95 protein-coding genes, 1 tRNA gene and 1 pseudogene (2 of these 97 only partly in view) are annotated in these 115343 nt (G+C 60.3%); 51 read left to right on the top strand and 46 right to left on the bottom strand.

From position 1 onward, the window contains the following. The 15 genes from ACYVGC_RS11550 to ACYVGC_RS11480 all read right to left on the bottom strand — a co-directional run. Nucleotides 1-660: the 5' portion of a carbon-nitrogen hydrolase family protein gene (locus ACYVGC_RS11550; RefSeq protein ID WP_460583981.1), read on the bottom strand. The gene continues 207 nt to the left of window position 1, outside the view; 660 of the gene's 867 nt are visible here — the first part of the coding sequence; it begins with the start codon at nt 658-660; the stop codon falls past the left edge of the window. Between the two features lie 158 nt (nt 661-818). Beyond that, nucleotides 819-1226, bottom strand: a complete 408-nt coding sequence (locus ACYVGC_RS11545) for an amidohydrolase family protein (RefSeq protein WP_460583980.1) — start codon at nt 1224-1226, stop codon at nt 819-821. A 3-nt stretch (nt 1227-1229) separates the two neighbouring features. Then, nucleotides 1230-1451: a hypothetical protein gene (locus ACYVGC_RS11540; RefSeq protein ID WP_460583979.1), complete on the bottom strand. Its 222-nt coding sequence runs from the start codon at nt 1449-1451 to the stop codon at nt 1230-1232. Further along, entirely contained in the window at nt 1452-2144 is a 693-nt protein-coding gene (locus ACYVGC_RS11535) for an amidohydrolase family protein (protein WP_460583978.1), read from the bottom strand. A gap of 147 nt (nt 2145-2291) precedes the next feature. Beyond that, a complete protein-coding gene (locus ACYVGC_RS11530; protein ID WP_460583977.1) occupies nt 2292-3644 on the bottom strand; it encodes a PLP-dependent aminotransferase family protein in 1353 nt (450 codons plus the stop codon). A gap of 116 nt (nt 3645-3760) precedes the next feature. Continuing rightward, nucleotides 3761-5233: a CoA-acylating methylmalonate-semialdehyde dehydrogenase gene (locus tag ACYVGC_RS11525; RefSeq protein WP_460583976.1), complete on the bottom strand. Its 1473-nt coding sequence runs from the start codon at nt 5231-5233 to the stop codon at nt 3761-3763. A gap of 130 nt (nt 5234-5363) precedes the next feature. Next, complete coding sequence (locus tag ACYVGC_RS11520; RefSeq protein WP_460583975.1) at nt 5364-5924, bottom strand: GNAT family N-acetyltransferase; 561 nt, start codon at nt 5922-5924, stop codon at nt 5364-5366. Between the two features lie 59 nt (nt 5925-5983). Continuing rightward, a complete protein-coding gene (gene plsY / locus ACYVGC_RS11515) occupies nt 5984-6622 on the bottom strand; it encodes a glycerol-3-phosphate acyltransferase (protein ID WP_460583974.1) in 639 nt (212 codons plus the stop codon). Nucleotides 6623-6667: 45 nt separating this feature from the next. Continuing rightward, nucleotides 6668-12709: a hypothetical protein gene (locus ACYVGC_RS11510; RefSeq protein WP_460583973.1), complete on the bottom strand. Its 6042-nt coding sequence runs from the start codon at nt 12707-12709 to the stop codon at nt 6668-6670. 55 nt (nt 12710-12764) lie between these two features. Then, a complete protein-coding gene (prmA, locus tag ACYVGC_RS11505) occupies nt 12765-13595 on the bottom strand; it encodes a 50S ribosomal protein L11 methyltransferase (protein ID WP_460583972.1) in 831 nt (276 codons plus the stop codon). Between the two features lie 150 nt (nt 13596-13745). Beyond that, nucleotides 13746-14105: a DUF6150 family protein gene (locus tag ACYVGC_RS11500; protein WP_460583971.1), complete on the bottom strand. Its 360-nt coding sequence runs from the start codon at nt 14103-14105 to the stop codon at nt 13746-13748. A 108-nt stretch (nt 14106-14213) separates the two neighbouring features. Then, nucleotides 14214-14978: a triose-phosphate isomerase family protein gene (gene tpiA, locus ACYVGC_RS11495; protein WP_460583970.1), complete on the bottom strand. Its 765-nt coding sequence runs from the start codon at nt 14976-14978 to the stop codon at nt 14214-14216. A 104-nt stretch (nt 14979-15082) separates the two neighbouring features. Then, nucleotides 15083-15874 carry a hypothetical protein gene (locus tag ACYVGC_RS11490; RefSeq protein WP_460583969.1) on the bottom strand — a complete coding sequence of 264 codons (792 nt, stop codon included), beginning with the start codon at nt 15872-15874 and terminating at the stop codon, nt 15083-15085. 90 nt (nt 15875-15964) lie between these two features. After that, entirely contained in the window at nt 15965-16891 is a 927-nt protein-coding gene (gene cysK / locus ACYVGC_RS11485; protein ID WP_460583968.1) for a PLP-dependent cysteine synthase family protein, read from the bottom strand. Between the two features lie 90 nt (nt 16892-16981). After that, the gene (locus tag ACYVGC_RS11480) at nt 16982-17824 is read right to left on the bottom strand and encodes a serine O-acetyltransferase (protein WP_460583967.1); all 843 of its coding nucleotides are present in this window, start codon (nt 17822-17824) and stop codon (nt 16982-16984) included. Between the two features lie 231 nt (nt 17825-18055). Between ACYVGC_RS11480 and ACYVGC_RS11475 the strand changes: the two genes are divergently transcribed. Further along, nucleotides 18056-18370 (top strand): cupin domain-containing protein, encoded by a 315-nt coding sequence (locus tag ACYVGC_RS11475; RefSeq protein WP_460583966.1) that lies wholly within the window; start codon nt 18056-18058, stop codon nt 18368-18370. A gap of 73 nt (nt 18371-18443) precedes the next feature. Here the strand turns inward: ACYVGC_RS11475 and ACYVGC_RS11470 are convergent, their stop codons facing one another. Further along, the gene (locus ACYVGC_RS11470; protein ID WP_460583965.1) at nt 18444-19427 is read right to left on the bottom strand and encodes a YheT family hydrolase; all 984 of its coding nucleotides are present in this window, start codon (nt 19425-19427) and stop codon (nt 18444-18446) included. A 265-nt stretch (nt 19428-19692) separates the two neighbouring features. Between ACYVGC_RS11470 and rpsT the strand changes: the two genes are divergently transcribed. After that, the gene (gene rpsT / locus ACYVGC_RS11465) at nt 19693-19944 is read left to right on the top strand and encodes a 30S ribosomal protein S20 (protein WP_460583964.1); all 252 of its coding nucleotides are present in this window, start codon (nt 19693-19695) and stop codon (nt 19942-19944) included. Between the two features lie 429 nt (nt 19945-20373). Here rpsT and pyk read toward each other — a convergent pair whose 3' ends face one another. Then, the gene (gene pyk, locus ACYVGC_RS11460; protein WP_460583963.1) at nt 20374-21816 is read right to left on the bottom strand and encodes a pyruvate kinase; all 1443 of its coding nucleotides are present in this window, start codon (nt 21814-21816) and stop codon (nt 20374-20376) included. A gap of 24 nt (nt 21817-21840) precedes the next feature. Further along, the gene (locus ACYVGC_RS11455) at nt 21841-22269 is read right to left on the bottom strand and encodes an IPExxxVDY family protein (RefSeq protein ID WP_460583962.1); all 429 of its coding nucleotides are present in this window, start codon (nt 22267-22269) and stop codon (nt 21841-21843) included. Nucleotides 22270-22433: 164 nt separating this feature from the next. Between ACYVGC_RS11455 and ACYVGC_RS11450 the strand changes: the two genes are divergently transcribed. The 8 genes from ACYVGC_RS11450 to lgt all read left to right on the top strand — a co-directional run bounded on the left by ACYVGC_RS11450 (nt 22434) and on the right by lgt (nt 30700). Continuing rightward, nucleotides 22434-22670: an acyl carrier protein gene (locus tag ACYVGC_RS11450; protein ID WP_068229068.1), complete on the top strand. Its 237-nt coding sequence runs from the start codon at nt 22434-22436 to the stop codon at nt 22668-22670. A 189-nt stretch (nt 22671-22859) separates the two neighbouring features. Then, nucleotides 22860-24116 (top strand): beta-ketoacyl-[acyl-carrier-protein] synthase II, encoded by a 1257-nt coding sequence (fabF, locus tag ACYVGC_RS11445; protein WP_460583961.1) that lies wholly within the window; start codon nt 22860-22862, stop codon nt 24114-24116. A gap of 203 nt (nt 24117-24319) precedes the next feature. Beyond that, complete coding sequence (rnc, locus tag ACYVGC_RS11440; protein WP_460583960.1) at nt 24320-25054, top strand: ribonuclease III family protein; 735 nt, start codon at nt 24320-24322, stop codon at nt 25052-25054. 556 nt (nt 25055-25610) lie between these two features. Continuing rightward, nucleotides 25611-26426 (top strand): metallophosphoesterase family protein, encoded by an 816-nt coding sequence (locus tag ACYVGC_RS11435; protein WP_460583959.1) that lies wholly within the window; start codon nt 25611-25613, stop codon nt 26424-26426. 102 nt (nt 26427-26528) lie between these two features. Then, the gene (gene nadE, locus ACYVGC_RS11430; protein WP_460583958.1) at nt 26529-28460 is read left to right on the top strand and encodes a glutamine-dependent NAD(+) synthetase; all 1932 of its coding nucleotides are present in this window, start codon (nt 26529-26531) and stop codon (nt 28458-28460) included. A 160-nt stretch (nt 28461-28620) separates the two neighbouring features. Next, nucleotides 28621-29235 (top strand): RNA polymerase sigma factor, encoded by a 615-nt coding sequence (locus ACYVGC_RS11425; RefSeq protein ID WP_460583957.1) that lies wholly within the window; start codon nt 28621-28623, stop codon nt 29233-29235. Between the two features lie 7 nt (nt 29236-29242). Further along, entirely contained in the window at nt 29243-29536 is a 294-nt protein-coding gene (locus ACYVGC_RS11420) for a hypothetical protein (protein WP_460583956.1), read from the top strand. Nucleotides 29537-29689: 153 nt separating this feature from the next. Continuing rightward, a complete protein-coding gene (lgt, locus tag ACYVGC_RS11415) occupies nt 29690-30700 on the top strand; it encodes a prolipoprotein diacylglyceryl transferase (protein WP_460583955.1) in 1011 nt (336 codons plus the stop codon). A 188-nt stretch (nt 30701-30888) separates the two neighbouring features. Here the strand turns inward: lgt and ACYVGC_RS11410 are convergent, their stop codons facing one another. Further along, entirely contained in the window at nt 30889-31809 is a 921-nt protein-coding gene (locus ACYVGC_RS11410; RefSeq protein WP_460583954.1) for a hypothetical protein, read from the bottom strand. A gap of 43 nt (nt 31810-31852) precedes the next feature. Beyond that, entirely contained in the window at nt 31853-32065 is a 213-nt protein-coding gene (gene yidD, locus ACYVGC_RS11405; protein ID WP_460583953.1) for a membrane protein insertion efficiency factor YidD, read from the bottom strand. Nucleotides 32066-32333: 268 nt separating this feature from the next. Here yidD and ACYVGC_RS11400 point away from each other — a divergent pair, with 268 nt between their 5' ends. Further along, nucleotides 32334-33218, top strand: a complete 885-nt coding sequence (locus ACYVGC_RS11400) for a PorV/PorQ family protein (RefSeq protein ID WP_460583952.1) — start codon at nt 32334-32336, stop codon at nt 33216-33218. A gap of 42 nt (nt 33219-33260) precedes the next feature. After that, nucleotides 33261-35378: a ComEA family DNA-binding protein gene (locus ACYVGC_RS11395; protein WP_460583951.1), complete on the top strand. Its 2118-nt coding sequence runs from the start codon at nt 33261-33263 to the stop codon at nt 35376-35378. 141 nt (nt 35379-35519) lie between these two features. Here the strand turns inward: ACYVGC_RS11395 and ACYVGC_RS11390 are convergent, their stop codons facing one another. Continuing rightward, nucleotides 35520-36026 (bottom strand): recombinase family protein, encoded by a 507-nt coding sequence (locus tag ACYVGC_RS11390; RefSeq protein WP_460584066.1) that lies wholly within the window; start codon nt 36024-36026, stop codon nt 35520-35522. A gap of 214 nt (nt 36027-36240) precedes the next feature. Next, on the bottom strand, nt 36241-37749 hold the full coding sequence (locus ACYVGC_RS11385; protein WP_460583950.1) for an IS1182 family transposase: 1509 nt from the start codon (nt 37747-37749) through the stop codon (nt 36241-36243). A gap of 656 nt (nt 37750-38405) precedes the next feature. Here ACYVGC_RS11385 and ACYVGC_RS11380 point away from each other — a divergent pair. Further along, entirely contained in the window at nt 38406-39302 is an 897-nt protein-coding gene (locus ACYVGC_RS11380; RefSeq protein WP_460583949.1) for a carboxypeptidase-like regulatory domain-containing protein, read from the top strand. Nucleotides 39303-39474: 172 nt separating this feature from the next. Here ACYVGC_RS11380 and ACYVGC_RS11375 read toward each other — a convergent pair whose 3' ends face one another. From ACYVGC_RS11375 to ACYVGC_RS11355, 5 genes are all read right to left on the bottom strand, one after another. Continuing rightward, nucleotides 39475-39903 carry a DUF4279 domain-containing protein gene (locus ACYVGC_RS11375; protein ID WP_460583948.1) on the bottom strand — a complete coding sequence of 143 codons (429 nt, stop codon included), beginning with the start codon at nt 39901-39903 and terminating at the stop codon, nt 39475-39477. Between the two features lie 63 nt (nt 39904-39966). Continuing rightward, nucleotides 39967-41910: a DUF3857 domain-containing transglutaminase family protein gene (locus ACYVGC_RS11370; RefSeq protein WP_460583947.1), complete on the bottom strand. Its 1944-nt coding sequence runs from the start codon at nt 41908-41910 to the stop codon at nt 39967-39969. A gap of 188 nt (nt 41911-42098) precedes the next feature. Beyond that, the gene (locus tag ACYVGC_RS11365) at nt 42099-44189 is read right to left on the bottom strand and encodes a DUF3857 domain-containing protein (RefSeq protein ID WP_460583946.1); all 2091 of its coding nucleotides are present in this window, start codon (nt 44187-44189) and stop codon (nt 42099-42101) included. 54 nt (nt 44190-44243) lie between these two features. Next, nucleotides 44244-46325, bottom strand: a complete 2082-nt coding sequence (locus ACYVGC_RS11360; protein WP_460583945.1) for a DUF3857 domain-containing protein — start codon at nt 46323-46325, stop codon at nt 44244-44246. A gap of 103 nt (nt 46326-46428) precedes the next feature. Beyond that, the gene (locus ACYVGC_RS11355; protein WP_460583944.1) at nt 46429-47664 is read right to left on the bottom strand and encodes an MFS transporter; all 1236 of its coding nucleotides are present in this window, start codon (nt 47662-47664) and stop codon (nt 46429-46431) included. Between the two features lie 330 nt (nt 47665-47994). Between ACYVGC_RS11355 and ACYVGC_RS11350 the strand changes: the two genes are divergently transcribed. Then, a complete protein-coding gene (locus tag ACYVGC_RS11350; protein WP_460583943.1) occupies nt 47995-49884 on the top strand; it encodes an ABC transporter ATP-binding protein in 1890 nt (629 codons plus the stop codon). A 24-nt stretch (nt 49885-49908) separates the two neighbouring features. Further along, nucleotides 49909-50328 carry a hypothetical protein gene (locus ACYVGC_RS11345; RefSeq protein WP_460583942.1) on the top strand — a complete coding sequence of 140 codons (420 nt, stop codon included), beginning with the start codon at nt 49909-49911 and terminating at the stop codon, nt 50326-50328. A 163-nt stretch (nt 50329-50491) separates the two neighbouring features. On the opposite strand, the gene ACYVGC_RS11340 is transcribed toward ACYVGC_RS11345, so the two are convergent. After that, on the bottom strand, nt 50492-50899 hold the full coding sequence (locus ACYVGC_RS11340; RefSeq protein WP_460583941.1) for a Uma2 family endonuclease: 408 nt from the start codon (nt 50897-50899) through the stop codon (nt 50492-50494). A 114-nt stretch (nt 50900-51013) separates the two neighbouring features. Here ACYVGC_RS11340 and ACYVGC_RS11335 point away from each other — a divergent pair, with 114 nt between their 5' ends. The 18 genes and pseudogenes from ACYVGC_RS11335 to ACYVGC_RS11250 all read left to right on the top strand — a co-directional run bounded on the left by ACYVGC_RS11335 (nt 51014) and on the right by ACYVGC_RS11250 (nt 73491). Beyond that, nucleotides 51014-51601: a histidine phosphatase family protein gene (locus tag ACYVGC_RS11335; RefSeq protein ID WP_460583940.1), complete on the top strand. Its 588-nt coding sequence runs from the start codon at nt 51014-51016 to the stop codon at nt 51599-51601. A gap of 264 nt (nt 51602-51865) precedes the next feature. After that, complete coding sequence (locus tag ACYVGC_RS11330; protein WP_460583939.1) at nt 51866-52540, top strand: DUF4136 domain-containing protein; 675 nt, start codon at nt 51866-51868, stop codon at nt 52538-52540. Between the two features lie 96 nt (nt 52541-52636). After that, nucleotides 52637-53014: pseudogene (locus ACYVGC_RS11325) on the top strand (NADH-quinone oxidoreductase subunit A); the annotation flags it as partial. A gap of 194 nt (nt 53015-53208) precedes the next feature. Further along, nucleotides 53209-53763: an NADH-quinone oxidoreductase subunit B gene (locus ACYVGC_RS11320; protein ID WP_283564674.1), complete on the top strand. Its 555-nt coding sequence runs from the start codon at nt 53209-53211 to the stop codon at nt 53761-53763. 106 nt (nt 53764-53869) lie between these two features. Then, a complete protein-coding gene (locus tag ACYVGC_RS11315; protein ID WP_460583938.1) occupies nt 53870-54439 on the top strand; it encodes an NADH-quinone oxidoreductase subunit C in 570 nt (189 codons plus the stop codon). 132 nt (nt 54440-54571) lie between these two features. Continuing rightward, a complete protein-coding gene (locus ACYVGC_RS11310) occupies nt 54572-55834 on the top strand; it encodes an NADH-quinone oxidoreductase subunit D (protein WP_460583937.1) in 1263 nt (420 codons plus the stop codon). 23 nt (nt 55835-55857) lie between these two features. Continuing rightward, nucleotides 55858-56430 (top strand): NADH-quinone oxidoreductase subunit NuoE family protein, encoded by a 573-nt coding sequence (locus ACYVGC_RS11305; RefSeq protein WP_460584065.1) that lies wholly within the window; start codon nt 55858-55860, stop codon nt 56428-56430. 11 nt (nt 56431-56441) lie between these two features. Next, on the top strand, nt 56442-57779 hold the full coding sequence (nuoF, locus tag ACYVGC_RS11300) for a complex I 51 kDa subunit family protein (protein ID WP_460583936.1): 1338 nt from the start codon (nt 56442-56444) through the stop codon (nt 57777-57779). 136 nt (nt 57780-57915) lie between these two features. After that, entirely contained in the window at nt 57916-58941 is a 1026-nt protein-coding gene (locus tag ACYVGC_RS11295; protein ID WP_460583935.1) for an NADH-quinone oxidoreductase subunit G, read from the top strand. 128 nt (nt 58942-59069) lie between these two features. Further along, a complete protein-coding gene (gene nuoH, locus ACYVGC_RS11290) occupies nt 59070-60176 on the top strand; it encodes a complex I subunit 1/NuoH family protein (RefSeq protein WP_460583934.1) in 1107 nt (368 codons plus the stop codon). A 41-nt stretch (nt 60177-60217) separates the two neighbouring features. Next, the gene (locus ACYVGC_RS11285; protein ID WP_460583933.1) at nt 60218-60802 is read left to right on the top strand and encodes a NuoI/complex I 23 kDa subunit family protein; all 585 of its coding nucleotides are present in this window, start codon (nt 60218-60220) and stop codon (nt 60800-60802) included. A gap of 78 nt (nt 60803-60880) precedes the next feature. Then, the gene (locus ACYVGC_RS11280) at nt 60881-61387 is read left to right on the top strand and encodes an NADH-quinone oxidoreductase subunit J family protein (RefSeq protein WP_460583932.1); all 507 of its coding nucleotides are present in this window, start codon (nt 60881-60883) and stop codon (nt 61385-61387) included. 252 nt (nt 61388-61639) lie between these two features. Next, complete coding sequence (locus ACYVGC_RS11275; protein ID WP_460583931.1) at nt 61640-62233, top strand: RNA polymerase sigma factor; 594 nt, start codon at nt 61640-61642, stop codon at nt 62231-62233. Between the two features lie 171 nt (nt 62234-62404). Then, nucleotides 62405-63439, top strand: coding sequence for a FecR family protein (locus ACYVGC_RS11270; protein ID WP_460583930.1), 1035 nt, complete (start codon nt 62405-62407; stop codon nt 63437-63439). A gap of 253 nt (nt 63440-63692) precedes the next feature. Beyond that, nucleotides 63693-67049, top strand: coding sequence for a TonB-dependent receptor (locus ACYVGC_RS11265; protein WP_460583929.1), 3357 nt, complete (start codon nt 63693-63695; stop codon nt 67047-67049). Nucleotides 67050-67091: 42 nt separating this feature from the next. After that, on the top strand, nt 67092-68576 hold the full coding sequence (locus tag ACYVGC_RS11260; RefSeq protein ID WP_460583928.1) for a RagB/SusD family nutrient uptake outer membrane protein: 1485 nt from the start codon (nt 67092-67094) through the stop codon (nt 68574-68576). Between the two features lie 151 nt (nt 68577-68727). After that, nucleotides 68728-71127, top strand: coding sequence for a glycoside hydrolase family 3 C-terminal domain-containing protein (locus ACYVGC_RS11255; RefSeq protein WP_460583927.1), 2400 nt, complete (start codon nt 68728-68730; stop codon nt 71125-71127). Nucleotides 71128-71214: 87 nt separating this feature from the next. Continuing rightward, nucleotides 71215-73491, top strand: a complete 2277-nt coding sequence (locus ACYVGC_RS11250) for a glycoside hydrolase family 3 protein (protein ID WP_460583926.1) — start codon at nt 71215-71217, stop codon at nt 73489-73491. Between the two features lie 45 nt (nt 73492-73536). On the opposite strand, the gene ACYVGC_RS11245 is transcribed toward ACYVGC_RS11250, so the two are convergent. The 3 genes from ACYVGC_RS11245 to aspS all read right to left on the bottom strand — a co-directional run bounded on the left by ACYVGC_RS11245 (nt 73537) and on the right by aspS (nt 76493). After that, nucleotides 73537-74004: a nucleotidyltransferase gene (locus ACYVGC_RS11245; RefSeq protein ID WP_460583925.1), complete on the bottom strand. Its 468-nt coding sequence runs from the start codon at nt 74002-74004 to the stop codon at nt 73537-73539. Beyond that, nucleotides 73997-74209 (bottom strand): hypothetical protein, encoded by a 213-nt coding sequence (locus ACYVGC_RS11240; protein WP_460583924.1) that lies wholly within the window; start codon nt 74207-74209, stop codon nt 73997-73999. Before ACYVGC_RS11240 ends, ACYVGC_RS11245 begins: the two co-directional genes overlap by 8 nt. A 520-nt stretch (nt 74210-74729) precedes the next feature. Continuing rightward, nucleotides 74730-76493: an aspartate--tRNA ligase family protein gene (aspS, locus tag ACYVGC_RS11235; protein WP_460583923.1), complete on the bottom strand. Its 1764-nt coding sequence runs from the start codon at nt 76491-76493 to the stop codon at nt 74730-74732. A 168-nt stretch (nt 76494-76661) separates the two neighbouring features. Here aspS and ACYVGC_RS11230 point away from each other — a divergent pair, with 168 nt between their 5' ends. From ACYVGC_RS11230 to ACYVGC_RS11205, 6 genes are all read left to right on the top strand, one after another. Further along, on the top strand, nt 76662-77102 hold the full coding sequence (locus tag ACYVGC_RS11230; protein WP_460583922.1) for a T9SS type A sorting domain-containing protein: 441 nt from the start codon (nt 76662-76664) through the stop codon (nt 77100-77102). 183 nt (nt 77103-77285) lie between these two features. Continuing rightward, nucleotides 77286-77831: a hypothetical protein gene (locus tag ACYVGC_RS11225; protein ID WP_460583921.1), complete on the top strand. Its 546-nt coding sequence runs from the start codon at nt 77286-77288 to the stop codon at nt 77829-77831. A gap of 152 nt (nt 77832-77983) precedes the next feature. Next, nucleotides 77984-78430 (top strand): nucleoside deaminase, encoded by a 447-nt coding sequence (locus tag ACYVGC_RS11220; RefSeq protein ID WP_460583920.1) that lies wholly within the window; start codon nt 77984-77986, stop codon nt 78428-78430. A gap of 134 nt (nt 78431-78564) precedes the next feature. Then, nucleotides 78565-79173, top strand: a complete 609-nt coding sequence (locus ACYVGC_RS11215; RefSeq protein WP_460583919.1) for a superoxide dismutase — start codon at nt 78565-78567, stop codon at nt 79171-79173. Nucleotides 79174-79363: 190 nt separating this feature from the next. Beyond that, a complete protein-coding gene (locus ACYVGC_RS11210) occupies nt 79364-80638 on the top strand; it encodes a nucleoside permease (protein WP_460583918.1) in 1275 nt (424 codons plus the stop codon). A 34-nt stretch (nt 80639-80672) separates the two neighbouring features. After that, nucleotides 80673-81773: a P-loop NTPase family protein gene (locus tag ACYVGC_RS11205; RefSeq protein ID WP_460583917.1), complete on the top strand. Its 1101-nt coding sequence runs from the start codon at nt 80673-80675 to the stop codon at nt 81771-81773. A gap of 209 nt (nt 81774-81982) precedes the next feature. Here the strand turns inward: ACYVGC_RS11205 and ACYVGC_RS11200 are convergent, their stop codons facing one another. Beyond that, nucleotides 81983-82390, bottom strand: coding sequence for a nucleoside-diphosphate kinase (locus tag ACYVGC_RS11200; protein WP_283564650.1), 408 nt, complete (start codon nt 82388-82390; stop codon nt 81983-81985). Between the two features lie 185 nt (nt 82391-82575). Between ACYVGC_RS11200 and ACYVGC_RS11195 the strand changes: the two genes are divergently transcribed. The 3 genes from ACYVGC_RS11195 (at nt 82576) to ACYVGC_RS11185 (ending at nt 85899) form a co-directional block, all read left to right on the top strand. Then, nucleotides 82576-83631 carry a DHH family phosphoesterase gene (locus ACYVGC_RS11195; protein ID WP_460583916.1) on the top strand — a complete coding sequence of 352 codons (1056 nt, stop codon included), beginning with the start codon at nt 82576-82578 and terminating at the stop codon, nt 83629-83631. Between the two features lie 42 nt (nt 83632-83673). Beyond that, nucleotides 83674-84720: an FKBP-type peptidyl-prolyl cis-trans isomerase gene (locus ACYVGC_RS11190; protein WP_460583915.1), complete on the top strand. Its 1047-nt coding sequence runs from the start codon at nt 83674-83676 to the stop codon at nt 84718-84720. A 207-nt stretch (nt 84721-84927) separates the two neighbouring features. Continuing rightward, nucleotides 84928-85899, top strand: coding sequence for an FKBP-type peptidyl-prolyl cis-trans isomerase (locus tag ACYVGC_RS11185; protein ID WP_460583914.1), 972 nt, complete (start codon nt 84928-84930; stop codon nt 85897-85899). Nucleotides 85900-86028: 129 nt separating this feature from the next. On the opposite strand, the gene recO is transcribed toward ACYVGC_RS11185, so the two are convergent. The 4 genes from recO to ACYVGC_RS11165 all read right to left on the bottom strand — a co-directional run bounded on the left by recO (nt 86029) and on the right by ACYVGC_RS11165 (nt 90461). Continuing rightward, nucleotides 86029-86754: a DNA repair protein RecO gene (recO, locus tag ACYVGC_RS11180; RefSeq protein ID WP_460583913.1), complete on the bottom strand. Its 726-nt coding sequence runs from the start codon at nt 86752-86754 to the stop codon at nt 86029-86031. A gap of 138 nt (nt 86755-86892) precedes the next feature. Next, complete coding sequence (porZ, locus tag ACYVGC_RS11175) at nt 86893-89235, bottom strand: ligand-binding sensor domain-containing protein (protein ID WP_460583912.1); 2343 nt, start codon at nt 89233-89235, stop codon at nt 86893-86895. Nucleotides 89236-89385: 150 nt separating this feature from the next. Next, on the bottom strand, nt 89386-90015 hold the full coding sequence (locus ACYVGC_RS11170; RefSeq protein WP_460583911.1) for a thymidine kinase: 630 nt from the start codon (nt 90013-90015) through the stop codon (nt 89386-89388). Between the two features lie 164 nt (nt 90016-90179). Further along, complete coding sequence (locus tag ACYVGC_RS11165) at nt 90180-90461, bottom strand: 2Fe-2S iron-sulfur cluster-binding protein (protein ID WP_460583910.1); 282 nt, start codon at nt 90459-90461, stop codon at nt 90180-90182. Between the two features lie 49 nt (nt 90462-90510). Here ACYVGC_RS11165 and ACYVGC_RS11160 point away from each other — a divergent pair, with 49 nt between their 5' ends. Together ACYVGC_RS11160 and ACYVGC_RS11155 are read left to right on the top strand one after the other, a co-directional pair. Further along, on the top strand, nt 90511-91734 hold the full coding sequence (locus ACYVGC_RS11160) for a hypothetical protein (RefSeq protein WP_460583909.1): 1224 nt from the start codon (nt 90511-90513) through the stop codon (nt 91732-91734). Nucleotides 91735-91750: 16 nt separating this feature from the next. Next, the gene (locus ACYVGC_RS11155) at nt 91751-92785 is read left to right on the top strand and encodes a hypothetical protein (RefSeq protein WP_460583908.1); all 1035 of its coding nucleotides are present in this window, start codon (nt 91751-91753) and stop codon (nt 92783-92785) included. 61 nt (nt 92786-92846) lie between these two features. Here the strand turns inward: ACYVGC_RS11155 and rodA are convergent, their stop codons facing one another. Further along, nucleotides 92847-94142: a putative peptidoglycan glycosyltransferase FtsW/RodA gene (gene rodA / locus ACYVGC_RS11150; RefSeq protein WP_460583907.1), complete on the bottom strand. Its 1296-nt coding sequence runs from the start codon at nt 94140-94142 to the stop codon at nt 92847-92849. A 142-nt stretch (nt 94143-94284) separates the two neighbouring features. Between rodA and ACYVGC_RS11145 the strand changes: the two genes are divergently transcribed. Further along, the gene (locus ACYVGC_RS11145; RefSeq protein WP_460583906.1) at nt 94285-94983 is read left to right on the top strand and encodes a hypothetical protein; all 699 of its coding nucleotides are present in this window, start codon (nt 94285-94287) and stop codon (nt 94981-94983) included. On the opposite strand, the gene ACYVGC_RS11140 is transcribed toward ACYVGC_RS11145, so the two are convergent. Further along, on the bottom strand, nt 94980-96815 hold the full coding sequence (locus ACYVGC_RS11140) for a penicillin-binding protein 2 (RefSeq protein ID WP_460583905.1): 1836 nt from the start codon (nt 96813-96815) through the stop codon (nt 94980-94982). The two genes, ACYVGC_RS11145 and ACYVGC_RS11140, sit on opposite strands and share 4 nt — an antisense overlap. Nucleotides 96816-96934: 119 nt before the next feature. Here ACYVGC_RS11140 and ACYVGC_RS11135 point away from each other — a divergent pair, with 119 nt between their 5' ends. Both ACYVGC_RS11135 and ACYVGC_RS11130 read left to right on the top strand, forming a co-directional pair. Further along, nucleotides 96935-97930: a glycosyltransferase family 2 protein gene (locus tag ACYVGC_RS11135; protein WP_460583904.1), complete on the top strand. Its 996-nt coding sequence runs from the start codon at nt 96935-96937 to the stop codon at nt 97928-97930. A gap of 113 nt (nt 97931-98043) precedes the next feature. Further along, nucleotides 98044-98847, top strand: a complete 804-nt coding sequence (locus tag ACYVGC_RS11130; protein ID WP_460583903.1) for a carbohydrate deacetylase — start codon at nt 98044-98046, stop codon at nt 98845-98847. A 39-nt stretch (nt 98848-98886) separates the two neighbouring features. Here ACYVGC_RS11130 and ACYVGC_RS11125 read toward each other — a convergent pair whose 3' ends face one another. Continuing rightward, nucleotides 98887-99774 (bottom strand): lysylphosphatidylglycerol synthase transmembrane domain-containing protein, encoded by an 888-nt coding sequence (locus ACYVGC_RS11125; RefSeq protein ID WP_460583902.1) that lies wholly within the window; start codon nt 99772-99774, stop codon nt 98887-98889. Further along, complete coding sequence (locus tag ACYVGC_RS11120) at nt 99771-101384, bottom strand: ArnT family glycosyltransferase (protein WP_460583901.1); 1614 nt, start codon at nt 101382-101384, stop codon at nt 99771-99773. The genes ACYVGC_RS11125 and ACYVGC_RS11120 overlap by 4 nt, the downstream gene beginning before the upstream one ends. Nucleotides 101385-101519: 135 nt before the next feature. Here ACYVGC_RS11120 and ACYVGC_RS11115 point away from each other — a divergent pair, with 135 nt between their 5' ends. Together ACYVGC_RS11115 and ACYVGC_RS11110 are read left to right on the top strand one after the other, a co-directional pair. Beyond that, the gene (locus tag ACYVGC_RS11115; protein WP_460583900.1) at nt 101520-101963 is read left to right on the top strand and encodes a Fur family transcriptional regulator; all 444 of its coding nucleotides are present in this window, start codon (nt 101520-101522) and stop codon (nt 101961-101963) included. 78 nt (nt 101964-102041) lie between these two features. Further along, on the top strand, nt 102042-102455 hold the full coding sequence (locus ACYVGC_RS11110) for an EamA family transporter (protein ID WP_460583899.1): 414 nt from the start codon (nt 102042-102044) through the stop codon (nt 102453-102455). Between the two features lie 79 nt (nt 102456-102534). Here the strand turns inward: ACYVGC_RS11110 and ACYVGC_RS11105 are convergent. The 4 genes from ACYVGC_RS11105 to ACYVGC_RS11090 all read right to left on the bottom strand — a co-directional run bounded on the left by ACYVGC_RS11105 (nt 102535) and on the right by ACYVGC_RS11090 (nt 110816). Next, nucleotides 102535-102608 (bottom strand) — tRNA-Ala (locus ACYVGC_RS11105). A gap of 172 nt (nt 102609-102780) precedes the next feature. Then, nucleotides 102781-106020 (bottom strand): TonB-dependent receptor, encoded by a 3240-nt coding sequence (locus ACYVGC_RS11100; protein ID WP_460583898.1) that lies wholly within the window; start codon nt 106018-106020, stop codon nt 102781-102783. Between the two features lie 336 nt (nt 106021-106356). Then, the gene (locus ACYVGC_RS11095) at nt 106357-109959 is read right to left on the bottom strand and encodes a TonB-dependent receptor (protein ID WP_460583897.1); all 3603 of its coding nucleotides are present in this window, start codon (nt 109957-109959) and stop codon (nt 106357-106359) included. Nucleotides 109960-110105: 146 nt separating this feature from the next. Continuing rightward, entirely contained in the window at nt 110106-110816 is a 711-nt protein-coding gene (locus ACYVGC_RS11090; protein WP_460583896.1) for a C40 family peptidase, read from the bottom strand. A 46-nt stretch (nt 110817-110862) separates the two neighbouring features. On the opposite strand from ACYVGC_RS11090, the gene ACYVGC_RS11085 reads away from it, so the two are divergent. Then, the gene (locus ACYVGC_RS11085; RefSeq protein ID WP_460583895.1) at nt 110863-112272 is read left to right on the top strand and encodes an FAD-binding oxidoreductase; all 1410 of its coding nucleotides are present in this window, start codon (nt 110863-110865) and stop codon (nt 112270-112272) included. A 130-nt stretch (nt 112273-112402) separates the two neighbouring features. Here ACYVGC_RS11085 and ACYVGC_RS11080 read toward each other — a convergent pair whose 3' ends face one another. Together ACYVGC_RS11080 and ACYVGC_RS11075 are read right to left on the bottom strand one after the other, a co-directional pair. Next, entirely contained in the window at nt 112403-113332 is a 930-nt protein-coding gene (locus ACYVGC_RS11080; protein ID WP_460583894.1) for a class I SAM-dependent methyltransferase, read from the bottom strand. 39 nt (nt 113333-113371) lie between these two features. Beyond that, the gene (locus tag ACYVGC_RS11075; RefSeq protein WP_460583893.1) at nt 113372-115003 is read right to left on the bottom strand and encodes an amidase; all 1632 of its coding nucleotides are present in this window, start codon (nt 115001-115003) and stop codon (nt 113372-113374) included. A gap of 188 nt (nt 115004-115191) precedes the next feature. Here ACYVGC_RS11075 and ACYVGC_RS11070 point away from each other — a divergent pair, with 188 nt between their 5' ends. After that, nucleotides 115192-115343: the beginning of a hypothetical protein gene (locus tag ACYVGC_RS11070; RefSeq protein ID WP_460583892.1), read on the top strand. It continues 1354 nt past the right edge of the window; the window shows 152 of its 1506 coding nt (coding positions 1-152); the start codon lies at nt 115192-115194; the stop codon falls past the right edge of the window.

The following is a 115343-nucleotide window of genomic DNA, read 5'->3' as shown; positions in this document are numbered from 1 at the left end:
CCCCACCCGGTTGATGCAGCCCATGAAGTAGCCGTTGGCCGCCGCGTGGGCGGGCTGCTCCAGCTTCCAGAGGTATTGCGAGAGGCCGGCCACCGTGGCCGAGGGGTTGTACACGATTTCGGCCCCGTTGAGGCCCAGCACCCGCGCCCCGTCGGGAAAATGCCGGTCGTAGCAGATGTACACGCCCACCTTGGCGTACATGGTCTGGAACACCGGGTAGCCCAGGTTACCAGGTTTGAAGAAGAACTTCTCCCAAAAGCCATTGGTGTGCGGAATATGGTTTTTGCGGTACTTGCCGAGGTAGGTGCCGTCGGCGTCAATCACGGCCGCCGTGTTGTAGAGCACGCCCGCCGACTCGCGCTCGTACACGGGTACAATCATCACCATCTGGTACTTCTTGGCGTATTCGGCCATGCGCTCGGTGGTAGGGCCGGGCACGGCTTCGGCTGAGGCGTACCACTTGCTGTCCTGACCTGGGCAGAAATAGGGCGTATTGAAAATCTCCTGCAAGTAGAGAATCTGCACGCCCTGGCGGCCGGCCTCCTCAATCAGCGGAATATGCTTCTGCACCATCGCTTCCTTGATTTCCTCCATCGAGCCTTCGCCCTCAGTCATCGGCAGGCTCATCTGGATGAGGCCGGATTTAATGATTCGTGCCATGCGGGTTAGGTGCTGATTAAGTGGTGGTTAATACTGCTTTGTATTATCGTCTGTCATTGCGAGCCTGCGAAGCAATCGCACTAAAACGACACCCAAACAACTCGTTCTGGTGCGATTGCTTCGCAGGCTCGCAATGACGAATGGCTTTAACTAATGGGTTAAAATGCCGTTTTGCCGCGCTTAATAAACTGCCCATAACCGCGCCCCACCTTGGCTTCGCCCGCGGCGATGGCAACCTGGCCGCGCAGGAGCACGGTGTCGATTTTGCCGGTCACTTCCCAGCCCTCGTAGCCCGAGTAGTCGCAGTTCATGTGGTGGGTGGCGGCCGAAATAACATGCTTTTTAGCGGGGTCGAAGACAACTAAGTCGGCATCGGCCCCAATGCTGATGGTGCCTTTGCGCGGAAACATCCCGAAGATTTTGGCGGCGTTGGTCGAGGTTACTTCCACGAATTTTTGTGGGGTGATGCGGCCTTTCACCACGCCTTCCGAAAACAGCAGCTCCATACGGTGCTCCACGGCAGGGTGGCCGTTGGGTATTTTGGAGAAGTCGTCCTTACCCAGCAATTTCTACTCCCACATAAACGGACAATGGTCAGTACCAACCACTTGCACAAGGCCCTGGCTGAGGCCAGCCCACAGCGTAGCCTGGTCTTTCTTCTCGCGTAGCGGCGGCGACATCACCCATTTAGCCCCCTCGGCTTCGTTTTCATAAAGCGAGGCATCGAGCAGCAGGTATTGAATGCAGGTTTCGACGAGCACGCGCTGATTGCGCTCGGTGGCGCGGCGCACCTAGTTGAGCGCGCCCTGGCAGGTGAGATGCACGATGTAGGCGCTCACGCCGGTGTAGTTGGCGATGTCGGCGAAACGGCCCGAGGCTTCGGTTTCCGTCACTTCGGGCTGCGAGAGGTAGTGGTAGCGCGGCGTGAGTTGGCCGGCGGCCCGGTGCTGGGCGCTGAGCGTGTCAATCATATCGCCGTTGGTGGCGTGGGCCGTTACGAGGCCGCCGTGCTTTTTGACTTCCTGCATGAGGCCTACCAGTTGCGCATCGTCAATCATGAGCGCGCCTTTGTAGGCCATGAATGTCTTGAAAGACGTGATGCCTTCGGCAATCATATCCTTGATTTCCAGCTGGGTATTCACGTTGAAATCCGTGACGGCCATGTGGAAGGAGTAGTCGCCCACGGCGTTGCCGGTGGCGCGGCCCTGCCACTCTTCCAGCGCGGCGCGCAGCGAGCTACCTTGCTTTTGGAGGATGAAGTCGATGACCGTGGTGGTGCCGCCGTGCAGGGCGGCGCGGGTGCCGGTTTCGTAGGTATCGCTGCTGAAGGTGCCCATAAAGGGCATTTCGAGGTGCACGTGCGGGTCGATGCCGCCGGGCATTACCAGCTTGCCGGTGCAGTCGATAACCTCCACACCCTCAGGCGTAGGCAAGTCGCGGCCGAGGGCGGCGACTTGCCTACGCCCACCACCAGAATATCGCAAATACTGTCCGAGTCGGCCGTGATAACGCGGCCGTTTTTTAGCAGGATAGGCATGAAAATTCGTTGTTTGTAGCGTGGACTCTGCGAGTCCGCGCGTAAGCCGTTACAAACTGCGCAACGCACGGACTCGCAGAGTCCACGCTACCTCCTAGTGCGTGTGCGCGTCCGCGATTTTCAGCGCCTCCGCAATGATGGCCAGCCCTTCATCCAGCTCCGCTTTGTTGATATTGAGCGGCGGGGCGATGAAGATGTAATTCCAGCGCACGAAGGTGTACATGCCTAATTCCTTGATTTTGGCGGCCACCTCGTTCATGATGGCCATCTGGTCGGGGGCGGCGTTCCAGGGGGCCATGGGCTCCTTAGTTTCGCGGTTTTTCACCAGCTCCAGGCAGCCGAAGAGGCCGGTGTTGCGCCAGTCGCCGATGCTGGGGTGCTGCTTGATTAGCTCGGCTACGCGCTCGTCGAGGTACTGGCCCATCTCGACGGTATTTTGCAACAGGTTGTCTTCCACGTAGATATCGAGCACGGCCACCGCGGCGGCGCACGATACGGGGTGGGCTGAATACGTGAGGCCCAGCGGCAACGGCTTATTATCGAACGACTTGGCAATGGCTTCATCAACCATTACCGCGCCTAGCGGCAGGTAGCCGGCCGTGATGCCCTTGGCCATGCACATGATATCAACCTTCACGCCGTGGTGGTCGGAGCCAAACCACTTGCCAGTGCGCCCAAAGCCCGACATCACCTCATCGGCCACGAGCAGGATGCCGTGCTTGTCGCAGATTTCGCGCACCCGCGCCCAGTAGCCGGGTGGGTACTTGATGCAGCCGCTGGTGCCCGACTCGCCTTCCAGAAAAATGGCGGCCACGCTGCCGGGGTTTTCGTAGCCGATGATGCGCTCCAGGGCATCGGCGGCGCGCTGGGCGCACTCCTCGGGGGTGGCGCTGTGCCAGGGACAGCGGTAGGCGTAGGGGTTTTCGACGTGCACCGTGCCGGGCATAGACTGGCTATCGACGGCAAACTTGCGGGGGTCGCCGCCCACGCTCATGGCCCCGTAGCTGGCCCCGTGAAACGATAGGTACAGCGATACAATCTTGTGGCGGCCCGTGTAAATCCGCGCCAGCTTGATGGCGTTTTCGATGGACTCGGCCCCGCCCAGCGTGAAAAATGCCTTCGTGAGGTTGGCCGGCGTTATCTCAGCCAGGCGCTTGCCGAGGTCACCGCGGGCCTTGGTTATCATGCCGGGGTACACGTAGCTCACCTCCCGCATTTGGGCGGCCACGGCTTCGGTCACGCGCCGGTCGCCGTGGCCGATGTTCACGTTCATGAGCTGCGACGAGAAATCGATATACTGCTTGCCGTCACGGTCGTAGAGGTACACGCCCGCCGCCCGCTCGGCGCTGATGGGGTTGAGGCCCACCTGCTTCGACCACGAAAACAGCGTGTAGTCGAGGTTGTCGTGCAGAATTTGCTGCTGGTCGAGGTCGAGGGTTGACTGCATTTTTATTTAGCTGTTAGCTATTAGCTGCTAGCTGTTAGCTTTTTTGATGGCAGAACATTAAAACAGCGGGAAGCTAACAGCTAGCAGCTAACAGCTAACAGCTATTAGCTTAGAATTTAACTCATCCAGTTCACCCGCGACTCGGGGTTCCACTTGGTCGTGGTTTTCTTGAGTTGGGTCCAGAATTCAATGGAACTCTTCCCGGTGATGTCGCAGGCGCCGAATTTCGACTCGTTCCAGCCGCCGAACGAGAAGGGCTCGCGGGGCACGGGCACGCCGATGTTCACGCCAATCATGCCGGCGCTGGCGTGGTCCATCACGTAGCGGGCATTGCTGCCGCTTTGGGTGAAGACGGCGGCCGCATTACCATAAGGATTAGCGTTTTCGATGGCCAGGGCCTCGCCCAGCGTCTTGGTGCGCATAATGGCGAGTACCGGGCCGAACACTTCTTCCTGCGCAATGCGCATGTCGGGCGTCACGTAGTCAATCACCGTGGCCCCCACGTAGTAGCCGCCTTCCTGGCCGGGCACCACGGCGTGGCGGCCGTCGAGCAGGACTTTAGCGCCGGCCGCTTCGGCCTCGGCAATGTGTTGCTCGATACGCTCCTTGGCTTCCTTGCTGATGACGGAGCCGAGGTTTTGGCCAGCCACAATCTTCTTGGCCTCTTCCACGATTTTGGCCACGATGCCATCCACCGCCCCCACGCCGACCATGGTGGAACCGGCCATGCAGCGCTGGCCCGCGCAGCCCGACATACTGGCGGCCACGTTGGAGGCCGTCATGTCGGGGTGGGCGTCGGGCAATACGATGAGGTGGTTTTTGGCCCCGCCCAGCGCCACGCAGCGCTTGAGGTTGCTGGTAGCTCGAATGTAGACGACCTTGGCAATGGCCGTGGAGCCTACAAATGACACCGCCTTGATATCGGGGTGGTCACAAATAGCCTCCACAATAGTTTTGTCACCGTTCACCACGTTGAGCACGCCATCGGGCAGGCCGGCTTCTTTCAATAGCTCGGCAATTTTGACCGCGCTGAGCGGCACTTTCTCCGAAGGCTTCAGAATGAGGCAGTTGCCGAGCACCAGCGCATTCGGGATGGTCCAGTGCGGCACCATGTTGGGGAAGTTGAACGGCGCGATGCTGGCCACCACACCCAGCGGCTTGCGCTCGGCGCGGGCCTCCACGCCCTTGCTCACTTCCAGAAATTCGCCCTGGATAAGCTGCGGCAAGGAACAAGCAAACTCGGTCAGCTCCACGGCCTTCTCCACCTCGGCGCGGGCCTCGTCGAAGGTTTTGCCGTTTTCTTCGCGCACCAGGTCGGCGAGCGCTTTCATGTCGCGCTCCAGTAGGGTTTTGTAGCGGTAAAATATCTGGACCCGCTCCTTTATCGGCGTGGCCGACCAGGCCGTGAAAGCGGCCAACGCGGCTTTCACGGCGGTATCGAGGTCGGCGGCGCTGCTCAGAGGCATGGCTGAAATCACACTCCCGCTCAACGGGCTGAATACGTCGAGTAGCGCGGCGGCGGGCATGCCGATGGATTGGCCCGCGACGTAGTTGCGGATGGCGGGATACTTCAGCGCTTGCGTCTCCATCAAATTACCAGTAGGTTTAGGGGGCGCAAGCTAGCGGTTTTTCCGGAAATTCAAATTGAAGGACTACTTTTTTTAGATGAATTTCAGTAAAACCTCCTTCCAGCTTCGATATTAGCAGTTTAACGGTATCCTACGCTGGCGCTAACTGCATGTATTCGGCGCGCAGCAGTCGGTACTGCCACAGGTCGTGGTAGTGGCCATCGCGCTTGGTGTGCTGGGCCAACTCGCCTTCCTTCACCATCCCGTTTTTGAGCATAACCCGGCCCGAAGCAGGGTTGCTAGTAATGTGCGTAGCGAAGATTTTATTCAGCTTCAATTCGTCAAAGCCAAAGCGCAGCAGGGCCCCCAGCGCCTCACTGGCCAGGCCCTGTCCCCAGTAGTCCTGCCCCAGCCAGTAGCCGGCCTCGGCGCGGTCGAGGCGCGGGTCGGGCGTGAGGCCGATTCCGCCCACCAGTTCGCCCGTGACCTTTAGCTCAAGGGCGAAGGCGTAGCCGGTTTGCTGCTGGTAGTTTTCCTGGGTGATTTGGACCCAGCGCCGGGCATCGCTTTCGTGGTAGGGATGCGGAATATTGAGCGTGTTTTTGGCCACTTCATAGTTGCCGGCCAGGGATACCAGGCGGGGCACGTCGGCCAGCGCAAAGGCGGGTAGTACCAAGCGCGGGGTGGCAAGCAGTGGGAAGTGGTCGCTCATTCTGAATGCATTATTTTTTTATAAGTACTTTACCATCAATAACTTATATAAATCATAAACTACCGCTTGCCCCACAGCGGCACGCGGCTCTCGGTGCCGGTCCGTAGCCGGCCGATGTTGGCCCGGTGGGTATAGATGAGCATGGCCGCCAGCAAAAAGCCAAACCAGATTTGCAGGGAGCTGGCGGGGTGGAAAGCGGGCAGCAGCTGCAAAAAGGCGAAGACTACGCCAGCGCTCATACTGCTCAGCGACACGTAGCGCGTGGTGCCCAGCACCACCAAGAACACCAGCAGCGCCACGCCCACGGTAGCCGGCGCAATGGCCAGCATCATGCCCAGGATAGTTGCTACGCCCTTGCCGCCCCGAAACTGGGCCAGTACCGGGTAAATATGGCCCACCACCGCCAGCACGCCACACGCCAGCCGGAAATAGAATAGGTTTTCGGGGGCAATAACGCCCTGGCTTAGCAGAAAATTGGGCAGAAACCAGGCGGCCGCAAAGCCCTTAAACGCATCAACCAGCAGCACAAACGTGCCGGCTTTCTTGCCAAGTACTCGAAAGGTGTTGGTGGCACCCGCGTTGCCGGAGCCATGCTCCCGAATATCAGCGAGGTTGAAAAAGGCGCGCCCCACCCATAAAGCCGTGGGAATAGAACCGAGCAAATAAGCGGCAAGCAGCGCCAGAATAATAAGTAGCATGGCGCAAAAGTAAGATGCCCCGGAGGTAGGCTCCGGGGCATCTGGTTAGGACTCGCCGAAGGGGTCGTCTTCGGCATTTTTCTTCTTCTTTTTCTTGGACTTTTTATCCGGCTCAGCCCCAGGCTCGGCGTTGGGGTCGGGGTCGGCTGGCGTTGCTTTTGCTGGCTTGGCGGGCTCCGCGGCTGGTGGGGTTACGGGTTCCGGCGCTGGGGCGGGCGTTACGACTGGCTCGGGAGCCGGGGCAGTTGGCGTAGGGGCGGGCGCTGTTACTGGTTCGGGAGCCAGCACGGCGGGCGCTTGCGGTGCAGTTGCCGAGTCGGCGGCAGGTTTGGGCGCGGCAACTGGTGCTGGGCTAACTGCTGGCGCAGCCACGGCTGGCTGGCTGACCGCAGGAGCAACCAAGGGAGCCGCCGGAGTTGGCACCATTGGTTTAGGAGCTACGGGAGGCGCTATCTCGCTGTCAGCGAAGGGGTCATTGTCCTTGGCCTTTTTCTTCTTTTTGGTGGGCTCGGGGGCCGGCTCAGCGCTGGGGTCGGGCACGGGGGCGTCCGCTTCTTTGGCTTTTTTCTTCGACTTTTTATCGGGTTCAGGGGCCGGCTCGGCGCTCGGGTCAGGCGCGGGAGCATCGGCTTTTTTATTCGATTTTTTGGCAGGCTCAGGGGCAGCAGCAGGTTCGATAACACCGTCACCAAACGGGTCATTAGCCTTCACTTTCTTCTTCGACTTCTTGTCGGGTTCGGGCGCGGGCTCGGTGGCCGAATCTATTACACCGTCGCCGAAGGGGTCATTGACTTTCGCCTTTTTCTTCTTCTTGGAAGCCGGCTCCTCGGTGGGGGCCGTCGTGATTTCGCCATCGCCCATGGGGTCGTTGGCCTTCGCTTTCTTCTTCTTCGATTTCTTGCCCGACTCAGCGCCGAAGCCATCGAAATCGCCCGTAGAAGCCGGCGCGGCGGGCCGTGGGGCCAGCCGGCCCGACTTACCCAGGTAGTCGCGCTCGAAGTGCGCCCGGAACCGGTCCACGTCCTCAAACTCGCCCAAGAAGGTACCGTAGTCGGGCGTGGTTTCGATGCTACCCTTCTGCTTGGCCGCAATCAGGCCATCGAATTCTTCGCTTGACGACTTAACCAGCAGCACATTATTGGCGTAGCGTAAGTGGTACCAAGTCTGGGGCTCGGCTTCGAGGTAGACCTCCACAATGTCGGTCGCGTTGTCGTGCTTGATTTCGACGTAGCCATCAACCAGCGCGTTGAGGCCCTGCTTGCCCACACCTGACAGGCCAATTTTGCCCACTGAATACCAGGCCTTTTGCTTGGCATTCCAACGCAGGTTTACTTTGCTTAACGTAATGGTGTGCTGCAACTTAGGCGAAATGGAGGCCAGCGTGGGGGCTGCCGCGCCGGGGCGGCGGTTGTTGAAAGCCTCCACGCCTTTATCGCCGGCAAACTGCGCAATATTGTACAGCTCATCGGTAGAACCGTCGAGGGCTTCGGAGGCGTTTTTGGTTACTTTGGCCAAGGTAGCGGCCATTTGCTCCACGGCCTTGGCGGGCATCACGGCGTCGATGCCCAGCAGGGCGCGCACCCGGTAGGTGGCGCTGTCGGGGTTGGCCTGGCCCACGCCGCTGGCGGCGATGCCGTAGTTCTTGTTGCTATTAATAAAGCTCATCGGCCCGCGGAACGACAGCTGGCTGGTCGAGTCGCGCATACTTAGCACGGTACCCTGGTAACGGGTGCCGTCGGTGGGGTCGTGGTCGGAGATGGTATAGTCGCCGCGCTTGGCATCATAGTGCAGCATACCAGCCACTTCCAGCAGCGGAATATCGCCGGCGGTGCCCTTGGGGGCGGCGTAGAGCGGGTAGATGCGGTTGTCGGTGTCCGACACAAACAGGCCGGTGGTGAGTTCGGTACCGTCTTCCGATTTTAGCTTGCGCAGGTCGAGGTCGAGGTTGCGGGGGTCGATACTATCCTTCACCGCAAACCACTCGGCGGTGGCCGCGTCGCGCGTTTTGCCAAATTGCAGCTGCACCTGGCCATCGAAGAGCAGGCCGCGCCGCTGCGAGTTCAGGCTGATACCGCCCCGGAAGCCAATGCGGGGTGCCAGCTGAAACTTCTGGTTGGTTTCCACGTTGGCCGTGGCCGTGGTGGCCAGGGTAGGCGCCGCAGCAGTGGCATCCACGGCCGGCTTGCGGCGCAGGCCAAAGCGCTTGCGCCCCGTGTTGGAGGCCAGCAGCCCGGCCGAGTCAGACTTAAAATCGACGAACTTGAGGGCCACCGAATCGCCGGTGGAAGTGCGCGACATGTACTGCGCATCGCCGGTAAAGGCATCGCGGCCCGTAATGCGAATGTTGCCGCCCACCAGCTTGTGAAACCGACCAGCCGAGTCGAGCAGCACTTTGGCGTTGCGCAGCACCTGCATTTTGCCACCACCCGCCACCACCACGCGCCCCGAATCAGGAATAATCCAGGCATCGGCAGCAGCTACGTAGGGCACGCCCTTGGCTTGCAGCTGGTACTTGGTGAGGTCGTAGCTGGCCGTGGCCGCCCGGAATTTCAGCCCGTGCTGCTCGGGCACCGTGGAGGTGAAGTACGAGCGGGCCGAGTCGGCCCCAGTGGCGCGCAGCAGCACGCGCTTTTTCTTAAAGTCCCAGCGCCCACCGCTGAGCGAGGTGCGGAAGTCGGTGTAGGGCAGGTCGATGGTGGCCTTACTACCCTCCTGCCGCTGGAAGTCAGCAAAGCCGTTCTTGAGGTCATAAGTAAAATTGACTTCGTCGGCCGTGAGGGCGGGCTTACCGGCCTGGGCCGACTTCACGCTCAGCAGTGCTTTTTCACCCGAGTACGAGTCGTTTTTGAACACCAGGTTTTCGGAGCGCACGTAGCTCTGCGGGCCGTCGAGGCGGCCAGCGCCCCCCACGGTTTTGGGCGTGAGCAGCAGCGAACCCTTAAACGTGTGGTCGGCATACAACTTGGCCGAAGCCCCGCTCGGCGGCGTGCGCAGGTAGAGCGAGTCGGAGCGCGCGCCCCAGTTGATGAGGTAGCCGGGAGGTAGCACCACCTTGGGCGTAGTTACGCCGGCCGCGATGGCCCCGGTTTTGCCCTCCCCAGTGAGCGAGTCGCCGTACATCACGAAGCGGTCGCTCTGCATAGTAGCCCCGAGGTAGGTGACCGTGCCGTTCGACTGCAAACCCTGGGTGTTGAGCTTCACCTTGGCCCCGCCCGACAGCCGGCCCTTGCCCCCGTATAGGGGGTAGCCAGCGGCCGGTACGGTGTGCACAAAGCCCATCGAGCCATCGTCTTGCGTGGTGAGGGCCGTTTTGATGGGCGGCAGCGCCTTGCTGTGAAACACGCCCACGAAGTTGCCGCGCGCCTTACCGGTGCCCATCGAGTCGAAGCTGAACGGCGGCACGTCGAAGTAAGTAGTGGTATCGTAGGCCCCGCCCAGTACGTCGGCCTTGTTGAAGTACACGTAGGCTCCCGAGGTCGAGTTGAACGACGGATACTTGGGCATTTTCTTACGGCCCGAACGGTTAGTGGGGTCGTTGAGGTACAGCCGGCCGCTCTGGTACTTGCCCTTATTGGTAAGCACAAAATCGGAAGTCGGCGTTTCTTCAGCGGCAATATTTTTACTAGTCGCCTTCTTGCGCTTGTTGCGGATAGTTAGCGAGTCGATGCGGGGCATATCGATGTAATACCCATCATAGTCGAACAGGAAATCGTGGCCTTTAAACCCGTAGGCGGAGGTTTTGATGCGTCCGCCAAACTTGAGGTTACGGTTGCGTTCTAGGCGCACCAGGTTGCTGTCGGGCTGCACCGACACGGCTGCCGAGTCATCAGAAAAGCTGAATTCCTTCACGCCCCGCACCAGCAGCTGATTGGTGGTGAGGTTGAGCGTAGCGCTGCGCCCCGAGCCGCTCAGCGACTTGATATCGATGTGGTCGAAGTCCTTTTTGTCGCGGGCCGCGCCCACGTAGTGGCGGGCTTTGTTTAGCAGTACCACCTCGCCGGTTTGGGCCCGGATATCGACGTAGCCATCGCGGGCCAGCCCGCTGATAGCCGAGCGCAGGTTGGCTTCGTTAGTATTGGTAGCCACCGCCACGTCGTGCACGTTGAGCACGCTGCCGTGGCCGTGGGTGATGCTGTAGCCCAGCAGCATTTGCAGCGGGTGCAAGTGGTTGATGCTCTTGAGCTGCTGGTAGCGGGTGTTGGAAAAGAAGTTCTTACTCTCAAAATCGGCCGAAACCTGAGTGGGTGCCGTGATGATAGCAAAGTCCATCTTGGGCTCGCGCAGGTTCCAAGTCAGCATCTGCGCCCGGATATCTACCTGGTGGTAGGAGTCGGAGTACGGCGCGTTGCGATACATCCCCTTGTCGTACAGCAACTTAAGCTGCTCCTTGCTTTTCAGGTACTTCAATTCCACGCCGGGGTGCGTGATGGAGTCGCCGGTGCTGCCGTACAGCGCCACCGCCGCCCCGGTAGCCGTAATCACCGAGTCGCCGAGCGTAAAATTGCGTGAAGCCGACCGGAAGCGCAGCTTATTATCTTGGTTAACAGTAAGATGCGAGAGTGAACCATCGAGCGCCGCCGACAGCACCGTGCTGCCCGCCAGCGACAGCCCGCCCACGTACTTAATACCGGGGCCCACATCCTTGATTTTCACATCGTTAGTCAGTGAAATAAAGCGCGGGTAGCTGCCCTCGGTAGCGCCCGCCTTGCGGCGCACGCTCTTGTAGCTGAGCGCGCCCTTCACCGGGGCTTCGAGCAAGAAGGGGTAGGTAAGCGTCACGGGCTGAGCCGTGAACTCGGGCTTGCTCAAATCGAAGTCGAAGCCTGCCAGGTCGGCCGTTACGGGGTTACCCTTGATGGTCCAGGCCACCTGCCCGCCGGTGCCCACAAAGTGCGTGCTGCCCGGCGCGGCCACCCCGCTAACCTTGTGAATCACAATAGAATCGCCGGCCGTGCGCACTACCAGGTCAGCATCCTTCAGCTCGATTACTGGGCCGCTCACCGCGGGCGGGTAATACGCGTCGTAGGCCGCGCTGGGCGACGGCACGAAGGGCTGGTTGGCCTGCTCAAAGTCGGCGGCGCTAGGCGCGGGCACGGCGGGCTGGGTGGCTACGGGCTTGGCCGTTGCTTTGGCCGGGGCCTTGGCGGTGGCTTTCGCGGGCGCTTTTTTCTTGGGGGCGGGGGTGCCCCAGCCATCGTCGGCCACGGGTGCCCCCCAGCCATCGTTGGCCGCTTTCTTCTTGGGCGTGCTGCCAATGGGCGGGCCCCAGCCGTCGTTGTTGCTGCTGGCTTTGCTGCCGCCGCTCCACATGTCGGCAGTGTCCCAGCCATCGCTGGCGCGCTTTTTCTTGGCTACAGGTTTGGGTTTCGGCTTAGGTTTGGCCGCGGCCACGGCCGGCTTGGCAGCCGGCAAGGCGGCGGGCTTAGGCACCGCCGGGGCATCAAACGTCGCGTTGGGGTCGGGCACGGCGGCGGTTTTGTAGGCGAAGGATAAGCTGCCGCCCGTGGCCCGCAGCGCGTTGAAGCCCGAGCGGTAGAGGTAACCACCATTGAGCACGCGGGCCGTGGTAAGCAGGTATTTCTCCGTATCAGCCAGCGGGTCCTTGTCCACCGACTGCCCCAGGGCATCGAGGTATTGGTCCACCTGCCCATCGGTGAGGCCGGCTTTGGTTTTGCCGCTCACCAGCGCGCTATAAAAGGCCGTGAGGTGCGGCAGCGGCCGCATCTTCTTATCCAGTATCTTCTGCGACAGCACCGCAATGGCCGCTTGCTGGCTGGCTGTGAGCTGGTTGCTACCCCACAACTGGCGCAGTTGGTCGCCCAGCGCCTGCGCACCCGCGTTGTTGCTGGCCAGCATCATCGTGCGCACATCGATGATAAACTGCGCTGGGTCGGGCGAGAGGTGGCCTGTGTAGCGCTGCACGCTCACCTGGCCGGGTCGCGCTTCGCCCGCCACGCGCCCGGCGGGCGGCGGCGTGGGCACAGCGGCCGGCTTAGCCGCCGGGGCCGCAGCGGGCTTGGTAGTCTGGGCCCCGGCGGGCAGCAACGGCAGGGTAATGCAGAAAAAGGCGGCGAGCAGTCGCTTCATAAGGTCGGGCAAGGGCCGCGGGGCGGCAGGTCGTCTCCGGGCAAAGCCGGCAAGCTTACAGTTTGGTGAAAATGGCCGAAACCCAGCTCCGCAGCGTGCGGTGGCGCTCGTAGCGCAGCCCGTGCTTGGTGGCTTCGGCCGTTATCTTGGCGAGGTCTTCCTCGTAAAACCCACTGAATAAAATTGGTTTCCCGGGGGGCAGCAGGCGGGCGTACTCGTGCATGTCTTCCAGCAGCACGTTGCGGTTGATGTTGGCCAAAATGAGGTCGAAGGGCGCTTCCTCGGCCAGCGTTTCCACGCCGCCCAGGCGGCACTCAATGGTGCGGCAGTGGTTTTCGGCGGCGTTGTCAGCGGCGTTTTCTACCGTCCAGGGCTCCACGTCCACGGCCAGCACCTGGCGCGCGCCCAGCTTCTCGGCCATAATGGCCAAGATGCCCGTGCCGCAGCCCATGTCCAGCACGCGCTTGCCCTGGTGGTCGATATCCAGCTGATTTTCAATCATCAAGGCCGTCGTTTCGTGGTGGCCGGTGCCAAACGACATGCGCGGCATTATCTCGATGTCGTACGCCACGCCTTCAGGTTTGGGGTGGAAAGGCGCCCGCACCGACACTTTTTCGGCGATGATAAGGGGCTGAAAGTTCTTCTCCCACTCGGCGTTCCAGTTCTGGCGCGTAATCACGCGGTCCGAAAACGCCAGCTCGCCAATGCCCTCATAGCGGCTCATGATTTCGGACACCGCGTCGCGGTCAAATACTTCCTCTGTGGTATAAGCGCAAAACCCGGCGTCGTTGTCTTCGAACGTATCAAAGCCCACTTCGCCCAGCTCAGCCACCAATATATCGGCCAGGTCACGGGGGGCCTGCACGGTCAACTCAATAAAATCCATTTTAGTAAACGTTGTAGAAGGGTAATTATTTCGTAAAGTTCGCTGCAAAACGGCTTGTTTGCCGCGCCTTTTTTTGGTGCTCGGGGTGGCGAAACGAAAGAAGCCGCTGACAGGCTGCCAGCGGCTTCTTCGGTGGGGTAGCCTTGTGGGCTACTGCTTACAGCCCGCATAAGAGCGCACCTTAGTATAGTGAATGGCGAAGTCTGCCCGGCTGCGGTCGGTGGTGACGAACAGCGTGTAGTCGGCAAACTCCCGGCTTTCGCTCGGGCACCACAAGCCTGCTTTATCGGCAAAAAGCTTGTTGGTTTCGTTGAAAACCACTACATCGGCAAAAGCTTGCTCGGGCTCCACGTACACCACGGCGAAGCACGAGTTGGCCCGCCGCGGGTCATTTTCGAGGTAAATGGAGCCAAATATTTTGCACGGCTCCACCGAGCCTGCCGGCGCTAGTACCCGGCCGGAGCTGGGCGGCGCAAAAAAAAGCAGAAAAGAAAGTAGAAAGGAGAGCACGGGATGAATTGCGAAGAGAGGTAAGACGAATGTTTGGTGATGGTTACCACCCGCAAAGGCAATAATTCGGCCTAAAATGCAAACGTCTCTCCGCGCAGTGCCACCCGGCTAAAAAGACTTTACAATTTCAACAAAATCGCGCGATTTCAACGAAGCGCCGCCAATCAGGCCGCCGTCCACATCGGCCTGGCTGAAGAGTTCGCGGGCGTTCTGGGCGTTGCACGAGCCGCCGTATAAGATGGTGGTGTTGGCGGCCGCCTGGGCATCGTAGGCCGCCGCTACCTGCTCCCGAATGAAGGCGTGCACCTCCTGGGCCTGCTGGCTGCTGGCCGTGCGCCCCGTGCCAATGGCCCAAATAGGCTCGTAGGCAATCACCACTTTGTCAAACTCCTCATTGCTGAGGTGAAACAGGCCGTCTTTCAGCTGCTTGCCAATGAAGTCGAAGGTTTCGTCGGCTTCGCGGGTTTCCAGGCTTTCGCCCACGCAAAAAATCGGCTTGAGGCCGGCGGTCAGGGCGGTTTTTAGCTTTTCGGCCAGCAGGCTGTCGTCTTCGCGGAAATGCTGGCGGCGCTCCGAGTGGCCCAGGATAACATATTCGCAACCAACAGATTGCAACTGCTTGGCCGATACTTCGCCGGTGTAGGCACCGCTTTCTTTCTGGTGAAAGTTTTGGGCACCCAGCGCGGGGTTGCCCGACTTGCCCAGCAAGTGGCCCACGCCCGACAGCAGCGGAAACGGTGGGCAGATAACCACCTGGGGCGCGGGGCCGGTGAGTTCGTCGTGCAGCATCTGCACGATTTCGGAGGTCAGGGCCTGCGCTTCGGGCAGGGTGAGGTTCATTTTCCAGTTGCCGGCAACAAAATTCTGGCGCATGAGAAGAAGGCTAAGGGGAGAAAATACCCAATTTGGGCACCGGCAAAAGTACGGACCCCGGTAGCTCCCCCCTCCCCTATTTTTAGCGCCTGGCCAACCGCCAGCTACGCGGCCGCCCCGCGCTGCCATTGGTGCCGCCGCCAACCCGCCAGCGCCGCGCCCAGCACCAGCAGCACAGCCGCCCCCAGCGCCACGGTAGCTAGGCCCGGCGTGGTGACCCGCTGCGCCTGCCAGGTGCCCACCAGGCCCCAGGCAATGGGCAGCGGCAGTAGCGCATCGCGGCTGTGCACGGCCAGCGCCACCCCCAGCCCGGCCGCCACTACCAGCAAAGCATAGCAACCCGCCAAGCTGGCCGGCGCCGACCACTCCACCCCAAACCCGTCGCGCAGGCCAAAAATGACGTTGAGCACCGCCGCCAGCATTATCCATCCCAGGTACAAGCTCAGGAACCACACCGGCCAGCCGGGGGCCCGGCCAGCCAGCACCACGCCCCGCGCCCGGCCGTAGGCCTGGGCCAGCAGTAGCAAAATGAGCAGCATTACCGTGAGGCTGGCGCTGATGAGGCCGTAGCTGAACACCAGCGTCCAGGCGGTAGTAGCCAGCACGGCCCACGTCAGCAACGCATTGATTTGCAGCACTAACGGCGACGTGCGCTGCTGGGGGAGCAGTTGCCAAACGGTGTACACCACCAGCCCCGTAAAAATGACGCCCCAAATACTGAAAGCATACCCAGCCGGCGTGAGCAGCGTAGGGTGCAGCGCCGACATTGCCCCGTTGCTAAGCGCCCCAGCGGGCGGGTGGGCATTGTATAAGTAGTTGACGTAGAGGCAGCCCGCTACCACCACCGGCAGCAGCCAGCGCCACGGGCCGCCGGATGTTTGTTCAGAAGTATCCATGCGGCACGAATACGAAGGAAACGCAAAGAGCGCCGGGCTCCGGCAAACCGGGACCCGACGCTCTTTTATAACTACTTATAAATCTGATAGTTACACAAACAAGCCCTCAACCGACAGGTAGCGCTCACCCGTGTCGTAGCAGAAGGTCAGGATTTTGCCGCCCTGGGGCACTTCGGCTAGCTTCTTGGCCACGGCCGCCAGCGAAGCGCCCGACGAAATGCCGCACAAGATGCCTTCCTCCCGGGCGGCACGGCGCGTCATCTCAAACGCCTCGTCGCGGCTCACCTGAATGACGCCGTCGAGCAGGTCGCGGTGCAGGTTCTCGGGCACAAAGCCCGCGCCAATGCCCTGAATAGGGTGCGGCCCCGGCGCGCCGCCACTAATAACCGGCGACAGCTCGGGCTCCACGGCGAAGGTTTTCATCTGAGGAAAGTGCGGCTTGAGCGCCTGCGTTACGCCCGTGATGTGGCCGCCCGTGCCCACCCCCGTGATGTGAAAATCGAAGCCGCCCTCGGGTGCATCGGCCAGTATTTCCTGGGCTGTAGTGTCGATGTGCACCTGAATGTTAGCGGGATTAGCAAACTGCATGGGCATCCAGGCACCGGGCGTGCTGTCTACCAATTCCTGCGCTTTGGCGATAGCGGCCTTCATGCCACCCTCGCGCGGCGTCAGCTCCAAGTTGGCCCCGTAGGCTTGCATGAGGCGGCGGCGCTCAATGCTCATGCTCTCGGGCATGACGAGCGTGATTTTATAGCCTTTCACGGCCGCTACCAGCGCCAGGCCCACGCCGGTATTGCCCGAAGTGGGTTCAATAATGGTGCTGTCCTTGGTCAGAATACCGTCTTTTTCGGCCTGCTCAATCATACTGAGCGAAATGCGGTCCTTGATGGAGCCGCCGGGGTTTTGGCGCTCCAGCTTCACCCACACCTCCACGTCGGGGCGCTCGGCGGCAAATAGCTTGTTGAGTTTGACCAGTGGCGTGTGGCCAATGGCGTCGAGAATGGAATTAGCTTTCATGTTAATAGAGCTGTTAGCTAGTAGCTGCTAGCGTTGTGCTAAAAAACAAAAAAGCTATCAGCTAACAGCTATTAGCTAACAGCTTAAAAATCAAATAGAAAACATGAGCTCGCCGGCCGGGTCGTCTTGCCGGGCCATGTGTAGCTGCGCCCGGTGGTATACCCGCGAGTGCGAGGGCACGCTCTCGGTCAGCCACACGTTGCCGCCAATAATGCTGCGGGTACCAATGACTGTGCTGCCGCCCAAGATGGTAGCATTGGCATAAATAACTACGTGGTCCTCAATAGTAGGGTGGCGCTTGAGGCCCTGCAAAGTCTTGGTTACGCTGAGCGCGCCCAGCGTCACGCCCTGGTACATCTGCACGTGAGCCCCAATATCGGCCGTTTCGCCAATGACGATACCCGTGCCGTGGTCGATGCAAAACGAGGGCCCAATGCGCGCCCCGGGGTGAATATCGATGCCCGTGTGCTGGTGGGCATATTCGCTCAGCAGGCGCGGCAGGCGCGGCACCCCGCGCTGGTGCAGGGCGTGGGCCAGCCGGTGCAGCGCCGTAGCGTAAAACCCTGGGTACGTGCTCAATATCTCGGCTACGTTTTGGGCGGCCGGGTCGGCGGCCAGCGTGGCTTCGGCATCACGCAGCAGCGCTTCGCGCAGGGCAGGTAGGCCATCGAACAAGCTGGCGGCCAGCTTGGTAGGCGCATCAGCCAGGTCGGGCACTTGGCTTAACAACTCACCCAACTCAGCTTGCAGGTGGTAAAGGGTGGCGGCCACGGCATCGGTGCCCGCCAGCGGCCGGGCGGCCCGCTCGGGGAAGAGCACCGCCAATACTTGCTCGGCTAGCGCGCAAAAAGCGGTGCCGGGTAAGGGGCTAGGCACGGCCGCGTGCGCCCGTGCCAATTGCTCAGCAAACGTTTCGAGGACGGCAGTGGACACGGCAGAATCATGGAAAAGGGACCTAAAAGCCCGCCTGGCAAAGCCATCGGCGGGACAGAAGGCTTTTAACCGAGCGGGCAGCCCGAAGGTTTTGACCCAGCCAATGCACAACCGCCAGGCCAGCCGGGCCGTTAGCAGTGCTGGGTGACCGGTTGGTTTCAACCCACTCGCTACCCGCTATTTTTTCTTCTTTGCGCAAAGCATTGCTTTGTGCTCCATTTTCTCTTCCCCATGTCCATTTCCAACGTTGACGCCACCACTACCACGCCCAGCGCCGATGGTGCCAAGCACCTCGCCGCCGGCCAGCATGTCTCGCTCCGCCTCTGGGAAAATGAGGAGCCCGGCGAGCCTAAGCCCCTCAGCAACAAACCGTACGAAACCGTGGGTTACGTACTCACAGGCCGCGCCGAGCTGCACATCGAGGGCAAAGTAGTGCCCCTGGAACCCGGCACCTCGTACCTCGTGCCGCAGGGTGCTTCTCACACCTACAAATTCCTGGAAACCTTCTCGGCCATCGAAGCTACTTCGCCCCCACAGCTAGGATAATAAGTAAATTGCTAAATGAGTGAAGAAGTGAATTATTTAGCTAAATTCATTCTTTCACTCACTTACCAGCTCCCTATCCCGGCACTGCGCGAGTGAAAAAATCAACGGCCCGGCGCTCGGAATAATACGAGCCTGCCGGGCCGTTTTCGTTGAAGCCCACATGGCCGCCCCCGGCCGGCGTTTCGAGGTAAAAGAACGGGCTGGCCGCCGCGGCTTCGCGCGGGAAGCAAGTGGCAGTTAAGAATGGGTCATTCAGCGCATTAACCAGTAGCGTGGGGGTGCGAATGCCCCCCAGGTAGCGGCCCGAGGCGGCCTGCTCATAGTAGTCATCGGCCGAGGCAAAGCCGTGCAGTGGAGCCGTGTAGCGCTCGTCAAATTCCGGGAAGTCGCGCAACTGGTCGAGTTGCGTCAGGTCGAGCTGGCCGGGCAGGTGCGCGGCTTTTACGCGCATTTTGGCTCGCAGCGAACTCATGAAGCGCCGCAAATACACCCGGTTTTGCCAGCGACTAATCTGCACCGAACTCGCCTTGAGGTCGGTGGGCACCGAAAAAACCGCCGCCCGGCGCACCTGCGCCGGCACCCGCGCCGCGTTCTCGCCCAAGTATTTCAGCGTCACGTTGCCCCCGGCCGAAAAGCCCGTTAAGAATAGCTCGGAGTACTTCTTAATGTCGGCAGCGTATCCAATCACCGCTGCCAGGTCGTCGGTATCACCGAGGTGATAGGCGCGCAGCAGGCGGTTGGTTTCGCCGCCGCAGCCGCGGTAGTTCCAGGCCAGCGCATCGAAGCCCGCTTGGTTGAGGGCCCGCGCCATGCCGCGCACGTAGGGCCGGCTGCTATCGCCCTCCAACCCGTGCGAGATAATCACCAATCTATCAACTGGTTGTACCCCTGCCAGCGACCAGTCCAAATCCACGAAGTCGCCGTCGGGCAGTTCTAGGCGCTCGCGCTGGTAACGCACCTCCGGCACCCGCCGCAGCACGCTGGCCGCAATAGTTTGCAGGTGGCCGTTGGCTAGCAGCGCCGTGGGACGGTAAGCAGAAGTGGGAAGCAAAGGCATAAGCTGAATAACAATCGATAGCAGGCAAAAACAGGGGTAGACTGCCACAACCACCGCGCCAATTTGCGCCGTTGGCAGCAGTCCACCCAACTCAATAACAGCCAAAAAGCCCAATTGCCTACCCCGAAATCCGTTGTAAGCCCGCCTGGCACCAAACTTTATTGCCAATACTATCGGAATTATTGGGTTTGCTTCGTACCTTTGCCCTCCCAAACGCGAAAACCGCAGCCGCCTGGCTGTTACTTATAGAATTCTCTTTTTTGTCATGGCAAACCACAAGTCGGCTATTAAGCGCATCCGCAGCAACGAAGCGAAGCGCGTACTAAACCGTTACCAGCACAAGTCTACCCGCACCGCTATCAAGAAGTTGCGCGACACCACCGATAAAACGGCCGCTCAGGAGCTGCTGAAGAAAGTGACGTCGATGTTGGACCGTCTGGCCAAGAAGAACATCATCCACAAAAACAAAGCTGCTAACAACAAGAGCAAGCTGACAAAACTCGTTAACGCGCTTTAGCGCGAGACGAGTTTAGCGGGGCCGAACTCTGCCGCCCCACCGTTCGGTCCCGCGCTCATCACCAAAAAGCCCTGCCCCACCCGGCAGGGCTTTTTGCGTAGCCCAATGCTTGACCGCAGATTCAAACAGATTAAACGAATTTCTCAGATACGCCCGCCTACGGCGGGCTGACTACGTGCTAGTCGTCTGTGCTGCCTGTTATGCCGCATACCGCCGGAATGGTTCTCTACTCTTTGGCTACGTGCCATATACTGCATACGCGCAACACAAGGAGGTAGCAACGAGGTAACAAGTGACTAAAACGCAAGAAGGCCGCCCTACACAGTAGGACGGCCTTCTTTACTAAAGAAAACGAAACCAGCGTGGTCAGCCCGCCGCAGGCGGGCGTATCTGCGAAATCCGTTTAATCCGTTTGAATCTGCGGTGGGGTTAAGCGACGCTCACCTTCACCATATTGGCCCGGCCGCGTTCGCTGATAGGCATAGTGCCCGTCGTGATGAACACGTTGCCTTCCTTGAGGTGGCCGGTGGTGGTGAGGATGTTCTTGATATCGGAGATAGTGCTATCGGTGCTGTTGAAGCGGTCGTAGTAGAAGCAGCGCACGCCCCATACTAGGCTCAGCACCGTGAGCAGCGGCCGGTTATCGGTGAAGATGAAGATGTCGGCCTTAGGGCGGTATTTGGCCAGCTGGAAGGCCGTGTAGCCCTTGCCCGTCATGCCGGTGATAACGCGGGCCGTGGTATTCTTAGCCAAGTGGCAAGCTGCCGATAAAATGCTGTCTTCCACAAACGTGGTAGCAGTCGCATCAACGGGCCACCACTTGTAGAACAACTTGGGGCTGCGGCTTTCCACGCTCAGGATGGTACCCACCATCGAGCGGATAACCTCGGCGGGGTAAGCGCCCACGGCGGTTTCGGCCGAAAGCATCACGGCATCAGCCCCATCAATCACGGCGTTGGCTACGTCGCTGGTTTCGGCGCGGGTGGGGCGCGGGGCGGTTATCATGCTCTCCATCATCTGGGTGGCTACGATAACGGGCTTGCCGGCCTTGTTGCACTTCTCGATAATCATTTTCTGGGCCATCGGCACCTCCTCCATCTTCACCTCCACGCCGAGGTCGCCGCGGGCTACCATCACGGCATCGGTGAGGGCAATAATTTCGTCGATGTTGCGCAGGCCGTCGGGCGTCTCAATCTTGGCGATTACGCGGGTGGTTTTGCCCGCCTCCGCAATCAGGCGCTTGATAAAGCGAATGTCGTCGGCCTTGCGGGCAAAGCTCAATGCCACCCAGTCCACGTCGTGCTCCAGGCCAAATTTGAGGTCCTCGATGTCCTTTTCCGTCATGCTGGGGGCCGAAACCTCCGAGTCGGGCAGGTTGATGCCTTTCCGGGGCTTCACGATGCCGCCGTACACCACTTCCACGTCCACTTCGTGGTCGCGGTCGGTAGCCAGCACTTTCAGCTCAATCTTGCCATCGTCAATTAGAATCTGGTCGCCGGGCTTCACGTCGCGGGCCAGGCCCATGTAAATGGTGCTCAGGCGCGTGGCGGTGCTAATTTCCTTTTCGCCGCAGACCAGCTTGATTTTGTCGCCGCGCTTGATTTCGACGCTGCCGCCTTCCACCTCACCCAGCCGGATTTTTGGCCCCTGCAAGTCTTGCAGCAAGCCCACGTTGGTGCGCATGTCTTTGTTGAGACGGCGCACCGTGTTAATAACGGACAGGTGCTCTTCGTGGGCACCGTGCGAAAAATTGAGGCGAAACACATCGACGCCCTCGCGGATGAGCATCCCGAGCAGGTCGTAGGTGTTGGAAGCGGGGCCCACGGTGGCCACGATTTTGGTTTTGTTGAAGGAGAGAACGGAGGATTCCATGGAAGAGGCTAGCGAAGCAGCTGGTTAAAAAATCAGGTTTTCTTTGTATTTCAGTTCGTTAGGGTCAAACTCACTGGCGTACTGCACGATAGGCAGGGCCGTGAGGCGGTCGAGCAGCTCAATGCCGGCCCACTCGTCGGCGCCGCCCTGTACTTGCAGCAGGTAATCGTACTCGCGAATATCGGGCGCCAAAAACGGTTTAGCCAGCGCCGATGGCAGCGCTGCCCGGTTGCGCAGCAGGCGCAAGGTAAGCACCTCGGTAGCGTAGAGGTAGTAGCTAAACGCCAAGGCCCCCTGCTGCACCAGGTTCAGCACAAAGTCGGGCTGACGCACCAGGCGCAGGCGCAGGCCGCGGTTGAGGCTCCAGGCCAGGGTGTAGTCGCGGGTGCTGGAAACCAGCCCAAACAGGGCGAAGTCGCAGTCGTACTCAGCCTCCAGGGTTAGAGTTTTCATGTGGTAGGGGCGAACTACAAAGCTACACCTTTCAACGGGGCCAGTGGAATGGGTTTTGGGGGGCACGCCAAAATATTACACGCGCTCCGAGAAGGCAATTCGCGGGGTAGTTGCGAAAAGGTGCGTTACTTTGCAGGCAAGTTTCCCCTTAACGCACGACTGCAATGTCTGAAATCGCCGAAAAAGTAAAAGCCATCATTATCGACAAGCTGGGTGTTGAAGCCTCGGAAGTAACGCCGGAGGCAAGCTTCACCAACGACCTGGGTGCCGATTCGCTCGACACCGTGGAGCTGATTATGGAATTCGAAAAGGAATTCAACGTTAGCATTCCCGATGACCAGGCCGAGAACATCCAGACCGTGGGCCAGGCGGTTAGCTACCTCGAAGAGCACGCTAAGTAGTCTTTGTCGCGCTGAGTTAAGCCCGCTTACTTCAGCTTAGACAAGAAAAATTGCCTATACCGGCCGGCTCGCCGCCGGCCGGTTTTGCTGTTTATAAGTAGCTGGTAGCCGCGGGCTGTTGGCTACTCACTTTTTTGCACAAGGCCACCAGCTATCTAGCTAACCGCCACTAGCTTAAAAAACAAGTTTATGTCGTCCATCCGACGCGTTGTCGTAACCGGCCTGGGGGCCATCACGCCACTGGGCAGCACCGTGCCTGCTTACTGGGAAGGTCTTAAAAACGGAGTGAGTGGAGCGGCCATTATTACCCGCTTCGACGCCACCAAATTTAAAACCCGCTTTGCCTGCGAGGTAAAAGACTACAATCCAGACACTTACTTCGACCGCAAGGAAGGCCGTAAGATGGACTTGTTCACGCAGTTTGCCGTGATTGCCGCCGACGAGGCCATTGCCGACGCGGGCCTGCTCACGGACAAGGTTGACAAGGACCGCATCGGGGTTATCTGGGGTTCGGGCATTGGCGGGCTGAAGTCGCTGCAAGAAGAGTGCTTCCAGTTTGAGCGTGGCGACGGCACGCCGCGCTACTCGCCCTTCTTTATTCCGCGCATGATTGCCGACTCCTCGTCGGGCAATATTTCCATCAAGAATGGCTTTCGCGGGCCCAACTTTGTCACTACGTCGGCCTGCGCCTCATCGAACGACGCGCTGATTGCGGCGTTCAACAACATTCGCCTGGGCTTAGCCGACGCCATTGTGAGCGGCGGTTCCGAGGCGGCCATCACCGAGTCGGGCGTGGGTGGCTTCAACGCCCTCAAGGCCATGAGCGAGCGCAACGACGACCCGGCCTCGGGCTCGCGGCCCTACGACAAGGACCGCGACGGCTTTGTGCTGGGCGAAGGCGCGGGCGCGCTGGTGCTCGAAGAATATGAGCACGCCAAGGCGCGCGGCGCCAAGATGTACGCCGAGATTATCGGCGGCGGCATGTCGTCGGACGCGTACCACATTACGGCCCCCGACCCCAGCGGCTCGGGCGTGGTGCTGGTGATGCGCAATGCCCTGCGCGATGCGGGCATCCGGCCCGAGGATGTGGATTACATCAACACCCACGGCACGAGCACGCCGCTCGGCGACGGGGCCGAGATTAAGGCCATCGAAACCGTGTTTGGGGAGCACGCCACTAAGCTCAACATTTCGTCGACCAAGAGCATGACCGGCCACTTGCTGGGCGGCGCGGGCGGCATTGAGGCGGTAGCCAGCATCCTGGCTATTCAGCACGGTATTGTGCCGCCGACAATCAACCTGCACACGCCCGACCCGGAAATCAATCAGGCGCTGAACTTTACGCCCAATGTGGCGCAGCACCGCGAGGTAAACGTGGCGCTTAGCAACACATTTGGCTTTGGCGGCCACAACACGTCGGTAGTTTTCCGCAAGCTGGCGGAGTAGGCTGCTTGGGCTCAACGCGCTTAATCATGCTTAACAAAAGAACGTCATGCTGAGCTTGCCGAAGCATCTCTACCACGCCATTAGAATAGTAATTCTAACGGCGTGGTAGAGATGCTTCGGCAAGCTCAGCATGACGTTCTTCTTTATTCCTTTCCGTACTAAAAAGCTGCTAGCTAGTAGCTAGCAGCCAATAGCTAACTAAAATGCCCATTCCCCTCTTTGGCCTGTTTCGGCGGCTGCTGGGCAGCGATAAGCAGTTTCGGCAGGCGATAGCCACCGTTATCGGCCAGGACCCGCACAATGCGCGGCTTTATCAGCTGGCTTTCACGCACTCGTCGGTGGTGAAGCTGGACCCCGGCGCGGGCCGCCACCAGAGCAACGAGCGACTGGAATTTTTGGGCGATGCGGTGCTAGGCACGGTGGTGGCCGAGTACCTGTTTCGCAAGTTTCCGTACGAGCAGGAGGGCTTTTTGACGGAAACCCGCTCGCGCATCGTCAACCGTGAGAGCCTCAATGCTATTGCCCTCAAGATGGGCCTCGACAAGCTGGTGCAACTCGACACGGCCCAGAGCCGGGTGGCCCGCTCGCGCTCGGTAAATGGCAACGCGCTGGAGGCGCTGGTAGGCGCGGTGTACCTGGACCTGGGCTACAAAGCGGCGCGCAAATTTGTGCTGAAGGGTTTGATTAAGCCGTTTGTGGACGTTACCAAGCTGACTACCACCACTTCCAACTACAAAAGTAAGCTTATTGAGTGGGCGCAGCGCCACGGCAAAGACGTGCGCTACGAGATGAGCGGCGAGCCCCGGCCGGGCGGCGTGATGGAGTTCACGGCCACCGTGCTGCTGAGCGACGAAGTGATTGCCACCGGCATGGGCCTCAATAAAAAGCAGGCCGAGCAGCTAGCCGCCGAGCGGGCCTTGGTTGCGCTGGGCGTATAATCTGCTTGGGTACAGCACAAGTCATTTGAACGTGATGTTCTTTTCGGCCTTAGGCGGCTTACCTGGCAGTTTTACGGGCTTGTTTTTACCGATTATAAAACACTTTTGGCAGCATTACATCTGAGCTAAATCGGTTTATGTTTGCAGTGTATTAGAGTTCTAGTACACTGCAAACATAAACCGATTTAATACTTACTTAGGTATGGTGAAAAAGGTATCTATAGCCTGTTTGGCGGCCGCAATTATCTACCTGGTAGTAGGTGCAGCCCTACTGGCAAAAGGAACTATCGCAAAGCTGTATTTTTTGCCTGGCTGGGCTATAAAGGGTCCCCACCACGACCAATCTGCTTTTGCTGCTGATGGGCCACTGGTTTTTCATGTGGGTAATAGGCTAATCAGCAAGCAGATTGTGCCGCATGGCGCACATCTAGCCTTGATAACTGACACGTTATCAAGCGCTAAATTAGCAACTATAACGTGTTTTGTAGCCCCTATTAACCGTAGCTTTCAAGTGCCACTGCGGGCTACATCTGCGGTACCAGCCAGCGCCTATGCAATGCCTGAAAAGCTGCTGGCGATTTCGGATATTGAAGGAAATTTTATAGGCTTTGAACAGCTGCTGCGCGGCGCGGGGGTCGTAGATGCGCAGTTGAACTGGCAGTTTGGGCGGGGGCACCTCGTGCTGGTGGGCGATTTTTTCGACCGTGGGCTGAACGTAACGGAATGCCTATGGCTCGTTTATAAGCTAGAGCAGGAAGCAAGCCAAACTGGTGGCAGTGTGCATTTTATCATGGGCAACCACGAGCACATGAACCTGATGGGACATTACAAGTACGTACGGCGCAAGTACCGCAGTAATGCCGACACGCTGGGGATTCCTTACGCACGTTGGTACGACCGCACCACAGTGCTGGGCCAGTGGCTGCGTACCAAAAACGTGGCCGAACGCATTGGTGACTACCTGTTTGTGCACGGCGGCATTAGCCCGGCGCTGGCAGCGCGCCGGGTACTGCTAGGGCAACTCAATGACCTAGCACGCGCCAGCATCGATACGCCAGCCGCCGCGTTGTCGCCGCTGGCGCGGCTAGCTACGCAGCCACCCACTAGCCCCGATTGGTATCGGGGCCTCGTGCTGGCCGAGCCAACCGAAGCCGCGGTAACGCAGGTGCTGGCTACTTACGCGGTACGCCATTTGGTAGTAGGGCACACGCCGGTCGAGCACCTCCAAACGCTGTATCATGGCAAAGTCATTGCGCTGGATGTACCGCACCAGGAGCGTACTGACCGAGGCGAATTGCTGGAAGCACTATGGCTGCAACCTGCTGGCGGGCAAGTAATTAATAGCCAAGGGCAAAGAACCAGCTTGCCTTAGTCCCTGCGTAGTGCGCCCAGCTCTGGCCAACCTGTACCAGCTGGCCGGGTAACCCATAAGGCCAAAATGTAGTTGCTTTGCTGGTAACCTTCTTCTTATCCTATGCGCATCGCCGGAGCCGCCCTCAACCAGATTCCCTTCGACTGGGCTCATAACATTCAGACTATCAGCACCGCCATTGCGCAGGCTAAGGCCGAAGGCGTGGAGCTGCTGTGCCTGCCCGAGTTGTGCCTGACGGGCTACAACTGCGAGGATTTGTTTTTGAGCGACTGGCTGCCCGAGTCGGCGCTGGCGCACTTGCAGCAAATCAGGCCGCTTACTGAGGGCATTTGCGTAATGGTGGGCCTACCGGTGCGGCTGAATCAGCGCACGTATAACACGGCCGGCGTGCTGCGCGATGGAGAAATTCTGGGCTTCGCGGCCAAGCAGTTTCTGGCCAGCGATGGGGTGCACTACGAGCCGCGCTTTTTTGCGCCGTGGGTGGCGGGCGAGACGACCACCGTAGAGCACGCGGGCGAAAGCTGGCCGCTCGGCGACCTCACGTTTGAGCACCTGGGCGTGCGGTTTGGCTTCGAGATATGTGAAGATGCCTGGCGGCCCGACAACGTGCGGCCCGCCTGCCGGCTGCGCGGCAAGGTGGATTTGATTGTGAACCCGTCAGCCAGCCATTTTGCCATGAGCAAGACGGACCAGCGTTATAATCTGGTACTCAACGCGTCGCGTAATTTTACGTGCACCTACCTCTACGCCAACCTGTTGGGCAACGAGGCCGGGCGCATTATCTACGACGGCGAAATTCTGATTGCCCGCAACGGCCACTTGCTCAAGCGCAACCAGCTGCTGAGCTTCAAGGAAGTGGACCTGGAATGGGCCGATGTGGACTTTGCCACACCGCTCGAAATGGTCGATAGCATTGTGCCGCTGCCCGCACCCGACGAGTACCGCGAACTCAACCAGGCCATGAGCCTGGGGTTGTTTGACTACCTGCGCAAGGCCCGCAGCCGGGGCTTCGTGCTGAGCTTGAGTGGCGGGGCCGACTCGTCGTTTTGCGCCGTAGGTGTGGCCGAAATGGTGCGCCTGGGCGTGGCCGAGCTGGGCGAAGAGGAGTTTAAGCGCCGCAGCGGGGCGTTTGACGAAGCCAAAACGAGCGTGGTGCAAACCGGCGGCGGCGGCGCGGCCCACCAAACGGCCACCGACGTGGACAACGCGGCGGAGCCCCAAAACCAGAAGCCGGCCACTACTAATCAACAGCTTGTCAACCACTTACTTACCTGTGCCTACCAGGGCACGGTCAACTCGTCGGACGATACCTTTACCTCGGCTAAAGAGCTGGCCGACAGCATCGGGGCGCGGTTTTTTGACTGGACGATTGACGAGCAGGTGAGCGGCTACGTGGGCAAGATTGAGGGCGCGCTGGGCCGCCCGCTTACGTGGCAAACCGACGACTTGGCGCTGCAAAACATTCAGGCGCGGGTGCGGGCCCCCGGCATCTGGCTGCTGGCCAACGTGCAGAACTGCCTGCTCATCACCACCTCCAACCGCTCGGAGGCCAGCGTGGGCTACTGCACCATGGACGGCGACACGGCGGGCAGCATCTCCCCCATCGCGGGCGTTGATAAAGACTTCGTAAAGAAGTGGTTGCGCTGGGCCCAAACCGAGCTGGGCTACGAAGGCCTGCACTACGTAAACGACCTGCAACCCACCGCCGAGCTGCGCCCCCTGGCCGATAACCAGACCGACGAGCGCGACCTAATGCCCTACGTGCTGCTCAACCGCATCGAGCGGCTGGCTTTCTACGACCGGCTGGCCCCGGCAGCGGTGCTGGCCCAGCTCATCGCCGAAGACCCCGCCAGCGATGCCGAGCAGCTGCGCACCTACGTGCGGCGCTTCTACCAGCTGTGGAGCCGCAACCAGTGGAAGCGCGAGCGCTACGCGCCCAGCTTCCACCTCGACGACTACAACGTGGACCCGCGCTCGTGGCTACGCTTCCCCATCCTGAGCGGCGGCTTTGGTGAGGAGCTGGCCGCGCTGTAGTTTATTTCAAAATAAATATCCTGGCTGTAAGCAAGTTGCCTGATTAGGCAGGCGAGGCAACGCAGGTTTTTAACAGTAGTGGTGCCTAACATTTCGAAACACTGACTTTGCCGGGTCAGCGTTCCGAAATGTTAGGCACTTACTTGTCGTTTTGGCTACTATGGCTTTTGGCCTTGCGCTCCCCCTGTCTTTTAAGCTGCCGCACTGCTCCCGGCTGAGCGCTACCGACGACGAGTTGGTGGCGCAGTTGCAGCAAGGCAGCGAGGCGGCTTTTCGCACGCTGGTGGCGCGTTACCAGACCCGCATTTACCAAACTGCCCTTTCGCTGCTGCACTCGCCGGAGGAGGCGGAAGACGTGGCGCAGGAGGTTTTTATGGAGGTTTACCAGACTATTGCCAGCTTTCGGGGTGAGGCTGCCCTCAGCACCTGGCTCTACCGCCTTGCTACATCGCGGGCCCTGCGCTATCGACGCTGGGCCCAGGCCAAAAAGCGCTTTGCCCACTTTACCAGCTTGCTGGGGCTTGATAACCAAGTACTGCACGAGCCGCCCGACCACGCGCACCCACAGGCGCTGCTGGAGGGCGAGCAGCAATTGACCCTTTTGCGCGCTTGCCTGGCCCGCCTACCGGCCAAGCAGCAAGTGGCGTTTACGCTGCGCCACGAGCAGGAGCTCAGCTACGAGGAAATCGCCGCCGTGCTCGCTACCACCGTGCCCGCGGTAGAATCCCTGTTGTTTCGGGCCCGGCAAAAGCTTCAGCAATCCCTTCAAACCTAGTTTCGCCATGTCCAATTCAAACCTGCCCCCTCGCTCCGACCAAGAGTGGGAAGCGCTGCTCCGCCAGCTGCGGCTGCCCCCGCACGCGGAGCCGCAGCCCTTCTTTTACGCGCGGGTTCACGCCCGGCTGCTGGCCCAGGAGGGTGCTGCCAACACCTTGCTACCTAATTGGTTGCATAAGCCTGCCTATGCCATTGCCCTCTGCGCCCTGGTGCTAGCCGTGAGCGGCGACGGGGCCAGCGCAACTGCGGCGGGCCCTGGCCACCGCACCAGCAACCCCGCGCAACAGCTGGCTCACTAGGCTACTTTTTACCGGCTAATCCACGCTTGCGCTCCGTGCGGCCCGCGCTAAACCCACCTGGCTATACTACTTCCAGCGCTGGCCCCTGGCCCTCGCCGCAAGCGGCGAGCCTCCAGCGCTAGTACTTTTGAAGCTTCTTCCCCTCTGTCGTCTATGTCTCCTTTACTCGCCTACATTACCTGGAACGTCTCGCCCATCATTGCCGAAATCGGCCCGCTGCTGCTGCGCTGGTACGGCGTGCTGTTTGCCTCGGGCTTCGTTATCAGCTCGTTTGTGCTCACCGATATGTTTAAGAAAGAGAACGTGCGGCCCTACTGGGTCGACGTACTCACCTTTTACATGGTAGTGGCCACGGTGCTGGGGGCCCGGCTGGGCCACGTATTTTTCTACGACTGGCCGAAGTACAAAGACCACTTAGGTGACATTTTCAAAATCTGGGAGGGCGGCCTGGCCTCGCACGGCGCTACCATCGGCATTTTGCTGGCGGTATTCATCTTCAGCGTGCGCAATAAGTTTGATTACCTCTGGGTGCTCGACCGCATCGTTATTACGGTGGCCATTGGTGGGGCGTGCATTCGGATTGGCAACCTTATGAATTCCGAAATTGTGGGCAAGCCCACCGATGTGCCGTGGGCGTTCGTGTTCCCGCGCGACACCGAGCACTTGGAGCCCGTGCGGCGCCCGCTGCCCGCCGGCGCAGTGCAGGTAGCCGCCGAGCGCGTCATCTACGCCGACAACACTACCGGCTACCGGCTGCTGCCCGCCGGCACCGCCGTGGCGCCCGATGCCCCCATGGCCGTGCCGCGCCACCCCACCCAGATTTACGAGTCGTTGTTCTGCGTTTTCCTGCTCGCCCTGCTCTACGGGCTCTGGAACAAATACCGCGAGCGTACGCCGCGCGGGCTGCTGTTTGGCCTGTTTGTAGTGCTGCTCTTTACCTTCCGCCTCTTAGTAGAATATTTGAAAGAAAACCAGGTGGCCCAGGAGGGCGGCATCATTGCGCAGTACCACCTCAATATTGGGCAGCTGCTGAGTATCCCCTTCATTATCATTGGCTTATGGGTATTGCTACGCGCCGGCAAAGACCCCAAAAACCCCTACGGCTACGCCCCGCGCGACCTGGCCGAGGAAGAAGCCGCGCAGGCCGCGGCTTCCAAAGCCTAGCCTTTTACGGATAAGCCATTCAACAGAAAAGCCCGCTGCACTTGAGTGCAGCGGGCTTTTCTGTTGAATACAGCCACTTCAGGGTCAAGGTAGAGACACATCTTTGCGTCTGTCGTCTGTGAGCCAAATAACGACAAGACGCAAGGATACTTCTCTACATCTTAGCCCGAAATATTTTGGATAATTTATTATAAATCAAGCTCATACACGTCACCCTGCTCTGTGGTAATCAGCAGCGTATTTTCGGTTTTAAAGGCTGCTCCCTCGGTTTGGCCCGCACCCTTGAGGCTGATGTGGCGGGGTGTAGCTTTCAGGATTTCGTCCCAAGAATTGCCTTCCAGCACGAACAGCTCTTGCCGGGCCAGCAGGGCGAGGCGGTGGCCGCTGGGGGCCAGCGTGGCATCGGTGACTTGGCCGGGCAGGGCGAGCTTGGTTACGAGCTTGGCGGTGTAGGTGCCGGGGGTTTCGGGCAAGGTGTACACCTTGCAGGTGGCCGACTGGGCGCGGTCTTTGGTGAATAGATACACCTGGCCGGCGTGCCAGAGGCTGGCTTCGCAGTCGAAGTTGCGCTCCGACTTATCGGGCGGAAATGCCTTTTGGTCGGGGTATTTGAAGTTGATTTTGCCGACTTTATCGGGCGCGTCGGGGCGGAAGCGCAGGATGGCGAGGTTCTGGCGGTCGTTGTTGTTGTTGCCGCAGTCGCCCATGTAGTAGTTGCCGCTGGCGTCGCGGCTAAGGCTTTCCCAGTCGTGGTTGGGCTCGCCCAGCGTGAATTCGCCCACTTGCTGGCCGGTGCCATCCACGCGCCACACGGTGGGCTGCTGGCCATCGTCACCGAAGGTGAAGTAGGTGCCTGCTTCGGGCGCAGCGCACAGGCCCGAGCTCTCCAGAATGCCATCGGTGAGCTTGCCCACGCGGCGCAGGCCCTCCAGGGCAACGGCTTGCTTGTCTTTTTTGTGGCCGCCTTTTTTACCTTTTTTGCCGGGGTGCGTCTGGGTCTCGCCCTGCGGCTGGTCGGCGCTGGCGCGGTCGCCCTCGGCCGAGGAGCAGGCAGTAGTGAGGAGCATTACGCCCATGAGCGGGCGGATAAGGAGCGGGATATACAGCATAGGTGCGCTTGTACGCTAAAGAGCGTCAGTTGGCTACACTAGGCTACGGCACGGGGTCGTGCCCGTGCCCACCCCAGGGGTGGCAGCGCCCGATGCGCCGCAGCGCCAGCCGCCCCCCGCGCCAGGCCCCGTACTTACCAATGGCCTTGGCGGCGTAGGCCGAGCAGGTGGGCGTGTAACGGCAGCTCGGCGGGGTGAGCGGAGAAATAAAGAGCTGGTAAAACCGCACCAGCAGCAGCAGCAAGCGACGAAGCATAAGGCATAAAGACCGGGGGATGGCGCAAAGTTCGGCAGGGCCGGCCTGGGTGGGCGGCCCGGCGGGCCACCAGCACTGCCCACAGGCAAAAACAAAGTTGCCGGCACATGCTAGCAGCTTGTTTACAAGTAGTTAAGCAGAGTTAATCACGTTTGCCTTAACTACAACTACCTGTTAATCAAAACAAAAGCCGTAAGCTGTCAGCCAAAAGCTAGCAGCCCCTAGTTACCAGGCTTATATTTCGGCTTTCTTAGCCGCGTTGGGGTCTATGACCAAGTATTTACCCTTCCTTATTATTCTCTTACTCAGTACTTGCCCCTTGCTGCACGCGCAGGGCAACGGGCCCGCCGGGCACGGCGGCCGGGCGCAGGCGCTGGGCAATGCCTCGGCCACGCTGGGCGGCGAGGTGTGGGCGGCGGCTAATAATGCGGCCGGCTTGGGCAGTATCACCCGACCCACGGCGGGCATCTACTTTGAAAATCGCTACCTCATTCCGAGCCTCAATGTGGCGGCCGTGGCGGTGGCCCTGCCGCTGGGCGTGGTAGAACCCGCCGCGGCGGGGCTGCCCGCCCGCGCGGGCCGGGGCGTAGTAGCCGTTGAGGCCCAGCGCTTTGGCGGGGTTCTGTACAATGAAACGCGGGTGGGCGCGGCCTATGGCTACCGGCTGGGCGTGGTAAGCGTGGGCGGCCGGCTCGACGCGCTGCAAGTGAGCTTCCAGGACCTGGGCAGCCGCCGCACGGTAGCCGCCTCACTGGGCGGGCAGGCCGACATCCTGCCCCAGCGCCTCACCCTAGGCGCGTACCTCTACAACATAACGCAGGCGAAGCTAGCCGATTACCAAGATGAGCGACTGCCCACCGTGCTGCGCGTGGGCCTGGCCTACCGCCCCGCCAAGCAAGTGCTGCTACTGGCCGAAGCCGAAAAAGACGTGGAGCGCGCCACCGGCGTGAAGGCCGACCTCGAATACCTGCCCACGGCGGCCGTGGCCGTGCGCCTGGGCTACGCCAGTCTGAGCCAGCAAACCACGGGCGGCGTAGGCTTGCGCGCTGGCGATTTTCAGCTCGACTACGCGGCCGGCTGGCACAGCGTGCTGGGGCTGAGCCAGTACTTCAGTCTGGGTTGGCAATGGGAGAAGGCGAAAAATGGGGAGTAAGCAAGTGGATAGTAGCGCCCGCGTAAAAAATTGCCAGCAGCGATGAAACACCTGCCACTTATCTTCTTCACTTGCAGCTGCTTCCTGGTTGGCACGCGGCTGACCGCGCAGGAGTTTCCGCGTCGCGCGCCCGAGCTAGACCGCCTCACGCAGGAGCTTTTTGCCGAAATCCAGACCGACCAAGTGCCGTATGAGGACCTGTACGGCACGCTGCTGAATTATTACCAGTCGCCGCTCAACCTCAATACCGCCAACGCCGAGGAGCTGCGCGCCCTGCCCCTGCTCACCGAAAAGCAGGTGGCCGCCCTGCTGCGGCACCGCCAGGCCACCGGCCCGCTGCTGAGCGTGTATGAGCTGCAAGCCGTGCCAGGCTGGGATGTACGCACCATCGAGCGGGTGGGCCCCTTCGTGACGGTGGCCAGCACCCGGCCCAATGCGGTGCGCGGCCCCCTGTGGCAACGCATTAAAAATGAAGAAAATAACGCCGTGCTGCTGCGCTACGAGCGAGTGCTGCAACAGCGCAAAGGCTACGCGCCCGCCGACACCTTTCAGGGGCGGCCCACGCTGCGCTACCTGGGCTCGCCCGATGCCGTGGCCCTGCGCTACCGCGTGAGCCACGCCCACGATTTCAGCCTGGGCTTCACGGCCGAGAAAGACGCGGGCGAGCCCCTGGCCTGGCGGCCGGGCCAAAGCCAGTACGGGCCCGATTTTGTATCAGCCCACTTTGTGCTGCACGAGCAGGGCCGGCTTAAAACATTGGCGCTGGGCGATTATCAATTACAATTTGGGCAGGGCCTCTTGCTATCGTCGGGGCTGGCGGCAGGCAAAGGAGCCGAAACCATCACCAACCTGCGCCGCGCCGCGCTGGGCGTACGGCCCTACGCGGCACTGCTCGAAAATACGTTTTTTCGGGGCGCGGCGGCCACCTACCAGCTGGCCCCGCGCTGGGAGGCCACGGCCTTTGGCTCGCGCAAAAACATCGACGCCAACACCCGGCAAAACGCCGACTCGCTGGCGCAGTTCGACGAGTTTAGCAGCAGCCTGCTGCTGACCGGCCTGCACCGCACCGCCACCGAAATTGCCAGCCGCCAGCGCCTGCGCGAAACCGTGGGCGGCGGCCACCTCGGCTACCTCAGCGCCGATGGCAACCTAAGCTTCGGCCTCACGGCGGTGGGCACGCACTACGGCACGGCTTTTCAGAAAAGGCCGGAGCCGTATAATCGGTTCGAATTCAGTGGGCAGAACAACCTGGCGCTGGGCGCGCATTACAGCTACGGCTGGCGCAATTTGCTGCTCTTTGGCGAAGGCGGGCGCAGTAGCGGCGGCGGCCTGGGGCTGGTAAGTGGCCTGCTCGCCAGCCTCGGCCCGGCCGTGGATGCCTCGGTGCTGGTGCGGCACTACGACGCTGATTTTCACACCTTCTACGGCAACGCGCTGAGCGAGAATACGCGCAACATCAACGAGAGCGGCTTATATATCGGCCTGAAAGTGAGGCCACTGGCGCGCTGGGAGGTTTCGGCTTACTTCGACCAGTTTCGGTTTCCGTGGCTGCGCTACCGGGTGGGCGCCCCCAGCCAAGGGCAGGATGCGCTGCTGCGCGTGGCCTTCACGCCCACCAAAACCAGCCTGCTATACGCCCAGTACCGCGCCCGCCTCAAGCCGCTCGACCTGCCCACCAGCCTCACCGGCCGGCCAGTACCGCTGCCCGGCCAGCAGCTGCGCCACTCGCTGCTGCTGTACTGCGACGTGCAGCCCACCGCCCAGCTGGGCCTGCGCACCCGCCTGCAAACCACCTACTTACGCGCCGACGACAACCAGCCCTGGCGGCGCGGCTTTGTGCTCAGCCAGGATGCCACGGTGCAGCTCGCGCGCCGGGTGCGGCTCACGGCCCGCTACGCCGTGTTCGACACCGACGACTACAACACGCGGCAGTACGTGTTTGAGCAGGACGTGCTGTACGCCGTGTCGGTGCCCGCGCTCTACGGGCAGGGCACGCGGGCCTACGCCATTGGGCAAGCCACTATAAATAAACACTTTACGTTTTGGCTACGCTATGCCGACACGCGCTACCGGCACCAGGCCACCGTGGGCTCGGGGCTGGAGGAGATTAAGGGCGCGGCGCGCTCGGAGGTGACGGCACAGGTGCGGTATAAGCTGTGAGACTTGTTTTTGGGTTGAAAGACAGGTACAACAATTTCAAGATAATAGCCAGTTTCTGCTTCTTATTTATTTTGAGTAAAATCCCTTTATACAGTGCATGATTTAGGACAAAATAACTCACTGATTTTAAATACTTTGCCCTTAAATTTCTTGGCGATAACGCTTGACACTGGCGCGGCTAATGCCGGTGAGGGTCACAATCTCAGCCACTGACAAGCCCCGCTCTAAAGCCGTGGCCACCTTGGCCAGCTTCTCGGCATCGCGCCCGGCGGGCTGGCCCAGGTGCTTGCCTTGCTGCTTGGCCAGTTCGATGCCGGCCAAGCTCTTCTGCCGGTTGTTCTCGCGCTCGTACTGGTTGAAGGAACTGAACAAGCCGATAATCATCTTGCCTGCCGGCGTGCGCGAGTCAATGCCCAGGTCTAGCGCCCGAAAATGCACCCCGCGTCGGTTGAATTCCTCCACCAGTTGAATGGTGTGCACGGTATTGCGGCCAAGTCGCGCCAGGCGGTTCACCACCACTACGTCGCCTTCCCGCACGACTGCTAGCAACTCGTCGAGGGCCGGGCTATAGGTCCGCGTGCCGGAAACCTTCTCCTGAAAAATGCGCGTGCAGCCCGTGTGGGTGAGGTCTTCGACCTGCGTGGCCAGGTTCTAGTCGGTGGCGGAAACGCGGGCGTAGCCGAAAGTGTGCTGCACGGCTCAGTAAGGATGGGTCACAAATACACATTACGGAACCCACTTCTTGAGCCATCAAAAAAGCTGGCCCAGCAAGGAATCGCTACGCCGGCCCGGTGGCTCAGAAAGGCGCAGTGGCTGTTGCAGAACTCTTGACCCAGCGCTACTGCCTGTCTACAAACGGATGCTACCGGCGGTAATGATTTCGCCAAAAGGACAAAAACAGCCCTGCTAGGGGCGGCCTGGGCAGAGCGATGGCCAAGCGTAGCGTCTTTTTGGACTGGTGCTTGAGTAGCTTCTTGAGATTGAAGGCAATGGCCGTGAGCAGCATCGTTTTATGCGCGCTACTCCTACCCCGCGTATTGACCCGGCGCATGCCGTAGTGCTGGAGTAAGCTGCCAAAAACGGGCTCCACCGTGCGCTGCCGCAGCCGGCGCATGCGCCGACCTGGCCGACTTTGCTGCCGCGCCAGCGCGCGCCGGTAGTGGGCATCGTAGGCCGTACGCGTAATCTTACGCTTCGTACTCTTGGGGGCACAGGTGGACTTGCGCGGGCAGCGTCGACAATCACTGCTGGAGGCGCTGTAGCGCTTCGAGAGCCGACCGTCTTGGTCGGAATCAAAGCTTTTAAACGGCAGTAGCTTGCCCGCTAGGCAGGTAAAGCAATCCGTTTCTTTATCATAGGTAAAGCCCTCAACCTCGGGTTTATACTGGCCGAAGACGGGAATCCAGGGCGTGATGCCGCGGGCTTCGAGAAGGGCATAGTTCAGCCCATTCGAGTAGTTGGTGTCCGCCACAACGTCTACTACCGGTAGGTCGTGGGCCAGCAGGCGCTGGTGCAGGGGCGCCACGATGCTTTCCAGCAACACGCTATCGCGGCGGTCGGCAAAGTCGGCCTGCACGTGGCTGATAACACCGTGCCCCTCATCCACGGCCAGGCTACACAGGTAGTTAAGGGCGCGGGCCTTGCCGGGCTTGACCGAGATGCGCGCGTCGGGGTCAGCGGGGCTGTAATGGGTTTTATTGCTCAGCAGCCGCGCCTGCGGCCGGTCGCGTCCTAGCGGGCCACTATTATGGCGGGCGTAACGGGCGTGGGCAGCGGCCACGCGCCGTAAGTGGTGCGCGGGGCTGGCGCGCAGGGCCGCTGGCGGGGCAGGCGGCGTTTCTGCCGCTGCTTCGCTGGCCACCTGCAGGACCGGCGCTGGCACGTCGGTAGGCTGCTTTTCGCACAGGCTCTCGAGGGAGGCGTTGGCCTTGACGAAGGCCGAGTCCACGGTTTGGGTGTGGCCCGTGACTAGGCCGGCCGCCACGCACTGGGCAAAGACGTGCTCGAATAAGTGCTCGAAGACGGCTGCTGGAAAGAGCTGGCGGGTGCGGCTGATAGTCGAGTGCCAGGGTAAGTCCTCGTCGACTTCGTAGCCCAAAAAGTACAGGATATCGAGCCGCAAACTGCAGTGCTCGACCAGGCGCCGGTCGCTAACCAGATTTTCCAGCCGGCTGACCAGCATCAGCTTGAAGAAGACCACGGGGTCGAGCGAGGGCTGGCCCGTGTGGCTGTAAAGCGCCTGGGTCTGCTGGTAGAGAAAGTCCCAGTCCAACAGCTCAGCCAGGCGGCGGTAGAGATTCTGCTTCGGCACACGCTCCGACAAGCGAAAGCGCAGCACGACGCGGTCGGTGAACTGCTTGTGGCCCTGCATAACCCTAAGATACCGCTGGCCACCCACTTACTTCTGCAACAGCCACCGCACCTTTCGGGGCCAGTTAAAGCATCAGGCTGTTCGTTCTTATTGGGGTCGCACGAGCGTTCGAACAGAAAACCACGCTAAGTCGCTTGCAGCAGCAAAATGCACTCCCGGGAAGGCTATCAGACCTTTTTCTAAGCAGAACAGAGGGTCCTTCGACGTTTATGACGAATAGAATAGCTAGCTGCTCTCTCTTTTCTTGAACACTGCTATCTTTTAGTTATCAACTCTTTACAATTTAATTTATTTCCTTAACGGGGTTTTCTGTTCGAACTCTCGTGCGACCGCTATTTGAAAATATTTGAAAGTGTTATCATTCATAATGAAAATCTTTATACATTTGTGCTCACACTTCAAACATATAGCTCCATGAAGAAAGCACTTCTCAAGGCCCGCTCATTGCGCAAAGCAATGCTACTTGTTGGTTCAGTTACAATTCTATCTATTGGAATAGTACCAAAAGCAAATGCACGTCTCATTAGCAGCACTAGCTACGTTGATGGCGGTGGGTGCATACAAATTGTTTCGGAGTACTCCTTCTTAGGTATTCATTGGACTTCTACAGATAGCCCAAATTGCTAGCTAACATCTTGTATTTCAGAATATTAAAAATGTTCCTTCTTATTGGAGGAACATTTTTATTTCCGCTTATCTCAATAGCTCAAACTGTTTTTACAGTTAGAGACATTGACACTAAACAGCCGATAGAATATGCACAGGTAGCGATTCTTCGTATTAATGAAGGCAGTTTAACGGATGCGCAAGGAAATTTCAAGCTTGATAACTACACCCTTACCGATTCAATACTGATTTCTGCATTAGGCTACAAGAGTAAAAAATTCCTCTTAAAAACGCTAGTCAGTAGTCCAATAGCTTACTTGAAAAATTCCCCAATAGCCTTGAGCGAGGTGGCGGTTTCGGCTAAGCGCAAATCAGTAAAGTTTACTACGCAGCGCATTGGTTGGGTTGACGACCGAGTAAATACCTTCTTCAATCTAAGTCGTGCCTGCACTAAGAAGGGCACCCGGGTAGTGGTATGGATTGAGAATAAGGAGCACAAGGAAGGAATAGTGGAAGGCGTAATGCTAAAGCTTCTTGCTAAACCTGATGCTAAGAACCCTAAGCCAACACTGGTGAGGGTTTGCGTGCTGGCAGGTAAGCAAGCCACCGGCCCTGAGCAAGAAACCGGAATTGAGCCAATGGTTTTCAAAGTAGCCCCTGGCAACCAAACACTACGCATTTCTCTGGAAAAGAGTCAGTTGACGCTACCTATACAAGGAGGTTTTGTTGGCGTAGAATGGATAGATAACCCGGAAGAAGCACTTCCTTTCTGCCTTGCGCTCACAAATTCCGATGATAATGTAGCCAACTTAAGCAACACCTGGCAAAGCTACCGAGGCAAAAAATGGAGCCGCTTCGGGGTGGGGTATGGGTCAGATGGGAAGCTGCGCCGCTTCAACAACAGCAATGCACGAGTTGATGCGCTGGTAGCTTTCCCCAAAGAGTAGCTGGCTAGTACTTAGTAGGATTTTGGGGGCAGTGGGGAAGGTATTCTTTTCCCTTTTGTTTCTTGCTTTTGTCTCTTTACATAATACCAGTTGTCGGACACGCCTCGGAAAAGTGGTAGATTTGGCCCGCGGAGATGGCTCCTGGCCGGCGTGGCACTTTATGGAGGTAGAGCTACTCATCACTACGAGAATCATAGCGGTAGCTATCGACATCAGTGCGCGTTTGGGTGCGATAAAGGAAGTTGATAGTCCGTAAGTCGTGCCCTAAAGCCGGGGTTGATTCGCCCTCATTAACGTCGACGTACAAAACAATTTCTAAAACTGACTCAAGCCCGAACTCTTGTTTCAACTGGAGGATAGTTTCGGCCTTGTCTTCGAGCTTAGCAATTATCTCGGTCACTAACTGGTCAATCCAAAGCAGTTCCTTCCCCTCTTCTGTTTCTAACTGCCAGCTAGAAAATTTCAACTGAGAATTGTACCGGCCTTTGTCACCCTTCTGCCAAGTGGTAGTCGGCTCAATGCCTAAGCGAGCTGTTATCTCAGTTGGCTTAAAGCCCTCGCCCTTCAATGCGAAATAAAATCGAGAATTGAAAGTGCTCATATATTATTTACTTTCTGCTTCTCAGCCTGCGTCATGCGTTCGCTAGGCGCTTCCATAAGCCACCTACGCGTCCGTCTTGACTAGCACCACCTGGGCATTATCGGCCTGACTAATTTTACGGCGAAAGTCCTGGTATTCGGTATACTTGGCGGCGGGTAGCGTGGTGCCGCTGGGGCGGCGGGTTTCGAGCTGGCGCACGTATTGCAGGGTGCCATCGGCCAGGGTGGTGCAGGTGCTGGAGTAGGTGCCGTAGGCGGAGGTGAGCTGCGTGGGCTGGGGCAGGTTTTCGGCCCGGAAGCCGGTAGGCAGGTGCAGGCGCACGGTATCCTGGTAGAGGCTGGCGGGCGGCAGGGCCAGCGGCGTGAGGCGCGGGCCCACCTGCGCCGGCAGCGCCCCGAGGCGGCCCAATATATTGGGCTCCAGCAAGATGCGGCGGCCGGCGGCGGTGCCTACGCTGGCCAGCTCCAGGCCCATCGTTTCGACTACGCCGGGCAGGGCCTGCGCGGGGGCGTTGGCCAGGCGCAGGCTCGTGATGGTGAAGTGGCTGAGGCGTAGGCGGTTGGAAACGTATTTTTTCTGCTGCTCGGGGTCGGCATTATGCAGCAGCTGGGCGTAGGTGTCCTGGGCCAGGCCCAGGCGCTGGGTGCGCACGGTGGCTTTGGCCCCGCCTTCGGTATTGAGCCAGAGGTCGGTGCGGCGCTGCTGGCGGTTGGCCTGCGCGCCGTAGCGCGGGGTGGCCACCAGGCGGCCGCCTTCGGGCGTGAGCAGTAGCGCGTGGCGGTTGCCGGTGAAGGAGCCCATGTAGCCGAAGGCATCAGTTTGGCTGGTGCATTCCAGCCACAGGGTATCGGCGGGGGTGGTGCCGTGGGCGGCCAACGGCATGCACAAAATGGCGTGGTTGAACTGGCTGCTCGGGAAGTTGGCGCGCACGTCGGACTCGCCTTCGCCGGCACCTACCAGCGCCACGTAGGCCGGTGGCAGGCCCGCGGCCTTGAGCAGGGCGCAGGTGTAGTTGCTCAGGGCTTTGCAGTCGCCGTAGCCGCCGGTGGCCACGGCAGTGGCGGGGGCCGTTTGCCAGCCGCCCAGGCCCAATTGCACCGACACGTAGCGTGTAGAGCCTTGCAAAAACTCGTACACCTTGCGGGCCCGTTCGCGGGGGTCGGGCGCCACGGTAATGAGTTGGGCCATTTTGGCGGTGAGGGCGGGCGGCAGCGCGTCGCGGCCCTGCCCCAGCTGGTACACCCACTGCCCCAGGCTTTGCCACGAAGCCAGCGAGCCGGCGTGGCCCTGCACCTCAAAGGTGGCCGGGGCGAGGTGCACGGCGGGCAATAGCTCGTCGAGCGGCGGGGCCAGCGGCTCGCGCTCCATGGCGGGGGCGGCGGGCAGCTGCCAGCGGTAGGTGGTCTGGTTGCCGGTGGCTACGGGCGCGCTGGCCGCCCCGGCGGGCAGCAGCTGCTCCTGGTAGCGCAGGGGCAGCGCGGTGGGCATGATTACTTGCAGCGTAGCGCCTTCCAAGGCGAGGTTTTCGGCATCCTGGGGCTGCCAGTTGGGATAGAACAGCGTGTTTTCCGACACGATTTCGTAGTCGAATTCCACCGTGTAGGGCGTGGCGGGCTGGCGCAGGTCGGCGTAGCGCACGCGCAGGTCATCCATGAAGCTGCCGCCGCTGCTGCCCTGGCCCTGGTCGTGAATTTCGGCCGGGCGCAGCTGGTGCAGCAGCTGGCCCTGCGCATTGTACACCGCCCCGCGCAAGTAGTTGATATGCTTGAGACTGCTGTAGTCCAGCACCAACTTACCATAGTCGTCGCTGCCAGCTTCGTCAAGCACAGTCACCACTTTGTGCACTGTTTTGACCAGCTGGCTGGCCGACTTTACGACCACTTTTTCGTCGTAGGCACGCACCACGGCGTGGGCGTTTTCGCGCAGCGCCGGGGCAATGGCATCGGCTGGGTACTTGGGGGTGGGCGGGGCCAGCAGCGTGAGCGCGGTGAAGAACGAGTAAAACATAAGTATCTGTTAATCAATTATTTATTAAACAGTAATAGACCATACACAAAATCGTTTGTCCTTGCGAGCGAAGCGCGGCAATTGCCCCAGAACGGTGGGCGAACGACTGGCGCAGGTATCGTTCGGGTGCGATTGCTTCGCGATGCTCGCAAGGACAAACGACAATGGCAAACGAGTTGAATAGCCCATTAGCTGCCGGCCTTTTTTATCACCAGGGCCTCAGCCTGCTTGGCCAGCATCTGGCGGTAGAGCTCGCGCAGGGCGTGGTATTCCTGGGCGCTGTACACGGCCTTGTCGAGGGTGAGGCGGCTGATGAACTGCACTGTGCCGGGCGCGGGGCTGCTGGCCGCGTACACGTAGCGACCGCCCTGGTCGGGCAGGGCCAGCGTGGCGGGCTTGGGCAGCTCGGCCACGTAGCCGGGCGGCAGGGTCAGGGTGAGGTTGGTAATTTCCTGGCGCAACATCCCAAAATCGACCGGGAAGCTGCGCTCGGCCAGCTGAAACGGGTTGCTGCCATCGCTAAACGTCGCCAACGGCTTGACGTACAGCTCCTCGGCCGTGGTGGCCGTTTCGGCCGGCTGGCGCAGGGTGTAGCTGATGCTCAGGGGCTGGCCTGGGTTGGTGGTGCCGCTCAACTGGTAGCTGGGCATTTCCCAGCTGGGGTGCTCACTGGCCAGCTCGGCGGCAAATTTTTTCTCACCCAACTGGGCTAGCTTTTCACGGGCCGCCAGGCCCGCGTAGCCGCCAAAGTCTTCGCGCGCCTGGCTAGTTAGGCCACCCTGGGCGTCGAGGGTCATTTTCACTTCCTGGTAGTGCGTGTAGCGCAGGCTGGGCGCGAGGCTCACCCAGCGGCCTTCGCCCTCGGCGGGCACCGTGTGGCCGATTTTGTTGAGGCAGCGTATGGGCAGGGCTTCGGCGGTGAGCAGCGGCTCGGTGGCGTCGAGCAACAGGTCTTTGCCGCCGGGCAGCTCTACGGCGGCCAGCACGTAGTTGAATTGGTCGAGCAGCGGGTATTCCTGGCTCACGTAGCCGTGGGTGCGGGTGCTCAGTAGCACGGGCTGGGCGGGCAGCCCGGCCTGGCGCAGGGCCGCAATGAGCAGCAGGTTCACGTCGGCCGAGTTGCCGCGGTGTTGCTCCCAGGTGTGCTTGAGCGAGCCGCTGGCCAGCAGGCGCGGGCTGCCGTCGTACTTCACACTTTTGCTAATTAACTCGCGCACGGCGGCGGCGCGGGCGGCCGGCTCCAGGTTGGCTTGCATGGCGGGGCGCACCACTTCGGCCAGAAAGTCGGTGTGGTTCAGCACCAGCCCAAACTCCTCGTGCTTAAGCAGCAGGTCGTTCTTTTTGGGCCAGCTGTCGGCCAGGTCGCGGTATTTCTCCTCGGGCCACTGAATGCCGGCCAGCTCGCAGGTGATGCGCGTCAGGTAGTCGTCGGGGGTGGTGATGTAGGGCTCGGCGCGCACGGCGGGCGCGTCGCGCACCACTAGGCGGTGCTGCTCGGTGTTCATGCTCACGCCGGTGCTGCCCACGTCGGTGCCCACGCCGGCCCCAAACTCGGCCCGGCGCGTGAGCGTCAGCGCTACCGAGCCGGTGCTTTCCTCGTTGGTAGCCATCGGCACGTAGCCGTGGTATATCATCTTGTAGCGGTAGGGCATGGGGTAGCTGAAGCGGTACTCGCTCCAGCGCGTGGGAATGTCACGCTGAAACGTCCAGCCGGGGTAGTCGCTCAGCATCGACGAGGTGATGGTGTAGGCGTACTCCACCACGGCCCCTTCCTGCACGGCGGGCAGCGTAAATTTTTGCACGTTTACCCGGTCGGTGCGCTTTTCCACAAACACGCCGTTGGCATCGAGCTTGGTTTTCACGATGTTGCCATCGGCCCCGCGCACGTAGGTGAAGCCGCGCAGGTTGCTCAGCTTCTCGGTGGCCTCGTCGCGGTGGTAAAGGGGCACCTCCACGGTTGCGTAGTCGTAGCCGGCTTTTTTCAGAATCTTGATACGTACCACGCGGTCGTGAATCACGCGCATTTCGCCGCCGGGGCTGGCAAAGCGTGAGGTGCCGTAATCGCAGAGCACCACGGCCGCCGCGGCGCTGTCGCCCACGAAGTTTTTAGCCTCAAAGTCGGCTGCCTCGGGCTGGCCGAAGCGCACCGGCGGCGGGCCCTTAAACGCGGCTGGTGGCACCTGGGTCTGCGCCCAGCAACTCACTGATATTCCGCTCAGTAGCAACACCAGGCCCAAGCTCGCCAGGGCTTGCCCCGGCCAACGCACTATCCCCTTCATAAGTACTCAGCAGAAAATACCCGCCCGCCCCAGCCGGGGCGCGGCGGACAGGAGTTAGATTTTTTTCAGAACCAGCGCCTCCGACTGCTTGGCCAAGGCTAGGCGGTAGAATTCGCGCAGGTTGGCGTATTCCTCGGCCCCGTACACGGCCTTGCTGAGGTTGAGGCGGCTCACGAGCTGTACCGTGCCGGGCGTGGGACTGCTGGCCGAGTAGATGTAGCGCCCGCCGTGGTCGGGCAGGTCCACCACGGTGGGCTTGGGCAGCTCGGCCGTATAGCCGGCTGGTAGAGTCAGGGTCAGCATAATAACGTCCTGGGTAGGCGCACCAAAATCGACGGGATACGTGCGCACGGCGTGGTGAAACGGGTTGCGCACCTCGCCAAACGAGGCCAGCGGGCTCACGTAAATCTCCTGGGCCGTGCTGGGCGTGCTGGCCGGCTGGCGCAGCGCGTAAGTGAGGGCCAGCGGCTGGGCCACTTCGCCCACGGCCGCAAACTTGTAGTTGGGCACTTCCCAGCTGGGATGCCGGGTGGTGAGCTGGCTCACGTATTTTTTCTCGCCCAGCGTCTGCAATTCTTCGCGGGCCACCGCCCCCGAGTAGCCGCCGTGCTCCTCATGCACCTCGCCGGTGAGGTTGCCCTGGTTGTCCACCGCCAGCCTGATGTTCTGGAAGTGGTTATGGTGCTGCTTGGGGGCCAGCGTTACCCAGCGGCCGGGCTGCTCCTTTTCGCCTACCAGGCGGCCCAGCTGGTTGAGGCAGCGCGCGGGCAGCATGCCGCAGGGCAGCAGCGGCTCGGTGGCGTCGAGCAGCAGCTCGGTGCTGTCGGCCAGCGGCAGCAAACCTACCACGTAGTTGTACTGCTCCAGCAGCGGAAAGCTCTCGTTGATGCGGCCGTGGGCGCGGGTACTCAGCAGCACGGGCTGGGCGGGCAGCCCAGCCTGGCGCAGGGCCGCAATGAGCAGCAGGTTCACATCGGCCGAGTTGCCGCGGTGCTGCTCCCAGGTGTGCTTGAGCGAGCCGCTGGCCAGCAGGCGGCTGGTGCCGTCGTGCTTCACGGTTTGCAGCACCAGACTGCGCACGGCGGCCGCGCGGGCGGCCGGGTCGGGGTGCTGGATGGCCAGCACGTGCAGGGCTTCCTTCAGAAACCCAGCCCGGTCGAGCAGCAAGCCAAACTCCTCGTGGGCCATCAATTCGGAATTGATTTTCTGCCAGCCGCCCGACCGGTTGTGGTACGCGCCGCCCGGCATGCGCTCGCCGGCCAGCTCAAAGTCGATGCGCGCCACGTAGTCGCGCGGCGTAGTCATGAAGGGCTCTTCGCGCAGGGCGGGCACATTTTGCATGGCCCAGTGGTAGTTGGTGGCCCGTGCCTGAATGGTTTCCGAGGCGTTGGCCGAATGGGTCGTCACGCCCCCGCCCATCGTTACGCCATCGGCGCGCTGCACGCGCTCGGTGGCCGTAAACTGCGTGCTGGTTTCCTGCTGACTTTGCAGGGCCAGGGGCTCGTAGCCCTGCATCAGCATCTTGTAGGTGAAGTACTCGGGGATGGTGGCCCGAAACTCACTCCAGCGCGTGGGAATGTCCCGCTGAAACGTCCAGGGCTGGAAATTAAAGAAGAAGTCTGACGTTACGGAATAAGAATACTCAATAATGGCCCCCTCGCGCACGCCGGGCAGCGTAAACTTGCGCACCCGGTTGTTCTTGTTGCGCTCCTCGGTAAACATGTTGGTGCTCTCCAGCTTCACCTTCTCTACCTTGCCATCTACCACGTTGTAGGTGAAACCTTTAAGGCTGGTCACCTTCTCCTCATCCCCGTCGCGGTGGTACAGCGGAATCTCCACAGTGGCGTACTCATACCCCGCTTTTTTGAGAATCTTGATGCGCGTGGTGCGCTCCGTTTCCATCTGAAAGCTGAGGCCGTTGAGCGTGAAGCGCGCCGTGCCGAAGTCGTAGAGCACCACGGCCGCGGCGGCGCTGTCGCCCACAAAGTTTTTGGCGGCAAAGTCAGCCAGCTCGGGCTTGCCAAACTTAATAACGACCGGCTGCACGCCGGCCTGCTGCGCTTGGCTGGCTACCGGGCCCAATAGCCCCAGCGCGCCCACTGCCACCGCACCCAAAGTACGTAGTTTTTGAATCATAGAAAGAAGATATTGGAGGCTGCGGGTATAAAATCATATAGCCGCCCTTACCCAGTAAAAGTAGGTGGCGGCTACTTGATTACCAATATCTTCTTCACGTTACCTACACAACTTCTTCGGGGCCGGCCACGGCCATTGCTTCGGCGGCCAGCGCCTCATTGGCAGCGGGGCCGGCGGGCGTGGCTTTCACGCCCAGCAGCAGGTAGGCTATGGCCGCCAGCACGCAGGCCAAACTCAGGGCGTGCACCCAGGGCAGGCGGGCCGGTTGGTTGTCAAAAACCCAGCCCGCCAGCAGGGCCCCAATGCCAATGCCCACCTCCAGGGCAATGTACATGGTGGCCACGCCCCGGCCCCGGCGCTCGGGGTGGCTCAAGTCAATAGTCCAGGCATAAAGCGTGGGCGAGTTCAGCCCCGTGCCAATGCCGAATATCACGGCCGCTACCAAGAACACTGGCACCGACGGTGACCACACCAGCACCGCCAGCCCCACCGCTAGTATGCCCGCCGACCAGCGCAGCACCGGCACCCGGCCGTGGGTGTCGCTGGCTTTGCCCGCCACCAGCCGCACCGCCAGCGAAGCCAGCGTGTAGCAGATGTAAAACAACCCCTTAGTAGGCCCGGCCAAGCCCAGCAGCCGGCTCTGGTCGGGTATCACGGTGAGCACCGCGCCGAAGGGAAACAAGCACAGCAGCGTCACCAGGGCCGGGCTCAGCACCCGCGGCTCCAGTATTTCATCCAGTTTAATTTTCAGCAGCGACAAGCTAAACTTCTGCCGCTGCCCCTGGGGCAGGGTTTCGGTGAGGGTGCCCTGCACCAGCACCGAGAGCAGCGCCGCCCCGCTCGACAGGTAGAACATGGTGTTCAGGGAGAACGTCTCGGCCACCCACGAGCCCAGCGCCGGGCCGGCCGCCATGCCCAGGCTGCCCGTCACGCCGAGCAAACCCATGGCCTCGCCGCGCTTGTGCATGGGCACAATGTCGGCCACGTAGGCGGCGGTGGCCGTGGGCTTGAAACCCGTGCTGAAACCGTGCAGCAGCCGCAGCAGCAAAAACCCGCTCACCGTGAGCGCCAGTGGGTAAAAAAACCCACACACAAAGCACACCAGCGACCCGAACACCATCACCGGAATGCGCCCCACGGTGTCGGAGAGCTTACCCGAAAACGGCCGCGAAATGGCCGCCGTGAGCGTAAACAGCGCAATGATGAAGCCCTTGTACTCGCCCCCGCCCAAGTCGGTGAGATGCTGCGGCAGCTCCGGTAGTAAAAGGTTGAAAGACAGAAAAAAAAGAAACGACGACAGGCACATCAGCCAGAAGCCCCGCGAATACGAACCAAGCATAAGTGATGCAAAGGTCGGGCGTGGTGAGTGAGTAAGGAGAGCAATGGGAGTAATTAGAAGTAATGTCGTTCCGGCTTTGAGCTGCATTACTTTCCAAGACTCACATAGAAAACGGTTGTCCTTGCGAGCGCAACATTCTGCGCATTAAGCAGAGATGGAGCGCGGCAATCGCACTAAGACGATACCCGGACGATTCCGTGCTGGTGCGATTGCTTCGTTGCTCGCAATGACAGACGTTTTGCGTAATTACTCTCCTTACTCGTTTACCGCACCCCTGCCAAAACGGCCAGTCCCCCACCCCGGCCCCAAATGTGCCGTACTGCTGGGCCTATGAGTTTCTTATCCAATTTATTCGAAAAAATATCCGCTAAAAACCCCAGCGGCGGTCGGGGCCCCGAAAAGCCCGCCGTAAGCGTGCGCGAGCGGGTATCGGCTCTGCGCCACCTGCCGGCGTTTTTGCGGCTTATCTGGCTTACCTCGCCGGCGCTCACGCTGGGCAATATTGTGCTGCGCCTGCTGCGGGCCGCCCTGCCACTGGCCATGCTCTACGTGGGCCGCCTCATCCTCGACGATGTGGTGGCGCTCACCAAGCTGCCCCCCGCCAGCCGGGTGCTGTCGCCGGTGTTTGGGCTGATAGCCCTGGAGTTTGGCCTCGTGCTGCTGGCCGATGCGCTGGGCCGCGCCGTGGCGCTGCTCGACTCGTTGCTCGGCGACCTCTTCGCCAATGCTAGCTCGGTGCGCCTCATGCGCCACGCCGCCGAGCTCGACCTCGACCAGTTTGAGGACAGCACTTTCTACGACAAGCTGGAGCGTGCCCGCCGCCAAACGCTCTCGCGCTCGGTACTCATGAGCCAGGTGCTGGCCCAGGGCCAGGACGCCGTGACGCTGGTGCTGCTGGCCGCCGGCCTCGTAGCCTTCCAGCCCTGGCTGCTGGGGCTGCTACTGCTGGCCGTAGTGCCCGCCTTCCTCGGCGAAAGTCATTTCAACGAGCGCAGCTACTCCCTCTCTCACTCCTGGACGCCCGAACGCCGCGAGCTCGACTACCTGCGCCAAACCGGGGCCAGCGACGAAACGGCTAAAGAGGTGAAAATCTTTGGGTTATCTGATTTCCTTATTGCACGCTTCGAAACGCTCTCCAACCAGTTTTACTATCAGAACAAGACGCTCGCGCTGCGCCGCGCCAGCTGGGGCACCGTGTTTGCGGCTGTGGGGGCGGCTGGCTACTACGGGGCCTACCTCTACATCATCAAGCAAGCCGTGGGCGGGGCCATTTCTATTGGCCAGCTCACATTTCTGGCGGGCTCGTTTGCCCGGCTGCGCAGCCTGCTCGAAGGCATCCTGAGCCGCTTCAGCCAAGTGGCCGACGGCGCGCTGTATTTGCAGGATTTCTTCGATTTCTTTATGATTGAGCCGCGCATTGTGCGGCCCAAGCTGGGGCAGGCGGTGCGGCCGTTCCCGCGACCCATCCAACAGGGCTTTACGTTTGAGGACGTGGGCTTTAAGTACAAGAACGCCGAAAAGTGGGCCCTGCGCCACCTCAGCTTCGAGCTGCACGCCGGTGAAAAGCTGGCCCTGGTGGGCGAAAACGGCGCGGGCAAAACCACGCTCGTCAAGCTGCTAGCCCGCCTCTACGACCCCAGCGAGGGCCGCATCCTGCTCGATGGCCACGACTTGCGCGAGTACGACCCCGCCGAACTGCGCCAGGAAATCGGCGTCATCTTCCAGGACTTTGTGCGCTTCCAGCTACCCGCCGGCCAAAACCTGGCCGTGGGCCGCATCGAGGAGCGCACCAACCAGCCCCGCATCGAGCAAGCCGCTCACCAAAGCTTGGCCGACAGCGTGATTGCCAAGCTGCCCCAGGGCTACGACCAGATGATTGGCCGCCGCTTCAACGGTGGTGTGGACCTGAGCGGCGGCGAGTGGCAGAAAATCGCCCTCGGTCGCGCTTACATGCGCGAGGCTCAGCTGCTCATCCTCGACGAGCCCACCGCCGCCCTCGATGCCCGCGCCGAATACGAAGTCTTCGAGCGCTTCAAGGAACTGACCCAGGGCAAAACCGCCGTGCTCATCTCCCATCGCTTCAGCACTGTGCGCATGGCCGACCGCATCCTAGTAGTGGAGCACGGCCGCGTGCAGGAAATCGGCTCGCACGAGGAGTTGCTGGCCAAGGGCGGGCGCTATGCGGAGCTGTTTCAGTTGCAGGCGGCGGGATACCGGTAGGGGGTGGTTAAATTAATTAAAACCATGACAGAACTCGAAGCGCTAGAACTCTTAAAACATCACAGCTATAACCATGATGATATAGAGCATCCCAAAACTACTCAGGGTTTTTTGGGAATGCTCAGACCATTTACTGGGCAGTTATACGAAGCTAATTTTCATGAATTAATGTCCATCATAAAACTTCTGAAGGAACATTTCAGAGGTGATAGAATTGAGCGGCAAATCATTTCTTCGTTTTGGGGTATTTGTCATTTCAGTGCCGCATGGGGACTTGACGAAGATGGTATGCTTAGGCGCAACAATCTTTTAAGTGCAGAACAAGTCCAGCAATTATCGACTTGGATTGAGTGCGTTTCCTATACCATTTCAAGTTTACTTGATGGCGTAGATGACGATGGGGCCTTTGAGCTTTACAGACTTTATCTAGAGGATAATCCTTAGCAGGTTTCATCGTAAATCTCGGCCAGCGTAAGCGTTAGATTTAACTCTGGAATAATCAGCACTTCATCCGGCCCGGTTAATACTGTTATTATCCACTCGTCAGCCTCGTTACGGCGGAAATATTCTACCAGCCACGTAGCACGTAGCCTGCGATACCATAATATCAATGCCGCAGCGAAGGCAGCTGCTGATACTGCCTGAACTTCCGGCCCCGGTCATCGTCCTCGGTTTCGGGGTACGATACCTGTAGCAACAGTTGAGGCTTCCGAATCAAGGCGATTTCGCCGGCTCCTTCTTCTGCGCCGCACACGAGCAGGTTGGGATAGGTGTAGTGCTTGTTTTCGCGCACTACCAGCAGAATACCTAGCGTGTACACCCGATTTTCGCTGTGCCGCAAAGCCTGACGAAAGGCTGTGGCACAGTTCATCACAATTGTGTTGTGATTAGTTGTATCGCCGGGATGCTCGATTATCTGGCCCTCAAAAAAGTCGTGGCGCGCCTCACTCTTGACTTCCAGGGCAAAATACTCCTCAGCCGTGCATTGGTGCGGCTGTGCGTCGGCAAGCTCCATAAGGCCAAAGACAACCACTTGACCGAGCAGTTGAAAACCGCGCCTGGCGTGGCCGGTTGTAGCGGCCCCATCCTATGCCAGCCCCGGTCGCTGCGCCTCCTGCCCTCTCCCAGCATGTCCGAATTCACCATTATTGACAAGGCCCGCCTTTACCTGCTGTACGCGCTCAGTCCACTTGCGCCGCCGGTATTAAAAGACCCTACCCTGCGGGTAATCCTCATCCGGCACGGCGAAAAGCCCGACGAGGGTGACAACCTCACCTGTGCTGGCCTAAACCGGGCCCTGGCCCTGCCCGCCGTGCTCAACCGCCTGATGCCCACGCCCCCCAACCGCACCTACGTGCCACTCATTGGCACCGATGGCAAAAAGACGACCAGCGTGCGCATGTTCCAGACCGTGACGCCCTACGCGGTGCAGCACAACCTCGTCCTCAACAGCGACTATGCCACCGATAACATCGAGGGCATTACCCAGGACATTCGGCAGCGCCGGGGTACGGTGCTGCTAGTGTGGGAGCATAACAGCATCGTTGAAATTGCCAATAAGCTAGGGATAAAGGAAGTAGAGGATTGGCCCGATACCGACTTCGATAGCATCTGGACCATTACTTTCAGCGGCGGGGGCCGCAAAGGCAAAGCCAAGCATCCCAGCCTCGCCAAAACCCGACAGCATATCCGGCCCTCAGCTACCTGCCCAGCTTAGTAAGCAGTCAGCCCACGCGGGCAGCATAAAAATCTGCTCCTTGATAACTCATATTAGCCAGCACTTTTAAGGGCGCTAGGCCCGTGTATATCCGGTGCTTTTTACTGAGCCAAGCGCGCAGTTTGGGCTATTAAGTAGCGGCGCTGCTCCATAAGCAGTACAAATAAGGCCGCTCGCCCCGAGGGCTAATAAGCTGAACGCTAGCCCAAAAATCCATTTCTGTCCGTAGCTTAGAGAGTTGATTAAAACCTCTACGTTACTTCCATGAAACCCACCACTACCTTTAAGTTAGCTTGCTTGCTAAGCTTGCTGATGCTTTGTAGCTGCCTCACCTCCCGCGATGCCCGCATCGAGTCGAGCTACAGCTACCGGGGGCGCTTCCGGCATTACCGCACCTACAATTTTTTGAGTGGCAACGGCCTCACCGCCGACAGTACCCGCATCAGCGAAGCCCTGCGCGATGCCGTGAAACAGCGCATGCGCCTGCAAGGCTACCGCTACTCGCACCGCAACCCCGACCTCATGGTGAGCCTCAAGTTGTTTGAAGGCGACATCCGTTTCCCCGGCTTCGTGCAGGACGACATCACGCGCTGGGTTAAAAACAACGAGGCCGAAGACGAAGAAACCCCCGATGAGCAGCGCCACGGCTACCAGCAAACCCGCATGCTCATGCTTGATGGTACCCTCATGGTCACGCTCATCGACACGCACACCGACAACGCCATCTGGAACGGCTACGCCTCGGGCGTGGTAGTGCCCGAGGGCCTGCGGGGCGAATACGTGCTGGTGCGCTCGGTGCGCTCCATCTTCGACCGCTACCGCATTTTCACCGAAAATTATTTCAACGGCGGCAACCTCGACGGGGCCATGAACGGCCAGCCCAGCGGCGAGCCGGGGGCCGCGCCAAGCGTGGTGCCAGTCTCCGAAACCCCGCGCTAAGCGGCGGCAGGTCACTTTTCGCTTTCGCCCAACCCGGCGCAAGTGTACCTTTGCCTGTCTGCGCTAAAGCGCTTGCTACCTAACTAGCTGACCTGTATGCTACTCGTTGTTAATTCCGCCTACCAGCCCAGCGACTACCTGCCCATCCTCATTCAGTTTGGGCTGGCCGTGGCGTTCGTCGCCTTCGCCATGGTTGTGTCGCACCTCGTGGGGCCCAAGCGCCACAGCACAGTAAAAGACGCCTCCTTCGAATGCGGCATTGAAAGCGTGGGCAACGCCCGCACGCCCATCTCGGTGAAGTACTTCCTCACGGCCATCCTGTTTGTGCTGTTTGATGTGGAGGTAATCTTCATGTACCCCTGGGCCGTCAACTTCCGCCAGCTCGGCACCGCTGGCTTCGTGGAGATGATAATCTTCATGACGCTGCTCATGGCGGGCTTCGGCTACGTTATCAAAAAAGGCATTCTGCGCTGGAACGAGGCCGTGCCCAGCCAAACTTTCACGGCAAAGCCGGTGTTGGCTAAGCAGCCTGCCGAGGTTGCCCAGGCCGCCTAGCAATTATCAGTCATCAATTACCAATTATCAGTAATACGACACGTTTTCGCGCATCGTAACTTGCTGATTGCTAATTGAAATGATAATTGATACCTGTTAACTGATAATTGAATATGGATACCCGCGTTCCTGAAATCAAATCCGTGTCGGCCCCCGAGGGCATCGAAGGCGCGGGCTTTTTTGCTACTTCTCTGGAGAAAGTGGTGGGCATTGCCCGCGCTAATTCGCTGTGGCCCTTGCCGTTTGCTACCTCGTGCTGTGGCATCGAGTTCATGGCCACCATGGGCGCCCACTACGACATTTCACGTTTTGGCTCCGAACGCCCCAGCTTCTCGCCCCGCCAGGCCGACTTGCTGATGGTAATGGGCACCATCGCTAAGAAAATGGCCCCCATCGTGAAGCAGGTGTACGAGCAAATGGCCGAGCCCCGCTGGGTGCTGGCCATGGGCGCCTGCGCCTGCTCGGGCGGCATTTTCGACAGCTACTCGGTGCTGCAAGGCATCGACCGTATCATTCCGGTTGATGTGTACGTGCCCGGCTGCCCGCCCCGCCCCGAGCAAGTGCTCGATGGCCTGATGCGCGTGCAGGACCTCGCCAAAAACGAGAGCATCCGCCGCCGCAACTCGCCCGAGTACGCTGCACTGCTGGCTTCCTACAATATCAAGTAATTTCTTTAGCTATTGGCCTTTAGCTGTTAGCTGTTAGCTTCCTCTTTTTTGAAGCGTTTCAGTAAAAAGCTAACAGCTAGTAGCCATAAGCTAACAGCTAAAAAGCATGGCTGACCCGACCAAAGAAGAATCGACCGCCGCGCAGGAAACCGTCGCTGCCCAGGACCCCACCGCGCAGCAAAACGCCCAGATACTGGCGCTGCTGCACAGCCTGTTTGGCGAGGCCACGTTTAGCGACGTGAGCGAACCCTACGGCCTGCTCACGGTAACGACCAAGCGTGAGCACATCCATGGCATCGTGGCGGGCTTGCAGCAGGATGAAACGCTCAAGTTTCACTTCCTTACCACTATGTGCGGCATCAATTATCCCGAGAACCTGAACCAAGAGCTCGGCATAATTTACCACTTGCACAGTTTGGTGCACAACATCCGGCTGCGCATCAAGATATTCTTCCCGGTAGCCGACCCAGTAGTACCCACGCTATCAGATATTTACGCGGCCGCCAACTGGATGGAGCGCGAAGCCTACGATTTCTACGGCGTCATCTTCACCGGCCACCCCAACCTGCGCCGCATTCTGAATGTGGAGGACATGGACTATTTCCCCATGCGCAAGCAGTACCCCGTGGAAGACGGCACCCGCGAAGACAAAACCGACCTCTTCTTTGGTCGCTAATTTTTAGATTGTCATGCTGACGAAGAAAGCATCTTATCACAGCTGCTTCGTCAGAAATCAGTAATCCGAGCGGCGTAAGCGTGATAAGATGCTTCGCAGGCGAACGCCAGATGTGGCATGACAGCAGTAACTATGGCAGTAAACGACGCCCTGGCCGGCACCCACAAGATAACTGAAGAGGCCCGCGAGCAGCAGGGCGGTCAGTTGGTGCCCACCCTCAACGACTTTTCGCAGGAGCTCACGACCCTCAACCTGGGCCCGACGCACCCCGCCACGCATGGCATTTTTCAGAATATCCTGCAAATGGATGGCGAGCGCATCATTTCGGGCGTGCCGACTATCGGTTACATCCACCGGGCGTTTGAGAAAATCGCGGAGCGACGGCCGTTCTATCAGATTACGCCCCTAACGGACCGCATGAACTACTGCTCGTCACCCATCAACAACATGGGCTGGCACATGACGGTAGAAAAGCTACTCGGCGTAACGGTACCCAAGCGCGCCCAGTATATCCGCGTGATAATGATGGAGTTGGCCCGTATTGCCGACCACCTTATCTGCAACTCCATCTTGGGCGTAGACACGGGGGCCTTCACCGGCTTCCTCTACGTGTTCCAGGAGCGCGAAAAGATTTACGAGATTTACGAGGAAGTGTGCGGCTCGCGCCTCACCACCAACATGGGCCGCGTGGGTGGCATGGAGCGCGACCTCACGCCCGTGGCCATCGACAAGCTGCGCACTTGGCTGAAGGAGTTTCCGGCCGTAATGAAGGAATTTGAGGCGATGTTCAATCGCAACCGCATCTTCATGGACCGCGTGGTAAACGTGGGCCCTATTACTGCGGAGAAGGCATTGAACTATGGCTTCACCGGCCCCAACCTGCGGGCCGCGGGCGTCGATTACGACGTGCGGGTAATGAACCCTTATTCTTCCTACGAGGACTTCGAGTTCGACATTCCGGTAGGCACCAACGGCGATACTTACGACCGTTTCATGGTGCGCAACGAGGAAATTTGGCAGAGCCTGCGCATTATCAATCAGGCACTTGACCGCCTGCCCGATGGGCCTTTTCACGCCGACGCGCCGCATTACTACCTACCCACCAAGGAAGCCGTGTATAAAAACATGGAGGCCCTGATTTATCACTTCAAAATCATTATGGGCGAGATTGACGCTCCAGTGGGTGAAGTGTACCATTCGGTGGAAGGCGGCAACGGCGAGCTGGGTTTCTACCTGGTTTCGGACGGTGGGCGCACGCCCTACCGCCTGCACTTCCGCCGGCCGTGCTTCATCTATTACCAAGCCTATTCGGAAATGGTAGTGGGCACAAGCCTCTCGGATGCCATCGTGATTTTGTCGTCGATGAACGTGATTGCCGGCGAGCTGGACGCCTAGTTTTTTAGTTGAAAGTACTTGATATGGAGCCGACTACCACGCCCACCAAACTTCAGTTTTCGCCCGCCGCCCAGGCCGAAATTAAGCGCCTGCTTACGCATTACCCCGACGACCGCAAGAAGTCAACCTTGCTGCCCGTGCTGCACATTGCGCAGGCCGAGTTTGGCGGTTGGGTAAGCCCCGAGGTGCAAGACTTGGTAGCCGAAACTCTGGGCCTGCGCTCCATTGAAGTGTACGAGGTAAGCACGTTTTACACGATGTTCAACCTCAAGCCCGTAGGCAAGCACGTACTGGAAATCTGCCGCACCGGACCCTGCATGCTGCGCGGCTCCGATGAGCTAACAGCTCACTTAGAGCGCATTACCGGCGCGAAGGTGGGCGGCACTTCGCCCGATGGTCACTTCACCCTTAAAGAAGTGGAATGCCTGGCTGCCTGCGGCTTTGCCCCCGTAGTGCAGGTGCGCGAGAAATACTACGAGTCGCTCGACACGGAAGCCAACGTGACCGCTATGCTCGATGAACTGCGCGGCCTGGTGCACCGGCCCATCCTGCCTTGGGAGGAAAACGGCCTGCCAACTTCATTGCAAAACAACTAACAGCCAACGTTATGGGACGCAAGCTATTAACCGAACACGTCAACGTTGAAGGCATTGAAACCTTCGCTGTGTACCGCAAGCACGGCGGCTACCGCGCCGTGGAAAAGGCGCTAAAAATGACGCCCGACGAGGTGGTGGAAGAAGTAAAAAAGTCGGGCCTGCGCGGGCGCGGCGGTGCCGGCTTCCCTACGGGCCTTAAGTGGAGCTTCTTGGCTAAGCCCGAGGGCGTGCCGCGCTACCTCGTCTGCAACGCAGACGAGTCAGAGCCCGGTACATTTAAGGACCGCTACCTGATGTCGAAGCTGCCGCATCTGCTCATCGAGGGCATGATTGCGGGTAGCTATGCCTTGGGGGCGCGCACCAGCTACATCTATATTCGCGGTGAGCTTTTGTACGTGCTGCGTATTCTAGAGAAAGCCATTGCCGAAGCTTATGCGGCTGGCTTTCTAGGTGAGAATATTCAGGGCTCGGGCTATTCGCTTGATTTGCACGTACATCCGGGCGCTGGCGCGTACATCTGCGGCGAAGAAACGGCACTGCTGGAATCGCTGGAAGGCAAGCGGGGCAACCCGCGCAACAAGCCGCCGTTCCCGGCTGTGCAGGGCCTATACGCCCGGCCTACGGTGGTCAACAACGTGGAAAGCCTTGCTAGTGTCGTGCCTATCCTCAACCTGGGTGGCGATGAATATGCCAAACTCGGCGTGGGTAAAAGCACGGGTACCAAGCTATTTTCGGCCTGCGGCCACCTCAATAAGCCCGGCATCTACGAGTTGGAGTTGGGGGTACCGGTAGAAGAATTCATTTACTCTGATGAGTACTGCGGGGGTATTTGGAAAGGGCGTGAGCTGAAGGCCGTAGTGGCTGGAGGCTCCTCTGTGCCAATTCTACCCAAGGAACTGATACTCAAAACGGCCGCTGGCGAACCGCGTCTCATGACTTACGAGTCGCTGAGCGATGGCGGCTTCGTGACGGGTACCATGCTGGGTTCGGGCGGCTTTATTGCGATGGACGAAACGACGTGCATCGTGAAGAACACCTGGAATTTCTCACGCTTCTACCACCATGAAAGCTGCGGCCAGTGCTCGCCCTGCCGCGAAGGCACCGGCTGGATGGAGAAGGTATTGCATCGCCTAGAGCACGGCCACGGCTCGATGCACGACATCGACCTGGTAGTGAGCGTGGCCAAGCAGATTGAGGGCAACACCATTTGCCCGCTTGGCGAGGCCGCTGCGTGGCCGGTGGCCGCCGCCGTACGCCACTTCCGCGACGAGTTTGAGTGGCACGTAACGCACCCCAAGGAGGCAACTGCGCCGGGCGCGGTGTACCGGGGCAATATGGTACTGGCCTAATTAACTGTCATGCTGAGGAACGAAGCATCTTATCACGGCTGCGCCCCTCAGGTTAACTTAATCCAACGACGCGCGCGTGATAAGGTCCTTCGCAAGCTCAGGATGACAAACGTATTCATAAGCCGTATTTATTCTAATGGCTAAAATAACCTTCGACGGAATTGAGGTAGAAGTACCCGACGGTACTACCATCCTCAACGCGGCCCGCAAAATCGGGGGCGGCGTGGTGCCGCCCGCCATGTGCTACTACACACCTCTGAAAGGCAGCGGCGGCAAGTGCCGCGCCTGCCTGGTTCGCGTGGCGGCCGGCTCAGCCAAGGACCCGCGCCCCATGCCCAAGCTGGTGGCCTCGTGCATTACGCCGGTGCAGGATGGTATGGTAGTCGAAAACACGACCAGCCAGCAGGTTCTTGATGTGCGCAAGGGCATTGTAGAGATGCTGCTCATCAACCACCCACTCGACTGCCCGGTGTGCGACCAGGCTGGTGAGTGCGACTTGCAGAACTTCGCTTTCGAGCACGGCGTGAGCACTACGCGCTACGAAGAGGAGCGCCGCACGTTTGAGAAAATTGACATCGGCCCCTATATCCAGCTGCACATGACGCGGTGCATCCTGTGCTACCGCTGCGTATACACCGCCGACCAGCTCACCGAGGCCCGCGTGCACGGCGTACTGGGCCGGGGCGATGCTTCCGAAATCGGGACGTACATTGAGAATACGATTTCCAACGACTTCAGCGGCAACGTGATTGATGTGTGCCCCGTGGGCGCGCTGACTGATAAGACGTTCCGCTTCAAGCAGCGCGTGTGGTTTACCAAACCGGTAAATGCGCACCGCGACTGCGGCCACGAGAAATGCACGGGCCACGTAACGCTCTGGTACAAAGGCAAAGACGTACTGCGCGTGACGGCCCGAAAGGACGAATACGGCGAAGTGAAAGAGTGGATTTGCAATGAATGCCGATTCGAAAAAAAGGAGACGGCTGATTGGATAATTGAAGGTCCGGCGCATATCGACCGCTCCTCGGTTATTTCGGCTAACCACTACGAGTTGCCGGTTATCAACCCCCAGGTAATTGCCGACTTGCCCGAAAGCACCGTGCGCGAGCTAGAACAAAACCCGCCCCTGAAACTGGGTGGCCTGAGCGGCACCACTTTCTAAGTATTCACGATTTTCGCCATGCTGACGGAGGAAGCATCTTATCACAGCTGCTTCTGTCAGAGCCACTTATTACAAAAGCGCCGCGAATCGGATAAGCTACTTCGCACGCTCAGCCTGACACTTTATTTATGCCTCTCGAGAATCTAGGCTGGCAAGGCCTCGTTGTTCTGGTCGTTTTCGGCGTTTCGCTGCTGATTGCCACTTACTGCACCTATGCGGAGCGCGTTATCGCCGCCTTTTTGCAAGACCGCGTGGGGCCGGACCGCGCCGGGCCCTGGGGCCTCGCGCAGCCGCTGGCCGATGCTGTAAAACTCTTCACAAAAGAAGAATTCTTTCCGGCCGGGGCCAATAAGGCGCTGTTCGTCTTTGGGCCCTGCCTGGCGATGATTACGGCCCTGATGTCGTCGGCAGTTATTCCATTTGGTAGCTACCTCAAGTTTGGCGAAACTGTGGTGCACTTGCAGGGCATTGAAATCAACGTGGGCATGCTCTACGTGTTCGGCATTGTGTCGCTGGGCGTGTACGGCATCATGATTGGCGGCTGGGCTTCCAATAATAAGTTTTCGCTGCTGGGTGCCATTCGCGCTGCTTCTCAGAACATTAGCTACGAGCTTGCCATGGGCCTAGCTCTGATTGCGGTGCTCATGATGTCGGGCTCGCTATCACTGCGCGACATCACGCTGCAGCAGTCGGTACCCGGCGAGTGGCACTTCTGGAACGTGGTGAAGCAGCCGCTGGGATTCCTCATCTTCATCGTGTGTGCCTTTGCCGAAACCAACCGCACGCCCTTCGACTTGCCCGAGTGCGAAACCGAACTGGTGGGCGGCTATCATACCGAGTATAGCTCCATGAAAATGGGCTTGTACCTGTTTGCTGAGTACATCAACGTGTTCGTGGCTTCGGCCGTGATGAGCGTTATCTACTTCGGGGGCTTCAACTTCCCCTTCCAGTACGAGCTGCAAAGCTGGTTGCACAATGCGCAGGGTCTGTCGCTGGATGCGGCCCAAAACATCGTGGCTATGTTGGGCGTGGTGAGCGTATTTGCCAAGATTTTCTCGTTCATCTTCTTCTTCATGTGGGTGCGCTGGACGCTGCCACGTTTCCGCTATGACCAGTTGATGCGCCTGGGTTGGACTATTCTTATCCCACTGGCTATCTTCAACATCCTACTCACTGGCGGCCTCATCACTACCGGCATTATCCCGGAAATAAAGTCGTGGTGGTTGGTAAGCTAGGCCTTTGCCGCTCCCCGTTCCACGCCCTATCTACCTGACCTATGCAATCGCTAAGCAACCGCGCCAAGAAACTGGAAAAGAAGCCCATGACGCTCGCCGAGCGGGCTTACTTGCCAGCGATTTTTCAGGGCCTGACCATTACCATGCGGCACTTTTACCGGGCCGCGACCAAAAAGCAGGTGACCATTCGTTACCCCGAAGAAACGCGCCCGTTCTCACCGGTATTTCGGGGCCTGCACGTGCTCAAGCGCGATGAGCAGGGCCGCGAGCGCTGCACGGCCTGCGGCCTGTGCGCCGTAGCCTGTCCCGCCGAGGCCATTACGATGGTAGCCGGCGAGCGCAAAAAGGGCGAGCAAAACCTTTACCGCGAAGAGAAATACGCCGTTAGCTACGAAATAAACATGCTGCGCTGCATCTTCTGCGGCTTGTGTGAGGAGGCTTGCCCTAAGGCGGCCGTGTACCTGCAAGCCGATAAAATGGCGCCGCCGCGCTACGAGCGCGACGAGTTCATTTATGGCAAAGACCGGCTGGTGGAGCCCGTGTCGCCGGATAACCGCTCGAAGCGCGGCATCCAGCTCACGCTTGAGCAGGCTGATAAGCTGCGCGGCCAGGCAACTCCAGCCTAGTGCTGGGCGGCAAGCGTTGGCTTACCGATTACTAAAACTCACAAGCAGAACGGCAAGCTAAAGCTTACCACCTAGTGTATGTCCCTCTTTCTTTTCCTTGCGTTCGTAGCCTTGCTGAGTGCCCTGGGCGTGGTACTGACCAAAAACCCAGTGCACAGCGTACTGTTCCTTATTCTCACGTTTTTCACGCTATCGGCTCATTACCTGATGCTTAACGCGCAGTTTTTGGCCGCTGTGAATATCATCGTGTACGCGGGGGCCATTATGGTGCTGTTTCTGTTCGTGATTATGTTCCTGAACCTCAACCAGGATACCGAGCCGCACAAGCCGATGCTGGCGAAGGTGGCCGCTACTATTGCCGGCGGCTCGCTGCTGCTGATAATGGTGGCCGCCCTGCACAATGTGCAGCCCACGGGCTACGACCCGGCTACGTTCGACTCGCAAGTGGGTATGGTTGACCGGCTGGGCATGGTACTGTTTAAGCAGTATTCGCTGCCGTTTGAGTTGGCTTCTATTCTGTTGCTGGCCGCGATGGTGGGCTCAGTGATGCTGGGTAAGCGCGAAACGGGCGAGCGGAATTTCTAGAATCTGCCTCTTGAATTGAAGAGCGGTAACTGCATAGGCAGTTACCGCTCTTTTTTTTGTCCGAAGTAGTTGTACTAAGCCCAAGCCAGCAAACTAACGCGACAGCTGAGCTAACAGCAGCATGGCTATTTCTATAATAATCTATTTAATTGATTAACAAGTACTTAGCGAAAGAGAAATTTACCAGTAACATTCAGTACATTTACCACACGCCCACTGTAGTGCTTTCTCCCACCCTTCTTCTACTGGCTTGTGAACACTTCTTCGCAACGAGCATGCGCAGCCTGGGCCGACGAGGCACTGCTTCGGGCGCTGGCCCAGGACGACCGCGCGGCCTTTGCAGAGGTATATGAGCGGTACTGGCAGCGCCTGTTTGGGCTGGCCTACCGCAAGCTAAAATCGCGGGAAACGGCTGAGGAACTGGTGCAGGACCTGTTTGCCGCGTTGTGGCACAAGCGGGCCGAGCACCACATTGAGCAGCTGGAGTCCTACTTAATAGGCGCTATCAACCACCGCATTATTGGGTATTTACGGGCAAACCAGGTGCGCACCGCCTACGCCGACTACTGCCGCTGGCACCAGCAGGAAATGACCCAAGAAACGGAGCAAGCCCTTGCGGCAGCCGACCTGTCCGAAGCCTTTGCCAGAGCGATGCTGTGCTTGCCCGAGCAATCGCGGGAAATATTTCGGCTCAACCGGCTGGAGCACTTTTCTGTGCAGGATATTTCGCAGCAGCTCAACCTCTCTGCGAAGGCGGTGGAGTATCACCTCACAAAATCGCGCCGGCTGCTCCGGGGTTATTTGCGGGACTTTGTGTTGATGGGGCTGTTTTTCTTAGTTAGCTAACAAAGACCTGATTTCACACAATCAATTTATTTTCAATACTTTACAAGTTAAAAGGATTGTGGGAATTGGAAACGTAGGCAGTTCTCTCGGCTAGGGGCGCAAAGAATTTTCTTAATACGTTAGGGGTCAGTAGTAGTTGCGCGTCTTCCTTGGTAGAAGCCCGCTATTACCATGATAACCCAAGCTGAATTTGACGATTTGCTCCAACGCTACCTCTGCGGCCGCAGCCCGGCCAGCGAGCAGCAGCTGGTGGAGCAGTGGAGCCAGCAGCTGGGGCAGGCTGAAAACCTGCTGTTGCAGCCCGAATCGCAGGAGCAGGTGCGGGCTGCTATGTGGCAGCGCATTGAGCAGCTTACCCAGGCCCCGGCCGCGGTGGTGCCCCCCGCGCCAGTGCAGCTGCTGATGCGCCCCCCCGCGCTGTGGCGGCGGCCGGCATTGCGCTGGGCGGCCGTGGCGCTGCTGGGGTTGGGTATGGGCTGGTGGCTACCCCGGCACCAAGCAGCCGCCCCACCGGCGCACTGGGTGCAGCGCACCAATACCAACCAACCCGCGCAGCACTTAACCCTGGCCGATGGCAGCTCCGTAACGCTGTACCCGGGCAGCACTCTGCGCTATGCAGATGGCCTGCTGGGGGCCCGGCGTGAAGTGTACCTGCAAGGCAAAGCCTGCTTTAAGGTAACCAAAAACCCGGCCCGACCTTTTCTGGTCTTTACCGATAAGCTGGTAACTACCGTGCTGGGTACTAGCTTCTTGGTGACCGCCTACGCCGGCATGGAGGCCAAGGTAGCAGTGCGCGAGGGCCGCGTTTCGGTGCAGCCCCGCGCGGGGGCCGAGCTGGCGGCCACGCCTGCCCAGCCGGCGGCGCACGGCGTACTGCTGCTGCCCAACCAGGAGGTATTATACTCCACTGCTAGTAAGGCACTTACCAAAACGCTGGTGGAGCAGCCGGTGCTGCTGGCCCCCCAAACGCTGACATTCAAAAACCGGCCGGTGGCCGAGGTATTAGCCGCTTTGGCAAAAGCGTACGGCGTCAATATCGTGTACGACCCCGCGAAGCTGCGGGAGTGTACCATCACGATAGATTTTGACCAGGAACCCCTGTTCGAACAGCTCGACGCTTTGTGTAAAGCCTTGGATGCCAGTTATAAGAAGGCAAACAATGCTCAAATTATGTTTGAAAGCTCTGGGTGTGATACCGCTGGCTAAGAGCTAACCGACCCGGCGCTACGCCCTCGCGCCCTGCGCACTACGACACCCGCCGCCTGGTACCGCGGCGGCCCACTACCTGCTCTATTAAGTCTATCATGCTCTTTTTCAACTGGATAGACTATCACTTTCTCCATTTCCCACCCTCAACCAACTTCGGCGTATGAAAAACGGCGTACCTCCCCAGCGAGGCCTCTGGCGCCCAGCCAGTGTGCTCGCGCTCCACCTCTGCCTAGTGTCGCCTTTGGCGAGTATGGCAGCCGGCGGCTCCATTCGGGCCCAGATTGTGCTAGACCGCAAGGTCACGGTAAAAATTGAATCACAGACGATTGAGTCAGTACTGGACCAGTTGTCCAGCCAGCTGCACATCAAGTTTGTGTACAGCCCCAAGTTGATTGGGGCCAGCCGGCGGGTATCGCTGAAGCTGGCCGACAAGCCCCTCACGCAGGTGCTGGACGAGCTGCTGGCCCCGCGCAAAATTGCGTACGAGGTACGCAACAACCGCGTTATCCTCAGCCAGGCCAAGCCCGCGGCCAACGTGCCCGTGTCGGGCCGCGTGACGCAGCCTAGCGGCGATGGCCTGCCCGGCGTAACGGTGGTGGTAAAAGGTACTACCATTGGCACCAGTACCGATGCCGACGGCCGCTTTTCGCTCGACGTGCCCGAGGGCAGTACCCTGGTATTCAGCAACGTGGGCTATGCCAAGCAGGAGCTGCCCATAACCGGCCCCACGAGCAGTATAGCCATCTTGCTGAAGGATGACCAGCAGGCGCTGAGCGAAGTAGTGGTGGTGGGCTACGGCACCCAGGAGCGCCAGAGCGTGACGGGCGCCGTGGCCTCGGTATCGGGCCGCGAGATTGCGTCGCAGCCGGTGGCTGACCCCGCGCAGGCCATTCAGGGCCGGGCGGCGGGCGTGCAGGTGGTATCCAACTCGGGCGCGCCGGGTGGGCAGGGCGGCACCTCCATCCGGGTGCGGGGCGTTACCTCGGCCGGCAACAACTCGCCGCTGTACGTGGTCGATGGCTTTCCGCTACCCTCGGCGGTGGATGGCAACGGCAATGCCACGGGCACGGAGCTGAGTAGCATCAACCCGAACGACATCGAAACCATTGACGTACTGAAAGATGCGTCGGCCACGGCCATCTACGGGGTGCGGGCCGCCAACGGCGTGGTGCTCATCACCACCAAACGCGGCAAGGCGGGCACGTCCAACGTCAACTTCGATGGCTACCTGGGCGTGCAAAACGTGTGGCGCCAGCCGGGGCTGCTCAACTCGCAGCAGTACGCCACGCTCAACAACGAGGCGCGCAACAACTACAATACGCAGTTTGCGGGCCAGACGCCCGTGCCGCTCAACCCGCTGTTTGACACGCCCGACAAGATAGCGGCGCTGCAAACCACCAACTGGCTGGACGCGATTTTTCAGCCGGCCCGCATTCAGAACTACTCCTTGTCGGCCACGGGCGGCAGCGAGAAGGCGCGCTACGCCATCAGCGCCGGCTATTTCCAGCAGAACGGCACCATCATCGGCTCGAATTTTCAGCGCTTTACAGTACGCTCCAACGGGGAGATTCAGCTGAACAAAGTGCTGAAGATTGGCAACACGCTGGCCCTCACCCACCAGGAGGAGCGGCCGCTGGCCAATGACAACAACGAGATTTCGGGGCCCATTCAGTTGGCCTTGCAGGCCCCGCCCTTTCGGCCGGCCTATAACCCCGACGGTAGCTTTTACGAGTTTAACAGCACCGACTTCTTTGGCGAGGAAAACCCCGTGACGGGCGCCCTGCGGCCGCGCAACCGCAACAACCGCAACCGCATCACCACCACCTTCTACGCCGAGCTGGAGCCGTTTAAGGGCCTGCGCCTGCGCACCAACGTGGGGGCCGACTTGCAGTTCAACCAGAACGACCAGTTTTACCCGTCCATTGTGGGCTCGGCCAAGTACCAGCCGCAGAACTCGTCGGGTAGCAGCAACTCCAACTACAACCCGAGCTACCTCATCGAGAACACGGCCACCTACGACCGCACCTTCTCGGAAAAGCACCACTTTACGCTGCTGCTCGGGCAGTCGGCCCAGCAGTTCGACTACTTCTACCTGGGCGGCAGCCGCACGGGCTACCCCAACAACGCGCTGGTAACCATTGACCGGGGCCCAATAAATGCCCTCATCAACAACAACGGCGGCAACGGGCAGAGCCGACTGGCCAGCTACTTCGGGCGCTTCAACTACGATTTTGCCGGCAAATACCTGTTCTCGGCCATTGCCCGCTACGACGGCTCGTCGGCCTTCGCGCTGGAAAACAAGTTTGGCTTCTTCCCCGGCCTGTCGGCGGGCTGGCGCATCTCGGAAGAGGAATTCATGAAGGACATCAGCGCGGTGAGTAACCTGAAGCTGCGCCTGGGCTACGGCAAGGTGGGTAACCCGCTGAACGCCGGCGCATTTGGCTACCTGCCCACCATCAACGCGGGCACGAACTACGGCTATGTGTTTGGTACGGGCAGCCAGAACCTGGCCACCGGCGGCGTACCTACCCGCTTGCCTAACAATGACTTGCGCTGGGAAAACAACATTCAGTACAACATTGGCCTGGACATGGGCTTCTGGCAGAACCGGGTGACGGCGTCGGTAGACCTCTACCAGCGCACCTCGCCCAACCTGCTGCTCAACGTGCCGGTATCGGCGGTGTCGGGCACCAGCGATGCCGTGCCCACCAACTCGATTGCCTCACGCAACCGGGGCGTGGACTTGTCCATCACGACGAGCAACTTCGTGAGCCCCGACCCCGGCGGCTTCACCTGGTCGACCACGCTGAACTTGTCGGCTTATCGCAACAAGATTACCGACCTGGGCGTAGGCAAGCCATTCAACGGCCAGGGTATTCGGGGCGGCTCTAACCTGACGCGCTACGACGTGGGCCAGGCCTTTGGCGCCTTCTACGGCTACGTGGCCGACGGCCTCATCCAGACCGCCGACGAGCTGGCATCACTCAACAACGGCTCGCCCAGCAAGGTGTACCAGACTTCGGGCACGGCCCCCGGCGACATCAAGTTCAAGGATTTGAACGGCGATGGCGTGGTGAACGGCCTCGACCGCACCTACATCGGCAATCCCAACCCCGACTTCACCTACGGCCTCAATAACACCTTCTCCTACAAGGGTTTCGACCTGAATGTGTTCTTACAAGGCTCGCAGGGCAACGATGTGTACAACCTGAACCGCTACTACCTGGAGGGTGGCCTGGCTGCCGCCACCAACGCCGGCACCATTGCCCTGGACCGCTGGACCGGCCCCAACACCAGCAACTACGTGCCCCGCGCCGTGTACAACGACCCCAACCAGAACATCCGCATTTCGAGCCACTACGTGGAAAACGGCTCCTACCTGCGCATGAAGCTGCTCACGCTGGGCTACACCCTGCCCGCCGCCATGCTCACCACGCTGCACACCCAGCGCGTGCGGGTATACGTGAGCGCGCAGAACCTGTTTACCGTGACCAAATACACTGGGTTTGACCCCGAGCTGGGCAACCAGGGCAATAGCCTGGGCGTCGACCGGGGCATTTATCCGCAGGCGCGCGTGTTCTTGGCGGGCCTCAACCTGGGCTTCTAAGCACTTGCTGCTAAAGCCTTCACCCTTCAAAATCCCACCCTTATGTCACTCCACTTTATAGCGTTTAAAAAGCCCCTCGGGGCGAGCGCGGCCCTGCTGGCGCTGGGGCTGCTGGCCGGCTGCACCAAAGAATACCTCGACTTGCAGCCCCGCGACGCGGTGTCGACCGAGCTGTTTTACAAAACTTCGACCGATGCCGTGCAGGCCACCACGGCCGCCTATGCCCAGATTCGGGGCGATGGCTTTTATGGCCACTCACTGTGGGCCATGGACATTATGGCTGACAACTCCTTCGTGGGCGGCGGCGGCGCGGCCGATGGCATCGAGTTTCAGCAGCTGGATAACTACTCCATTCCGGCCAGTAACCCGGTTACGACCAGCCACTTCCAGCGCGCCTACCTGGGCATTGGGGCGGCCAACCAGGTGCTGGCCCGCGTGCCGGCCATCGATATGGACGCGACCCTGAAGAACCGCTGCCTGGGCGAGGCCGAGTTTTTGCGGGCCTTCTACTACTTTGCCCTGGTGCGGGGCTTCGGCGATGTGCCCCTGGTGCTGACGCCGGCCGCCAGCCCCGGCGAAGTGGCCAACGTGACCCGCACGCCCGCCGCCCAAGTATACGCCCAGATTGAGCTCGACCTGAAGGACGCCATCACCAAGCTGCCCGCCACCTACAGTGGCGACGACATCGGCCATGCCACCAAGTGGGCCGCCACGGCCCTGCTGGCCAAGGTGTACCTCACCGAAAACAAAATGAGCGACGCGGCCATCCAGGCCCAGGCCGTTATTGCAGGCTCGGGTAAAACGCTGTGGGCCAACTACGGCGACAACTTCAAGCTCGAAAATGAGAACGGCCAGGAGTCGCTGTTTGAGGTGCAGTACAAGAGCGGCCTCAACCAGTACACGCTCGACGGGCCGGGCTCGGGCATCAACGAGTTTTGGGGCGCGCGCTTCTTCGGTAACCCCTACGTAGTATCAGGCGGCGGCTACGGCTTCAACATCCCGGAGCAGGAGTTTGTGCTGGGCTACGAAACGGGCGACACCCGCAAGGCCCCGTCCATTTTTGTGCCCGGCGATAAGTACCCCGATGGCCAGGTGCAGCCCGCCAAGCTGGAGGGCGACCCCAATGGCTACAACGTACGCAAGTTTTACGCCGGCGCCACCTCCACCATCTGGGACTCGCCCCTAAACGTGCCCGTGCTGCGCCTCTCCGAGATGTACCTCATTAAGGCGGAGGCCCTGGGTGCTACGGCCGATGGCTATGCCGCCCTCAACGTAGTGCGCAAGCGCGCTGGTCTGCCCGACCGCACCGCCGCCAACACCACCAACTACCTCGCCACCATCCTCAAGGAGCGCCGCTACGAGCTGGCCTTCGAGATGGACCGCTGGTACGATATGAAGCGCACCAATACGCTGGTTACCGACCCCAACCTGATAGCCAAGGGCATCAAGCCCTTCAACGTGCTGCTGCCCATTCCGCAGGCCGAGATTGACGTGAACCCCAATCTAACCCAAAATGCTGGTTACTAATAACTTAACTAGCTAAGCTGCCCACAGCGCCCGAAGAACGTCATGCTTTCCGTTGGTTGGCATGACGTTCTTTTTCATAACTACCTATTTGTTAATAAACTATCTACAAAACCTGCTTAAATTCGACTCCGTTTCTTTTCTTTCCCTGCCCATGCCCCCCAAACCAACTATCCGCCCCACGTGGGCCCTGGCCGCGCTCGGCCTGCTCGGCGCTTGCGCATCCCCCAAAAGTGGCCTCCCCCAGCTGGGCCAGGCCAGCCTCAAAGAAATTCTAACGGCCCTTACGCCCGAAGAGAAAGTGCAGCTGGTGGTGGGCATGGGCTTTTACCCGGCGGGCTTTCCGCCGGGCGCGCTGCCGGCGGGCAACCCCGGCGACAAGGAAATACCCGAAAAAGTACCCGGCGCGGCCGGCCGCACCCACGCCGTGGCGCGGCTGGGTATTCCGTCGCTCACGCTTTCCGACGGACCGGCCGGCGTGCGCATCGACCCCATTCGGGGTAAGGACAGCACGAAGACGTACTACGCCACCGCCTTTCCGGTGGCCACGCTGCTGGCCTCCACCTGGGATACGGCCATGGTGCGGCGGGTGGGCGTGGCGTTTGGCAGCGAGGTGCGGGCCTTTGGCATTGATGTGCTGCTGGCGCCGGGCATGAACATTCACCGCAACCCACTGGGTGGGCGCAACTTCGAGTATTACTCCGAAGACCCCGTGATAGCCGGCAACATGGCGGCGGCGCTGGTCAACGGCGTAGAGTCGAACAACGTGGGCACCAGCATCAAGCACTTCGCGGTTAACAACCAGGAATTCAACCGGATGCAGCTTACTTCTACGGTGAGCGAGCGCGCCCTGCGCGAGGTGTACCTGCGGGGCTTTCAGCTGGCCGTGAAAAAGTCGCAGCCCTGGACGGTGATGTCGTCCTACAATAAAGTAAACGGCCCCTACACCTCCGAAAACCCCGAGCTGCTGACCTCGCTGCTGCGCGACGAGTGGGGCTTTAAGGGCCTGGTAATGACCGACTGGTACGGCGGCCACGACCCGGTAGCCCAGCTCAAAGCCGGCAATGACCTACTGATGCCCGGCGTGTACACCCAGACCCAGGCCATCTTGGCGGCCCTCAAAAGCGGCCAGCTCACCAAGGCCCAGCTTGATACCAACGTAGTGCGCGTGCTGCGCCTGGTGCTGAAGTCGCCCACCTTCAAGGGTGACAAATACACCAGCCAGCCGGCTCTGAAAGCCAACGCCACTGTGGCCCGCCAGGCCGCCGCCGAGGGCATGGTGCTGCTGCGCAACCAAAGCGCGGCGCTACCGCTGGCCGCTGGCCGCCGGGTAGCGGCGTTTGGCATCACCTCGTACAGCCTCATTGCGGGCGGCACGGGTAGCGGCGACGTGAACAAGGCCTACACCATTGCCATTGCGCAGGGCTTGACCAGCGCGGGCTTTGCCGTGGATGCGCCCCTGAACCAGGCGTATAGCCAGTACCTGAAAGCCGAAAAAGCCAAGCTGCCCAAGAAGCGTGGCCTGCTCGACCCGGCCCCGGTGATTGCCGAAATGGCCCTGACCCCGGCCCTGCTAACCCCCGCCGCCCAGGCCGCCGACGTGGCCGTGGTCACCATCGGCCGCAGTGCCGGCGAAGGCGGCGACCGCAAAGTGGCCGGCGACTTCACGCTCACCGCCGCCGAGCAAATCCTGCTGAAGCAGGTGAGCGCGGCCTTCCACGCCAAAGGCAAGAAAATGGTGGTGGTGCTGAACGTGGGCGGCGTGACCGAAGTAGCCAGCTGGCGCGACCAGGCCGACGCCATTGTGCTGGCCTGGCAGCCGGGCCAGGAAGGCGGCAACGCCGTGGCTGATGTGCTCAGCGGCAAGGTCAACCCCTCGGGTAAGCTGGCTACCACCTTCCCCATGAGCTACGCCGACGTGCCCTACGGGCAGAACTTCCCTGGTAAAGTACTGCCTGGCAATGACGCCTCGAAAGGCAACGCCTTCATGGGCGTGCCTTCGGTAAATACCTATGAGGAAGGTATTTACGTGGGGTATCGCTACTACAATACCTTCAACGTGCAGCCGGCCTACGAGTTTGGCTACGGCCTGAGCTACAGCACCTTCGGCTACGGCCCGGTTAAGCTGAGCAGTTCCACCTTCGGCAGCGGCCTCACGGCCACGCTCACCGTGACCAACACCAGCCAGGTGGCGGGCAAGGAAGTGGTGCAGCTGTACCTGAGCGCCCCGGCCGGCCCGCTCGACAAGCCCGCCAGCGAGTTGAAAGGCTTCGCCAAAACTAACCTGCTGGCCCCTGGCCAGTCGCAGACGCTCACGTTCCCGCTCGCGGCCATGGACCTGGCTTCGTTCGACACGCCTAGTTCGTCGTGGGTGGCCGCAGCCGGCACCTACACCGTGCGGGTGGGCGCGTCGTCGCGAGCCATCAAGCAGCAGGCTACCTTCCAATTACCCGCCGCGCAGGTAGTAATGAAAAGCCGCCCGCTGCTGGTGCCCAAGCAGCCGCTAACCGACCTGAAAGCCGGCCAGCCGCGGCCCGGCAGCGCTAAAAAATAATTTTCTGGAAGGGTACCCTGGTTATTTTCCCAATGGGCAAAAAGCCAGGGTGCTTACCTCTGCAACCTAGTTAAACTCGGCTAACCAATGCGTTACCTACCCTTATACGTTGCCACCGCCGTTGGCGCGGCCCTGCTTACCAGTGGCGCATTTTGCGCGGCGCAAGCCCCGGCAAAAAAACCGACGGCCACCCCGCCCAACCGCCAGGCGGCGCTCACCACCCACGATGCCGAAATCAATGCCCTGCTCCAAAAGCTGACGTTGGAAGAAAAGGTGCACATGATTCACGCCAACTCGGCCTTTGCCGCCGGGGGCGTGCCGCGCCTGGGCATTCCGGAAGTAATGACCTCCGACGGCCCGCACGGCGTGCGCCCCGAGCAGGGCCGCAACTGGAAGCCTCCCGTGGGGGCCGACGATGCCGGCACCTACATGCCCACCAACAACACCCTGGCCGCCACCTGGAACCCCGCCCTGGGCTACGCCTACGGCACGGTGCTGGGCAGCGAAGCCAACGCCCGCGGCAAGGACATCATCCTGGGCCCCGGCATCAACATCGTGCGCGCGCCGCTCAACGGCCGCAACTTCGAGTACCTCAGCGAAGACCCCTACCTGGTGAGCGAGATGGTGGTGGGCTACATCAAGGGCGTGCAGGACCAGGGCGTATCGGCCTGCGTGAAGCACTTTGCGGCCAACAACCAAGAAACGCACCGCGACGACATCGACGTGAACATGAGCGAGCGGGCGCTGCGCGAAATCTACCTGCCGGGCTTCCGGGCGGCCGTGCAGCAGGGCGGCGTGTATTCGCTGATGGGCTCGTACAACAAGTTTCGGGGCACCTACGCCACCGAAAATGCCTACCTGATGAACGACATTCTGAAGGGCGAATGGGGTTTTAAAGGACTGGTAATGAGTGACTGGGCCTCAGTGCACAACACCCAGGAGGCGCTGCGCAACGGCACCGACCTGGAAATGGGTACTGACCTCGCCCTCATGTACAAGAGTATAGACCAGAGTGCCGCCACTGCCAGCACGGCCACCACCACGCCCGCCCGCAGCTATTACGACCGCTTTTTCCTGGCCGACCCGGCTTTGGAAGCCACCAAAAAAGACCCCACTCTGCTGCCCCTGCTCGACGACAAAGTGCGGCGCATTCTGCGGGTGATGTACGCCACCCATATGCTCGGCGGCCCCAAGCGCCAGCCCGGCGCCTACAACACCAAGGAGCACCAGGCCACCGCCCTCAAAGTAGCCGAAGAAGGTATTGTGCTGCTCAAAAACGAAGGCAACCTACTGCCGCTCAAGAAGTCAATCAAGACCGTGGCCGTTATTGGGGCCAATGCTGACCGCGCCAACTCGATGGGCGGCGGCAGCGGGCAAGTGAAGGCCAAGTATGAGATTACGGCGCTGCAAGGCATTAAGAATGAGCTGGGTAGCGGCGTGAATGTAACGTACGCACCCGGCTACACCATCGCCCGCGACCAAAAGGCTGACCCGCAGCTGATTGCGCAGGCCGTAGCCGCTGCCAAGGCGGCCGACGAGGTGATTTTCGTGGGCGGCTCCACCCACGGCTACGACTACACCAAGTGGAACGACAATGCCTACGACGCCGAAAGCGTAGACAAGCCCGACCTCAAAATGCCTTTCGGCCAGGACGAGCTGGTGCAGGCCGTGCTGGCCGCCAACCCGCGCACCGTGGTGGTGCTGCTGGGCGGCGGCCCCATCGAAGTAGCCGCCTGGGCCGGCCAGGCCCGCGGTATTATCGAGGCGTGGTACCCCGGCATGGAAGGCGGCAACGCGCTGGCCCACATCCTGTTTGGTGACGTAAATCCCTCGGGCAAGCTGCCCTTCACCTTCCCCGTAAAGCTGGAAGACGCGCCCGCCATGAAGCTGGGCGAATACCCCAGCACGCCCGGCAACCCGCTGAAACAGACCTACAAAGACGACATCTGGGTGGGCTACCGCTATTACGACACCTACCAGGTGAAGCCGCAGTTTGCCTTCGGCCACGGCCTCAGCTACACCACCTTCGACTACGGCAAGCTGAGCGTGACGCCCGGCCCGCAGCGCGCCACCGTAACCCTCACGGTGCGCAACACCGGTAAAACGGCCGGCTCTGAAATCGTGCAGCTCTATGTGAAAGACCTGAAAGCCAGCGTAAAGCGGCCCGAGAAAGAATTAAAAGCATTTGACAAAGTCGCGCTCAAGCCCGGCGAGTCGAGGACCGTGACCATGCAGCTGCCGGCCACCGCCTTCCAGTATTACGACGAGGCTAAGAAGCAGTGGGTGCTGGAGCCCGGCCAGTTTGAGGTGCTCGTAGGCAGCGCGTCGGATGACATTCGCCAGAAAGCAACTTTTACGCTATAACTACGAAGAAAATAAAAGCGTCCCCCGAGATTTCGAGGACTACTTTTATTTTCTTTTGTGCTTCTTTAAATTATCTAAATCATCCTGGTCACGGGGCCGACCAGCCGCTTGCTTAGCCTTTATCAGGTGTTGATACCAAATAAGCCGAATCGGTAAATTATCCACTTCTGTGTCAGTAGCCGCCGCGTAAGCCTCCTCAAAAATCAATCCCTTTAGGTTGGTAATAATGTCTATGGCAACAGGAGGTCGACCAAACGTGAAAACATCAAAATCAGGGTTTTGCAAGAAATTATCAGCCGTCATATCAAACGTGGGCATTCCAAATTCTTGAAAAGCCTGGGCCAGCCTCATATAATTTTCACTTGATTTCTCCACCCATAAATCTAGGTCGCCAGTGGTTCGGCTGTAACCATGCAGAATAACGGAGTAACCACCCACCAGCACATAGCGCACCCGCTGATTATGGAAAGCCCGCAGAAAATCCTGAAAGTCCTGGTTGAATAAATTAGCCATTGAGCACTGCATGACGACGCATGGCAAACGCCGTACGGTCGAGCCGGGGCGGCTCGGCTTGGTTGTAGCCAAAAGCTACACTGTTAAGGTATGCAGCCGCTTGTAACCGCTCTGCTGGAGTCGCTGGCTGTTGTTGAGCATGATACTGCTCGGTCTGCTCGTGCGTGCCCGCATGGTGAGCAGTGCGGTCAAGGCGAAAAGTCATGTAGTAAATATATGCGGCAGGTTAATCTCTTCAAAACAAAAGCGGCGACTGATTCCTCAGTCGCCGCTTTTGTTACTTAAACTTTTCTTTCTTACAGCTTTGCAGCGAGGTCTCCAAGTTTTCTATTGATTCACTAAATGTGTTGATTATTACCGCATCGAGTTGCCTGGCAGTCTGGCGGTCTAGAATTTTCAGTGTGTCGAAGCTACCTGCTTTACCAGTACTAACTCGGCCAAAATCTAACAAGACATCCTGCCACTGAATAGCACCAAGCTTCGGTGTCCAAATCCCAGTACGTCCAAATTGAAGCGCGGGCTCCTTGTTATTTATTGTCTTCTAGCCCATCCAAATAAAGGCGCCGGCTATAATCAAGAAAAACAAGCCAGCTAATTCGTTAAGTTTTCGACTTGCTAGGCCAAATACAGCCATTAACAAAAAACACAACCCAATAAACAGCCCAAAGTACCCATACCAACGAGCGTTGTAAAAAACGCATGAATAAGCTTCCTCGTCCATAACACTACTTCACCACTACGTCCGTCTTGATACTCAGTTCCGTCAGTTGCTTGTCCGAGATGGGCGAGGGTGAGTCAATCATCACGTCGCGGCCCGAATTATTCTTGGGGAAGGCAATGAAGTCGCGGATAGAGTCAGCGCCGCCAAACAGGGAGCACAGGCGGTCGAAGCCGAAGGCGATGCCGCCGTGGGGCGGCGCGCCGTACTCAAACGCGTCGAGTAGGAAGCCAAACTGCGCCTGCGCCTCCTCGGGCGAGAAGCCAAGCAGCGAGAACATGCGGGCCTGCACCGCCCGGTCGTGAATGCGGATGGAGCCACCGCCTACCTCTACCCCATTTATAACCAAGTCATAGGCATTGGCACGGGCCTGGCCGATGGTGTCGGGGTTGTCGAGCAGGTGCAGGTCCTCGGGCTTGGGCGAGGTGAAGGGGTGGTGCATGGCAAAATAGCGGCCTTCCTCTTCGATGTACTCCAGCAGCGGGAAGTTGACCACCCACAGCGGCGAAAACGAGTCCTTGTCGCGCAGGCCGAGGCGCTGGCCTATTTCGAGGCGTAGCTCGCTGAGCGCCTTGCGCGACTTGTCGGCCGGGCCGGCCAGGATGAGCAGCAAGTCGCCTTCATTGGCGTTGAAAGCGGTTTTCCACTTCTGCAATTCTTCCTGCGAGTAGAACTTGTCCACCGATGACTTCACCACGCCGCCGGCTTCTACGCGGGCGTACACGAGGCCGGTGGCACCAAGCTGCGGGCGCTTCACGAAGGCGGTCAGTTCGTCGAGCTGCTTGCGGGTGTAGGCGGCGCAAGTGGCCGCGTTGATGCCCACTACCAGTTCAGCGCTGTCGAACACCGGGAAGCCCTGGCCCTGCACCACGTCGTTGAGCTCCACGAACTTCATTTCGAAGCGCGTGTCAGGCTTGTCGTTGCCGTACCAGCGCATGGCGTCGGCGTACTCCATACGGGGCACGGTGGGGAAATCGAGGTTTTTGATTTCCTTGAACAGGTAGCGCACCAAGCCCTCGAAGGTATTGAGAATGTCTTCCTGCTCCACAAAGGCCATTTCGCAGTCAATCTGCGTGAACTCGGGCTGGCGGTCGGCGCGCAGGTCTTCGTCGCGGAAGCACTTCACAATCTGGAAGTAGCGGTCGAAGCCCGACACCATCAGCAGTTGCTTGAACGTTTGGGGCGACTGCGGCAGAGCGTAAAACTCGCCGGGGTTCATGCGCGAGGGCACCACAAAGTCGCGGGCGCCTTCGGGCGTGCTTTTGATGAGCACGGGCGTTTCGACTTCGATAAAGTTCTGACCGTCGAGGTAGCGGCGCACGGCCTGGGCCATCTTGTGGCGCAGCATCAGGTTGTTGCGCACCGGGTTGCGGCGCAGGTCGAGGTAGCGGTACTTCATGCGCAACTCGTCGCCGCCATCCGTCTCATCCTGAATGAGAAAGGGCGGCAGCTTGGCCGGGTTCAGCACTTCGAGCTTCTCCACGCGGATTTCAATGTCGCCGGTCGCCATTTGGGCGTTTTTGGAGTAGCGCTCGGCCACTTTGCCGGTCACGCTAATCACAAACTCGCGGCCCAGGGTGCGGGCGGTTTCGCGCACGGCTTCGCTCTCAACACCTTGCTCCAAAGCTAGTTGCGTGATGCCGTAGCGGTCGCGCAGGTCAATCCAAAGGATGCTGCCTTTATCGCGGGTGAGCTGCACCCAGCCGACGAGGGTGACGGTTTGGCCGACGTGTTCTTGGCGAAGCTCGCCGTTGGTGTGCGTTCTTAACATGGCAAAGGGATTTCGGGCAAAGTTAGGCCCTTGCACCGCCCCTTGTGCACGCGCCAGGCCCCCAGCCAAGCCAAAAACCTGCCGGGCCGAACCCCAAAGTTTGGTACGGAGTATGCAAGTAGACCTGGCAACGGCGTTTCTTCGATGCCTTCTTCTTTCTTCTCGACCATGAAATTCCTTTCTTCGCTGGCCCTGGCGGCCGCTCTGCTCACGGCCGGCGCGGCCCAGGCCCAAACCAAAGTCAAGACCAAAACCAAGTACGAAGACGGCGCCGAAATCAAGACCAAGGGCGAAGTGCCGGCCGTGACGCTCGACGGCCCCATCAAGCGCGTGGAGACGCTCTCGGGCATCGATATTTTTCCCAAGCCCAACTCTAACAGCGTGCTGCTCAGCTTCACGCAGCAGTTTACCAAGCCCGGCACGCTGGTGATGACCGACTACAAAAACAAGGTGGTGTACCAACAGGAACTCGACCCGCAAAACAACACCGGCGAGCCCGTTGACCTGGGCCACATTTCGGCCGGCACCTACCTGGTAGAGGCCAAAACCGGCAACTACGTGTACTGGAAGAAGGTGCGCATCAAGTACCCCACGGTAGTGCGCCGCTAGGTATCGTATTAGCTTGTTGTCGTTTATAGAACGTCATGCTGAGCTTGTCGAAGCATCTCTACCGCGCCGCAGGGATTACTAACCCTTTCGGCGCGGTAGAGATGCTTCAGCAGGCTCAGCATGACGTTCTAATTTTTGCCCAAACGCTTTTGCCCCGTGAAAGCCCGTATTTTTGCCCAGCTTATGAAGACTTTTGCCCTGCTTCTCACCGTTTTTGCGCTCACCAGCTTTGGCCCCAAACCCAAGCTGACCTCGGTGAAGTTGGCCCCCAACCTCACGGTGGCCGTGCCGCAGGGCTTCACGCCGCTGCCCGACGAGGGCATTGCCGCCAAGTTTCCGTCGCCGCGCAAGCCGCTGGCGGTGTTCAGTAGCCCCAGTGGCCGGGTCGATTATAGCATTTCGGTGCGCCCAACCACCTTCGGGCCCGACTATAACATCTTGCTGCCCATGTACAAAGCCAGCGTGCAGCGGCTCTACACCAAGGTCGATTTCCTGACCCAGGAAGTGCGCAAAGTGAACGGCCGCGAGGTCGTGGCCCTGGAGTTCATCTCCACCTTCAGCGAGAGCCGGCGCTCGGTGCAGTTGGCGCCCATCAAGAAATACGAGTACATCGAGTACGCCGTGCAGGGCCAGCAGCTATACATTTTCTCGTTCTCAGCCCCAGCCGAGGAGCAGACGCAATGGCGCCCGGTGGCCCAGGCCGCTCTCAGCGACATCAACCTGAAGTAAACACGTCCTAAATCGTTCGTCCTTGCGAGCGCAACGCAGTGGAGCGCGGCAATCGCCCCAGAACGAAACCCAAACGACTCGTTCTGGGGCGATTGCCGCGCTCCACTGCGTTGCGCTCGTAATGACAAACGCACCTAACGAAGCACCGAACTATGCTCACCGACGACTACTTCATGCGCCAGGCGTTGGTCGAGGCGCGGCGGGCACTGGCAGGCGGCGAAATTCCGATTGGCGCGGTAGTGGTGCTGGCGGGCACCATCATCGGCCGGGGCTACAACCAGACCGAGCAGCTGCACGACGTAACGGCCCACGCCGAAATGCTGGCCATTACGTCGGCAGCTAACTATTTGGGAAACAAATACTTAACTAATTGCACGCTCTACGTCACCGTGGAGCCCTGCGTGATGTGCGCCGGGGCCAGCGCCTGGGCGCAGCTCGGGGCAGTGGTATTTGGGGCCGCCGAGCCCAAAACCGGCTACCGCCGCCACAGTTTGGGGCTGTTGCACCCGCGCACCCAAGTGCGGGCCGGCGTGTGCGCCGACGAGTGCACAGCCCTCATGCAGGCGTTTTTCCAAGCCAAAAGGGGAAATGTGCGGTAAGCTTTAGCTTGCCGTGAGGAAAACAACCTATGCTAAAAACGGCAAGCTGAAGCTTACCGCACGTAACCCCCGCCCCCAATTGCGGGTTATAGAAGCAGCATCTACCCATCTTTTCACTTTAAAACACCCGAATCATGGCTTTTGAACTGCCCAAGCTGCCCTACGCCTACGACGCCCTCGAACCTACCTTCGACGCGCAGACGATGGAAATTCACCATACCAAGCACCACCAGGCCTACGTAACCAACCTCAATGCCGCCATTGCCGGCACGGAGATGGAGAGCCAGTCCATCGAGGAAATCCTGCACAACATTGCGGCCGCCACCCCGGCCGTGCGCAACAACGGCGGCGGCCACTGGAACCACTCCCTGTTCTGGACCGTGCTCTCGCCCAACGGCGGCGGCCAGCCCACCGGCGCAGTCGGCGAAGCCATTACCAAGTCGTTCGGCTCCTACGACAACTTCAAAACCGAATTCACCAAGGCCGCCACTACGCGCTTCGGCTCGGGCTGGGCGTGGCTAGTAAAGCAGGCCGATGGCTCGCTCACCATTGCCTCCACGCCCAACCAGGACAACCCCCTTATGCCCGATGCCGGCATTAAGGGCACCGCCATTCTGGGCCTCGACGTGTGGGAGCACGCCTACTACCTCAAGTACCAGAACAAGCGCCCCGACTACATCGCCGCTTTCTTCAACCTCATCAACTGGGATGAGGTGAACAAGCGCTTTGCCGCCGCTAACTAAGCGAGCTGCTTTCTTTTGCTTTGAAAGCCCGTCTGCTCCCCGCAGGCGGGCTTTTTTGCGCCTGGTACCGAGCGAGCCCGCGCTCATCTGGTGTTACCACAAGGCTACGCGCCGGGCCGGGCTACTCCCGAAAATAGTGTAACTTTAGGCGCAAAAGGCCCTTTTCCCGAAACTTTAAAGCTACGCCTGCATGAGTATCAAGCTGCGTCTTACCGTCCTGAGCTTCCTCCAGTTTTTTATCTGGGGCGCGTGGCTGATTACGATTGGTGCCTATTGGTTTCAAACCAAGCAGTGGTCGGGCGCGCAGTTTGGCGCCATTTTTTCCACCATGGGCATTGCGTCCATTTTTATGCCCTCGCTCATGGGCATTGTGGCCGATAAGTGGGTAAACGCCGAAAAGCTCTACGGCGTGCTGCACATTTGCGGCGGTATCACGCTGTGTACCATTCCGTTGGTCACCGACCCCGGCATGTTCTTCTGGGTTATCCTGCTGAACATGATTTTCTACATGCCCACGCTCTCGCTGTCCATTGCCGTATCGTACTCGGCCCTCAAAACCCAGGGCCTCGATGTGGTGAAGGACTACCCGCCCATTCGGGTGTGGGGCACCATCGGTTTCATTGCGGCCATGTGGACCGTCACGTTCCTGGGCTTCGAGAAATCGGCTAACCAGTTTTACGTAGCCGCTGCTGCCGCGCTGTTGCTGGGCGTGTACGCATTTACGCTGCCCGCCTGCCCGCCGCCCTCCAAGGGCGCGTCAAGCCGTTCGCTGGTCGATGCGCTGGGACTCAAGTCGTTTGCCCTGCTGCGCGACCGCAAGCTGGCCACCTTCTTCGCCTTCGCCCTGCTGCTGGGCGCCGCCTTGCAACTCACTAATGCCTACGGCGATACCTTTTTGCACGACTTCGACAAAGTGCCGGCCTACCGCGATACGCTTTCGGTGCGGCACCCGGCCTTTATTATGTCGATTTCGCAGATTTCGGAAACGCTGTTTATCCTGGCCATTCCCTTCTTTTTGCGGCGCTTTGGCATCAAGCACGTCATGCTGTTCAGCATGATAGCCTGGGTGCTGCGCTTTGGCCTACTGGCTTTCAGCAACCCCGCTGGCGGCTTGTGGATGATTATTATGTCGTGCATCGTGTACGGCATGGCCTTCGACTTTTTCAATATTTCGGGCTCGCTGTTTGTCGAAACCCAAACGCAGCCCAGCATCCGGGCCAGCGCTCAGGGCTTGTTTATGATGATGACCAACGGCTTCGGGGCCGTGCTGGGCAGCTCCATCAGCGGCATCGTTATCCAGAACTACTTCACCGATGCCGCCGGCAACAAGGACTGGCACGGCATCTGGCTGGCCTTTGCGGCCTACGCGTTAGTAATTGCCGTGCTGTTCGTGTTCATTTTCAAGCATAAGCACGAGGAGCAGGTAGCCGAAACCGAATATTCTGAGCCGGCAGTAGCCGCCTAATCTGGCCCCAAGTCTGGCTCCTTTACCCTATTTGATGAGCAAACCCCTCCCGCCCCCGGCGGCTAGTCCCGACCTGTCGGCCACGTACAACCAGCACGGTTTTCAGCCCACCGTATGGTTTTATACCATGTTTGGCGAGCTGCCGCGCCGTGAAATCTACCAGCTCGTAACGGCTGATGCGCGCAAAACCGTGCTCGCCAACCTGGCCGAAACCTACGACCTCGACCAGATAACGGTCGTGCAGTCCGTGTTTATTGAGGAGGTAGATAAGGTGCCCGAATGGCAGTTTTATGCCCTTTCGCCCGAGCCGCACACGCTGCTTTTTTTCAGCATCACCAGCAGCTACGGCGACCAAAGCGCCATCCTGTATTACTCGCCCCGCACCGACGCCGACACCCTGGCGCGCCTGCGGGCTTCGCTCCAGGCCCAGCTCGAAAGCGGCCAGGTAGAGCGCCAGCGCATTCAGGTGCTACGCCTGATGGGCAGCGACTTGGCCTTCTCGCCGCTGCCGCTCAAAATTCCGACGCTCGACCTGGCCGCGAACTACAACGAGGACCTGCTGCCCGTGCACGAGGCCATTGTGAAGCGCCTGCAAAAGCCCGATGATAAGGGACTTATCATTTTGCACGGCCCGCCCGGCACCGGCAAAACCAGCTACATCCGCCACCTGTGCAGCCTCACCGACAAGCCCAAGCTATTCATTCCGCCCAACCTGGCGCTGCGCATTGCCGACCCCGAATTCATTAACCTGCTGCACGATAACACCAACTCCATCCTCCTCATCGAGGATGCCGAGGAGCTACTTACCAAGCGCGACGCCAGCGGCAGCAACGCCGTGAGCAACCTGCTCAACCTCAGCGATGGCCTGCTGAGCGACGGCTTCCACATCCAGATTATCTGCACCTTCAACGCCGACCTGGCGCGCATCGACAAGGCGCTGCTGCGCAAGGGCCGCCTCATTGCTTCCTACGCCTTCGGCCCGCTGGAGCAGACCAAGGCCCAGGCGCTAGCTACCACGTTGGGCCAAACCACGCCCGTAACCGAAGCGATGGCGCTGGCCGATATTTACAACCGCGAAGAGCCAACCTTCGTGAGCGAGCCTAAAAGCGCTGGTCGCATTGGGTTTAGTCGCTAAAAGTAAGCTCGTCGATACAAGATTAGTATAAAATTAGTCTGGTTTCGGTATAAAGAAAAAGCCGCTCTGCACAATGCAGAGCGGCTTTTTCTTCTGTCATGCTGACCGAAGGGAAGCATCCTATCACGTTTGGGCTGGGTTGTGTTACTAACCTAGTGGCTCGTTCAAACCTGATAAGATGCTTCCCTTCGGTCAGCATGACAAATGGCTTACTTCGAGAAATAGAACTCGCCTTCGATTTGGGCGTTCTCGTCCGAATCCGAGCCGTGCACGGCGTTGGCTTCAATGCTCTTCGCATACTTCTTCCGGATGGTGCCGTCTTCGGCGTTGGCCGGGTTGGTAGCGCCGATGAGGGTGCGGAAGTCAGCCACCGCGTTTTCTTTTTCGAGGATGGCTGCCACGATGGGGCCGCTCGACATGTATTTCACGAGGTCGTTATAGAAAGGACGCTCCTTGTGCACGGCGTAGAATTCGCCGGCGCGCTCGGGTGTCAGGTTCACTTTCTGAAGCTCCACGATGCGGAAGCCGCCCTGCTCAATCATGCTCAGGATGCCGCCGATGTGGTTTTCGGCCACGGCGTCGGGCTTAATCATGGTGAAGGTGCGATTGGTTGCCATTGGGGTTGGGGGTAAATAAAGAAGGTATTTGGTAGGGCAAAGGTAGGGGTGGCGGCCGCCTCCGCCCGAACCTTCGCCTAGGGTTTGGTTGTTGAAACCCAATTCATGCCGACCTTTGCCGGCCCGTTTTGCTCAGCGTGAGCCAGGCGGCATTTTTTCGCATTCGTAGGCCATTTACGTCGTCGATGTTTCCTTCCGTATCTGAGTTGCAAGTTCTGCTGGCCCAGCCCAAGCAGATTTTTATCACCACTCACCACAAGCCCGACGCCGATGCGCTGGGCTCGTCGCTGGCCTGGGCCACTTACCTGAAAAAGAAGGGGCACTCCGTCACGGTGGTTACGCCCTCCGACTACCCGGCTTTCCTCAACTGGATGCAGGGCAACGACGAGGTGGTGGTGTATGAGCCGCGCCACAACGACCGCCAGGTGCGCGACCTGGTGAACCGCGCCGAACTGATTTTCTGCCTCGACTTCAACTGCCTGGGCCGCATCAACGAGTTGGGCGAGTACGTGCGGCAGGCCCCCGGCACTAAAATCCTCATCGACCACCACCAGCGCCCCGAGGCGTTTGCCGACGTGAGCTTTTCGGAGCCCAAGGCGGCGGCCACGGCCGAGCTGGTGTTTGAGATTATTCGGGCGCTGGGCGACCAGGACCTCATCGACAAGGGCATGGGCGAGGCGCTCTACGCGGGCATCATGACCGATACGGGCTCGTTTCGGCACCCCAGCACCTCGCGCAACGTGCACCTCATCATTGCCGAGCTGCTCATCACGGGCATCGACCTGGCCTCGGTGCACCGCCGCATCTACGACTCGCACTCCGAAATTCGCCTGCGCTTCCTGGGCTACATCCTGAAGGACAAGCTGGTGGTCAACCGTGAGTTTAACACGGCCTACATTGCCGTGACCAAGGAGGAGCTGCGCCAGTACGAGAGTAAAACCGGTGACACAGAGGGCCTTGTGAACTACGCGCTCAGCATTGAGGGCATCGTATTCGCGGCCGTATTCATCGACCGCAGCTCGGCCGTGAAGATTTCCTTCCGCTCAGTGGGCGACTTCTCGGTGAGCGACTTCTCGCGCAACCACTTTGAGGGCGGGGGCCACAATAACGCCTCGGGCGGCATCAGCAATGAGTCGCTGGACGCCACGGTAGAGCGGTTTTTGGGGCTGCTGCCGCAGTATCAGGCGCAGCTGGTGAGTACGGGCACCGCGCCGGTGGCAGTTGCGCCGCCCATCGCCTAACTTTGGGCTCGTCTTCGTCTTTATTCCAACTTTTTGTTTTCAATGCAGTTTTTCCTCCGGCCCGGCGTGGCCCGGCAGCTGGCCCTGGCGGCCGGCGTGCTCAGCGTAGCTTCCTTCCTGTCATCGTGCAATAAAGGCGGCGGCGATTATGCCAAAACCAAGTCGGGCATCGAGTACAAGATTTTCAAAAAAGACGGTACGGGCTACTCGCCCCGCGAGGTAGCCGGCGGCACCGATGCCGCTTACAAAGACCGCGTGGGCAAGGTGATGTCGGCCCACATTGAGTACCGTACGGCCGGCGACTCGGTGATGATGAAGTCGCGCGAGCGCCAGTTTGGCATTCCGGTGCGCATTCCACTGGAGGCACTCACGGCCAAGCAGATGGGGGCTGAGCCCGAGGCTTTTGCCCTGCTCCAGCCCGGCGACAGCGGTGTATTCCGCTTCAACGCCGACACGCTGTACCAGCGCAACGCCCATCAGCTGGCTCCCGCTAACCTGAAGAAAAAAGGCAACTACATCATCCTCACGGTGAAAGCCGTGGCCCTGCAAGACCGCCAGGCCGCGATGGCCGAGGCCATGGCCGACCAGCAGAAAATGATGGCCGAGCAGCAGCGCCAGATGCGCACCTACGCCGCCACCCAGGACAAGGCTGATGACGCGACGCTTCAGGAGTACGTGAAGAAGAACAACCTCACGAATTTCAAGAAAACCCCGAGCGGCGTGTACATCGTGGTGACGCAGCCGGGCACCGGCGGCAACGCCAAGCCCGGCCAGATGGTGACCGTGCAGTACCGCGGCACCTTGCTCGATGGTAAAGAGTTCGACGCTTCGGCCAAGCACCCCGGCCAGCCCTTCTCGTTTGCCGTGGGCCGTGGCCAGGTAATTCCGGGTTGGGACGATGCCTTGCAGCAGCTCAACAAAGGCAGCAAAGCCACCATCCTCATCCCGTCGTCGCTGGCCTATGGCAAGCAGGGCTCGCCGCCCGCCATCCCGGCCAATTCGCCCCTGCGCTTCGACATCGAACTGACCAACGTGGCCGATGCCCCGGCTCCTTCGGCTTCACTGGCCCCGGCCCCGGCTGGCCGCTAAGCTGGCTTGCCCCCTTCGTTTACCTTACGCCGCCACGCCCCTCCGGCGTGGCGGCTTTGTTTATAACAGGAATGTAGGGTAAGCTTTAGCTTGCCGACGTCAGGGCTTTCGCATGTTGTATATACTTGCTAAACAGCATTTTACAAGACCTGATGCCGGTAAGCTAAAGCTTACCCTACACGCATCATATTCCCTAACAATCATGTTATGAAGCACTTACTCAAAACACTAATTCTACTTGCCGCCCTTGGTAGCGCCACCGGCGGGCGGGCGCAAACGCTGGCCCCGGCCCCCGGCTACCAGCGCACGGCCAGCGGCACCGAGTACCAGCTGTTTCGGCACGATGCGGCGGGCCGCTACGCGCCCCGGCCGCTGGCCGTGGCCGGCGATGCGCCTTACAGCAGCCGCGTGGGCCAGGTGCTGCTCATTTTCATTCAGTACCGCACCGACCGCGACTCGCTGCTGATGGACTCGCGCCAAATGCGCCCCGAGCCGCTGCCCGTGGTGCTGGGCCCCACCCTGCCCACCGGCAGCATTGAGGAGGCCATGAGCCTGCTGGTGCCCGGCGACAGCGCCCTGTTCCGCTTCAACGCCGACACGGCCTTTGCCAAGTCGCTGCGGCAACCAGTGCCCCCGTTTATCAAGCGCTCGGGCAACGCGCTGCGCCTCGTGGTGGTAGCCAAGCAGCTACTCACCCCCGAGCAAATGGAAGCCCGCCAAAAGGCGATGCTTGACGAGCAGCAGCGCCAACTAAAGGCCCGCGCCGCCAAGCAGGTGCTAAAGGACGACGCCCTCATTCAAGCCTATATCAAGAAGAACAAGTTGACCGCCACGGCCAAAAAAACGGTGGGCGGCACCTGGTACGTGATAACGAAACGCGGCACGGGCGTGCTACCCAAAAAGGGCCAGACGGTGAGCGTAAAATACCGCGGCACGGTGCTGGCCACGGGCAAGGAATTTGACTCGACGGCCAAGCACGGCGACACGCCGTTTGACTTCGTATTGGGTCAGGGCCAAGTTATTAAGGGCTGGGACCAGGGCATTGCGGTATTGCCTAAGGGCAGCAAGGCCATGCTGCTCATCCCCTCCCCGCTCGGCTACGGCGAGCGCGGCGCGGGCGGTGATATTCCGCCCAATGCCGTGCTGCGCTTTGATGTGGAGCTGACTGGGATTAAATAGATAACTCACAACGTCATGCTGAGCTTGCCGAAGCATCTCTACCACGCCGCTAGGGTTAGTAATCCAGCGGCGTGGTAGAGATGCTTCGGCAAGCTCAGCATGACGTTCTTTTTTCTTTTCCGGCTTTCCTCACCCGCCCAGCACTTCGCTCAGTATTTCGAGAGAATTGATGGGGCCCAGGCCCTCGACATGGAGCTGGTAGTAGCGGATGACAACGGCCAGCAGCTCGCGGCGCACCTGGCCGTTGGGGATGGTGCTGGCGGCTGGGGTGCGCAGCAGCTCATCGAAATAGTGCTCAAACTCGCGCAGGCGCAGTGTGGCGGGGCCGCTGTTGAAGGTGCCGCCCACGGGGGCGGCCCCGGCCATGGCCACCTGGTCGATGATTTCGCCGCCAGTTTCGGCGCCAAAGCCCAGGTAACCAGCTAGGTGCAAGAGAAAAAGCAAGGCGAAGTTCTCAATGCCTTCGTCCTGCTGGTCGAAGGTGAGGATAGAGTCGTGCAGGAAGCGAAACAGCGACACGTTTTCCTCCTCCTCGCGCACCGACTTGCTCAGCACTTCCGACAGGAACAGGCCCACGCTACTTTTGCGCATATCGTAGGGCAGCGAGCGAAACGGCTCGGCGCAGCGAAACTCAGCCAGCCGGGTGAGGCTGCCGCCCTGGCGCGGCACGTAGGCCACCAGCTCCAGCAGCGTGAGGGGCTGAAATAGGGCAATGCGGCCGGGCGGCTTGGCGCGCCGCACGCCGTTTACGAGGTAGCTCTGCACACCGCGCTGCTCGGTGTACACGCGGGTGATGATGCTGGATTCGCGGTACTTGAGGTAGCTCAGCACGATACCGCGGGTTTTGATAAGCATTTTTTGGAAGTATGAAATTCAGGGCGGCTGTCATTGCGAGCGCAGCGCGGCAATCGCCCCAGAACGAAATCGTTCGGGTGTCGTGCTGGTGCGATTGCCGCGCTGCGCTCGCAATGACAAACAGTTTTCGCCTTAGTTTTAGTTACTCAGCACAGCCACCTTGCTCACGCAGGTGTTTTTGCCCTCGGCGTCGGAGGTGAGTACCAGGTATACGCCCGAGCGCACGCGGCGGCCGGCGGTGTCGGTGAGGTTCCAGGTGACGGTGCCGCCGGCGGCGCGAGTGCTGTACACGAGGTGGCCGGCTACGTCGGTGATGCGCACCTGGGCGTTGTTGACCACGCCGCTGATGCCCACGGTGCCCGCAAAGTCGGCCCGCACGGGGTTGGGCGACACCTGGGCGCAGCTGGGCGCACCGTCGGTAATGGAGGCCGAGCCGCGGTAGCTGACCACGCCGGCATCGGTGGCCACGAAAACTTCGCCTGTTTTATCGTTCACGGCTACGTCCACGATGCTGTTGCTGGGTAGCGGGCTGTTGGCGGTGGTGAAGTTGAGCAGAGCCTCGGTGGCATCGGCGCTGAAGAGCCACAGGCCGTTGGGCGTACCAAACCACTTGCGGTTGGCCCCGTCGATGGCGATGCAGCGCACCGTTTCGTTGTAGAGCACCTGGAAGCCGGTACCCGTGCCACGCGTTACCACGGGGCGGTCAAAATCAACGTATTGCGTATTATTGGCGGCAGCGCTCACCAGCTGGCTGGGGTCGTTGTACACGGCCACGCCGGCCGCGGTGCCCGCCCAAATGGCGCCGTTGCGGTCGCGCACCACGGCATAGAGCAGGTTGCTGGGCAAGCCGGTGCGGTCGGTGGGGCCGGTGGCGTTGAAGTAAAACGGCTTCTGGCTGGCCGTGTCGAACACCACCAGGCCCTGGCCACCCTTGCGCGACTGCGTGGCCCAGGGGTTGCCGAAATTATCTACCGTGAGACGGTCGAGGTTTTCAAAGCCCGAATAGGCGGGCACTACCGTCCAGGTGGCGGTGGCGGGCCGGAAGCGAAACAGGCCGGGCACGCCCACTCGCTGGTGGCGGTTGGCCACCCACACCTGGCCGCTGTTGGGGTCGGCGACCACGTCAGTAACCCGCACAAAATCAGGACTATTACCCACGCCATCGCTTACGCGCAGCGGCGAGCCGGGCGTGCCCATCGTAAACTGCCGAAACTGGGCCGGGCCCTTCCATTCGAGCAGGCCGTTGCCATAGCTGGCAATGTAGAGCGTGCCATCGGGGGTGCGGGTGCCGTGCGAGAGGTCGAGCAGGTTGGGAAAATCGGTGCGGGAAGGGTAGGAAGTAACCGTGTAGTTGGTCCACTGCCCGTCCTTGTACTCGTAAAAACCGCCCCGATTACCGAATTGCAGGCCACTATCGCCCGAGTAGCCGCCGCTAAACACATCGACTGTGTTGGTGGCCGCGTTGGCTACCAGGCCGTAGTCGGCGGCCGTTTCGGGGGCGTTGGGCCGAATGACTTCGGGCGTAGCCGTGGCCGACGCAAAGCGCAGCAGGCCCTTGTCGTAGCTAGCTACGTAGTAGGTGCCGTCGGTTTCGGCCAGGGCATCGAGCGCCGCCCCAATGGCCGCCGCGGGCAGCACGGGCAGCACGCGCCCCGTGGCCAGGTCCAGGCGCCGGAGCGGACTGTCTTTAAAAGATGCCAGCAGCTGGCCGGCGCTCACGCGCAGCCGGCGCAGCTCATTGCCATAGCCATCCTGCGAGTTGCGCCAGGCGCGGGCCGCGCCCACGCCGGCCAGGTATTCGATGCCCCGGAAAGAGCTGGCGGCCACTAGGTGCCCGCGGTAGGCCACCAGTTGCATATAGGTGCGGGTGGGGTTGCCGGCATCCGGCCTTTCGGCCGTCCAGTTGCGGTAGTCGAGCAGGTTGACTGCCGAGCTAATGCGCCCGCGCAAAATACCGGCGGACGTAGCCGCGTAAATGGTATCGTGCAGCGCCACAGCAGCATAGGCAGTTACCACCTGGCCGGCCGGCCCAATGGCGCTGTAGGTATCGCGCACTTCGCGCTTAGCCAGGTCAAGCACCACCACGCCCAGGCTGGTGCCAATGTAGGCCACGCCGTTGTATACCTGCACCTGGTTCACGGTTTTGGCTGTTTGGCTTTCCTTGCGCAGCAGGTCGGTCACGTTGCGCACTGCGCCGCTGCTACCCAGCAGGTCGATGTTGCCGTTACGGTACACCACCACCAGCTGCGCCGAGGCCGAGTCGTAGGCCAGGGCCGCCACGCCCACGTCGCTGAGGCCATCGCGGCGCGATAGCAACTGCGTGGCATGCAGCTCTTTATCGTAAAAATAAAAGGACGACTCATCGGCCACGTACAGCCGGTTACCGGCTTCGGCCAGCACCAATGGGTGCCGGGCGGGCAGGTGCAGCTGCCAGTCGCCGTAGGCCGCACCCTGGCCCCAGGCCCGGGCGGCGGTCAGCATTCCCAACAGTAAAAGCCAAGCGGAAAAACGGGGCATAGAAGGTCAGTTATCAGTGAGCAATTATCAGTTATCCAGGCCTAACGCTTGAACTGTGCCGGGCATTGCCGCGCCGGGCGGCGGGGCAATGCCCGGCGGGCTTGGCTTTCCTGCCTACTTGTCTTTGTGTTCTGCCAGCTGCTCGTCGCTCACGGGCTTAATGGCCGCGCCGGCCAGGAAGCAGGGGCGACAGCGGGCCTCGTAGCTGTCGGTTTCGCCCAGCAATACTTGCTTCTCACTGGCCGCAATGCGGTACGAGTAAGCAGCCAGCTCGCCGCAGCACACGCACACGGCGTGCACCTTGGTCACAAACTCGGCGGTGGCCAGCAGGGCGGGCATGGGGCCAAAGGGCCGGCCGCGGTAGTCCATGTCCAGCCCAGCCACAATAACGCGGATACCACTATCAGCCAATTGCTTGCATACTTCCACCAGGCTTTCGTCGAAGAACTGCGCCTCGTCGATGCCTACCACGTCGGTGCTGCCGCCGGCCAGCAGCAGGATTTCGGCGGGCGACTGCACGGGCGTGGAGCGGATGCTGTTTTGATTGTGGCTCACCACATCTTGGGCGTGGTAGCGGGTGTCGAGGGCAGGCTTGAAAATCTCGACCCGCTGGCGCGCAATGCGGGCGCGGGTGAGGCGGCGAATCAGCTCTTCGGTTTTACCCGAAAACATGGAGCCGCACACGACTTCCAGCCAACCCCGGTGACGCTGCAACTCGGATAGGCGGCGGGGCTCGGTGAACAACTTAATGGAGAATTTAGAATGAAGAGTGAGGAATTAATCTGTTGGCTACCTTCTGGGGCACCTCACTAGCAGCCGGCTTACTGGCTTGCTTCTACAAAGTACGGCACCACTTGTCAGTGGGCGGCGGCAATTCGCCTAACCCATCGTAACCCGTCAAAAATTCTTCATTCTTCCTTCGTCATTCCCCCTTCAACCCTGGCTTGGCAGGCTAGGCGCTCGTGCTCGCCGAGGCGGCCGGCGGCGCGGTAGCGCAGCTCGGGGGCAGTGGGTGGGCCGATGGTTTCGGCCCCAGCCAGCACGCGCACCCGGCAGGTGGTGCAGCGGCCCTTGGCCCCGCAGGCGTGCCACCAGTCGTGGCCGGCTGCGTGGATGGCGGCCAGCACGGTGTGGCCGGCGGGCACGTCGAGCGGGGGGCCGGGCAGGCCCGCAATGGTCAGCAGGGGCATTTTGTGGCTAACTTGGCGCACGAAACCGGCCTACCGGCCGGCCCACGCTATGCAGGACAAATATAGCCTCGCCAAGTGCGAGCAGTACGGCCGCCGGCTGGCCACCCGGCTCAGCCAACAGTTTTTTGGGGCAAAGCCCGATGCCACGCTCGATGGCCCAGCGCTGCTAAAAGTGACGCCCATCCGGCAGGTAAACCTGCTGGTGCTGCGGCAGTTGCTGGGCCGCTGGCAGCAGGAAGCCAGCCAGTTGCGTAGCCCCTACTTCGACTTTGAGGCCACGCCTGTGCGCGCCGCGCTGGGGCAATTTATGAACGTGCTTTCGCGCCATATTCGCCTCGACCGGGCCGCCCTGGAGCCCCTGCTCACCCAGGCCATTACTAGTACGCTGGTGCTGGCTACCGACCCCAGCATGGCCTTCGAGCACCTGCTACTACCCTCCGCCGGCCCCGAGGCTGACGACGAGGTGCCCGTGGCTACGCTGCGTGATTATCTGCGGTACTTTGACCAGGCCAAGGGCTTTTTTGAGGGCTTTGTAAATAGCTTGCCCACCGGCAACGCCCCGCTCAGCCGCGACTTTCTGCGCCAGCGCTTCGAGCTTTACCAAGCCGCGCACCATAAGGAACTACCGGCCCTGACGCAGGTGATAACGGAGTTTAGCGCGCTACTGCCCCTCACCGAGGCCGACCTGTGGGGCGACGGCCCGGCCAAGCCGGCCGCGCCCGCTAGCCAGCCGGCAGCCAGTCCAGTAACTCCGCCCGCGCCCAAAGCCGCGCCAATTCCTGAGCCCACCGCCGCTGCCGAGGTAAAGCCTGCCCCAGCTCCCGTTGCCGCGCCCGCTGAGCCAGCCGTTGCGCCGCCCGCTAGTCTGTCGCCTGCTCCTCCCCTACCGGAGGACCCGGCACCTACGCCGGCCGAGGTCCCGCTCTACGCCAAGCTCAAGGCAACCCAGCCCACTACCACGCACCTGGCCGATACCCTGCGCGAAGCGGCCCAGGGTGGCACTGCCCCGCTAGCCAGCCGCGGCGCGCCCAAGGTGGTGAGCCTGCGCGAGGCCATCTCCATCAACCAGCGCTTTAGCTTTATTAATGAGCTGTTTAACGGCGAAAACATGGAGTACCACGCGGCCATTCAGCACCTCGATGCGCTGCCCGATGCGGAAGCCGCCGCGGCCTACGTGCGCCAGGAACTGAGCGCGCAGCACGACTGGAGCCGCAAGGAGGAGCACGTGGGCAAGCTGCTCAAGCTGATTGAGCGCCGGTTTGCCGGGGAGTAGCGCGCCAAGCTGGGCAATGGCCGCCCGGCGCTGGCTGCTACCCTGGGCGCTGGCGCTGGGCGTGCTGCTCAACGCGGCCTACCCCCTGTACCGGCACTACGATTTTTCGCACTCGCTCGACACGCGCAGCTACCTGCGCCTGGCCAGCGGGCGCTTCGACAGCGTGAACGTGACGCGGCGCTACCGCCTACTGGTGCCGCTGGCCGCCGGTGCGCTGGCCCGGCCGCTGGCGATGCTCGGCGACCCGGCCGGCGCCACGCGGCCGGCCGGCGAGTGGCCGCTGCGCCTAGCCTTCTACCTGGTTAACTGCACATTGCTTGGGGCAGCCGGGGCCTGCTTCTACCGTGGGGCGCGGCTGGCGGGCGCGCCGGCCGGCGCAGCGGCGCTGGCGCTGGTGGCGGTACTCAGCAGCCGCTGGGCCGGCTACGCGGCCGGCCTACCCCTCACCGATAGCCTGTATCTGCTGGTTTTTGGGCTGAGCTACTACGCTGCGCGGCGTGGCGCGGGGGCCGGCTGGGCCGTGGCGGTGGCGCTACTGGTGGGGCCGCTGGCCAAGGAGTCGTTCGTGTTTTTGCTGCCGTGGGTAGCCTGGTACGGCCGGCGGGCGCTGGGCTGGCGGGGGCAGGCACTGGCGCTAGGTGTTGGCTTAATAGCATTAGTAGCAGCACATTACTGGGTTGATAAGGCGGCTGGAATAACTGCCGGCACCAGCGTGACCAACGCGTTATCGCACGTCGAAAACCTCACGTACTCGTTGCGGCGGGCTTTATCGGTTAAGGGAGCAGCCGAGCTGTTCAGCATTTTTGGCTTGTTCTGGCTGCCAGTGCTGGCGGCCCTGGCGCGGCCCGGCGGGCGGCGGGCGCTGGCCCCCGTGCTGGGCGCGCCCGAGGCGGCACTGCTCTTCGTTGTGACCGTGCACATGCTGTTATCCAGCGACTTGGGGCGGATGGGCTACCTGCTAGCCCCGGTCTTCACGGCGGTGCTAGCGCTGAGCGTGGGCTGGGTGCGCGGCTGGGTTGCGGCTATCGAACCTTTGCATTTGCGTAAGTAGCGTGGTCCTTGTCAAAGGGGAGAGTTTGCAGCCCGACGCGGGCCGGCGGGCCTTCAACTACCTAGCGCACCAAATCCTGCTTGCGGTGGGCATCGAGGGCCAGCAGCGCAAAGAGTAAAATAGTAAACGACCACAGCGACGAGCCGCCGTAGCTGAAAAACGGCAGTGGAATGCCCACCACCGGCATCAGGCCCATCGTCATGCCCAGGTTCACGGTGAAGTGCACAAACAGGATGCTGGCCGCGCAGTAGCCGTAGGTGCGGCTAAACACCGATTTCTGACGCTCGGCTACCAGCAAGATGCGCCACAACAGCGTAAGGTAGAGCCCGATAACTACCAGGCAGCCCGCCCAGCCCCACTCCTCGCCCACGGTGCAGAAGATGAAGTCGGTGCTTTGCTCGGGCACGAAATCGAACTTGGTTTGGGTACCGTTGAGAAAGCCCTTGCCAAACCAGCCGCCCGAGCCGAGGGCAATTTTGCTTTGCGTCACGTTCCAGCCCTTGCCCAGCGGGTCTTTGCCGGGGTCGATGAGCATTTCGATGCGCTGGCGCTGGTGGGGTTGCAGCACGTTGTTGAAGAAGAAATCGACCCCGAATACCATGCTGATAACCAGCGCCCAAGCCCCCAGGCTGAGCGGCAAGTGGTGGCGCCACAGCCGCGAGTTCAGCAAAAACGCCACGGCCAGCACCACCGTGAAGCCGCCCACCAGCCACAACTTGGGCACCAGCAGCGCCAGCAGTAAAATGAGGCCGCCCGCCGCCAGCAGCAGCAAAATAATGGGCGACATGCCCTCGCGGAAATACGCCAGCAGCAGGGCCGCAAACACCAGCGCCTGCCCGGTTTCGTTGCTGGCCAAGATGAGGGCCACCGGCAGCAGCGTGAGGCCGGCCAGCACGGCTTGGTCGCGCCAGTTCTGGTTGCGCAGGTTGATGCCGGCCATGAAGCGCGAGGCGGCCAGCGCGGTGGTAAACTTGGCAAACTCGGCCGGCTGCAAGCGCACCGGCCCAAACTCCAGCCACGAGCGCGAGCCGGCAATGGGCCGCGCAATCACCAGCGTCACCAGCAGCAGCACTATCATGCCACCGTAGAGCACGTAGGCCAGCGTGTCATAGGCCTTATAATCAACAACTAACAGAATAACGATAAGGATTAACGCCGTGCCCATCCAGATGAGCTGCTTGAACCAGTTGAAGGCCATCAGCTCCGAAAAGCTGAGCGCGGCGAGCGGGTGGGCCGGCGCATCGGGCGAGTAGCTGGCCGCGTACACGGCCACCCAGCCCAGGCCCACCAGCACCAGGTAAATAAGGAGCAGCGGCCAGTCGATGCTGCGTGAGGAACGGGGAGTAACGGGGGACATTAGGAAACTTTGCGCAAAGGTCGGCAGGAACGCGGTGGCTAGGCTACTACACTGATAGCGTAGCCCAGTGCGTATTGCCAAAGAGATAAGGCTTTACTTTATGGCCTTCTTTATAGCATCGTATTATTTAATTTCCAGGAGTATGTCGCTTAGCACCAAGATTATTTCCTCCTTGCTTGCGGTCATAATAATTGCGGTAGGAGTTTCCATCGGCCTCTCGCACTATCACAACAGCAACAACCCCTTCTACTCAGATTTATCCTCTATTTCCAGCGAGCAGGAGCTGAAGGAGAACTATCAGCAGCACGCTAAGGCGCTTTACGCGCTAAAAACCTATTTCAATTCCATTACACCTGCTGATTCGGTGGTTGAAATTGAATTTCAAGACTTTGACAAAATTTCACTTAAAATATATTCTGCACCTGACACATCGGGCCATACCGAAAAATCCTACTTCTCACAGTGGCGCATTAATCCTTATCGTTATCGCCAGAGCGAAGTGCTTGATGGCTACCTAGACGAGTCTGGCGCAAAGGCGCCCACTTTTGCTGAGGTGAAAGCGCGTTTGCACTGGACCGATAATACGTTTCGGGAGCTGGCCGACCGCTTGGTCAAAGCCAACTGCATCGGGATACGTAATGGGGAACCAGCCAATATCTCCTTTCACCGGAGTGACTTTGGCATGTATTCCTATAATATTTTCAACCATCCTATTCCCGGCTATTTGCAGCGTCGCTACAACAGAGCCTGCACATTCCGGCCTTACCTGTCAATGGTAGTACTGGAGTATGGGGGCGGCGCAGTAGGAGGCGATTGCTTTCCTGACCCAAAGCCACGCTAATGGTGCGTAGGGGCCACGCCGTACTGCACCCAGTTTTCCCAGCGCTGGCGGCCGCGGCCCACTTTGCCGCGCAGGTATTTTTCCATCATGAGGCCGGCGGCGGGGGCGGCAAACGTGCCGCCGAAGCCCGCGTTTTCGATGAAGACGGCGATGGCAATTTTGGGGTCGTTGGCGGGGGCAAACGCCCCGAAGGTGGAGTGGTCGGGGCCGTGCGAATTTTGCACGGTGCCGGTTTTGCCGGCCACCGAAATTCCATACTGCGCCAAGCTGGCAAACGAGCCGGTGCCACCGCGCCCATCCACCACCTGCTGCATGCCGGGAATCACGTACTTGAAGAGCGCCGTATCGACGGCCGTGTAGTGGCGCTGCCGAAACTCAGGCAGCGGCTGCCCGCTGGCCCCAATGCTGCGCACAAAGTGCGGCGCGTAGTAGTAGCCCCGGTTGGCAATGGTAGCCAGCACATTGGCCATTTGCAGGCCCGTGATGCCGATTTCGCCCTGCCCGATGCTGAGCGAGTACACCGTTTTGTAGTTCCAGTGGTGGTAGCCGCGCAGCTTGTCGTAGAACTCGGGCGAGGGGATGAGGCCGCGCTTTTCGTGGCCCATATCCACACCCAGGCGCTCGCCAAGGCCGAAGGTTTTCACCATCTTTTGCCACTGGCCGAGGCCCAGGCGGGCGTCCTCAAACTTGTTGGGCGACTGCCCGCGCAGCACCGCCGCCCGCATCACCTGGTAGAAGTAGGGGTTGCAGCTGTTTTTGATGGCGATGTTGAGGTTGCTGGGGTATTCGTGGTTGTGCGTGCAGCGAATGAGGTGCTGGTCGCAGGGAAAGCCCGTACTGGCATTCACGACCCCCAACTGCATGGCCACCAATTCGTTAACCATTTTAAACACCGAGCCCGGCGGGTAAGTGGCCATTAGGGGGCGGTCGAAGAGCGGGCGGTCGGGGTTTTTGAGCAGGTCCATGTAGCGGTTGCCCATGCCCTTGCCGGTCAGCATTTGGGGCTCGAAGCGCGGGGCCGACACAAAGCACAGGATTTCGCCCGTTTTGGGGTCGATGGCCACAATGGAGCCGCGACGGCCGGCCAGCAGCTTTTCGCCGTAGGCTTGCAGGCCCGCGTCGATACTCAGGTGCAGGTCCTGGCCCGCCTGCGAAAGCGTGTCGAACTGCCCCCCGCGAAACGCGCCTTTGTCGATGCCGCGCACGTTCACGAGCCGGTACTGCACGCCACGCCGGCCCATGAGCACGGGCTCGTAGTACGATTCGAGGCCCGAAATACCCACGTTTTCGCCCGGCGCGTAGTGCGCGTACTTGGGCGCTTCGAGTAGCTTGGGCGTGATGGAGCCCACGTAGCCCAGGGCGTGGGCCAGATTTTGGGTGCGGTAAGCCCGCGCCATGCGCGCCTGCACCCGGAAGCCCGGAAAGCTAATCAGGTTGTCCTGAATGGCGGCCAGCTCGGGCGTGCTCAGGTTTTGGATGAGCGGCGAGGGGCGCACCCGCGAGTAGGTGCGGGCGGCGCGCAAGCCCAGGCGCAGGTCTTCGAGCGGCAGCTGCATCACCTGGCAAAACCTGGCCGAGTCGAGGCGCTTCACTTCGCGGGGCACCACCATGAGGTCGTACACGGGCGTATTGGTAACCAGCAGCGAGTCGTGGCGGTCGTAGATGAGGCCGCGGTAGGGCACCTGCACCTGCCGCTGCAGGGTATTGCGGTCGGCCGCCGTTTTGTAGGAGTCGTCGAGCACCTGTAAGTAGAACAGCCGGCTCGCAAACAGCACCCCCACGAGGGTAAAAATCGCCAGCACCACGTAGCGCCGGCCTTCCAGGTATTGCATACATCAAAGTTACAACTGCCTTAACCGGGGGCGGTGCCGAATCATTCACTGGTTGAGCTTATCTCTTGCCGGCCTGTCCCGCGCCCGCGCCAGTACCTTTGTGGTTTCGCCCCCTGCCCATGCCCCTACTCGTCACGCCCACCGCCAACACTGCCTTTACCGGCCTCATTTCGGTGGTCGCTCCTTTATACAACGAGGTCGATACCGTGGCCCAGCTCGTGAGCCGCGTGGGAGCCGTGATGCAGCAGCACGGCTACGACTACGAGCTGATACTGGTGAACGACGGCAGCACCGACCGCAGCTGGAGCATCATGCGCGAGCTGGCCGCCCACGACCGCCACCTGGTGGCCATTGACCTGGCCGGCAACTACGGCCAGACGCTGAGCCTGCGCGCCGGCTTTGCCCAGGCGCGGGGCGAGGTCATCATCGCCATGGACGGCGACTTGCAGCACGACCCGGCCTACATTCCGCAGTTTATCAGCCTCATCAACGAGGGCTACGACATGGTGGGCGGGGCCAAGGCCAAGCGCCCCGAGGGGCCCATTGCCACGGCGCTGGCCACCACGGCACACGGCATCATCCGGCGCTTGTCGGGGGTGCAGCTGCGCTACTTTGGGGCCACCTACAAGGCGTATCGCAGCTACCTGGTGCAAAACGTGGAGATGCTGGGCGACGCTCACCGCTTCTTGGGCGCGCTGGTAGCCCGCAAAAACCTGCGCTACTGCGAGTTTCCGATTGAGATACACGAGCGCCAGTTTGGACAGAGCAACTACAAGATTAGCAAGCTGTTCTACGTTATTCTGGACCTGTTTATTCTGCGCTTTTTCATTGTGCACTCGCGCAAGCCATTCCGCTTGTTCGGGCTTTCGGGCCTGCTGAGTTTGCTGCTGGGCGGCGGGCTGGCGGGGCAGTTTCTGGTGCGCTCCATCTTCTTCGGGCTCAACATTGAGGCGCGCTACCCGCTGGAGTTCATCTTCAGCCTGTTCCTGATAATGGCGGGCATCTTCCTGCTCTGCTTCGGCGTGCTGGCCGAAATTGGGATGTACAATTACTACTCGCGGCGCACGCGCAAGCCCTACGTAGTGCGGCACTTGGCAGGCTCATTTAACAATTAACAGTTAGCAATTAACATTTTACCAATCACGTTTCTCATCTCCTAAAACACGATTGGCAATGCTCTTTTTGCCTGCAATTACTTGCTTGACAGTAGCTTAATGATGACTGTTAAATGAAACAGCTCATCATTAACTGCGACGACTACGGCTGGGATGCGCCTGCTACTCAGGCCATTCTGGAGCTGGGCGCGGCCGGGCAGGTGAGCAGCACCACTGTGATGGCCAACTTTGCCAGCGACGCGGAGCTGCGCGAGCTGCAAAAGCTGGCCTCCCCCACCCTCTCCGTGGGCCTGCACCTCACCCTGAATGCCGGCCAGCCGCTAAGCGCCGCCTCAGTGGTACCGTCGCTGATAAACGCTGATGGCCAGTTTTATACCTCCAGTCAGCTGTGGCAGCGCTACCTGCGCGGGCAGGTGCGGCGCACAGAGCTAAAAACCGAGATAGCCGCGCAGCTGCATCGCCTGGCGGCCGCGGGCCTCACCCTCACCCACGCCGACAGCCACCAGCACCTGCACCAGTACCCGCTGCTGGGGCCCGCGCTGCTGGGCATTTTGCGCGAGCTGGGCATGGGCCGGGTGCGCCGCCTCACGGCGGCCGGCCGCCGCGACGGCCGCGGGCTGGTGCTGCAAGCCTTCGCCCGCAGTAGCCGCTACGCCCTGCGCGGCTTGGCGGCGCCGGGCGCGCTGGTAAGCACGTTTTCGACCGAGCCGGCCAGCGCCGCGGGCTTTCGGCGCGGCGTAGCAGCGGCTTTTCAACAAACTGATTTAGTGGAGTTTATGAGCCATCCTGGCCTGAGCGAGCGGCCCGGCTCGCCGCTGATGCGGGTGCCGGAATATGCGTTTTGGCGCAGCGGCGCGGCGCGGGAGTTGCTGCGGGAGCTGGGCGGCGAGCTGGTGAGCTACATAGCTGTGCGGTAAGCTTTAGCTTGCTGTTTTGACTTCCCGGCAAGCTAAAGCTTACCGCACGCGCTCTACCCGCACCAGCGCCCCCACCAGCGATACCAGCGCCGTAATCACGTAGAAGAGCACGCTCACGCTCACCGCCACCGGCACGCTGAGGGCAAATAGCTTGGCCCCGTATAAAAAGGTTAACTCCCTGGCACCCAGTCCACCCACCGTGAGCGGCAGCACCGCCGCAATGCTCGACGCCAGAAATACCAGCAGGTAGGGCAGCACCGGCCCATCGGCCGCGCCCAGCGCCGCCAGTAGCGCCCAGGCGCACAGCACCTGCGCCCCCTGCACTCCCAGCGCCTCCCACGAGGTACGCCCCAGCGCCCGCCTGAACTCGCCAAACAGCCAGCGGCCCAGCCCGTAGCTCACACCCAGGCCCAGCGGCACCAGCGCCAGCGCGCCGGCCCGCCACCAGCCGGGGTAGTCGGTGGCCACAAACAGCCCCAGTAGCAACACCAGCAGCGCCACCATACCACTCAGCCTATCCAAGAGCAGAGCCCGAAAAATGACGCCCCGCCGCCCCGGAAACTCGCGGCCCAGCAGGTACACCTTGTAGCCGTCGCCGCCAATGCCGCCCGGCAAAAACAGGTTATAAAACATGCCCAGCCAGTACAGCCGCAGGTTGTAGCGCTCGGTGAGTTGAATGTCAACCGTCCGAAAAAAGGTATTGAGCCGTACCGATGAAATCAGCTTCGAAAGCGTGAACAGCCCCGCTGCCAGCAGCAGCCAGCCCGGCCGCGCCCGCCGCAGGGTGTGGGCCAGGGCCGGCAGGTCGAGGTGGCGGGCTACCAGCCACAGCGCAGCAGCCATAAACAGTAGCTTGACCACCAGCAGTGTGTGCCGTCGCCAGGCGGGTGCAGCGGCAGCGGGCGCTTCGTCGGCGGGGGCGCTCATGGCAGCTGAAACTCGACCACCCGAAAGGTGATGTTGGCGTCGATGGTGAAGCGGTCGAGCGTGCGGTAGCGCAGGCCGCCCAGGTAGCGCTCATCGGCGATGTAGAGCACGCCGCGGCGCAACGGCAGCGGGGCGTAGGTGAGCGTTTCGCCCCGCTCGCGGGCAATGTAGAAGGCTTCTACATTGTCGAGCGGACCCCCGTAGGGGTACATCACGAGGGGGCGGCCCTTGGTTTCGCGGCCCACCCGGATGGCGGCCGTGCGGTAGGCCACCTCGGGCGAAGTCTGCATCCGAGCCGGGAAGATGAAAATATCAAACCCTACCCGCAGCACCAACAGGTAATAGGCCAGCACCAGCAGGCGGTAGTCGGCCAGCCGCCAAAACAGGTAGGCACCCAGCGCCAGCACCACGAATAGCCCCAAGCTCCAGGCCAGCGCGCCCGGCACCACCTGGGTAAGCGGTATAAAAGGAAAGGATAATACCCCTAAAGTGCAGATTACCAATAAACTCAGCAAAATACCGTCGAGCCAGCGCGTGGGGCGCGTGCCGGCCGGCTGGTACTGCGCATACAGCGCAATAACCACCGTGAGACCCAACGGCACCAGCATAAACAGGTAGCGCGGAATAGTGGCCGGCGACAACCAGTAGACCGGCAAAATGGCCAGAAACAGCAGCGCGTTGTAGCGCAAAAACGGCTGCCCCATTATCGCCCGGCGCGCGCCCGGCACCAGCAGGCACCCCACCAGCAGCGACCAAGGCAGAAAGTGCTTGATAAAATCGAACGGAAACAGCAGCACGTACTGGATAGAATCGGCCAGCGGTTGGGCGGCTACCGTGCGCTGGCTCGACTGCGACCACAGCGTTTGCAGGGCTACTTCGAGCGAGTTGTGGCGGCTATACACGAAGAAATAAGCACCCACAATGCTCAGCATCACCAGCACGCCCAGCACGTGCTGCCAGCCAAACAAGCGCCGCCACTGCCGGGTATCGATGCAGTACACCAGCAGCGCCAGCCCCTGAAATACCACCGAAGGCAAGCCCTTGAGTAGAAAGCCCACCGCCGTGAGCGCGTAGGTGATGATGAACAGCCGCGCCCACTGCTGGCGCTGCCCCAGGTACCACACGGCCATGAAGCCCAGCCACGTCAGCCCCGCGTGCCACAGGTCAATCAGCCCCAGAAACGAGTCGTAGAACAGCACCCGGCCGGTAGTGGCAAAGGCCAATGCCACCGTAAAGGCCAAGCGGCTACCTAGTTGCGGGCGCAGCACCCGCCACAGCGCGGTGGTGTACAGCAGCAGCGCCGCAATAGTGGGCAGGCGCAGCACCCACTCATCCTGCCGCCCCGTGAGGCGAAATAGCGTGATTAGCAGCCAGTTGAACAGCGGCGGCTTATTATAGTAAGGCAGGCCGAGCAGCGTGGGCGAAAAGAAGCGGCCCGAGTAGTGCATTTCGAGGGCCACCAAGGCCCGAATGGGCTCATCGACCAGCAGCGGCTGCCAGCCCAGGTGCACAAGCAGGGCGGGCAGCACCAAGGCCAGCGTGAGGGCCGCCACCCACCACGGCCGCTGGCTAAGGGCAATAATAACCCGGCGGGCTAACGATTCTACCACAAGTTTGGTTAAGTTGGTCAGGGGCGTCCCTGGTAGGGGTTGGGCCGTTGGCGGCCCCGCCGGTACAAAGGTACGCCCCCTGCCGCTGGGCTCTTTACCGCTCGCGGGCACCCCATCTTTTCGTAAGTTTGGCTTATGTCGTCTCCCTCCGCTCCTCCTGCTCCCGACCGCCTCACCCAGACGCTGCTGCGCCACGGCCTGCGCCAGACGCCCGTGCGCCGGGCCGTGCTGGCTGCCCTCAGCGGCAAAGGCTACGCCCTCACCGGGGCCGAGATTGAGCAGGAGATTGGCACGGCCACCGACCGCATAACGCTCTACCGCACCCTCAAAAGCTTCGAGCAGCAAGGCCTTATCCACCGTGTTATCGATGACACCGACGTGCTGCGCTACGCCGCTTGCTCCATCGAGTGCTCGGCCGAGGCGCACTTCGACAACCACGTGCACTTCAAGTGCGACCTGTGCAGCCACACCTACTGCCTGAGCCAGGTGGCCATTCCGGTGGTGCAGCTGCCCGGAGGCTTCCAGGCCCAGCGGCGCGACTTTCTGCTGTCGGGTACCTGCCAGTTTTGCCAGGCGTAAGCTCGCTCAGGTTTTCCCCAGAAAGCTGGTTGTCCTTGCGAGCAAATTGATACTTGCTCACTATTACTGCTAATTGAAATGTGGTGGACCTACGCTTTGCTTTCCGCCGTGTTTGCAGCCCTCACGGCGGTGCTGGCCAAGGTGGGCATCAAGGGCGTCAGCTCCGATTTGGCCACGGCTATCCGCACGGTGGTCATTTTGGTGGTGGCCTGGGGCATTGTGTTTGTTAAGGACAACCCGGCCGATATTTTCACGCTAGCCCCACGCACCTGGCTGTTTCTGGTGTTGTCGGGCGTGGCTACGGGGCTATCGTGGCTGTGCTACTTCCGGGCCTTGCAGCTGGGCAAGGTGTCGCAGGTGGCCCCGGTAGATAAGCTGAGCGTGGCGTTGGCCATTGGCTTATCGGTCGTGTTTCTGGGCGAAACCCTCACCCTGAAAGCGGCGTTGGGGGCCGCGCTCATCATTGGGGGCACGCTGGTACTCATCTTGTGATGTGTGATTACCCAAAGTGCTTAAATGCAAAAAGCGATTAGCAGCCGGGGCTACTAATCGCTTTTTGTTCAAACGGGAGTGGAGAATATCGGAGTCGAACCGATGACCTCTTGCATGCCATGCAAGCGCTCTAGCCAGCTGAGCTAATCCCCCGTTTTTGGCTTTACCAAGGTGCCTGTTGCGCGTTGGTTTAACAAAAGTACGGTGACTTTCGGCTTATGCAAGCACCAGGGGCAACATTCTTCGCAACTACCGCAGAATCAGGCCCAAAAAAAAGAGCGGGGAAATTTCCCCGCTCTTTTTAACTCAGTTGGTACCGCAGTACTTAGTTGAAGCTGTAGCGCACGCCCAACTGCCCCTGCCAGCGCGAAGCTAGGTTCGAGAAGTCATACGAGCGGTTGGTGGTAGCATACGCAGCCGGGAACGAGAACGTGGGCTGCACGTTAACACCCGTCGTTTCGGGGCGCAATAGCTCGACGGCGTTGTTCGACACTACGTACTGACGGCCCCAGTTCTGATTGAGCAGGTTGCCGAGGTTGAAGATATCGAACGTAATCTGGAGCGAGTTTTTCTTGCCACCGGCCAGGAAGTTGAAGTCCTGAGCTACGCGAATGTCTACTTCGTGCGTCCAAGGCAAGCGAGCAGCAAAGCGCTCTACTACCTGGCCGCGATGCGTGCGCAGGTACGGGTCGTTCTCGATGAAGGCATCGAGCTGGTCCTGCACCTGGGCTACCGTACGCGAGTCGGTCGACACGAGGCGAATCTGGTTTACGTCACGCACGTTGGTTGGCACATAGAGCAAGTCGTTGCCGGCCACGCCCGTATCGTTGTTGAAATCGCGGCCCTGACCATAGATATAGGTTAGCGGCTGGCCCGAAAGGCCCTCGTAGAAGGCAGTGAAGGTAGTAGCCAAAGCCCCACCAGCGTAGTTGAAGGTATAGCCGGTGCTAGCGATTACGCGGTGACGCTGGTCGTTGCGCGAGTAGCCGATTTCAGGGTTGTTGGGGTCGTAAGCAATCTGGTTGAAGCCAAAATTGGACGAAGCCGTGCTGCTCGAACCGCTATTGATTTCCTTAGCTTCGCCGTAGGTGTAGGCCATCATGGTAGTCAGGCCGCCCACAAAGCGCTTCTGCAACTGGATAGTGGCGTTGTAGCGGTAGCCCTTGCTGGTGTTGTCGAGCAGGTACACGTTGGTGTAGCGCTGGTCGACGCGGCGACGGACCACCCCATTCACCGTAGTACCATCGTAGATGGGGCGCTGGTCGGGGCCGGCCATGCGGCCAATCGGGGCCGCCAGGTTCAGGTCTTTGTAGTAGATATCGTTCAGTGTTTTCGAGTAAATACCTTCCAGCGTGGCTACGATATCGCCGGGCAGGCGGAAATCGACGGCCAGGTTCGAGCGCCAAACCTGGGGCAGCTTGAAATCCTTGCTCAGCACGTTAATCTGCGTCGTGGGCACGGGGCTGTAGGGCGTCGACGTATACACGCGCTGAATGTCGGCGGGCGTGAGCGGGATAGAAGGCAGGAAGGTGCCGGTGGGTGCCGTCTGGGCTACCCCGCCCTGAATGAGGCCGCTGTTAGTGAAGCTGTTGGACAGCCACACGAAAGGAGCCCGGCCCGAGAAGATACCCGTACCACCGCGCAGCTGCACTTTCGAGTCGTTGTTTACGTCCCAGTTAAAGCCAATGCGGGGCGAGTACTGCACCTGGCCGCTGGGCGTATTGCTGGTCTGAAACTCGTTGCTGAAGCCAGGATTTATGAAAGTCGTGGGGTTGTTGCCCGTCGTCGTACCAATAGCCGTATTGTTGAACGCCGTATTCAGGCCGGGCTTATCGAAGAACACTGGCACGTCGATACGCATACCCAGGGTAATGCGCAGGTTTTCAACGGGGGTGTACTCATCCTGAGCATAAAAGCCCAGTTGAGCAGCTTTAAATTTCGCCTCGCCCCCGTCGGCAGTGGGGTAGCTAGAGGTAACGCTAGTGGCGCGGCCCTGCTCGAAGTTGGCAATGGAGGTGAAGGTATAATAGCCGGCCGCGTTGTTCAGGAACAGGTTGCGGAATTTGTAGCCTTCGTTGTGCGTACCCACCGTGATAGTGTGCTTGCCGAACTGCTTGGTTAGGTTATCGGTGATTTCCACGATATCCTGGTCAAGCTGGTTGCCCACCGACGAGCGGTCCTGGCCCAGTAGGTACGTAATCCCGTTATCAGCAATCTGATAAGCGGGGCCAGGGTTACCTACTACATCGCGCGAGTCGCGGATAGACGTGTACGTCAGAATCAGCTTGTTGGAAAGCCCACCCGTGAAGCGGGAGTTCAACTCGGCCACCGTGCTGTTGGTCACGTTGCTGAACTTATAAGCGTTGTTGCTGAAGCGGATGTTGTTGGCGGTGCGGGTGAGGTTGTCGTCAAACGCGTTCACAAAGTTGTGGCGCAGCGTTAGGGTATTATTTTCCGAGAGGTTGAAGTCCAGGCGGGCAAAAATCTTGTTGCTCTGCGTGCGGCGGTTAAACTCGCCGTAGCTGCCGGCATCGTAGTTACCGTAGCGGTCGGTGCTAGCGGCGGTGGCAATGCGCTGCAGGTCGGCCACGTTGGCACGCGAGTCGGCGGTACCGGGCAGGAAGCCCAGTGGCGAACTCACCCGAGCAATCTCCCCGTTCAAGAAGAAGAATACCTTGTCCTTCACAATGGGGCCACCCACGCGGAAGCCCGTCTGGTAGTTGTAAAATTCGTCGAGCTTGGTACGGGGCTCATTTACGCTCCGGCCAGCCGTGTTCTGGTTGCGGCCAAAGCCATAGATGGAAGCCGAAAAATCGTTATTGCCCGAGCGGGTAACGGCGTTTACGCCGGCACCGGTAAAGCTGCCCAACGTTACGTCGTAAGGAGCCAGTACTACCTGAATCTGGTCGATGGCATCGAGGGCGATGGGGTTAGTATTGGCCTGGCCGCCTGGCGTGCCCGAGCCAGCGAGGCCGAATACGTCGTTGTTCACGGCACCGTCGATAGTAATGTTGTTGTAGCGGTTGTTGGCTCCGCCGAATGACGAGCTACCACCACCGGCGGCCTGCGGCGTAAGGCGGGTAAAGTCGGTCAGGTTGCGGTTAAGAGTCGGCAGGTTATTAATCTGGGCGCGGCTCACGTTGGTGGCGGCACCGGTGCGGCCGGCATTGATAACCGGGTCGGCACGGCCCGTTACTACCACGTTACCCAGCTCGGTAGACGAGGTACTCATGGGGATGTCTAAACGTAGGGTTTCACCCAAGGACAGCACGATACCGGTTTTGGTAACGTCCTGGTAGCCCACAAACGACACCTTGATGGTGTAAGGACCGCCTACGCGCATACCCTGAATATTGTAGCGGCCGTCGGCGTTGGTGCCCACGCCATATGGCGTGTTAGTCGGCGTGTGCACGGCCAGCACGGTGGCGCCAGGCAGTGGCTCACCCTTGGCATCGGTGATGGCCCCGCTCATAGAAGCCGTAGTGGCCCCCTGCCCCCAGCCCAAGTGGGCCGTGAGCAGCAGCAGTAGCAGCAGGGTGAAGTGGCGTAAAGGTAGATTTCTCATAAAATGAAAAAAGGGTAAAGGCTCACAGTTGCCAATAGGCTGCAAAGATAAGCAGCCCCGGCAAGCATTCACCCTTTCATCATCCGAGCGCTATCCTACCCCAAGCGCGAAGACAAATACTCGCCAAAAGCATTTAGCAGCGATTATGATGTTACCAAATTACTGATTATCCGCTATTTATACTACTCGCTAACCGATGCTCATCATTTATAAATAATAAACTTAAATAAAATAAAGCCAATCGAGCCGGGATGGACGGCCACAAAAAAAGCGGGGCAGGAATTGCTTCCTGCCCCGCTCACGGGTATTCTTAGGCGCTTGGGAGCACCGCGGAATTTAGTTAAAAATATAGCGTACGCCTACCTGCATCTGCCAGCGCGAGGCGAGGCTGGTTACATCGTCGCGGTAGGTGGTGCTCAGGGGCGTGCCGGGCGTAGCGATGGCACCAGCAATGTTGCCACTGCCGCGCGTTACTACGGGATTGGTGAGGTAGGGGAACGTGAACACTGGCTGGCCGGCAGCATTGTAGCCTTGGTAAGACAGCAGGGCCGTACGGTTGGCAAATTGAGCGCGGCCCCAGTTGCTGTTAATCAGGTTGCCCACGTTGAAAATATCTACCGTCAGCTGCAACGTGTTGCGGTCTTTGCCAATGTTGGTGAAGATGTCTTGCAGCACTTTCACGTCAATCTGGTGCTGCCAGGGGTTGGTGGCACCGTTGCGGGCCATGTACTCGCCGCGGTGCTTGCTCAGGTAAGGGTCCTGGTTTATGTAGGCATCGAGGTCGGCGTACTGCTGGGCAGCGGTGTAGGCACCAACGCGGGCTGCGGCCCCACCACCCGTGGCGCGGGTGTCGTTGATGACAATGTCAATCAGGTTGATTTCACTGGAGTTGCGTGGGATGTACACCAAGTCATTTACTGCCTGGCCATCGCCGTTTACGTCGCCGGCGTAGGTGTAGCTAAAGCGGCTGGAGCCGTTGGCAAAGGCCGGGGCACCCACGTAAAAGGCGGAGAACGTAGTACCCAAGTGGCCCAGGTACTCGCGGCGGTACGAGAGCGAAGCGATAACGCGGTGCTGCTGCAAGTAGCTGGAGTAGCTGAGCGCCTCGGCGTTGGGGTCGCCACTCACGTAGCGGTCGCGCCAGATATTGGTGGGCGTCGAGCCGCCGTCGTTCACTGAGCGCGAGTCGGTGTAGGTGTAGGCCAGGCTACCGAAGATGCCGTTGCTGAAGCTTTTTTGCAACTGAGCCGTGAGCGAATACGAATAGCCCTTGTTGGTGTTTTTCATCAGGATAGCATCCGTGATGTTGGGGCTGCTGGCCGTATTAGTAGGGTTCGTGGCCGTGCCCGTTAGGCCGTATATGCGGTTATAAGGCGTGCTGGTCACAATTCCGGTAGTGGCATTAGGCGTACCGCTGAAGTTATAGAAGATGGGCCGGTTGTCGGCACCCTGGCCGGTGCTCACAGCATTGCGCACGGGATTAGGCAGGTTCACGTTCTCAAAAGCCAACGCATTCAAGTCACGCGTGTAGAGGCCTTCCAGCGTAGCGATTACGCCCCCAAACAACTCCTTATCTACGGCCAGGTTGGAACGCCACACTTGCGGAAACTTGAAGTCGCGGTCCGTCACGGCCAGGTTGTAGCCGGTAGGGGCAGCCGCCGCCGTGGTGGGGCGGTAGGCGTTCACGTCGGGCGAGAAGGGGTAAGCCTGTGTGGGGCTGGTGGCAAGGTTAGGGTTGCCGGTAGCCGTGGCGTCGAGCGCCCCAAACAGGATGCCGTTGTTGCTGGCTTGGTTGGAAATGAGCACGTAAGGAACCCGGCCGGTGAAGATGCCCGTACCGCCGCGCACCTGCGTTTTGCGGTCGTCGTTCACATCCCAGTTGAAGCCTACGCGGGGCGAAAACAGCACTTGGCGCTTCGGAATCTGACCCGTGTTGAGCTGCACGCCGTTGCGAAACGACAAGGGGCTGCGGTTTACGCCACCGACGTCGGCACCACCGCCCACGTACACGTTCTGGGGCAAGTTGTTGGTGATAACGGGCAGGTCGCCGCGCACCCCTACGGTTACTTTAAAGTTCTGGGCTGGCGAGTATTCGTCCTGCACATAGAGACCGTACTGCTGGGCATTTACGCGGGCAAACGGAATCTGGCCGCTGCCATCAGCCGAATACTGTAGGCGGTATATGGAGGCATTTTCGCGGCCGGGGCTGGGGTTGCTGGCGCCGTAGGCAGCGTACTGGCCATTGGTGCGGTCGTACGAGTAGCCGCTGGCATTGTAGAAGTCTTCCAGCGAGTTATAGCGAAACAGGCCGTTGTAGTTCGGCGCAAAACCGTTGGTGAACTTGTAGAACTCGTTATAAGTACCTACCGTCACGTTGTGCTTGCCCAGGTAGGCTGTGAAGTTGTCGCCAATCTGGTACACATCGGTGTTCAGCACGTTGCCGGCCGTGAAGGGCTCGTAACCAAACGAGGTGAGCGTAGCCGTAGGAGCCGAGTACGCGGGGTTAGGCGTAGTAGCCGTGGGGAAAGCCGTCAGGCCCACGTTGGTGCCGATATCCACGAGCGGGAAAACGGCTGACAGCGTAGTGCGAAAGTCGCGGAAAGCCGAGTAGCCGGCGGTCAGGTTATTCGAGTATTTGCCCCCGCCGAGCGTCGAGTTCAGCTCGGCAATAAACGAGTTCAGGTTGTTGTTGATGGTGTAGTAAGCCGCCTGGTAGGGCAGGCCAAACTGGCTCTGCGAGCGCGTGCCCACCGCACCGCTGGCGCTGGGAGCGATGTCGGCGTACGACTTGAGGTAGTTGTACTTGATGTTGAAGCGGTGGTTCTGGTTGATGTTCCAGTCGAGGCGCGCCGTAATCTTGTCGCTGTTCTGACGCAGCTGGTAATTCTGGTAGGCACCGGTGGTGTAGCCGTAGCGCTCTTGCAGAAACTGCGAGAGGGAGGTGAGGTCCTGGTTGGTAGCGGCCGAGGTAGTGGGCGAGGCGGCATCGCCGGGGTTGGAGGCGCGGTAGTTGCCGGCGGGCGGCGAGTTGCGCAGCTCGCGCTCAGCGTTCACGAAGAAAAATAGTTTGTCCTTCACAATGGGGCCACCCACGCGGAAGCCAAAGTTTTTGAGGTCGAAGCTGGGGTACGCCGAAGTTACGCCGCCTACTTTGGAGCCCACCAGGCTCTGGTCGCGATAAAAGCCATATACGGAGGCCGATACCCGGTTGGTACCGCTGCGCGTAACGGCGTTGATGCCAGCGCCGGTAAACGAGCCCTGACGCACGTCAAACGGCGCAATGCTCACCTGAATTTGGTCGATGGCGTCAATCGAGATGGGCTGCGCGCCCGCCTGGCCGCCTACCGTCGAGGCCAGGCCAAAGGCGTTGTTGAACACGGCCCCGTCGATGGTAATGTTGTTGAAGCCCGTGTTGCGACCGCCAAAGCTCTGGCCGCTGGCCTGGGGCGTAAGGCGGGTAAAGTCGTTGAACGAGCGGCTCAGCGTGGGCAGGCGCTCAATGGCTTCGCGCTGCACGGTGGTGGCGGCACCGGTGTGGTCGGCGTTCATCACTACATCGCGGCGGCCCGATACCGTTACCTCATTCAACTGGGTCGAGGCCTCCCCCATTTTGGCATCGAGGCGAAAGTTCTCGGCCAGCGTGAGGCTAACGCCCGTGCGGGTGAAATCCTGGTAGCCTACAAACGTCACTTTAACGGTGTAAGGTCCGCCCACCCGCATGTTCTGAATGTTGAAGCGGCCGTCGGCGTTGGTGCCCACACCGTACTGCGTGTTGGTGGGCGTGTGCACCGCCAGCACGGTAGCGCCCGGTAGGGGCTGGCCCTTGCTATCGGTAATGGTGCCACTCATGGCGGCCGTGGTAGCACCCTGGCCCCAGCTCAGCTGGGTTACCAGCAGCAGAGCCAGCACAAAAATGTGCCGAAAGTATAGTAATTTCATAATGAGGAGAAAAAGTGAGAAATAAGCGCGGCGGATGGGCGCGCAAAGGTACTTCTCCTCCTCAGGCCGCCATATTACGGCAATGTTAACAATCTGGTGGCTAATCGCTTGCCAGCACTTTTGCTCATCAAATCCTCATTCAACCTTCACAAACGGGGCCGCACCGCCCGGATAAACCGGCTCAGGTAGTAATCGGCCTCGAAGCTGTTCTCAATGACTCCCAGCGAAGTAGAGGCATGAATGAACTCGACGCCCTCGTCGTCGACCACCGTGACCATGCCCACGTGGGTGATGACCTGCGAACCCGGCGAGGCCCCAAAAAAAAGAAAATCGCCGGGCTTCAGCTGGGTCGGTTTCACGGGTTCGCCCCAGGCGGCCTGCTCATTGCTGGAGCGCGGGATGGTGACGCCCGCCTCGGCAAACGATAATTGGAGCAGCGCCGAGCAGTCCATGCCCAAGCGCGTGGTGCCGCCAAACAGGTAGGGCGTGCCCTGGTAGTTGCGGGCGTTGTCGATGACGCTGGCCAGCGTGCCGGTGGCGTTGCCGGTGCGGAAGGGGCGCTTTACCACTGTTTTGGTGGTGGTCACGCCGCCGGCGGCCGTGGTGGTGCTCGTCTTGGTTTTGGTGCGCGGGGCGCTGGGGCGGGCCGTGCGCTGGCCTTGCTTCATACGCGCCATGTCGCGGGCCGAGTAGTAGCGGCCGTTGTGCTGGTTGAGCTTGCGCTGGCAGCTGCTGCCGAGCAGTAACAATACGATTACCAGGCTGTAATACCATTGCCAGCCGCGCCGGGCAGCCGCCCGGCGCGGCGCAGTTTGTGCTTTCGCCCGCGGCCGTACCTTCGTTTTTTCACACTGCATTACTGGCAAATATAGCCCAGCGGCCCCCGGTCGCATTTTTTCACCCATGCAATTCAACGCCCTTACCCCCGCGCTAGTATCTGCTTTCGAGGAGATAGTGAGCCCGGCCCACGTGCTCACGGCCGCCCGCACCGAGGCCCAGCAGTACGAAGTCTACGGCCGCGACCACACCGAGGACTTCCACTTTGCGCCCGACGTGGTGCTGCGCCCCGGCACCGTGGAGGAGGTGAGTGCCATCATGAAGCTCTGCCACGAGCACCGGGTGCCCGTAACGGCGCGCGGGGCCGGCACCGGCCTCAGCGGTGGGGCGCTGCCCATCCACAACGGCGTGGTGCTCAGCATGGAGCGCTTCAATAAGATTCTCAAAATCGACGAGCGCAACCTGCAAGCCACCGTGGAGCCGGGCGTGGTAACGGAGGCGTTCCAGAACGCGGTGAAGGAAGTGGGCTTATTTTACCCGCCCGACCCGGCCAGCAAGGGCTCGTGCTTTTTGGGCGGCAACCTCAGCCAGAGCAGCGGCGGCCCCAAGGCGGTGAAGTACGGCACCACCCGCGACTATGTACTTAACCTACAAGTAGTTCTGCCCACCGGCGAAATCATCTGGACCGGGGCCAACACCCTCAAGAATGCCACCGGCTACAACCTCACCCAGCTCATGGTGGGCTCGGAGGGCACGCTGGGCATCATTACCAAGGCAGTATTTAGGCTCCTGCCCTACCCGCAGCACAACATCCTGATGCTGGTGCCCTTCCGCCAGGAGGCGCAGGCGGCCGAGGCAGTGTCGGCGGTGTTTCGGGCGGGCATCATCCCGTCGGGCATGGAGTTTATGGAGCGCGAGGCCATCGCTTGGTCGTCCGATTACTTGAAAATTCCGCTCACCCTGCCCGAAGACATCACCGCTCACTTGCTCATCGAGCTCGATGGCCAGGACCTCGACGAGCTTTACAAGGAAGCCGAGCAGGTGTACGGCGTGCTGGAGAAGTACGACGTGGGCGAAATCCTGCTCGCCGACACGGCCGGCCAAAAGGATGACCTGTGGCGCATCCGGCGCAACATCGGCAATTCGGTGCGCTACAACTCTGTATATAAGGAGGAAGACACCGTGGTACCCCGCGCCGAGCTGCCCACCCTGCTCAAAGGCGTGAAGGAAATCGGCGCCCGCCACGGCTTCAAGAGCGTGTGCTACGGCCACGCCGGCGACGGCAATCTGCACGTCAACATCATTCGCGGCAGCCTCACCGACGAGCAGTGGAACGTGGGCCTGCGCGAGCCAATTTCGGAGATTTTTGCGCTCTGCGTGAAGTTGGGTGGTACCATTTCAGGCGAGCACGGCATTGGGCTGGTGCAGAAGCAGTACATGCACATCGCCCTAGCTGAGGCTAACCTGAATCTGATGCGCGGTATCAAGCAAGTATTTGACCCCCAGGGTATTCTGAACCCAGGGAAGATATTCTAGGTATGCGTGTAGCGTAAGCTTCAGCTTGCGAGGGAGCGCAGCGAGCAACTGGCGCGGGCAGTCGTGCAGTCCCCCTCGCTCGCTGCGCTCCCTCGCAAGCTGAAGCTCACGCTACATAATATGTTACTAATCAATAATTTATCCCAGCCAGCAACACCCAAAAGGTAGTAGCCAGCTCGTGCGGCGTGAAGTGCTGAAAACGGCGCTGCACCGGTGGGTGCGGCTGTTGCAGCCGGCGCAGGCTGGCTGGGTCCACGTGCGTACGCTGCCACTTGATGCCCAGGCCGGCCGCCGCAAACAATTGCTGGTACTGCGGCAGGCGCAGGCGATTCTGGTACATAAACCGGTTGCCTGCCAGGGCAGCCCACGCCACCGCCCCGAAGCGCAAGCAGTGCACCGCCAGGCGCGCGGGGTCATCGTGGGCGAAGTGGTCGCTCAGGTCTACTACATGCACCGCGTGGCCGCCGTGCCGCAGCACCCGACGGGCTTCGGCCAGCAGGCCCGCCAGCATGGGGGCCGGCACATGCTCCAGCACGTTGGTAGAGTAGTGGTAGTCGATACTGGCGGCCGGCAGGCGGAGGCAGGTAGCGTCGGCCGGAGCAAGGTAGCGAATCGGCACGGCCGCCCACAGGTCGGCCAAAGAGGCGCAGGCGGCCAGCAGCTGGGTCTTGCGTTGCAGCTCGGCGGGGGCTACCCACGGGTAAAGTGCCTGTATTTCAGCCTGATGGCTACCAATGCAGATGAGTAGTCCCAGCACCAGTTCCTCTTTCAGGTAGGCGTGCAGGTCAACGGTTAGTACTTCGGTGGCGGCGGCCAGCCACAAACCCACCGGCGTGCTCAGCAGCCAGCCCGTACCTACCTCCAGGTAGCGCCCTTCCAAGGGCAGGCCCTGGCTGCGCACCACCTCGGCCAGGTCGGCGGCCCGGCGCAAGTGGTGCGCGTAATTGACTTGCCGCAATGCCCCAAACCGCCGCTGCAAGCCGTAGTAAACCGGCTGCCCCAGTTGCCGGGGCAGCACCGCCACCGCATTTTGAATGAGTGCTTTTACTAAAAAATGCATGCGTAGCCGTCTGGAAGAAGGAACCGGAAAAAGCTACCGCTACCCCACTACCGCCTTGTACTCGGGGGCCCGCCGGTGCTTGGTGGCTTCCTCGTACGCGTAGCCCAGCGCCAGCAATTCGGCTTCCTTGTACGGCGCACCCACGAATGAAATGCCGATGGGCAGGCCGTGCACGTAGCCCATGGGCAGCGTGAGGTGCGGGTAGCCGGCCATAGCCGCCGCGCCCGCGTAGCCGGGGCCGGTGTTATACTCGCCATTCACGAGGTCGATGCAGGCGGCCGGGCCGGTGGTAATGCCGATTACGGCGGCCAGGCCGGTGCCCGTTTTCAGGGCCGCGTCCAGCGCCTGGCGCGCGGTATCCACCACTTTGCGCAGGGCGGCTTTGTACTTGTCGCTGCTGAGGCCGTCGGTTTTTTCGGCCTGCTCCAGTATTTCCTGCTGAAAGTAGGGCATGGCCTTGGCGGCGTTGGCCTTGTTGAAGGCGATAACATCGGCCAGCGTTTTGACCGGCGCTTTGGTGCCGGCCAGGTACTTGTTCACCCCGTCCTTAAACTCATAGAGCAGCACGTCGAACTCGGCTTCGCCGATGGGCTGGGTGGCGGTGCGCACATCTACTTCCACCACCGTGGCCCCCTGGGCTTTGAGGGCGGCTACGGCCTGGCGCAGCAGCTCGCCGCCGGCGGTTTGGCTGGCAAGGTGGCTTTTCTCCACGCCCAGCTTCTGGCCCTTCAGGGCGTCGGGGCGCAGCAGGCGGGTATAGTCGGCGGCTTTGGCTGGATTGCGGGTTGAAACCGTGACGGCATCGGCGGGGTCGGGGCCGGCCAGCGCGCCCAGCAAAATGGCTGCGTCGCGCACGCTGCGGGCCATGGGGCCGGCCGTATCCTGGGTGGCCGAAATAGGAATGATGCCCGTGCGACTCACCAACCCCACAGTGGGCTTGAGGCCCACCAAGCCGTTGCACGAGCTGGGCGACACGATGGAGCCATTGGTTTCGGTGCCCACCGCCACGGCGCACAAGCTGGCCGAGGCCGCCGCGCCCGAGCCCGCGCTGCTGCCGCTGGGCGTGCGGTCAATCACGTTGGGGTTGTGCGTTTGGCCGCCGCGGCTGCTCCAGCCACTCACCGAGTGCGTCGAGCGGAAGTTGGCCCACTCACTGAGGTTGGTTTTACCTAGAATAATGGCCCCGGCCGCCCGCAATTGCTTGGCTACGTGCGAGTCTTGCGCCGCCCGGTGGCCGGCCAGCGCCAGCGCCCCGGCGGTGGTTTGCATCTGGTCGCCGGTGTCAATGTTGTCCTTTATCAACACCGGAATGCCGTGCAGCGGGCCGCGCAGCTTGCCAGCTTTGCGCTCTTTGTCGAGGTCGTCGGCAATGCGCAGGGCGTCGGGATTTAGCTCAATGATGGCGTTTAGGCCGGGGCCGGTTTTGTCGATGGCCGCGATGCGGCTGAGGTACGCCTGGCACAGGCGGCGGCTGGTGTAGCCATCCTGCAACGCTTTTTGCAAGTCATTGATTGATAATTCAATAACATCCAGGTCTTTATCAAAGACTGGGTTGGCGGGCAAGGTAGCCAACGCTGCACTGGGCAAGGTGGCAGCGGTAGCGGCTAGCGGCAGGAGTGCGGAGGCCAGCGCGGCCTGCGTGCTCTGCTGAAGAAATTGGCGGCGTTGCATAAAGGGCAGTAAAAGTGAAGCTGATAGGCAAGACAATGAGGTGGCCAAAAGTAAGGCGGCGGCCCGCCCGACCAAGGGCAAGCCGCTGGGTATTTTTTGCCACCGGCCCAACGGGCCGAACACCGGGCGCGCCGGGGCGTATAGCAGGCTAGCATTTCGCGCTCGCTTCCCACCTCCAGCCTTTTCCTATGTCCAGTAGCAACGACCAGCCCGGCACCAACCACATTGCCGGCAACGCCGGCGGCCAGCCCGCCCACGAAACCACCAAAATGGGGGCCGACGCCCAGAATACCAACGTCAACAGCTCGCTCCAGCCCGCTACCCCAGCCATGCAAGCCGA

This window comes from Hymenobacter arcticus (genome assembly GCF_054779975.1).
The sequence above is the reverse complement of the archived record's forward strand: the minus strand, read 5'-3'. Positions and strand labels throughout refer to the sequence as shown.

Bases quoted from the DNA above. Each gene is read 5' to 3' on its own strand.
- ACYVGC_RS11530 (WP_460583977.1), bottom strand. From the start codon at position 3,644: ATGCAGTCAACCCTCGACCTCGACCAGCAGCAAATTCTGCACGACAAC.
- ACYVGC_RS11525 (WP_460583976.1), bottom strand. From the start codon at position 5,233: ATGGAGACGCAAGCGCTGAAGTATCCCGCCATCCGCAACTACGTCGCG.
- ACYVGC_RS11520 (WP_460583975.1), bottom strand. From the start codon at position 5,924: ATGAGCGACCACTTCCCACTGCTTGCCACCCCGCGCTTGGTACTACCC.
- plsY (WP_460583974.1), bottom strand. From the start codon at position 6,622: ATGCTACTTATTATTCTGGCGCTGCTTGCCGCTTATTTGCTCGGTTCT.
- ACYVGC_RS11510 (WP_460583973.1), bottom strand. From the start codon at position 12,709: ATGAAGCGACTGCTCGCCGCCTTTTTCTGCATTACCCTGCCGTTGCTG.
- prmA (WP_460583972.1), bottom strand. From the start codon at position 13,595: ATGGATTTTATTGAGTTGACCGTGCAGGCCCCCCGTGACCTGGCCGAT.
- tpiA (WP_460583970.1), bottom strand. From the start codon at position 14,978: ATGCGCCAGAATTTTGTTGCCGGCAACTGGAAAATGAACCTCACCCTG.
- ACYVGC_RS11490 (WP_460583969.1), bottom strand. From the start codon at position 15,874: ATGGATACTTCTGAACAAACATCCGGCGGCCCGTGGCGCTGGCTGCTG.
- cysK (WP_460583968.1), bottom strand. From the start codon at position 16,891: ATGAAAGCTAATTCCATTCTCGACGCCATTGGCCACACGCCACTGGTC.
- ACYVGC_RS11475 (WP_460583966.1), top strand. From the start codon at position 18,056: ATGTCCATTTCCAACGTTGACGCCACCACTACCACGCCCAGCGCCGAT.
- ACYVGC_RS11470 (WP_460583965.1), bottom strand. From the start codon at position 19,427: ATGCCTTTGCTTCCCACTTCTGCTTACCGTCCCACGGCGCTGCTAGCC.
- rpsT (WP_460583964.1), top strand. From the start codon at position 19,693: ATGGCAAACCACAAGTCGGCTATTAAGCGCATCCGCAGCAACGAAGCG.
- pyk (WP_460583963.1), bottom strand. From the start codon at position 21,816: ATGGAATCCTCCGTTCTCTCCTTCAACAAAACCAAAATCGTGGCCACC.
- ACYVGC_RS11455 (WP_460583962.1), bottom strand. From the start codon at position 22,269: ATGAAAACTCTAACCCTGGAGGCTGAGTACGACTGCGACTTCGCCCTG.
- ACYVGC_RS11450 (WP_068229068.1), top strand. From the start codon at position 22,434: ATGTCTGAAATCGCCGAAAAAGTAAAAGCCATCATTATCGACAAGCTG.
- fabF (WP_460583961.1), top strand. From the start codon at position 22,860: ATGTCGTCCATCCGACGCGTTGTCGTAACCGGCCTGGGGGCCATCACG.
- rnc (WP_460583960.1), top strand. From the start codon at position 24,320: ATGCCCATTCCCCTCTTTGGCCTGTTTCGGCGGCTGCTGGGCAGCGAT.
- ACYVGC_RS11435 (WP_460583959.1), top strand. From the start codon at position 25,611: ATGCCTGAAAAGCTGCTGGCGATTTCGGATATTGAAGGAAATTTTATA.
- nadE (WP_460583958.1), top strand. From the start codon at position 26,529: ATGCGCATCGCCGGAGCCGCCCTCAACCAGATTCCCTTCGACTGGGCT.
- ACYVGC_RS11425 (WP_460583957.1), top strand. From the start codon at position 28,621: ATGGCTTTTGGCCTTGCGCTCCCCCTGTCTTTTAAGCTGCCGCACTGC.
- ACYVGC_RS11420 (WP_460583956.1), top strand. From the start codon at position 29,243: ATGTCCAATTCAAACCTGCCCCCTCGCTCCGACCAAGAGTGGGAAGCG.
- lgt (WP_460583955.1), top strand. From the start codon at position 29,690: ATGTCTCCTTTACTCGCCTACATTACCTGGAACGTCTCGCCCATCATT.
- ACYVGC_RS11410 (WP_460583954.1), bottom strand. From the start codon at position 31,809: ATGCTGTATATCCCGCTCCTTATCCGCCCGCTCATGGGCGTAATGCTC.
- yidD (WP_460583953.1), bottom strand. From the start codon at position 32,065: ATGCTTCGTCGCTTGCTGCTGCTGCTGGTGCGGTTTTACCAGCTCTTT.
- ACYVGC_RS11400 (WP_460583952.1), top strand. From the start codon at position 32,334: ATGACCAAGTATTTACCCTTCCTTATTATTCTCTTACTCAGTACTTGC.
- ACYVGC_RS11395 (WP_460583951.1), top strand. From the start codon at position 33,261: ATGAAACACCTGCCACTTATCTTCTTCACTTGCAGCTGCTTCCTGGTT.
- ACYVGC_RS11385 (WP_460583950.1), bottom strand. From the start codon at position 37,749: ATGCAGGGCCACAAGCAGTTCACCGACCGCGTCGTGCTGCGCTTTCGC.
- ACYVGC_RS11380 (WP_460583949.1), top strand. From the start codon at position 38,406: ATGTTCCTTCTTATTGGAGGAACATTTTTATTTCCGCTTATCTCAATA.
- ACYVGC_RS11375 (WP_460583948.1), bottom strand. From the start codon at position 39,903: ATGAGCACTTTCAATTCTCGATTTTATTTCGCATTGAAGGGCGAGGGC.
- ACYVGC_RS11370 (WP_460583947.1), bottom strand. From the start codon at position 41,910: ATGTTTTACTCGTTCTTCACCGCGCTCACGCTGCTGGCCCCGCCCACC.
- ACYVGC_RS11365 (WP_460583946.1), bottom strand. From the start codon at position 44,189: ATGAAGGGGATAGTGCGTTGGCCGGGGCAAGCCCTGGCGAGCTTGGGC.
- ACYVGC_RS11360 (WP_460583945.1), bottom strand. From the start codon at position 46,325: ATGATTCAAAAACTACGTACTTTGGGTGCGGTGGCAGTGGGCGCGCTG.
- ACYVGC_RS11355 (WP_460583944.1), bottom strand. From the start codon at position 47,664: ATGCTTGGTTCGTATTCGCGGGGCTTCTGGCTGATGTGCCTGTCGTCG.
- ACYVGC_RS11350 (WP_460583943.1), top strand. From the start codon at position 47,995: ATGAGTTTCTTATCCAATTTATTCGAAAAAATATCCGCTAAAAACCCC.
- ACYVGC_RS11345 (WP_460583942.1), top strand. From the start codon at position 49,909: ATGACAGAACTCGAAGCGCTAGAACTCTTAAAACATCACAGCTATAAC.
- ACYVGC_RS11340 (WP_460583941.1), bottom strand. From the start codon at position 50,899: ATGGAGCTTGCCGACGCACAGCCGCACCAATGCACGGCTGAGGAGTAT.
- ACYVGC_RS11335 (WP_460583940.1), top strand. From the start codon at position 51,014: ATGTCCGAATTCACCATTATTGACAAGGCCCGCCTTTACCTGCTGTAC.
- ACYVGC_RS11330 (WP_460583939.1), top strand. From the start codon at position 51,866: ATGAAACCCACCACTACCTTTAAGTTAGCTTGCTTGCTAAGCTTGCTG.
- ACYVGC_RS11320 (WP_283564674.1), top strand. From the start codon at position 53,209: ATGGATACCCGCGTTCCTGAAATCAAATCCGTGTCGGCCCCCGAGGGC.
- ACYVGC_RS11315 (WP_460583938.1), top strand. From the start codon at position 53,870: ATGGCTGACCCGACCAAAGAAGAATCGACCGCCGCGCAGGAAACCGTC.
- ACYVGC_RS11310 (WP_460583937.1), top strand. From the start codon at position 54,572: ATGGCAGTAAACGACGCCCTGGCCGGCACCCACAAGATAACTGAAGAG.
- ACYVGC_RS11305 (WP_460584065.1), top strand. From the start codon at position 55,858: ATGGAGCCGACTACCACGCCCACCAAACTTCAGTTTTCGCCCGCCGCC.
- nuoF (WP_460583936.1), top strand. From the start codon at position 56,442: ATGGGACGCAAGCTATTAACCGAACACGTCAACGTTGAAGGCATTGAA.
- ACYVGC_RS11295 (WP_460583935.1), top strand. From the start codon at position 57,916: ATGGCTAAAATAACCTTCGACGGAATTGAGGTAGAAGTACCCGACGGT.
- nuoH (WP_460583934.1), top strand. From the start codon at position 59,070: ATGCCTCTCGAGAATCTAGGCTGGCAAGGCCTCGTTGTTCTGGTCGTT.
- ACYVGC_RS11285 (WP_460583933.1), top strand. From the start codon at position 60,218: ATGCAATCGCTAAGCAACCGCGCCAAGAAACTGGAAAAGAAGCCCATG.
- ACYVGC_RS11280 (WP_460583932.1), top strand. From the start codon at position 60,881: ATGTCCCTCTTTCTTTTCCTTGCGTTCGTAGCCTTGCTGAGTGCCCTG.
- ACYVGC_RS11270 (WP_460583930.1), top strand. From the start codon at position 62,405: ATGATAACCCAAGCTGAATTTGACGATTTGCTCCAACGCTACCTCTGC.
- ACYVGC_RS11265 (WP_460583929.1), top strand. From the start codon at position 63,693: ATGGCAGCCGGCGGCTCCATTCGGGCCCAGATTGTGCTAGACCGCAAG.
- ACYVGC_RS11260 (WP_460583928.1), top strand. From the start codon at position 67,092: ATGTCACTCCACTTTATAGCGTTTAAAAAGCCCCTCGGGGCGAGCGCG.
- ACYVGC_RS11255 (WP_460583927.1), top strand. From the start codon at position 68,728: ATGCCCCCCAAACCAACTATCCGCCCCACGTGGGCCCTGGCCGCGCTC.
- ACYVGC_RS11250 (WP_460583926.1), top strand. From the start codon at position 71,215: ATGCGTTACCTACCCTTATACGTTGCCACCGCCGTTGGCGCGGCCCTG.
- ACYVGC_RS11245 (WP_460583925.1), bottom strand. From the start codon at position 74,004: ATGGCTAATTTATTCAACCAGGACTTTCAGGATTTTCTGCGGGCTTTC.
- ACYVGC_RS11240 (WP_460583924.1), bottom strand. From the start codon at position 74,209: ATGACTTTTCGCCTTGACCGCACTGCTCACCATGCGGGCACGCACGAG.
- aspS (WP_460583923.1), bottom strand. From the start codon at position 76,493: ATGTTAAGAACGCACACCAACGGCGAGCTTCGCCAAGAACACGTCGGC.
- ACYVGC_RS11230 (WP_460583922.1), top strand. From the start codon at position 76,662: ATGAAATTCCTTTCTTCGCTGGCCCTGGCGGCCGCTCTGCTCACGGCC.
- ACYVGC_RS11225 (WP_460583921.1), top strand. From the start codon at position 77,286: ATGAAGACTTTTGCCCTGCTTCTCACCGTTTTTGCGCTCACCAGCTTT.
- ACYVGC_RS11220 (WP_460583920.1), top strand. From the start codon at position 77,984: ATGCTCACCGACGACTACTTCATGCGCCAGGCGTTGGTCGAGGCGCGG.
- ACYVGC_RS11215 (WP_460583919.1), top strand. From the start codon at position 78,565: ATGGCTTTTGAACTGCCCAAGCTGCCCTACGCCTACGACGCCCTCGAA.
- ACYVGC_RS11210 (WP_460583918.1), top strand. From the start codon at position 79,364: ATGAGTATCAAGCTGCGTCTTACCGTCCTGAGCTTCCTCCAGTTTTTT.
- ACYVGC_RS11205 (WP_460583917.1), top strand. From the start codon at position 80,673: ATGAGCAAACCCCTCCCGCCCCCGGCGGCTAGTCCCGACCTGTCGGCC.
- ACYVGC_RS11200 (WP_283564650.1), bottom strand. From the start codon at position 82,390: ATGGCAACCAATCGCACCTTCACCATGATTAAGCCCGACGCCGTGGCC.
- ACYVGC_RS11195 (WP_460583916.1), top strand. From the start codon at position 82,576: ATGTTTCCTTCCGTATCTGAGTTGCAAGTTCTGCTGGCCCAGCCCAAG.
- ACYVGC_RS11190 (WP_460583915.1), top strand. From the start codon at position 83,674: ATGCAGTTTTTCCTCCGGCCCGGCGTGGCCCGGCAGCTGGCCCTGGCG.
- ACYVGC_RS11185 (WP_460583914.1), top strand. From the start codon at position 84,928: ATGAAGCACTTACTCAAAACACTAATTCTACTTGCCGCCCTTGGTAGC.
- recO (WP_460583913.1), bottom strand. From the start codon at position 86,754: ATGCTTATCAAAACCCGCGGTATCGTGCTGAGCTACCTCAAGTACCGC.
- porZ (WP_460583912.1), bottom strand. From the start codon at position 89,235: ATGCTGACCGCCGCCCGGGCCTGGGGCCAGGGTGCGGCCTACGGCGAC.
- ACYVGC_RS11165 (WP_460583910.1), bottom strand. From the start codon at position 90,461: ATGCCCCTGCTGACCATTGCGGGCCTGCCCGGCCCCCCGCTCGACGTG.
- ACYVGC_RS11160 (WP_460583909.1), top strand. From the start codon at position 90,511: ATGCAGGACAAATATAGCCTCGCCAAGTGCGAGCAGTACGGCCGCCGG.
- ACYVGC_RS11155 (WP_460583908.1), top strand. From the start codon at position 91,751: ATGGCCGCCCGGCGCTGGCTGCTACCCTGGGCGCTGGCGCTGGGCGTG.
- rodA (WP_460583907.1), bottom strand. From the start codon at position 94,142: ATGTCCCCCGTTACTCCCCGTTCCTCACGCAGCATCGACTGGCCGCTG.
- ACYVGC_RS11145 (WP_460583906.1), top strand. From the start codon at position 94,285: ATGTCGCTTAGCACCAAGATTATTTCCTCCTTGCTTGCGGTCATAATA.
- ACYVGC_RS11140 (WP_460583905.1), bottom strand. From the start codon at position 96,815: ATGCAATACCTGGAAGGCCGGCGCTACGTGGTGCTGGCGATTTTTACC.
- ACYVGC_RS11135 (WP_460583904.1), top strand. From the start codon at position 96,935: ATGCCCCTACTCGTCACGCCCACCGCCAACACTGCCTTTACCGGCCTC.
- ACYVGC_RS11130 (WP_460583903.1), top strand. From the start codon at position 98,044: ATGAAACAGCTCATCATTAACTGCGACGACTACGGCTGGGATGCGCCT.
- ACYVGC_RS11125 (WP_460583902.1), bottom strand. From the start codon at position 99,774: ATGAGCGCCCCCGCCGACGAAGCGCCCGCTGCCGCTGCACCCGCCTGG.
- ACYVGC_RS11115 (WP_460583900.1), top strand. From the start codon at position 101,520: ATGTCGTCTCCCTCCGCTCCTCCTGCTCCCGACCGCCTCACCCAGACG.
- ACYVGC_RS11110 (WP_460583899.1), top strand. From the start codon at position 102,042: ATGTGGTGGACCTACGCTTTGCTTTCCGCCGTGTTTGCAGCCCTCACG.
- ACYVGC_RS11100 (WP_460583898.1), bottom strand. From the start codon at position 106,020: ATGAGAAATCTACCTTTACGCCACTTCACCCTGCTGCTACTGCTGCTG.
- ACYVGC_RS11095 (WP_460583897.1), bottom strand. From the start codon at position 109,959: ATGAAATTACTATACTTTCGGCACATTTTTGTGCTGGCTCTGCTGCTG.
- ACYVGC_RS11090 (WP_460583896.1), bottom strand. From the start codon at position 110,816: ATGCAGTGTGAAAAAACGAAGGTACGGCCGCGGGCGAAAGCACAAACT.
- ACYVGC_RS11085 (WP_460583895.1), top strand. From the start codon at position 110,863: ATGCAATTCAACGCCCTTACCCCCGCGCTAGTATCTGCTTTCGAGGAG.
- ACYVGC_RS11080 (WP_460583894.1), bottom strand. From the start codon at position 113,332: ATGCATTTTTTAGTAAAAGCACTCATTCAAAATGCGGTGGCGGTGCTG.
- ACYVGC_RS11075 (WP_460583893.1), bottom strand. From the start codon at position 115,003: ATGCAACGCCGCCAATTTCTTCAGCAGAGCACGCAGGCCGCGCTGGCC.